This window comes from Nocardia araoensis NBRC 100135 (assembly GCF_000308435.1).
Taxonomy (GTDB): domain Bacteria; phylum Actinomycetota; class Actinomycetes; order Mycobacteriales; family Mycobacteriaceae; genus Nocardia; species Nocardia araoensis.
On record NZ_BAFR01000003.1, the window covers coordinates 1 to 100,729 of the forward strand.

The following is a 100,729-nucleotide window of genomic DNA, read 5'->3' on the forward strand; positions in this document are numbered from 1 at the left end:
GGAAGTCGCTGGGGGCGCAGCAGGTCCCGCCCAGTGCGCCGCCTGGTGCCGCGCTTCGGCCCGAAGCGGGCGGTACGGCTCGGCCCGGCGCCGTCACTCCTGACGGTGCGGCACCAGCCATCGGTTCTCCGCCATCGGCCGGTGCGATGCCACTCGGTCCGCCTGCGCAGACCGTGGACATGCCTCCGGTCGCCGGATCTCGGCCCGCTTGACCGCTGGCCTCTGCCGCGCCCTCTCGTCGACGGGTGCCGGTCCGGGCGTCGTCGTGGTGTCCCGGCGGCGCTTCACTCCGGCGGCGTATCGCCGAGCGACTCGGCCAGTGTGCGCAGCAATCCGGCCAATCGCTCGCGGGAGGCGGCGTCGAGCGCCGCCAGCAGCCGCTGTTCGTTCGCCATGTGCTTGGGCAGCAGGTCGTCGATGAGGGTGCGGCCCTGCTCGGTGAGGTGGATCCGGACGGCCCTGCGATCCTCCGCGCACGGTTTGCGCACGACCAGTCCTTTGGTCTCCAGTCGGTCGATCCGGTTGGTGATGGCGCCGGAGGTCACCATGGCGACTTGGAGCAGCGCGCCCGCGGTGAGTCCGTCTTCGGCGCCGGAGCGGCGCAGCGTGGCCAGCACGTCGAATTCCCAGAACTCCATGCCGAACTCGCCGAAGAACCGCTTCAGGTCCTGGTCGACCAGTCGCGCCAAGCGTTGGATCCGGCCGACGACGTGCATCGGCGAGACGTCGACGTCCGGGCGCTCGCGCTGCCACTGACGCCCGAACAGGTCCACCGCGTCGGACATGAGTCTCCTCTCTACAGGAATAATCTCAACGTTCATCTACTTGACGCCAAGGCAACTCGGCGAGTAAGTATTTCAACGTTGAGATTATCAATGAGGAGTCAAACATGACGACACGCACCGCGGGGCCCGCCGAGGCTTCGGTCGCGGCCACCCTGGCGCTCACCTCGCTCACCCCGATCGTCTGGGGTTCCACCTACGCCGTCACCACCGAGTTCCTCCCGCCGGACCGCCCGCTGTTCACCGCGCTCATGCGCGCCCTGCCCGCGGGACTCGCGCTGCTCGCGATCACGCGAGTTCTCCCCCGCGGCCGGTGGATCGGCCGGGTGGCGGTGCTCGGCGCGCTCAATATCGGTGCGTTCTTCCCGCTGCTGTTCCTGGCCGCCTACCGGCTGCCCGGTGGCGTCGCGGGCGTGCTCGGCGCGGTCGCACCGGTGTTCGCGCTCGCCTTCGCGACCGTGGCTCTGAGCGAGAATCCCGGCGCGCGGAAGTTGTTCGCTGGGGTGGTCGGCGTCTTCGGCGTGGCGCTGGTCGTGCTGCGGGCCGACGCGCAACTCGACGTCGTCGGGGTGGTCGCGGGGTTGGCGGGCGCGGCGTCGATGGCGATGGGCACCGTTCTGACCAAGAAGTGGGGTCGGCCGGACGGCGTCGGCCCGCTGACGCTCACCGGCTGGCAGCTGACCGCCGGTGGGCTCTTCATCGCCCCGCTCGCGCTGCTGGTGGAAGGCGCCCCGCCCGCGCTGGACGCGGAAGCGGTCGGCGGCTATCTGTACCTCGGCGTGATCGGGACCGCGGTGGCGTACTGGCTCTGGTTCCGCGGCATAGCGCGAGTGCCCGCCACCTCGGTGGCCTTCCTCGGATTGCTCAGCCCGGTGTCGGCCGCGGTGATCGGATGGGTCGCGCTCGGGCAAGCGCTCACCACGCTCCAGATGGCCGGCATGGCGATCGCGCTGGGCGGCACACTGCTCGGCCAAGCGGTCGGCGCGCCGAAGGAACCGGTTCAGCCCGCGCCCGTTCCGGCCGGCGGCTCCAGCGTTGCGCTGAGCACCGAAACTTCGCCGAAGAAGGTCTTGACCTTGACGTAACGTCAACTTGCAAGCTGGTTACACCGACGAGAGCACGAGGGAAGACCGATCGTGGGCGGCAAGGAATGGTCCATCCAGGATCTGGCGAAGGCGGCCGGTACCACCAGTCGCACGCTGCGCCACTACGGGCAGCTGGGGCTGTTGCCGCCCAGCCGGATCGGAGCCAACGGCTACCGGTACTACGACCAGGACTCCCTCGTGCGGTTGCAACGCATCCTGTTGCTGCGTGAACTCGGCCTCGGCCTTCCGGTCATCGCCGAAGTTCTCGCCGGAGAGCAGGAAACCGCCGCCGCGCTGCGTACGCACCTGGAACTGCTCCGGCAGGAACAGGATCGGATCCGGCGGCAGATCGAGTCGGTGCGAACCACGCTGCACAAAACGGAAAGAGGTGAACAACTCGTGGCAGCAGAAGTTTTCGACGGCTTCGACCACACGAAGTACAAGGACGAGGTGATCGAACGCTGGGGCAAGGACGCCTACGAGAGCGGTGACCGCTGGTGGAACTCGATGTCCGACACGGACAAGAAGAACTTCCAGCAGACTCATCTCGACATCGCCGCCGACTACGGCCGGGCGCACGCCGACGGGCTGGCGCCCGACGCCGACGAGGTGCAGGCCATCGTCCAGCGTCACTACGAGTGGATCGGCATCGGCTGGCAGGGTCGTCCGGTGGTCGAGGAGGCATTCGTCAACCTCGGCGAGATGTACGTGGCCGACCCGCGTTTCGCGGCCAACTACGACGTGCACGGCGCCGGCACCGCCGAGTTCGTGCGCGATGCGATGAAGGTCTACGCCGAGCGACGACTGTAGAGCGCGACCATCCGGCGGCCGGTACGCGACCTCCTGACCCGGGTTCAGCCCGGTCGCGCTTCGCCGTCGCGTCCGAGTGCGTGCATCAATTGGTCTTCCGTGATGGGAGGCACCGGAAGCGGGTGGGCGGCCTCCGCGCGCAGGCCGTCGAGCATCAGGGCGAGGTGGCGACGCCAGGCTTCCGGGGCGATGTGACTGGTCGCCTCGACGATCCTGGTGTGTGACCAGGTGATGAAGGCGATGTCCTCGAGCACCCAGTCCGGGCGCAGCACACCGGCTTCCTGCGCGCGAGTGATGATCCGGCGCATCAGGCCGTGGCCGTACTCCTGGGCCTGCGCGATGGCGGGACTGGGCGCCGCCCGCACGGCCAGTTCGCTGAGCAGCCGGTCGGAGGCTTGCAGCGCGCAGACCCGCTCCACGAGGTAGACGAACGACTCCCACGGGTCGGCGATGGCCAGCGCGTCCTCGGCGATGCGGCCACCCGCTTCGATCCGGTCCTCGACCGCGGCCGCGATGAGGTCGTCCCGGGTCGGGAAGCGGTTGTAGAGCGTGCCGATCGCGACTCCGGCGCGGGCGGCGACCTCTTTGAGCGGCGCGTCGAGACCGCGTTCGGAGAAGACGGCGCGGGCGGCGGTCACGAGCGCGTCCCGGTTGCGCTGGGCATCGCTGCGTAACGGCTTGTCCACGGGCCGATCCTACAAATCGGGCAGGCGGAATATGTTGAGCCATGGTTCAACTTAGTGCTACTGTCGAGCCGAAACTTGAACCATCTCTCAACTTAATCAGGAGTGGCAATGTCCGAGACCATCGCGATCTTCGGCTACGGACCCGGCCTCGGCGTCGGCACGGGACGCCGATTCGGGCGGGAGGGATTCCGGGTGGCCGTCATCGGACGTGATCCCGAGAAGGCGCGGCGGCACGCCGACGAGCTGACCGCCGAAGGAATCGAGGCCGCGGCCTTCCCCGCGGACGTCACCGTCGCCGCGCAGGTCACGGGCGTGATCGAGAAAATCGAGGCTTCCTTCGGCCCGATCGACGTGGCCATGCACGGCGCCGCGGGCAATATGAGCGACCGGATTGCTTCCACGCTGGAGGTGGACATCCCCTCCCTCGATGCGCCGATCGCGCTGAAGCTGCACTCACCGATCCTGGTGACGCGGGCGCTCGCGCCGAAAATGGTGCGGCGCGGCGACGGCGCACTGCTGTTCTCCTCCGGCTCGTCCGAGCACTTCGTGGCGCCCTACCTGGCCAACTTCGGCATCGCGCTGGCCGCGCAGCGCGGTTACCTGCGCCAGCTCGAGGTGGAATTGCGCGGTACCGGCGTCTACGTCGGATTGCTCAATATCGGCGCGCTGATCGACGGCAGCGCAGCCGCGCAGATCATCGATGAGAATCCGGAAGTGATCCCGGCGGGCTTGGAAATCGTCCGCATGAGCGGCGACGAACTCGGCGACCACTACTGGCGGCTGTACACCGAGCGGGACAAAGTGGAGCTCGACGTGGGTTTCCCAGCCTGAGGTCCGCCCCGACAAGTCCCGAGCGCGCACCGGCCTGGGCCCTGCGCGCTCGTTCGGCCGCGGCAGTACACAACCGGCCGGTTGCCAAAGAAGGCGGTTTGGGCAAACATCCGGCGAAATATCGAGGTCAGGGACATGAAACCGGGGCAGGCGAGCGGTGCCGTTCAGCACAGTTCCGACTCCGCCCGGACACGGCGGGGACTTCCGATACTCTGGGCTCCCGTGACCGTCGCATCGTCCCCGGGTACCTCCGTCCATTCCGCCTCACAGTTCGATCTGATCGTCGTCGGCTCCGGATTCTTCGGGCTGACCGTTGCCGAACGCGCCGCCACCGTGCTGGGTAAACGGGTTCTGGTGATCGAACGGCGCCACCACATCGGTGGCAACGCCTACTCCGAGCCGGACCCGGAGACCGGGATCGAGATCCACAAGTACGGCGCGCACCTGTTCCACACGTCGAACAAGCGGGTGTGGGACTACGTCACCCAGTTCACCGAGTTCACCGGCTACCAGCACCGCGTCTTCGCGATGCACAAGGGCCAGGCCTACCAGTTCCCGATGGGGCTGGGCCTGGTCTCCCAGTTCTTCGGCCGCTACTTCTCGCCGGAAGAGGCGCGCAAACTGATCGCGGAGCAGGCCTCGGAGATCGAGACCAAGGACGCGCAGAACCTCGAGGAGAAGGCCATCTCGCTGATCGGCCGCCCGCTCTACGAGGCGTTCGTGCGCGACTACACCGCCAAGCAGTGGCAGACCGACCCGAAGGAGCTGCCCGCGGGCAACATCACCCGCCTCCCGGTCCGCTACACCTTCGACAACCGCTACTTCAACGACACCTACGAGGGCCTGCCCCGCGAGGGCTACACGAAGTGGCTGGAGAACATGGCCGCCTCCGACCTGATCGAGGTGCGCCTGAACACCGACTGGTTCGAGGTGCGCGAGCAGCTGCGCGCCGAGAACCCGGACGCGCCGATCGTCTACACCGGCCCGCTGGACCGCTACTTCGACTACAGCGAAGGCGAACTGGGCTGGCGCACCATCGATTTCGAGACCGAGGTGCTGCCGGTGGGCGACTTCCAGGGCACGTCGGTGATGAACTACAACGATGCGGACGTGCCCTACACCCGCATCATCGAGCCGCGACACTTCCATCCCGAGCGCGAGTACCCCACCGACAAGACGGTGATCATGCGGGAGTACTCCCGGTTCGCGCAGACCGGCGACGAGCCGTACTACCCGATCAACACACCGGAGGACCGGGCGAAGCTGCTGGCCTACCGTGAGCTGGCCAAGCAGGAGACCGCCGCGGCGAAGGTCGTCTTCGGCGGACGTCTGGGCACCTACCAGTACCTGGATATGCACATGGCGATCGGCAGCGCGCTGAGCATGTTCGACAACGTGCTGCGCCCGCATCTGGCGGACGGCGCGCCGCTGGTCGATCAGGAGGCATAGGAGCGCCGATGACCTCTCAATCCATTCTGGAAGACATGACCACCGAGACCCGCGCGAAATCGCTGTTGCAGCGCATCATCCTGCCCCGGCCGGGTGAGCCGCTGGACGTGCGCACGCTCTACGTCGAGGAATCGGAGACCAACGCCAGGCGCGCGCACGCGACCACCCGCACGTCGCTGTCGATCGGCGCGGAATCCGAGGTCTCCTTCTGCACCTACTTCAACGCGCTGCCCGCGAGCTACTGGCGGCGCTGGAGCATCCTGTCCTCGGTGGTGCTGCGGCTGGAACTGGCCGGTCACGGCCGCGTGGACGTGTACCGCTCCAAGGCCGACGGCTCGCGGATCCACGTGCAGGGCAAGGAATTCGCGGTCGCGACCGGCGCCGACTCGGTGGTCGTGGAATTCGAAACCGACCTGGGCCCGTTCGAGGACGGCGGCTGGATCTGGTTCGACATCACCACCGACACGGCGGTCACGCTGCTGTCCGGCGGCTGGTACGCGCCGGTCGAGGCGCCCGGTGAGGGCAGCATCGCCGTCGGCATGCCCACCTTCAACCGGCCCACCGACGCGGTGAAGACCCTCGCTGCCCTCGGCTCCGACCCGCTGGTGCTGGAGAAGGTCAAGGCCGTCATCATCCCCGACCAGGGTACGAAGAAGGTCGTCGACGAGCCCGGCTTCGCCGAATCGGCGGCCGCCCTCGGGGATCGCCTGTCCATCCACGACCAGCCCAACCTCGGCGGGTCCGGCGGCTACAGCCGGGTCATGTACGAGGCGCTGAAGACCACCGACGCCGAGTACATCGTCTACATGGACGACGACATCGAGATCGAGCCGGATTCGATCCTGCGCGCGCTGGCCTTCGCCCGCTTCGCCAAGTCTCCGGTGCTGGTCGGCGGCCAGATGCTCAACCTGCAGGAGCGCTCGCACCTGCACGTCATGGGCGAAGTGGTCGATCGCGGCATCTTCATGTGGACCGCGGCGCCGAACGTCGAATACGACCACGACTTCTCGAAGTACCCGCTCAAGGACCGGGACAACTCCAAGCTGCTGCACCGGCGCATCGACGTCGACTTCAACGGCTGGTGGACCTGCGTCATCCCGCGGCGCGTCGCCGAGGAGCTGGGTCAGCCGCTTCCGCTGTTCCTGAAGTGGGACGACGCGGAGTACGGCCTGCGCGCCCGCGCGGCCGGGTACCCGACCGTCACCCTGCCCGGCGCGGCGGTGTGGCACATGGCCTGGAGCGACAAGGACGACGCCATCGACTGGCAGGCGTACTTCCACCTGCGCAACCGCCTGGTCGTCGCCTCGCTGCACCTGCCTGGCAACGGGCGCGGCATGGTCGTCAACACGATCAAGGCCACCCTGAAGCATTTGCTGTGCCTGGAGTACTCGACGGTCGCGATCCAGAACCTCGCCATCCGCGACTTCCTCGCAGGCCCGGAGCGGCTGTTCCAGCTACTGCCCAGCGCGCTGGGGGCGGTGCACGAGCTGCGCAAGCAGTACCCGGACGCGGTGATCCTGCCCTCGTCCACCGAACTGCCGCTGGCCAGCCACATCGGTGTCGGGGCGGTCGGTGAGCCCGCCAATCCGATCGCCAAGGTGGCCCGGCTGGCGAAGGGCGTGGTGCACAACTTCCGTCCCGCGCGCACCGAACACCACGAGACCCCGCAGCTGAACGTGCCGACGCTGGACGCGCGCTGGTTCCTGCTCTCGCAGGTCGACGGCGTCACCGTCACCACGGCCGACGGTCGCGGCGTCGTCTACCGCAAGCGCGACCCGCGCCAGGCGCTCGGCCTGTTCAAGGAGGCCATGCGCCTACGCAAGGAGCTGGCCGCCCGCTTCCCGGAGATGCAGCAGCGCTACCGCGCCGCCCACCCGCAGCTGACCAGCACCGCGGCGTGGGAGAAGGTCTTCGGCATCGACACGAAGGATGAGCAGCAGTGAGTATCGGAGCGAGCGCCGCCGACGACGCGGCGGTGCAGCCGCCGCCGCACAGCGCGAACGGCCACGGCGGCCCGGTGTCCGCGCACCCTCCCGCGGCCGGACAGACGCCGCCGGAGGTCGCGATCATCAACGCCGTGCAGGCCACGCTCGGCGGCAAGCCCGCCGTGGTGTCCGCGGCGCGCGGCCTGTCGCACTTCGGTGAGCACGCGCTGGGCTGGGTCGGCATCGCCGCCGCGGGCTGGCTGGTGGACAAGCCGCGGCGCAGACAGTGGGCCGGGGTCGCGGTCGGCGCGGTCGGCGCGCACGCGGCCTCGATCGTCATCAAGCGCGTCGTTCGCCGTCCGCGCCCGAACGATCCGTCGGTGCAGGTCAACGTGGGCACGCCGAGCAAACTCAGTTTCCCGTCCTCGCACGCCACCTCGACGACGGCAGCGGCGGTGTTGCTCGGCAAATTGACCGGGCTACCCTTGCCTGCGGTGCTCGTCCCCCCGATGCTGCTTTCGCGGGTGGTCCTCGGGGTGCACTACCCCACTGACGTGCTCGCCGGTTCCGCGCTCGGCGCCGCGTCCGCCGCCGCCCTGCTCGCCGCCGAAAAGAGACTCGACAGTGACCGCACAAGAAAGAGCCTTCGTTGACATGAGTGAAGAGCCGACCGGCGCCGACCTGGCCGAGGCGGTAGTCAAGGGCCCGCCCAAGACGCTGGCCGGCGGTCTGTTCAAGGCAGTCCGTCCGCGGCAGTGGGTCAAGAACGTCCTGGTGCTCGCCGCACCGCTGGCCGCGGGCACCGCCACCGACGTCGACGTGCTCGCGCACGTCGGCATCGCCTTCGTGGTGTTCTGCATGGCGGCCTCGGGCATCTACCTGGTGAACGACGCGCTCGACGTGGAGGCCGACCGGGCGCACCCGACCAAGCGGTTCCGGCCGATCGCCGCGGGCGTCGTCCCGGTGAACCTGGCCTACCTGCTGTCAGCGCTGCTGCTGGGCGGGTCGATCGCGGGATCGTTCCTCGCGTCGTGGCACCTGGCCGTGGTGATGGCGGTCTACATCGGCATCCAGCTGGCCTACTGCTTCGGGCTGAAGCATCAGGCCGTGCTGGACATCTGCATCGTGTCCTCCGGCTTCCTGCTGCGCGCGGTGGCCGGTGGCGCGGCGGCCGACATCGAACTGTCGCAGTGGTTCCTGCTGATCATGGCCTTCGGCTCGCTGTTCATGGCGGCGGGCAAGCGCTACGCGGAGCTGCAGATCGCGCTGGGCACCGGCGCCAAGATCCGCAAGTCGCTGGAGTACTACACGCCCACCTACCTGCGCTTCATCTGGACGCTGGCCGCGACGGCGGTCGTGGTGTTCTACGGGCTGTGGGCCTTCCAGCAGGACGGCATCAAGGACACCAACTGGTTCGCGATCTCGATGATCCCGTTTACCATCGCAATCCTGCGTTACGCGGTCGACGTCGATGGGGGCGAGGCCGGGGAGCCGGAAGAGATCGCGCTGGGGGACCGCGTCCTTCAGCTGCTCGCAATCGCCTGGATCGGAGCGGTAGGTGTCGCTGTCTATCTCACCTGACGAGATGCTGGTAGCGGAGCGAACGAAATACGCGGCGGAGCGGTCGGCCGATGAGTCGTCCGGCTCCGCGTCGCGGTTCGCGCGTCTGTCCAAAGCCACGTTCGTCGGTGGGATCACGCTCACCGTTGTTCTTTTCGCGGTCGGGGGCTGGCAGCGGCGGTGGATCGCCGATGATGGTCTCATCGTGTTGCGCACGGTGCGCAACCTGCTGGCGGGCAACGGCCCCGTCTTCAACGAGGGCGAGCGCGTCGAAACCAACACCAGCACCGCGTGGACCTATCTGGTCTGGTTCTTCAGCTGGCTGACCCAGGCGCGGCTCGAGTACGTGGTGCTCGGCGTCGCGCTCACGGTGTCGCTGGCCGCGGTCGTGTTCGCCATGCTCGGCTCGGCGCGCCTGTGGGGCGGGACCCGCACCGGGCTGTTGCTGCCAGCAGGCGTGCTGGTCTACATCGCGCTGCCCCCGGCCCGCGACTACGCCACCTCCGGTCTGGAAAGCGGCTTGGTGATCTGCTGGATCGGCTTGCTGTGGTGGCAGCTGCTGCGCTGGAGCCAGGCCAAGTCGGTGCGCCTGCCCGGTCTGCTCGGACTGGTCTTCCTCGCCGGTCTGGCCCCGCTGATCCGCCCCGAGATGACCCTGGTCGGCGCGCTCGCGCTGCTGATGATCTTCTGCGCGCCCATGCCCGAGAGCAGGCTGCGGCCGATCGTGCTGCGCGCGGCGATCGTCGCGGTGGCCGGGCTGGTGCCGCTGGGCTACCAGATCTGGCGGATGGGCTACTACGGCTTGCCCTACCCGAACACCGCCGTCGCGAAGGACGCGGGCGGCGCCAAGTGGGGGCAGGGTTTCACCTACCTGTGGGATCTGGTCGGTCCGTACTTCCTGTGGGCTCCGCTGCTGGTGTTGCTGATCGCCGGTGTGCTCGCCGCGCGTACGGGTGCGACCAGGACGGCGCCTGCCGATACGGAAGCGAAGCGTGGCTGGTCGATCGGCCGGATCCGAGTCTGGCTGCGCTCGCCGGGTGCGGTTGTGGCTTTGGTTCTGGTCAGCGGGTTCCTCCTGACCGTCTACGCGCTTCGGGTCGGCGGCGACTTCATGCACGGCCGAATGCTGTTGCCCCAGCTGTTCCTGTTCCTGCTCCCGGTCGCGGTCCTTCCGATCCGGGCGCCTCAGGGAGGTGTGCGCGCGGCGACCATCGCCGACTGGTCCTACGCGGCGGTCGCCGTGGCATTCGTCTGCGTCGCGGGCTGGGCGATGTTCGCGGCGAACACCACCGCGATCAAGACCGGCACCAAGATCACCTCCACCGGCATCGTCGACGAGCGCGTCTACTACGTGCTCAACACCGGGCACGACCACCCGATCCTGGCCGAGGACTACTTGGACTACCCGCGCATCCGCGCGATGGTCAACGACATCACCAACAGCCCGAACGGCGGTCTGCTGCTGAACTCGCCGTCGTTCATGTTCTGGTACATCGCACCGCCGCCCCAGCCGATTCCGGCCGGTGGCGCCGGGCACACGGTCTACTTCCTGAATCTCGGTATGACCAGCATGAATGTTCCGCTGGACGTGCCCGTGATCGATCCGATGGGCCTGGCCTACCCCTTGGCCGCGCACACCGACCGGCTCACCGACGGGCGGATCGGCCACGACAAGAGCCTTTACCCGGACTGGGTCATCGTGGACACCGGCATGGTGGACAAGAAACCGTGGATGCCCTGGTACCTGGACGAGAAATGGGTCGCGCAGGCGCGCACCGCGATGTCCTGCCCCGACACCCAGGCGCTGATGATCTCCTACCGCGATCCGCTCACCTTCGAGCGTTTCCGGCACAACCTGCGCAACGCGCTGCACTTCGCGAAGTACCGGATCGATCGGGTGCCGAAGTACGAGATCCAGCGGTGCGGACTGGTCGATCCCTTCCCGCAGCCGGTCGCGCAGCGCTGACCCCCATGAGTCACACTGGACCCACCGGGCACGGTAGGCCCAGTGGCCCCATTTTTCGAGGTAGATAAAGTGGCGTACGCCGCTTTATCTCTTTTTGGTAACGCTGCCGTGTCGATACCGATATACGCTACGACCGTATGCCCGGCCTGGCGTCCACCGGTTGTGGGCAATGGCGGGTTACCGTGTGGACGGCTTGCCGCTGTCGCTGTGAAACGAAAGGTTGAAACTGATGCGAGGCGTGATCGGGCGTCGTCTTAATTCTCGAAGAGCAGGTTCCTGGCTCAAGCGGTCCATGCTGGTATCGCTGGCCGTTCTGCTACCGCTCGGGGTGTCGGTGGCAGGCCCTGCCGCCCCGGCGTCCGCCGCGTTCAATCCGGATGGCATGGACTTCTGGGTCGACTCCGAAATGGGGCCGATCAAGTCGCGCATCTTCCGCGCCGCCGACGGCAACACCGGCCGCGTGGTGTACGCGCTGGACGGCATGCGGGCGCGCAACGATCTGAGTGGCTGGGAGATCGACACCGAGGTCGCGCGCGAGCTGACCAAGTGGAACATCAACGTGGTCATGCCGGTCGGCGGCCAGTCCAGCTTCTACGCCGACTGGAACGGTCCGAGCGACTTCTTCGGTCTCGGCAGCGCGGGCTCGTCCTCCACCGGTTCGGCGAACTCCGGCTCCGGTCTGCTGACCGGTTCCGCGGGCGGGCCGGGCAAGACCACCACCTACAAGTGGGAAACCTTCCTCACCAACAACCTTCGCTGGGCGCTGCGCGACCGCCTCGGGTTCAACCCGAACGGCAACGGCGTCTTCGGCCTGTCCATGGGTGGCAGCGCCGCGCTCACCTTGGCGGCCTACCACCCCGATCAGTTCCGGTACGCCGGTTCGTACTCCGGGTACCTGAACATCTCCGCGCCCGGCATGCGTGAGGCGCTTCGCGTGGCGATGCTGGACGCGGGCGGCTACAACATCGACGCGATGGCGCCGCCGTGGGGCCCGCAGTGGCTGCGGATGGACCCGTTCGTGTTCGCGCCGCGCCTGAAGGCGAACAACACCCGCCTGTGGGTCTCCGCCGGCAGCGGTCTGCCGAGCGGTGCGGACGGCATCAGCTTCAACACGCTCAATGCGATGGGTCTGGAAACGCTGGCCCTGGCCAATACCCGCGCGTTCCAGGTCCGCATGCTCACTTTGGGCGCGAACAACGTCACCTATGACTTCCCAGCCGTGGGTGTGCACAACTGGAACTACTGGGCCGACGAGGTCTACCGGATGATCCCGGATCTGTCCGCGAACATCGGGTAGTAGCCCGGCCATAGCGAGAAAGGCCGCTTCGCGCCACCGGCGCGGAGCGGCCTTTCGGCGTTTACCGGGTCGTCCACGGGTACTTCGGCAACGAATATGAAGAGAAAAGGCTTCGGTAGTTGTGGTTTGGATCACGATCCAGCAACATGAAGGCATTCGTTGTCAATTGATACCCGTACAACATGCGCCAAGGTCGACTCGCCTGTTTCTTGGTAGGCGTGGCGTCTTGGCGCCCGATGAGCCACCGGTTGAGATTGCTAAAAGTTTGCCAAGCCGGGCCATCCGAGGGAAAGGTCGATGTGATGCGTAGTGCGCGCGGGAAGCGCTGTCCCCAGGGGTCCCGAACAGCCCGATCGTGGTTGCGGCGGTCCGCCCTCGGCATCGCCGCGGCGATGCTGCTGCCGCTCGGGGCGACCATCACGGGCACGGGCGCCACGGCATCGGCCGCGTTCGACCCCGCGGCGTTCGATTTCTGGGTCGATTCCGGGATGGGTCCGATCAAGACCCGCATCCTGCGCGCCGCGGACGGCAACACCAACCGCGTCGCCTACGTGCTGGACGGCATGCGGGCGCCGGAGACACTGAACGGCTGGGAGATCGAGACCAACATCCCGCAGGTCCTGGCGAGCCAGAACATCAACGTGGTCATGCCGGTCGGCGGCATGTCGAGTTTCTACGCCGACTGGATCGCGCCGAGCGAGTTCTTCGGCGTCCCGGCCGGCGCGGGCTCCAGCACCGGTTCCGGCGGGTTGGACGGATTCGCGGGCGGGCCGGGTAAGAGCTACCGGTATCAGTGGGAGACCTTCCTGACCAACAACCTGCGCTGGGCGCTGCGCGACCGCCTCGGGTTCAACCCCAACCGCAACGGCGCCTTCGGCCTGTCGATGGGCGGCAGCGCTGCGCTGACCCTGGCGGCATACCACCCGGACCAGTTCAGCTTCGCGGGCTCGTTCTCCGGCTACCTGAACAACTCGGCGCCGGGTATGCGCGAGGCGATCCGCGCGGCCATGCTCGACGCGGGCGGCTACAACGTCGACGCGATGGCCCCGCCGTGGAGCCCGCAGTGGCTCCGGATGGACCCGTTCGTCTTCGCACCCAATCTCATCCGCAACGGCACCCGCTTGTGGATCGCGGCGGCCAGCGGTCTGCCCACGGCCGGCGACCCGCCCAGCTTCGGCACCCTCAACGGCATGGGGCTGGAGAGCCTGGCGCTGGCGAACACCCGCGCTTTCCAGGTCCGGATGGCGACCCTGGGCGGCGGCAACGCCGTCTACTCCTTCCCGCCGTTCGGTATCCATGCCTGGAACAACTGGGCCGACGAGGCGATGCGAATGATCCCGGATATGTCGGCGAACATCGGCTGAATTTTTTGGCGGCGCCTGCGGCGCCGCGTGTTCGCGGCCCCTTCATGGCTCGCGTTCCAGCGGTCGAGACTCGCGCCTGCGGCGCATGCGCTTCGACCGCTGGAACGCGAGCCGGGCCGCGAACGATGCTCGTAAGACTCGCACCCGGGCGGGTTCTGTGGGTGGGGATCTTGCGTTTTGTGGTGTGGGGGTGGTCGGCGGGCGAATTTGTTTGCGTTTGCGTAGTTGTGGTGCTGACCGGCAGGGCGTGGCTGGCGGTGCCCCTAACTTGCCTGGCGGTGCCCCTAAGTAGTGGGGGGGAGGGAGCCAGGGAGTTGGGATAGGGGCAGTAGGGGTATGCGGGGTGGGGTTGTGGGGGCGTGGAGCTCGGCTCGTCAATTTGCTGATTGATCGCTGTTGTGCTGTCGTCAGTGCTCAGAGCTGTTTGCTCGAGATATTCGCGCTGCTATCACGGCGGATCTCGGCTTCGATCACGGTGGGGTCACGGGGCTGATGGGGTGCCGTCGTGTCGGGCGGGTGCTCGGCAGGCGTGTGTGGAGGACGTCCCGGCTGTCGGGATTGCGAAGATCTCGGGCCGGTGACAGTTCCCGCCAGAGGTGCAAATATCTTGCGTTCCAACACGACATCACCGCGAGAACGCGATAAGGTCACCGCACCATTACCTTGCGCGAACGGATGGATTTCGGCAGTGGGAAAGACCCGGATCTTGCTAAAGCGAGGGGCGTCGAATATCGTCCAGCGAGCGCAAGTGTGACCAGATCGTTGTAGCGCCGTCATGGGGATCGGATTGTCGGGACCATGTCCGTGACGAGCGTCTCGTTGGCAACACGGGTGCCGCTTCGCCCCTCGGGCGGCGAGTGGCACCACAACAGCAGAAAGAGAGCAGGATTCATGCGTTTCGGCAGGGCCGCCGCGCCGAAGAGAACACAGTCGGGACGGCGAGGCGCACCTCGCGGTTGGCGTAATCGAATTCTGGCCGTCGGAGCCGCCGCGCTGGCGCTACCGATCGCCGCGGGTCTGGCGACCCCGACTCTCGCCGCCGCGGCGCCGTCGGCGCACGCGCCGGTGTTGCGGTCGCCCGCGGGTGGCTACGAGGACCTGATGGTTCCCTCCAGCATGGGCCCGATCAAGGTCCAGGTGCAGTGGGCCTCGCGCGGCGGCAACGCGGCGCTGTACCTGCTCGACGGCCTGCGCGCGCGCGACGACCGCAACGCCTGGTCGTTCGAGACCAACGCGATGCAGCAGTTCGCCAACGACAACATCTCCCTGGTGATGCCGGTCGGCGGCCAGTCCAGCTTCTACACCGACTGGTACGCGCCGTCGAACACCAACGGCCAGAAGACCACCTACAAGTGGGAGACCTTCCTCACCAAGGAACTGCCCGCCTTCCTGGAGGGCTACGGCGTCTCGCGCACCAACAACGCGGTCGTCGGCCTGTCCATGGGCGGTAGCGCGGCGCTGGCTCTCGCGGCCTACCACCGCGACCAGTTCAAGTTCGCCGCCTCCTACTCGGGCTACCTGAACATCTCCGCGCCGGGTATGCGTGAGGCGATCCGCATCGCGATGCTGGACGCGGGCCGCTACAACGTCGACGCGATGGCCGCGCCGTGGAGCTCGCAGTGGCTGCGGATGGACCCGTTCGTCTTCGCGCCGCAGCTGCGCGGCCTGCCGATGTACATCTCGGCCGCCAGCGGTCTGCCGGGTCAGTTCGACCAGCCGAACTCGGCGGTCGGCGTGTTCAACACCGGCAACGGGATGGCGCTGGAAGCCCTCTCGCTGGTGAACACCCGCGCGTTCCAGGCTCGCCTGAACTCGCTCGGCATCCCCGCCCGGTACGACTTCCCGGCCGCGGGCACCCACTCCTGGAAGTACTGGGAGGGCGAGCTGTTCGCCTCGCGCAACATGATCCTGGACGCCACCGGCTCCTGGTGATCTGATCCACCTCGTCGCATTCAGGCCGCACCGTTTCGGTGCGGCCTGAATTGCGTTCGGGGGCAGCCACGATCGCGCGGCAGCGAACATAGTTTGCTGTGCAGCGCGTGTCTCCCGTAAACGTCGCTATAACGGGAGTACAAAGCTTTTGTGGCAGGGATTACGCGCGGTAGCTGTGGCACACGCGGGCGTCTCGTCGCTCGTACGGCACGCGAGCGGCTCATGCTGCTCGCCACCGCGATGGTGGTCCCGCTGGCCGCGAGCGTGTCCGTCGAGGCACCCGCCGTCGCCGAGCCGACGGCGGCCGTGGCCGCGCCCGCGCTGGAGAAGGTTCAGTGGCTCAGTGACCGTCGCGTCGCCCTGTGGGTGACCTCGCCGTCCATGGGAGTGCCGATCCAGGTCCAGCTGCTGCTGGCTCGGGACTGGAACGCCCATCCTGAGGCCAGGTTCCCGGTCTTGTTCCTGCTCGACGGTCTGCGCGCCACCGAGGACGAGAGCGGGTGGACCAAAGAGGCGGGCGCGGTCGATTTCTTCGCCGACAAGAACGTCACCGTGGTGCTGCCGGTGGGCGGGCAGTCGAGCTTCTACGCCGACTGGCTCCAGCCGGACAACGGCCGCACCTACAAATGGGAGACCTTTCTCACGAAAGAGCTCCCGCCGCTGCTGGAGAGTCATTGGCGGGCGACGCCGGTGCGGGGTGTGGAAGGCCTCTCGATGGGCGGTACGGCCGCGATGTTCCTCGCCGCCCGCAATCCGGGTTTCGTGCGGCACGCAGCGTCGTACTCCGGGTTCCTGACCACGACGACGTTGGGCATGCCGCAGGCCATCGAGGTCGCCATGCGCGACGCGGGCGGCTTCGACTCCGCCGCAATGTGGGGCCCGCAGACGGGCCCGGAGTGGGAGGCGCACGACCCATACGTGCTGGCCGACAAGCTGCGGGGAGTCAGCCTCTACGTCTCCAGCGGCAGCGGCGCGATCGGTCCCTATGACCATGCCCTCGGCATCCCGGGTGTGAGCACCAACATCGCGGGCATGGGGTTGGAGATCCTCTCCCGGCTCACCTCGCAGAACTTCGTGACCAAGCTGTCCAAGCTGGCCATCCCGGCGCAGGTGAACTATCGCCCTTCCGGCACCCATTCCTGGCCGTACTGGGACTTCGAGATGCGCCAGTCCTGGAACCAGGCCGCGTCCGCGCTCGGCGTCGATCAGGGCAAGCCCGCCTGTCAGCCGGGCGGCGCGATCGGCCCGGTAGCGACCGCGGCCGGCTGGCTCGGCGACTGCCTCACCGGGGAGTACGCCGTAGCAGGGGGCACCGCGCAGGACTTCAAGGGCGGCCGGGTGTTCTTCACCTCGGACAACGGCGCGTTCCCGGTGGGGGGTGTCTTCGGTTCCGGGTACCAGGCGGCGGGCGGACCTACCGGGCCGCTCGGATTGCCGACCGGCGAGGAACGCGCGCTGGAGGACGGCCGCGGCCGGTTCCAGTCCTTCCAGAACGGCTCGCTGTACTGGACCCCGCAGACCGGCGCTCAGATGGTTCGCGGCGCGATCCTGGACGAGTGGGGCAAGCAGGGGTTCGAGCGCGGCCCCGCGGGCTACCCGATCGCGCCGGAGGCCAAGACGCCGAGCCGTGACGGCGCCGTGCAGGCGTTCGAGAACGGTCCGTTCTACTACAGCCAGGCCACCGGCGTGCATCGCGTCCAGGGCTTGATCCTCGGCAAGTACGCCCAACTGGGCTTCGAGAACAGCCCGCTCGGCTTCCCGGTCGCCGAGGAGCAGGCGGCGAAGGACGCGGGCCGCTTCAGCCGATTCGAAGGCGGGAATATCTATTGGAGCCCGGTATCCGGCGCCTGGGCCGTCCGCAACGGCCCGATCCTGGATGCCTGGCGCGACACCGGCTACGAGAACGGCAAACTCGGCTACCCGACCGGCGACGAGTTCCCAATCTCGGACGGCGTGCAACAGAACTTCCAGGGCGGCTTCATCACGCTGCGCGACGGCAAAACGGAAGTGCACGCGCTCTGAGCATGACCGTCGCCCATCCGGGCCAGGTGAAGTCGTGCATATCGGCCCAGACCCAGCGCCTGGAGGCGTGCATCTGATCGTGAGATGAAGCGGATACGAGCACGTGGGCCCAACTCCCGGTTTCGAGCGAAGCGAGACCGAGCATGCTCTGTTCGCGAGCCATAAGGGGGCCGCGAACACGCAGCGCCGCAGGCGCTGCAAATCGGACCCAGCTAGCCTGGTGGGCGACCCGACCCCGCTCAGTGACAGATCGAGGACAAGAATTCATGCAACGGACCCGTGGAAAGGTATTCGGCGTGGTTGTGGCGATTGCCGCGACCGGCCTGCTCGCCGCTTGCGGCGACAACGATTCGACCGCGACGAGCACGCCATCGTCTACCCGCACCACGACGGCGGCGGCTGCCAGCACCTCGCCGGTTGCCTCGACACCCGCCGACACCGGGCAGCCCGCTCCCGCGCCGGAGCAGCCCACGACGACGGCGGCGCCCGAGCGTCCGCAGCCGGTGCCGACCGAATCCGTCCCGCCCGCGGACACCTCGAAGCTCACCGACAAGGACAAGAAGTTCCTGGATGAGCTGGCCAAGCAGGGTGTCACCCCGTCGAGCCCGGACATCGCGCTGAGCATCGGCGCGTACGTCTGCCAGGGCACGGCCGCTGGCGCGTCCGACCAGGATCTGATGACCTTCGTCAACGCCATGGCAGGTTCCGATCCGTCCTTCGACCCGGCGAAGATGCCGGTGGAGAAGGCCGGACAGATCTACATCTCCACCGCTCGCGCCACGTACTGCCAGTGAGTTCGCGCGTCCGTTCGACCTCCCGCCGGTCCAAGCCGGCGGGATGTCTGCTCGTGATCGGCGGCATCCTGCTGATCGTCCTGGTTGCCCTGCTGCTGTGGTATCTGCTCGCGGGGCGTTTGCGCCCGCCGGGCCCCGGGCCGAAGCCGCCGGAACGGCCGACCTCGCAGCCGGCCAGTTGTCCCGACGTGCAGATGATCTCGGTGCCCGGCACCTGGGAGTCCAACAGCGCCGACGATCCGCACAATCCGACCGCCAACCCGGTGTCGCTGATGCTCAACGTCTCCGGCCCGATCGCCCAGCGATTCCCGAGCGAGCGAGTGGACGTCTACACGGTTCCGTACGTCGCGCAGTTCTCCAATCCGATCGCGATCCCGCCGGACGGCCAGCAGTCGTACAACAACAGCCGGTCCGAGGGCACCCAGCGGATGGTCGAGGCCATGGTCGCGCGGCACCAGGAGTGCCCGCTCACCACCTACGTGATCGCCGGGTTCTCCCAGGGCGCGGTGATCGCGGGTGACGTCGCCGCGCAGATCGGCGCCGGCGACGGGCCGGTGCCCGCCGACCTGGTGCTTGGCGTGACGTTGATCGCCGACGGACGCCGCACCGGCGACAACGGCCCGGGTCAGGCGATCCAGATCGGCCCCCCGCCGCCGGGTGTGGGTGCCGAAGTCGCGCTGAAGGGGTTGAACGTGCCCGGCATCACGATGACGGGTCCGCGTCAAGGGGGCTTCGGCGCGCTGGCCGATCGCACCTACACCATGTGCGCGCCGGGCGATCTGATCTGCGACGCACCACGGGAGGCGCTGAGTCCGTGGAACATCCTGGGCAGCGTGAACACGCTGGTCCGGGCCGTGGGGAACCCGGTGCACGCCCTCTACAACACTTTTGTCGTGGACGGCGACGGCACCACCGCGACGCAGTGGACGGCCAACTGGGCGGCGGGCCTCATCGAGGCAGCGCCGCATCCGGCTCATTCGTGAAAATTCACAGCCCGTGAGATACCCCGCACCCGATTGGCGTGACAAGCGCAACTCGAATTGGGTAGCACGCTGTAAAGTGCGCTGGTGATCGCGACGCCGGGCACCACAGCAGCGCAGACCCGAAGCGGGCGTCGCGCCCGTATCTTCCTTACAGCCAGGAGCATGAGTTCATGACAGAAGCCGCCGCACCGGCCACCACGGCGAGCCGTGACGCGGATGCTGCGTTGTCCGCGCTGGGCACTCCGTTGCGTCCGTTCCGCTTCGCGGCGGCCGGCGAGGGAAACAAGCAGGAGGGCGGTGCGCGCAAGTTCGTGCAGACCGCTCAGCAGGCCGAGGAGTACGGCTTCGACACCTTCGTGGTACCCGACCACCTCGGTGAGCAGATCGGGCCGATCGCCGCACTCGGCGCGCTGACCCAGGCCACCGAGAAGATCCGGCTCGGCACCTCGGTGCTGGCGAACGGTTTCCGCCACCCCGTCGTGCTGGCCAAGGACCTGGCGACCATCGACGTGCTGTCCAAGGGCAGGCTCGAGGTCGGCGTCGGCGCGGGCTGGATCAAGGAGGAATTCGAGAACGCGGGCATCCCCTACGAGTCGCCCGGTGTCCGGCTGGAGAAGCTGGACGAGTCGCTGACCATTCTCGATGTGCTGCTGCGCGGCCAGGAGTGCACCTTCGAGGGCAAGCACTACCAGGTCTGCGGTGTCAAGGGGACTCCACGGCCGCGACAGGGTCCGCGCCCCCCGATCTGCACCGGCGGCGGCGGCCCGAAGATGCTGCGGCTGGCCGCCAAGCACGCCGATATCATCTCCGTCGTTCCGGTGACCACCAAGAACGGCAAGGGCCTGCTCTCCGGCATCACCATCGAGAAGGCCGTGGAAAAGGTGAATCTGATCAAGGAGGCCGCCGGTGACCGGTTCGCCGACATCGAGCTGAACTGGGCCATCACCGCGATCGTGATCACCGACGATCGCGAGAAGACCGCGGAGATGGCGCTGTCGGCGTTGGACCGGGGACTGCACCCGAACCTGGAGGTCGACGTTCAGCTGTCCGTCGAGGACATCCTGAACTCGCCCTACGTGGCGATCGGCACATTCGAGGAGATCGCCGAGCAGATCCGCCGTGTGCGGCAGCTCACCTCGATGTCCTACGTCGGTGTATTCCCCACCCAGATGGACGCGTTCGCCCCCGTTATTCCCCTGCTGCGGGACGAGTGAGCCGGTCTTCTCTGTAACATGACTCTGGTTTGAGTACATCTAGCCGATAAGCGGTCACCGCGCAGACCGCACAAAATCTGCAGGCTGGCTCTGCACTTGGAGCACCCGCGGGCGAAAGCGAGTCGGGGCCTCACAGGTAAAAGCGGCGATCTCGCCGTCTTGCTGCGTGTGCCTCGGAGGAGAAGAAGGAATGGAAGAGACTTTCGACGACTACCTGGACGAAACCGGGAACATCCGCATTCCCGAGGATCACACCCTGGTTGATCACGTCGAGAAGCACACCCGGAACGACGCGAACACCCTGGCGTATCGCTACATCGACTACTCGCGCGAGCGCGACGGCGAGGCGCAGGAGTTGACGTGGCGTGAGTTCGGTATTCGGCTGCGCGCGGTGGCCGCTCGACTGCAGCAGGTGACCAACCCGGGCGACCGGGTCGCGATCCTCGCGCCGCAGGGCTTGGATTACGTGATCTCCTTCTTCGCCGCGATCTACGCGGGCACCATCTCGGTCCCGCTGTTCGACCCGGACGAGCCCGGCCACACCGATCGCCTGCACGCGGTGCTCGGCGACTGTGAGCCCTCGGCCATCCTGACCGCGAGCTCCTCCGCGGCCGGGGTCCGGCAGTTCTTCCGCTCGCTGCCCGCCGCTCAGCGCCCGCGCATCATCGCGGTGGACGCGATTCCCGACAGCGTCGGCGAGAGCTGGGTGCGCCCGGACATCGCGATCGACGACATCGCCTACCTCCAGTACACCTCGGGGTCCACCCGAGTGCCCGCGGGTGTGGAGATCACGCACCGCGCGGTGGGCACCAACCTGCTGCAGATGGTCGACGCGATCAACCTCGACTGGAACTCGCGCGGCGTCACGTGGCTGCCGCTGTTCCACGACATGGGTCTGCTGACGGTGATCCTGCCCGCGGTGGGCGGCAAGTACATCACCATCATGTCGCCGAGCGCGTTCGTGCGCCGTCCCTACCGGTGGATCAAGGAGCTGGCCGCCGTTTCCGACGGGGCCGGAACCTTCGCCGCCGCACCGAACTTCGCGTTCGAGCACGCCGCGGCGCGTGGTCTGCCGAAGAACGGCGAGTCGCTGGATCTGTCGAACGTCATCGGCCTGATCAACGGCAGCGAGCCGGTGACCACCTCGTCGATGAAGAAGTTCAACGAGGCGTTCGCCCCCTACGGCCTGCCCAAGACCGCCATCAAGCCCTGCTACGGCATGGCCGAGGCGACGCTGTTCGTCTCCGCCACCAAGGCCGAGGACGAGGCCAAGGTCACCTACGTCGACCGCAAGGAGCTCAACGCGGGACGCATGGTGAAGGTCGACCCGAGCCACGAGGACGCGATCGCGCAGGTGTCCTGCGGTTATATCGCGCTCTCGCAGTGGGCGACGATCATCGATCCGGAGTCGGTGGAGTCGGGCGGCGGTCGCGAGGTGCCCGACGGGCACGTCGGCGAGATCTGGCTGCACGGCAACAACATGGGCATCGGCTACTGGGGTCGTCCCGACGAGACCGCGGCGACGTTCCATAACAAGGTCACCGAGCGCCTGGCCGAGGGCAGCCACGCCGAAGGCACCGAGCCGGACGCGAACTGGATGCGCACCGGCGACTACGGCGTGTACTTCGAGGGCGAGCTCTACATCACCGGCCGGGTCAAGGACCTGGTGATCGTGGACGGCCGCAACCACTACCCGCAGGACCTCGAGTTCTCCGCGCAGGAAGCCAGCACCGCGCTGCGTCCCGGTTTCGTCGCGGCGTTCTCGGTGCCCGCCAACCAGCTCCCGGCCGAGGTGTTCGAGCAGGGCAGCCACTCCGGCCTGCAGTTCGACGCCGACGACGCGTCCGAGCAGCTGGTCATCGTGGGTGAGCGCGGTCCGGGCGCGGGCAAGGCCGATCCGCTGCCGATCGCCGACGCGGTGCGCGCGGCGATCTCCCAGCGCCACGGTGTGACCGTTCGTGACGTGCTGCTGGTGCCCGCGGGTTCGATTCCGCGCACCTCCAGCGGCAAGATCGCCCGCCGCGCCTGCCGGGCGGCCTATCTGGAGGGAACGCTGCGGGGTGGTTACACCCAGCAGGCTTTCCCCGATGCACCGGAAGAGTAATTGCCAGGGGCGGCCTCGGACCGACCATCGACGCTCGGCGCCGAGCTTCCCACGCGCCGGGCGTCAATTCACGGTACGCCCGGTACGCAGACAGGTAGCTTGAGGAATTGATGGCTGACAACGAGGGCACGCCCACCCAGACGACCGACACCCCGTCCGTGGAGACCGTCGCCGACGCGGCGGCCCCGGCCGAGTCCGCGAAGGGCGGCGCGCAGACCGACATGTCGGTGGCGGAGCTGCGTGAGTGGCTGCGGCGCTGGGTCTCCGAGGCGACCGGGCAACCGATCGAGCAGATCACCGTGGACCGGCCGATGGAGGAGTTCGGGCTCGCCTCGCGGGACGCCATCGCCCTCGGCGGGGACATCGAGGAACTGACCGGCGTGATGCTGAACGCGACGATCGTGTACCAGCATCCGACCATCGCCGCGCTGGCCGAGCGGATCATCAACGGTGAGCCGGACGTGCCGGAGGAATCCGCGGACGACGCGTTCTACTCCGCGGGCTACCGTCCGGGGGAAGCGCACGACATCGCGATCGTCGGCCTGTCGACGCGACTGCCCGGCGCGGGTGACACCCCGGAGTCGACGTGGGAATTCCTCATCGGACGCGGTGACGCGATCCGGGAGCTGCCCGAGGGCAGGTGGGAGGAGTTCGCGGGCGATCCGATGGCGGCCGAGGCGATCGCCAAGGGCAACACCCTCGGTGGTTATCTCGACCAGGACGTCGTGAAGGGTTTCGACGCGGAGTTCTTCGCGATGTCGCCCCTCGAGGTGGAGCGCGTCGATCCGCAGCAGCGTCTGATGATGGAGCTGACCTGGGAGGCGCTGGAGCACGCCAGGATTCCGGCCAGCCAGCTCAAGGGCGAGTCGGTCGGCGTCTTCATCGGCACCTCGACCAGCGACTTCATGCTGATCGCCGCGCTCGGTCTCGGCGCGGACGACCCATCCGCGCCCGCTTCGGCCGCCGCGTACGGTTTGACCGGCAGCTCGTCGTCGATCATCCCGAACCGCATCTCCTACTTCTACGACTTCCGCGGCCCCTCCGTCGCGATCGATACCGCGTGCTCGTCCACGCTGGTCGCCGTGCACCAGGCGGTGCGCGCGCTGCGCAGCGGTGACGCGGATCTGGCGCTGGCAGGCGGCGTGAACATGCTGCTGGCTCCGATGGCCACGCTCGGCTTCGATTCCGTCGGCGCGGTCGCGAAGGACGGACGGATCAAGGCGTTCTCGTCGGATGCCGACGGCATGGTGCGCTCCGAGGGCGCGGGCCTGGTGGTGCTCAAGCGGCTCGCCGACGCCGAGCGCGATGGCGATCGCATCCTCGGTGTGGTCAAGGGCTCGGCGGTCAACTCCGACGGCCGTTCCAACGGCATCGTCGCCCCTAATCCGGACGCTCAGGCCGACGTGTTGCGTCGCGCCTACCGCGACGCGGGCCTGCCGCCGTCCACCGTCGACTACATCGAGGCGCACGGCACCGGCACGGCGCTCGGCGATCCGATCGAGGCGGACGCGCTCGGCCGGGTGGTCGGCCGGGGACGCGAGGCCGGCAAGCCGGTGCTGCTCGGTTCGGCCAAGACCAATTTCGGCCACCTGGAGTCGGGCGCCGGTGCGGCGAGCCTGGCCAAGGTGATCATGTCGTTGCAGCACAACGTCATTCCGCCGAACATCAACTACGCAGGCCCGAGCCCCTACATACCGTTCGACCAGGCGAACCTGAAGGTCGTCGACGAGCCGACCGAGTTCCCCCGCTACAGCGGCAAGGCGACCATCGGCATCTCCGGCTTCGGATTCGGCGGCACCAACGCGCACGTCGTCGTCCAGGAGTACGTGCCGACCGCGACCGAGACCGAGGCTCCGTTCTCCGAACTCGAGGCCAGGCTGGACGAGGACGCGATGGCGGAGAGCGCCGACGCGGAGACGGAGTCCGAGGCAGGCGACGCCGTGGCCGAGGTGGCGGCCGAAGCCCCCGCGGAATGGACCGCGGAGCGCACCGAGCCGCTGCCGCAGATCCTGGCCGTGTCGGGCTACCTGCCTTCGCGCCGCCGTCGTGCCGCCGCCGAGCTGGCCGACTGGCTGGAATCCGAGGCGGGCACGCGGACTCCGCTCGCCGACGTGGCGCGGTCGCTGGCCAAGCGCAGCCACTGGCGTTCGCGCGGCGTGGTGCTGGCCAAGACGCACGAAGAGGCGATCTCCGGACTGCGCGCCATCGCGGCAGGCAAGCCGGGCGCAGGCGTCTTCACCGCCGACGCGCCCGCGGCCATGGGCCCGATGTGGGTGCTCGCCGGTTTCGGCGCGCAGCACCGCAAGATGGGCAAGCAGCTCTACCTGGAGAATTCGATCTTCGCCGCGGCCGTCGACGAGGTCGACGAGCTGGTGCAGGACGAAGCCGGATACTCGGTGCGCGAGCTGTTCCTCGACGACAGCCAGGACTACAACGTCGGCACCTCGCAGGTCGGCATCTTCACCATCCAGGTCGGTCTGGCCGCGCTGCTGCGCGCGCACGGCGCGGAACCCGAAGCGGTGGTGGGCCATTCGATGGGTGAGGTCGCGGGCGCGTACATCGCCGGTGGTCTGTCCCTCGAGGACGCGGTGCGCGTGATCTGCGCCCGTTCCCGCCTCATGGGCGAGGGCGAGCAGATGATCAGCGACGACGACGTGCGCAATATGGCGCTCATCGAGTACAGCGCCGAGGACGTCGCGAACCTGCTGCCGGAATACCCGGACGTCGAGGTCGCGGTGTACGCGGCGCCGACGAACACGGTGATCGGCGGTCCGCAGGACCAGGTCGCGGCGATCGTCGCGCGGGTGGAGGCGGCGGGCAAGTTCGCCCGGGTGCTGCAGACCCGCGGCGCGGGCCACACTTCGCAGATGGACCCGCTGCTCGGCGAGCTGGCCGCGGAACTGGCCGGTATCGAGCCGACGAAGCTGAAGACCGGTCTGTACTCGACGGTGCACAAGGAAGAGTTCTTCCGCTCCGGTCACGACCCGATCCACGACGAGGACTACTGGGTCAAGAACATGCGCCACAGCGTGTACTTCACCAACGCGGTGAAGCTCGCGGTGGACGCGGGACACACCACGTTCTTGGAGCTGGCGCCGAATTCCGTCGCGCTGATGCAGGTGCTCGGCACCACCTTCGCTGCGGGCGTGCACGACGCGCAGCTCATCCCCACGCTCAAGCGCAAGGAGGACGAGTCCGCGGGTGTGATCGCGGCGCTCGCCCAGCTCTACGTGCACGGGCACAAGGTGGACCTGTTCTCGCTGGTCGGTCCCGGCGAGTACGCCGACGTTCCGCGCACCACGTTCGTGCGCAAGGAGTACTGGCCGAAGGCCCAGCTGGCCTCGGGCGGCAACGGCCGGGTTCCCGGCGCGCACGTGGCGCTGCCGGACGGCAGGCACGTCTGGGAGGTGCAGGCGGCCTCGGTGACCGATCTCGCCGGACTCGTGCGTGCCGCGGCGGCGCAGGTGCTCAGCGACGTGTCGCTGGGCGCGTCGATCCCGCACGCGCCGATCCCGGTCGCGGGCACGCTCACCACCACGCTCACCCCGCATCCCGGCGGCGCCTCGGTGCAGGTGCACGCCAAGGAGGGCAGCGCCTTCCGCCTGGTGTTCGACGCCGTGGTGACCTCCGGCGCTGCGCTGCCGGAACCCGTCGCGGCCGAGGCTGTCCCGGCGATCGCCGCGCAGCCGCAGGGCGATGCCGACATCGAGGTCGTGGAGACCTTCGGAGACCGGTGGGACCCGAACGGCACGCAGACCGTCGAGGATCGGCTCGCACTGATCGTCGCGGAGTCCATGGGTTACGCGGTCGAGGATCTCCCGATGGAGATCCCGCTGATGGAACTCGGCCTGGACTCGCTGATGGCGATGCGCATCAAGAACCGGGTCGAGTACGAGTTCGACATCCCGCAGTTGCAGGTGCAGGCCGTGCGGGACGCGAGCCTGCACGAGGTCGGCAAGGTGCTGCGGTACGCGATCGAGCACCGCGACGAGGTGCAGGCGATGGCCGACCAGCAGGCCGCCGACAAGGCCGCGGGCGGCACGGGCGAGCTGGCCGTCGACGCCGATTTCATCGCCACGGCCCGTGCGGCCATGGTCACCGGCGCGGACCCGATCGCGGCGGTGACGGGCAAGACGACCGAGGCCGCTCCGGCCGAGCAGGCTGATACGCCGACAGCTGCCGTGACGACGGAAACCGCTGCGCCCGAAGCCGCTGCGGCTCCCGCCGCGGCCACCCCCGCGGCCGTGTTCGGCGGCGGCGCCCAGCAGTCGGCCGACGAGGACGACGTCCCGCCCCGTGACGCCGCCGAGCGCCTGACCTTCGCCACCTGGGCGGTGGTCACCGGCAAATCGGCCGGAGGCATCTTCAACACGCTGCCGATCCTCGACGAGGACACCGCGGAGAAGCTGGCCGCGCGCCTGACCGAGCGGGTCAAGGCCGAGGTCACCGTGGACGACGTGCTCGACTGCGAGACCATCGAGCAGCTGGCCGACATCGTCCGCACGCTGCAGGACAGCGGCGCGGATGTGGACGGTTTCGTCCGTCCGCTGCGGGCGCGGCCGGAAGGCTCGAATGCCGTGCCGGTCTTCGTGTTCCATCCCTCCGGCGGGAACACGCTGGTGTACGAACCGCTGCTGAAGCGGCTGCCCGCGGAGACGCCGATGTACGGCTTGGAACGGGTCGACGGCTCCATCGAGGAACGAGCCCGCCAGTACCTGCCGGAGCTGCGCAAGCTCCAGGGTGACGGTCCGTTCGTGCTGTACGGCTGGTCGCTTGGTGCGGTGCTGGCCATGCAGACCGCGCAATTGCTGCGCGCCGAAGGCGCGGACGTGCGCGTGGTCGGCCTGATCGATCTGGCCATTCCGACGCAGGGCGAGGACAACAGTCCCGAGGAGCGGGTGCGCCGGATCGAGCGCTATCAGATGTTCGCCAAGAAGACTTACGGCGTCGATGGCGAACTGGACCGCGAACAGCTCGAAACGCTGGCCGCGGCCTCCGACGAAGAGCAGTTCAAGATGATCAGTGACCTGATCAAGATCAGCGGTACCAAGATCCCAGGCGGTGTGCTCGAACACCAGCGCACCTCGTGGATCGAGAGCCGTGAGCTCGCCAAGACCCAACCGTCTCATTACGACGGAGATGTGGTGCTGTACCTCGCCGATCGCTATCACGACGGGATGATCGAACTGGAGCCGCGCTTCGCCGACCGGTTGCCCAACGGCGGCTGGAACGAGTACATCCCGAATTTGGAGGTCGTCCACATCGCCGGCGACCACCTGCAGATCATCGACGAACCGCGGATCGGCAAGATCGGAGCCGACTTGACCGCGAAGCTCGCCGCGATCGAGGCGAAAGGGGCCAAGTGAGCACTACTGCCGAAAAACTCGCCGACCTGCGCAAGCGCCTGGAACTAGCGCAGGAGCCCGCGGGTGAAGCGGGCGTGGCCAAGCGGGCGAAGAAAGGCATCCCCAGCGCCCGCGACCGGATCAACATGCTGCTGGACCCGGGAACCTTCGTGGAAATCGGTGCGCTGGTACGCAAACCGGGCGATTCCGCCGCGCTCTACGGCGACGGCGTCGTCACCGGGCACGGCTTGGTCGAAGGCAGGCCCGTGGCGGTGTTCTCGCACGACCAGACCGTCTACGGCGGTTCGGTCGGCGAGATGTTCGGCCGTAAGGTGGCCGGGATCCTGGAGTACGCCGCCAAGGTGGGGTGCCCGGTGGTCGGCATCAACGACTCCGGCGGCGCGCGCGTGCAGGAGGCGGTGACCTCACTGGCCTGGTACGCCGAGCTGGGGCGGCGGCAGGAGCCGCTGTCGGGCCTGGTCCCGCAGATCTCGATGATCCTCGGCAAGTGCGCAGGTGGCGCCGTCTACGCCCCGATCAATACCGACGTGGTGGTGGCGACCGAAGAGGCGTACATGTTCGTCACCGGGCCGAAGGTGATCCGTGAGGTCACCGGCGAGGACGTGAGCCTCGAGGAACTCGGCGGCGCGCGCAGCCAGGCCGAGTACGGCAACATCCACCACGTGGCCAAGGACGAGGCGTCCGCGTTCGAGTGGGTGCGCGACTACCTGAGCTATCTGCCGACCAGTTGCCAGGAGCTGGCGCCGATCGTGAATCCCGGCTTGGAGCCGGAGATCACCGACGCCGATCTGGAGCTGAACTCGATCGTCCCGGACTCCGACAACGCCGGCTACGACATGCACGAGATCCTGCTGCGCATCTTCGACGACGGCGCCTTCCACGAGGTCGGCGCTTCGGCGGGGCGCAACGTCATCACCGGCTTCGCCCGCGTGGACGGCCGCAGCGTCGGCGTGGTGGCCAACCAGCCGATGGTGTACGCGGGCGCGCTGGACGCTCGCGCCTCGGACAAGGCGGCGCATTTCGTGCGCCTGTGCGACGCCTTCGAGATCCCGTTGGTGTTCGTCGTGGACACGCCGGGGTTCCTGCCCGGTGTGGAACAGGAGAAGATCGGCGTCATCAAGCGTGGTGGACGGTTCCTGTTCTCCTACGTGGAGGCCTCGGTGCCGAAGGTCACCGTGGTGATCCGCAAGTCCTACGGCGGCGGTTACGCCGTGATGGGCTCCAAGCAGCTGGGCGCCGACGTGAACCTGGCCTGGCCGACGGCGCGGATCGCGGTCATGGGCGCCGAGAGCGCGGTCAGCTTGATCGGAGCCAAGCAGATCGAAGCCGCGCCCGAGGACCAGCGTGCGGCGATTCGCAAGCAGATGATCGACTTCTACAACGCCACCGTGGCGACGCCGTGGGTGGCCGCCGAACGCGGATACATCGACGCGGTCATCGAGCCGTCGGCGACTCGACTGGAAATCCGTCGTGCGCTACAGCTGTTGCGGGACAAAGCTATTGCCCGCAACCCGCGCAAGCATCACCTGCTGCCGTTGTAGCAGCCGGAAAACGATCGGGCCGCACCCCTTGGGGCGCGGCCCGATTCGCGTCATGCGTCTCGAATGATCAGCTGACCGTGACGGATTCGATGACGACGTCATCGACCGGCACGTCCTGGTGCATTCCCGCCGAGGACGTGGCGACACCCGCGATCTTGTCGACCACGTCGGTGCCTTCGGTCACCGCGCCGAAGACCGCGTAGCCCCAGCCCGAGGGAGTGGGAGCGGAGTGGTTGAGGAAATCGTTGTCCGAGACGTTGATGAAGAACTGCGCGGTGGCCGAATGCGGGTCGTTGGTGCGGGCCATCGCGACGGTGTACTTGTTGTTCTTCAGGCCGTTGTTCGCTTCGTTCTGGATCGGGCTCTTGGTGCCCTTCTGGCGCAGCCCGGGCTCGAACCCGCCGCCCTGGATCATGAAGCCGGGGATGACGCGGTGGAAGATGGTGCCGTTGTAGTGGCCGGCGTTCACGTAGTCCACGAAATTGCGCACCGTGTTCGGCGCTTTCTGATCGTCCAGTTCGAGCACGATCGATCCGTAGTTCGTCGAGATATTCACCTTGGTCATACACCCACCTTTCCATCCCTCTGTGGCCCGGTGCGTCATACGGGTACTTTTCCGGCGCCCGGGGTCGGATATGGACAACTGGTTTCGTATGCACATGGGTAACTCGCCGGGAACGCTCAGAATGTGAGCGGCGCCCGACGCAGGACCTGAACGCGAAGCTCGCAACACTCGACTAGCACGGCCTAAAGACCCGGAGAGGCGGGGGAGCCAGATAGCATTGCCAACCGTGCCCGACGCCGCAACCGCTGTTCTCACGAAACCTCCCGCCGCCCCGGTGGTGACCCCGAACGATTTCCGGACCGCCCGGCTCATCGCGCTGGTGGCCGGAGTGCTCGGCGCGTTGTTCGCCCTGGCGACCCCGTTCCTGCCGGTCACGCAGACCACCGCGGTGCTGAACTGGCCGCAGGGCGGGACGCTCGGCAACGTGCAGGCGCCGCTGATGTCGCAGGTCCCGATCGACCTGAAGGCGACGATCCCGTGCGAGACGATCGCCCAGCTACCCGAGCGCGGTGGCATGCTGCTGGCCACCGCGCCGCCGCAGGGTGACCGGGCCGCGCTGGAGGCCATGTTCGTACGGGTCTCGGAGACGTCGGTGGACGTGATCGACCGCAACGCGGTGGTGGTGTCGGCCGACCGTAGCCGCATGGGCGAGTGCACGGCGCTGACCATCGATTCGGACAGCGAACGCACCTTCGCCGGGTTCAGCGGGCTCACCCGGCAGGTGGAGCGGCCGGTCGAAGGCGGGGCGCCCGGGGCGAACGAGTCGGTCACCGTGCCGGTGGAGGGGCAGCTCGGCGGCGATCTGCGGCCCCAGGTGGTCGGGGTGTTCTCGGACCTGAAGGGCGCGGCGCCCACCGGTTTGTCGTTCACCATGACGGTGGACACCCGATTCTCCTCCAGCCCGACCGCGATCAAGCTGATCGCGATGATCGCGGCGGTGCTGTGCACACTGATCGCCCTGACGGCGCTGGCCCGGCTCGACAGCAGTGACGGGCGCGGGCACCGCCGGTTCCTGCCCGCGAACTGGCTGAAGCCGACCTGGGCGGACGGCGCGGTGGTGGGCACGCTGCTGCTGTGGCATTTCGCGGGCGCGAACACCTCCGACGACGGCTACATCCTCAGCATGGTGCGGGTGGCGCCGCACGCGGGTTACATGGCCAACTACTTCCGCTGGTACGGCGTGCCGGAGGCGCCGTTCGGCTGGTACTACTACGTGATCCAGATCTTCTCGGAGATCTCCACGGCAAGTCCCTGGGTCCGGTTGCCCGCGCTGGCCTGCGCGATCCTGTGCTGGCTTGTGATCAGCCGCGAGGTGGTGCCCCGCCTCGGCCGCGGGGTGCGCACCAGCAAGGTGGCGCTGTGGACCGGTGGACTGGTGTTCCTGGCGTTCTGGCTGCCGTTCGACAACGGTCTGCGCTCGGAGCCGATCGTCGCGCTCGGCGCGCTGCTGACCTGGGTGTCGATCGAGCGGGCCATCGCGACCGGACGGCTGCTGCCCGCCGCGGTGGCGGTCCTGGTGGCGGCCTTCACCCTTGCGGCCGCGCCGACGGGCCTGATGTGCGTGGCGGCGCTGCTGGCCGGTATCCGCCCGATGCTGCGCATCGTGGTGCGCAAGCACCGGCAGTTCGCCGCGCTCGGCGCCGGGCGGTGGGGCTCGACGCTGCCGCTGCTCGCGCCGATCGCCGCGGCGGGTGTGCTCGTGCTGACGGCCGTCTACACCGACCAGACCTTCGCGGGCATCCAGGAGGCCAACCGGGTGCGCCAGGTGACCGGGCCGAACCTGGCCTGGTACGAGGACTACCTGCGCTACTACTACCTGTTCGTGGAGACCGTCGACGGCTCGCTGTCGCGCCGCTTCGCCTTCCTGGTGATGCTGCTGTGCCTGTTCACCACCATGCTGGTGCTGCTGCGGCGCAGGCGGGTGCCGGGTATCTCCAGCGGTCCTACCTGGCGGCTGATGGGCGTGGTCTTCGGGACGATCTTCTTCATGATGTTCAACCCGACCAAGTGGACCCACCACTTCGGCGCGTACGCGGGCATCGCGGGTTCGCTGGCGGCGGTCACCGCGGTAGCGGTCTCGGCGAGCGCCCTGCGGGCCCGCAAGAACCGCGCCATCTTCCTGGCCGGGTTGCTGTTCGTGCTCGCGGTCGCGTTCTCCGGCATCAACGGCTACTGGTACGTATCCAGCTTCGGCGTGCCGTGGTTCGACAAGCGCGTCTCGCTGCACGGCTACCAGTCCAACACCCTCATGCTCATGCTGTTCGGCGTGGCCTTGGCGCTGGTCGGCTGGTACGCGCTGCGGGAGGACTACACCAAGCCGCAGCCGTCGGCCAAGACGGCGCGCGGCAGGCGGATCCGCCGGTTCGCCGCGATCCCGCTGACCGTGGTCGCCGCGCTGATGGTCGCGCTCGAGGTGGTCTCGCTGGTCAAGGGCGCGGTCTCGCAGTATCCGGCGTACTCGCTGGCCCGGTCGAACATCGACGCGCTCGGCGGCAGCACCTGCGGCCTGGCCAACGACGTGCTGGTCGAGCCGGACCCGAACGCGGGCAAGCTGGAGCCGATCATCGATCCGGCGCATCCGCCGACGAATCCCGCCGATCCGCTGGCCGGCGTCGACCCGGTCGGATTCGACCCGAACGGCGTGCCCAACGATCTGTCCGCGGACACCGTCGAGGTGAAGCCGGGTACCGGCAACACCTCCACCCAGTCGGTCGGCGCGGCGTTCGCGGAGGGGCAGAGCGCGGGCACCGGCGGCGGTCAGGGCGCGCGCGGCGTCAACGGCTCCACCGTCGCCCTCCCGTTCGGCCTGGACCCCGCGACCACGCCGATCCTCGGCAGCTACCAGAACGGCATGCAGCAGCCCGCGAACGTCACTTCCAGCTGGTACCAGCTGCCCGCGCGTTCGGCGGACAAGCCGCTGGTGGTGATCTCCGCCGCCGGTCGCATCCTGTCCTTCGACGACACCGGCGCGATGAAGTACGGCCAGTCGCTGACCGTCGACTACGGCAAGCGGCAGCCCGACGGCAGCGTGCAGAAGCTCGGCACCTACCTGCCGCGCGACATCGGCCCGTTCCCGTCCTGGCGCAACCTGCGGGTGCCGCTGGACGAGATCGCGCCCGACGCCGACGCGGTGCGCATCGTCGCCAACGACCCGATCCTGATCGGTGACCAGTGGCTGGCGTTCACGCCGCCGCGGATGCCCGAGCTGCGGACGCTCAACAGCCTGCTGGGTTCCGAGCAGCCGATCCTGCTGGACTGGGCGGTGGGCCTGCAGTTCCCGTGCCAGCGTCCGTTCGACCACCGCAACGGCGTGGCCGAGGTGCCCGGCTACCGCATCCTGCCGGATCGCCCGCTGGCCGTCAGCTCGACGAACACCTGGCAGGCCGAGGAGTTCGGCGGCGTGCTCGGCTTCACCCAGATGCTGGCCAGGTCCATCTCCGTGCCCACCTACCTCAAGGACGACTGGGCGCGTGACTGGGGCTCCTTGGAGCGCTACGAGCAGTACGACCGCAACGCGGTCCCGGCGAAGCTGGACACCGGCACCGCGACGCGCTCGGGCCTTTGGTCGCCGGGCAGTATGCGGGTGTTCTGACATCGCGCTCGGGCCATGGCCCAGACACAGGGCCGCCGCGCAGGCTGATCCTGCGCGGCGGCCCTGCCGTATGTCGCCGGTGTCTACCGGGCGCTCAGACCTTCAGCCGAAGACCGAGCTCGCGCCGGAGCACCTCTTGCGAAGGGAGGCGGCCGAGCACGCGCAGCACCGCAGGCCGCAGCTCCCGTTGTTCCTCTTCGTTGAGCAGTCCGACAAGATCGCGCAGATCCATTTCATCGAATGCCGTTGTCATGGCATTCAGATTAAGGCCATCGACCCGATTCGTCTTCCGATGTTTAACCACAGGTGGGAGCACATTTTCAGACCGGACAACCGGTTTATTGCGCGGCGGTGTCGTAGCGCTCCCGTGCGGCGACGACGTCTTCCATGCGAGCCTCCGCCCACGCTTTGACCGCGCTCATGACCGGCTGGAGGCTGTGGCCGAGCGGAGTGAGTTCGTAGTCGACCCGGACCGGGACTTCCGCGGTGATCCGTCGCTCCACCAGGCCGTCGCGTTCCAGTCCGCGCAGCGTCTGCGTGAGCATCTTGGGGCTCACGCCGGCGATGATCCGGCTCAGCTCGCCGTAGCGCAACGGCCCGTCGGCGAGGGCGGTCAAGACAAGACTCACCCATTTGTCGCTGATCCGATCCAGGAGTTGCCGGGTCGGGCACTCGGCGATGTACGCGTCGTACCGCTGTTTGGCCAGCTCACGGCGCTGTGCCGCGGTCTTCGTCGCCATTGAGCGCACCTCGCTGTCTCTAACGCACTTTCGGGTAACTACTACCTCATGGATAGTAACCCGCTCTAGGTTGGTCGGCGGCAGAGAGGAAGGAATGTCATGCGAGCAGTAGTAGTCCGCCGACCGGGACCCGAAGCCGTGGTGGAGATCGTGGAGGTGCCGACGCCGCAGGCGGGGCCGGGCACGGTCCGCATCGCGGTCGCGGCGGCGACGGTGAACCCGGTGGATCTGATGGTGCGGGCGGGCGTGGGCGGCACGCCGTTCGCCGCGCCGCGCGATCAGTGGGGCGTCGGCTGGGATGTCGCGGGCACGGTCGACGCGGTCGGCGAGGGCGTCACGGAGTTCACGGTGGGGCAAGCGGTGATCGGCATCAGCGACCGGCTCGACATCTCGCTCGGCGCGCAGGCCGACTACGTGGTGCTGGAGGCCGGGAATGTCGCGCCCGCTCCGGTTTCCGTGTCGCCGGTGCACGCGGCCACCATCCCGCTCAACGGTCTCACCGCGCTCCAATCCCTCGACGCGCTGGATCTCGCGCCCACCGACACGCTGTTGGTGACCGGCGCCGCGGGCGCTGTCGGCGGATTCGCGGTCGAACTCGCGGCGGCGCAGGGGATCCGCGTGATCGCCTCGGCTTCACCCGCCGACGAGGACGCGGTGCGCGCCTTGGGCGCCACCGATTTCGTGCCGCGCCAGGCATCTTTGCCGGATGCCGTCCGCGCCATCGTCCCCGGCGGCGTCGACGCCGCCCTGGACGCGGCCGCCCTCGGCCCGGCGACGCTCGCCGCGGTACGCAGCGGCGGAAAATTCGTGTCGATCAGCGTCCCCAACACGCCGATCCCCCTGCGCGGCACCACCGTCCACACAGTCCTGGTCCGCGCCGACCGAACCCAACTCGACCACCTCGTGAACCGAGTCGACGAGGGCAAACTAACCCTCCGCGTCGCCGAAACCCACCCCCTCACCTCCGCCCCGCAAGCCCAGACCCGCCTGGCACTCGGCGGCCTCCGCGGCCGCCTCGTCCTCACCCCCTGACCCCCTCCACGAGTGGCACACGGCTGCGGCGAATCGCGAGAGAACTCTCCACCATGTGCCACTCGCGGGGTTCAGCGGATGCGGATGGGGTCGTCGGTGGAGAGGCCGGTGCGGGTTCGGGTCGTGGTGGTGATGGAGGCTGGTGTCGCGGTGGGGTCGTAGGGGGTGAAGCGTTCGAGGGAGCCCCAGTCGCGGGACCAGTCGCGGTTCAGGTAGGCGGGGACGGTTTGGGATTTCAGCAGCAGGCCGGTCCAGCCGAGCGGGCCGCCGCCGATGTCGTCCTGCCAGGCGTTGGAGGCGTCGGAGCCCACGCGGTCGGGCAGGATGCGCCACCGCGGGATCTCGCCGACGCCGTCCTTGTGGTCGAACGGCCGCTGGCACGGGAAGGCGAGACCGACGTGCCAGTCCAGCAGCACCGGAGCCTGCGACCCGACCACGGAATTCAACGTGGCCAGCTTGGGCAGCCTGGGCGGGGTGACGGCCAGCCACTGCTTCGGCGTGATGTCGTTGTCGACCGCGACCAGCCGCACCGCGTTCACTTCCGCGGGCAGCCGATCCAGCGGCACCCGCAGATTGCGCCAGGACGGCGCGGGGCCGATGTCGAGCGGATCGATCGAGCCGAGCGTGCGCACCTCGCCGTCGGCGCCGCGGACGCCGTACTCCAAGTGCAGTTCCTGTCCGTAGGTGAGCACACCGTCGGCGTCCACCGAGCGGATCCGGCCCGCCGCGGTGATCGCGAGCACCTGGTAGGCCGGGTCGTTGCGCATGCTGTCGGTCAGGTCGAGGCGGTACCACTGGGTGGTCAGCTTCGCCTGCTGCTGCTCACCTTCCTGGTAGCTGCCCAGCACCGGGGTCTTCGCCGGGTCAAGGCCGAACGGCAGCGCGACGGTGCTGCCGTTGATGCCCGCCTGCTCGGTGGTGCCGCCTCCGGTGCCCGCGCCGGTGGTGTTGGTGGTCTTGTTCTCCGAATCCTTGTCCACGGAGTTCGCACCGCCGGTGACCGTCTCCTCGGCGTCGGCGGTGAGGTCGCGCGCCACCCCGTTCGGCGTGAATCCTTTGTTCTGCGCCGCCAATCCGTCCGCGGGTGATCCGGTGAACGGTTGCAGCAGCGAATCGGCGGTGTCGGTCTCGACGAGCACCTCGTTCGCCAGCGCGCACGAATCCCCGCCGACCGATTCCACGTTCGACTTGGTGATCGAGTACGCGGGGTACTGCGTGGCCGCGGCCTTGGCGAGCGAGGCGACCTCGAAGATCACCAGCAGTGCGGCGGCCACGGTCAACGGCGCCGAGGCCCACCGGTCGAATCGCCTCGGGGCCCCGCCACTCTCGCGCCGGTACGGCTCGCGGTAGTGCTGCCAGATGGCGACCAGCAGTGCGAGGCCGCTGAGCCCGAGGAACAGGGTGGACAGCCCCTTGCCCGCGATCAGCGGCGCCTTGTCCCACCACGGGACGCCGTAGCTGGACACGTACCACCACCCGTTGGAGCCGGTGAAGGTCACGGCGAGCAGGAACAGCACCGCCGCGGCGAACAACGCCCGGTTGCGCGGCGAGCGAATGCCGGTGGTGCCCACCGCGACCGCAGCGAGCGCGGCCAGCGATCCGGCCAGTCCGGCGTACACGCCGAAGTGGTGCGTCCACTTGGTGGGGGTGAACATCATCAGGAACAGCGACGCGAACACGATGCCGAGAATGCGCACCGATGGGCCGCGCGAGGTGCCCGGGATGCGGCCCTTCCGCAGGACTTGCAGCACGCACACGAGCAGGCACAGCAGCATCACCAGCACGCCGAACCGCCGCGCCAGCGAACCGTCCGGCGACAGCATGAGCAGCGAGTCCCAGCGGGTGCGCTCGTCGAACCAGGCGACGTTCGGTCCGACGATCGTGCGCACCCGGGTGGCTTCCAGCACCGTCGCCAGGGTCTGGTCGGCGAAGATCACCACCAGCACCAGCGTGCCCGCGGCGAGGCCGGGGGCGATCAGCGCGGCGGATCGGAACACCGTGCCCGCCAGAGACGGCTTGCGCGCCTTCGCGGGGGCGTTCACCGCGGCCGCGGCTTCGGTGGAACCGGCGGCGGCCGCGTCGGCGTCGGGCCCGGTCCTGGCGGGCACGACGCCGCGCGCACGCTTGATGATGATCAGCAGCACCGGCCGTGAGCCGGCGATCAGCGCCGCGATGCAGATCAGGCCGGTCGGACCCGCCGCGAGCGAGAACGCGGCGATCAGGACGGCCGCCGCGGCGGGCAGCAGCCGCCCGGTCGCGATGGCGCGCTCGATCGAGCACCAGGTGAGCAGCGCGCCCGCCGCGATGAGCGGTTCGGGGCGCAGGCCGTTGTCGTAGGGCAGCCAGAACGCCAGGAACACCAGGCCCGCCGTCCACAGGGCCACCTTGTTGCGGCGCACCCGCGCGCCGAGGCGGGGCAGCACCTCGCGGCTGATCACCAGCCAGCAGATCACGCCCGCCAGCAGCGTGGGCAGTCGCATCCACAGGCTGGCGTCGGAGATCCGGGACATCCAGGCCAGCACCTCGTAGGACCAGCCGAACGGGGCCTCGGGGACGGCGAACCACCGGTAGTAGTTCGCCATGTAGCCCGCGTGGCCGGAGACGCGCGCCATGTTGAGGATGTAGCCGTCGTCGGAGGTGTTCGCCCCGATGACGTGCCACAGCGCCAGCGTGCCGAGCACGACGCCGTCCGCGGGGGTGACCCGCCACCAGTGCGCGGGCAGGAACCGGCGCGCTCGGCGCCCGTCGGCGGTGTCCAGCAGATGCAGTGCGACGAGTGCGATCAGCGTGAACACGGCTGCGGCGATCATGGCGGCCAGCTTCAGCGGCGTCGGCGTGGAGGAGAAACGCGAGTCGATGTCCGCGTGCACCTGCGCTCCGGCGAGCCGATCGGCCTTCAGATCGGTGAACACGCCCACCAACTGCGGCCGGATGTCCCGGTCGACCGTGGACCGGAACGGCGTGCCGTCCTGCCGAGTCACGCCGGTGAGTTCAGCGGTCGTCGCGGCGGCGGTCGATTCGATGTCGATCGCGGTGCAGGACCCGACCTCGGCCAGCGGCGCCGACAACAACGGGATGTCGCGCAGCACCACCGCGAGGCTGCCGTCGGCGACCGACACGACCAAACCCTTGGTCGCCGCCTGCCCGGAGGCCACCGGGGCGGTGGACAGCAGCGTGCCTCCCGATCCGAGTTCTCGGATCAGCGAGCAGGGCAGCGCCGCATGGAACCGCAGCGGCTCGTAGGACACCAGCGGAGCCGCCACGCTCCCGGCGCCGGACTCGGGCCAGTCCAGGCTCGCTCGATCCTGCCGAACCGGCAGCAGCGGGGTCAGCAATGCCAGCAGGAATCCGAGAAGCCCGGAGAGGAGGGCGATCAAGCGGATACGGGTGAACGCTCGAGAAGATCGGTCCGGTCGCACGGTGGTTGATGCTAGCTACCGCCCGGTGTGATGCCGACTGCCCCCGACGTGCGCAGCGTATGAACGTCCCACAGCCAGACGTCCTCCACCCGCGTCGGCGTGAATCCGAGCAGCTGGGTCACGGTCTCCCGCAGCACCTCTCCGTTCTTCGCCGGGGGCAGCACCAGGACGTCGGCTTGCCAGAACCGCAGATCGTCCATGGCGCGGGTGCGCACGCCCGCGTCGATCGGCGGCACCACACCGGTGTCCTGCGCCTGCACCAGCACAGCGGTGGTCGGACGGGCCTCGGGGCCGTAGATCCCTTTCTTGCCGGAACCGGTCGGGCCGACGAAGTAGCCACCCGCCAGCGGGAAGGTGAAACCGGCGTCGGCCTGCCAGCGCAGCGCCCGCGCGTCGGGTGGCCGGGGTGGGGGGACCATGACCACGGAGCCGTCACCGACGTAGTGGAGGACGGCGCCGTCGGCGAAGAAGTCCGGTGTCGGCGGACGCTCGACCACCGGAAGGATGGTCGGGATCAGCGGCAGCAGCGCCGCGGTGACGGCGGCGAACCATGCCACCGGCTTCCAGTCCACCGCCGATTGCGTCCAGGTCCCCACCGCGCGGTCGGTGGCCAGCGCGAGCACCACCGCGATGGCCGGGATCGCGGCCATACTCAGTCTGCTCTCCAGCACCGTGTTCAGCAGCGGAACATGTTCGGCCCAACGCCACGGCAGTCCGACGCCGGTGGGCCGTTTGCCGATCGTGGCGACCGCGCCCAGTGACAGCAGGCCGAACACCGCGATCACCACGCCCGCGGCCCGCACCACGCGGTCGCGCCACAGCAGTCCCACCGTGAACACCACCAGAAGCAGCAGCGGCCAGCCGAAGTACGCGTTCTGCTCGGTCGGGTTGATCGCCACGTTCTCGCCGGGAGCGAATACGCCGCCCAGTGATTCGGACGGGAACTGCACCAGCGCTTCGAGATCGTTGCCCATCGGGCCGTGGTCGATCGAGCGGTAGCTCTGCGGGCCGAAGAACTGCCACCACAACGGAATCTCGGTCAGCGCCAGCGTGATCACCGCGGCCAGCGCGAGGGTGGGGGCGATCGCCCGCGTGACGCGCAGCCCGGTGCGCGGAGCATGCGCATGGTGGACGATCGCGAACAGGCCGAACGCGAGGGCGAAGATCAACAGCGGTTCCTCGCCGAGCGCGATCTGCATCGCGACCAGGAATCCGAGGACGACGGCATCGCGGACCCGCCCGCGCGGGCTTTCCGGTTCCGCCGTGGCCGGGCGGCGCGCCATCCGGATCAGCCTGCCCGCGATGATCGGAAGCAACAGCAGCACGACGAAATTCGGGTGCGCATTCGCGTGCGAGATCATCCCGGGCGCGAAACCGCAGAACAGTCCGCCGAGCGCCGCCGCAGTCCGGGACCGGACCAGCTCGCGGGCGAACAGGCGATACCAGGCGAACGCCGTCCCGGCCAGGCCGAAGGTGAGCACGAGCACGAACGTGACGGTGGGTCCGAACAGCAAGGTGACCGGAGTGAGCGGCACGCCGACGCCGAACATGGCCGTGTTGGCCATCATGTTCACCCCGGCCGGGAAATTCTGCAGATCGGAGCCGAGCGGATTGTGCAGAGCGGCCACCGAGTGCGCGGTGACGGCGAAGAACCACTCCCACATCGTCTGGTCCTGACCGCTCTTGATCAGGTAGCCGCTGTCGGTGTTGCGCCACTGACCCGACAGGACCGTCGCGGCCAGCGCCAGATAACCGGCGCCGACGAGCAGGTCGGCGACTGGTAGGCCGGGAAGCCGGGTACGCGCGGGACTGGTGAGCACTCCGGTCGCCGTCGCCTTTTTCGTCGCGATCGCGACCGTCGCCGATTCCGCCGGTAGGCCGGTCTCGGCGTCCTGTGCCCGTGTCACCTGCGCATCACTCCTCGCCAGCGCCCTCCGTAGCAACCACGCCGTGCGTGGACCGACAAACGAGAGGGGTATCCACTCCGCGCGAGTTCAACCCGGTGAATCAGCGGTGGACGGTGACGAGGGTGAACGGTCCGATGTCCGTGGTGGTGAAACGCGGGTCGGCGAACAGCTCCTTGGGGAAGCTCACCGAGTAGCGCGCCACGTTCGGGTCGTTCGGGTAGACGTCCTTGGCCAGCCGCAACGTGTAGCTGTCGCCGCTGCGCCGGAACAGGAACGCGTCCGGCGCGCGCCATGGGCTCGCCGCCAGCGCGTCGAGCAAGTCCTGCGGCGTCTTCAGCTTGCTCCAGCTCTCGATGGTCGCCGCCCGGCCCGCGAAGTCGGCGAGGGGGTTGGCGTAATGCGAGGTGAGCGCTTGGAAGCCGAGGTAGGGATAGAAGGAGAGGAAGCTGGTGTCGGCGGTGAGCACGACCGTGTCGGAGCGCGGCCGCCCGGTCTGCGCGGTGAGCGCCTGATCCACCTTGCCGTACTGCGACACGGCCGAGGGAGCCCGTTGGTCGGCGCGATCGCCGTCGCCGTCGGTGTCCGTATACGCGGTGGTGATCTCGGGCGTCAGCACGTGCGGGATGTCTTGGACGAACGCCAACGCGCCGACCGTCGCCACGACGATCGCCACGAGCCGGAACCGAGCGGGTTCGTTCAGCGCCTGGTAGATCGCCCGCGCACCCTCCACGAACCCGAACGCGCCCGCGACCGACAGCAGCACCAGCAGCACCGGCTCCAACCGGAACGACAGCAGTGTGGTGCCCGCGGCGGTCGCGGCCATGGACAGCAGCGTCCACAGGTAGATCGCCGCCACCCCGATGCCGAGCGCCTGCGCCCTTCGCGACGACGCGCCGCGCAGCACCAGCCAGATGGTTCCGAGCAGGCACAGTGCCCCGAGCAGGGAGAACTGGAACATCGGCAGCGGCAGTTCCGCTCCCGCCTCCGGCAGGTAGTGCAGGGCGGTTCCGGAGCTCGCGGTCGTGCCGCGCAGTGCCTTCGCCAGGTACGGCGCCCACACGACGAGCGCGACCAGCCCGGCGATCACCGCGATCACCACGAGCCGCACCAGCGGCGGCATCGCCGCGCGCCAAGCGGGACGGGCCGAGCCCGGCGCCGTGCGAGTACGACGCGGACGGTCGGCGGCGCGGCGCGCACGCACCGCGAGGAAGGCCGCCACCAGACCCATCAGGGCCACCGCGAAGGCCGCCACGAGGAAGTAGAGGGTGTAGAACGTGGCCGCCCAGCCGAGGAACAGCCCGGTGCCGACGACCGCGCCCCAACCACCGGCCGTGCGCGGCCGCTCCGCCGATCGAACGTCCTCGAGCGGCCGGTACAGCGCCCCCCAGGCGAGCACGAGCGCCGGCGGCAGCAGCAGCACGATGACGGCGCTGTAGGCCTCGGGCGCGGCGTAGGCCAGGGTGACCGCCGTGCTCGCCGCCGCGACGCCCACCGCCCAATCCGCGCGGATGAGCTTCGACCACAACACCAGCGCGACCACCGCGGCCACGGCGAGGAACGTGATCGCGTACGGCTTGAACACTTCCCAGCCGTCCATCCCGAGCAGATTCGCCACCCGCCCGCCGATCCAGAACCAGCCCGCAGGGTAGAACGACGGCAGATCCGCGTACGTCATGTCGCGCAGCGCGGCGGAATCGGTGAGCCGGGTGAGGAACTCGGTGCGGAACTCCTGATCCACCGAGACGCCGAACAGATACAGCTTCGTCGCCGCCAGCGGCATGCCGAGGGTGAACGTGACGAAGGTCGAAAGACCGACCCAGGAAAGCGCTTTCGCGATCCAGGGCCACTTGCGCAGCCGCAGCAGCGCGATCGCGACCGCGAGCATGACCGCCGCGCCGACCTGTCCGACCGTGGTCAGCGCCCGCGTGACGTTGGAGGAGTTGAACGCGGGCCACTGCACCAGCGAGAACGCGACGAGTCCGACAACGGCCACCGCGGCGGCGACGACCGCGGCGAGCACGGCCTCGCCGGCACCCGAGGCGATCTGTCGCAGCACGAGCGACCCGCGACCAGGCGCCGGAACCGGATCGACAGGACGCGGCGGCGCTTCGTCCGCAGCGGTCACCGTGCTCAACGGACCGCTCCGCGCTCGTCGCACTGGATTACTCGCATGGCGCCTCCGGGTTCACAGGGTCACTCCGTCAGACGATAGGTGCCCGCGCGATCACTGATCACGCGGGCACGATGTCCGAACTCGATCGCCGATCAGATCGGCAGTCTGCGGAAGATCGAGCGCGGGATGTGCCGCAGCACCATCATCACGTAGCGGAAGGTGCCCGGCGCCCAGACCAGTTCCTTCCCGCGCTGCGAGGCCGCGACCGCCAGCGCCGCGACGTCTTCCTTGTCGACGGTGAGCGGAGCCTCTTTCACGTGTGCGGAGAACTGGGTCCGCACCATGCCGGGCCGGATCACCAGCACGCGCGGGCCGTGCGGCCGCAGCGCTTCGCCGAGTCCGAGGTAGAAACCGTCCAGGCCGGCCTTGGTCGACCCGTAGACGAAGTTCGAGCGGCGCACCCGCTCACCGGCCACGGAGGACATGGCGATGATCCGCCCGAAGCCCTGCGCCTTCATCTTCTCGCCCACCAGCACGCCGACGGAGACCGCGGCGGTGTAGTTGATCTGGGCGACCCGCACCGCCTTGGCCTGGTTCTGCCACAGCTCCTCGGGATCGCCGTCGAGAGCGAACGCGACGATCGCGACGTCCACGTCGCCCGCGTCCCACGCGGCGTCGATCACCTTGGCGTGACCGTCGGTGTCGAGCGCGTCGAAGTCGATGACGTCGACCTGGCTCGCGCCCGCGGCCTTCATCTGGGCGACCGCGCCTTCACGCAGCGGATCACCGGGCAGCGCCGCGAGGGTGATGCGCGCGGGCCCCTTCTTCAGGTACTCCGCGCAGATTGCCAAGCCGATCTCCGAGGTGCCACCCAGCAGCAGAATCGACTGCGGGTTGCCAACGGCATTGATCACTGCAGCTCCAGCCTTCTCGCCATATCGGACATGAAAACGCCTGTGGGGTCGACGCTACGGCGGACCTTGATCCACTCGTCGATCCGGGGATACATCTGATGGAAGGTCTCGGCGGTGGTCCGCGAATCCTTCGCCGTGTACAGCCGCCCGCCGAACTCGAGCACGCGCCGGTCCAGTTCGCCGACCAGCTCGTTGAGGCCCGGCTTGATCGGGAAGTCGACGCAGATGTTCCAGCCCGGCATCGGGAAGCTCAGCGGGGCCTGGTTGCCCGGGCCGAACAGTTTGAACACGTTCAGCGCCGAGTAGTGCCCCGACGCCTGGATGTCGATGATGATCCGCTTGAACTCCTCGACCGCCTCGGTCGGCACCACGAACTGGTACTGGAGGAAGCCGTTGGAGCCGTAGCCGCGGTTCCACTCCGCGATCATGTCCAGCGGGTGATAGAACTGCGTCAGGTTCTGCACCTTGCCGGTGTAGTTGCCGCCCATCCGGTAGTAGGCCTCGCCGATGGACATCAGCGTCAACTTGTTCATCGTCCAGTTCGGGAAGATGTCCGGGACGGTCATCAACTGCGGCGCGTCGAACTTCAGCGGCTTGCTGCGCAGCCGCTTGGGCAGCTCGTCGAGCTTCGCCAGCCTGCCCCGGGTGATAGTGGCCCGGCCCAGCTTGGGCAGCGGGCTGATGACGTCGAACCAGGCGCTCGAGTACGTGTAGTTCGACTCGCTGCCGTCGCTGTGCGCGGCGATGGTCTCATCGAGGGTCGTGGTCTTCACGCCGTCGTTGAGGAAGTAGGCCGTCTCCGTCGGCGCCATCTCGATGGTGGCGCGCAGGATGATGCCGGTGAGCCCGTTGCCCCCGACGGTCGCCCAGAACAGCTTGGCGTTGCGCTTCGGCGTGATGTGCTGCACCTGCCCGTCGGCGGTGAGCAGATCGATCGAGCGCACGTGGTTGCCGAAGCTGCCCTCGCTGTGATGGTTCTTGCCGTGGATGTCGGAGGCGATCGCGCCCCCGATGGTCACCTGGCGGGTGCCGGGCAGCACCGGGACCCAGAGGCCGAACGGCAGCGCGGCCTTCATGAGCTGATCCAGGCTGACGCCGCCGTCCACGTCCACGATGCGGGTGTCGCGGTCGATCCGGTGGATGTTGTTCAGCGCGGTCATATCGACGACCAGGCCGCCCGCGTTCTGCGCGTGGTCGCCGTAGGAGCGGCCGAGGCCGCGAGCGATCACGCCGCGCCGCAGGTGGGCGGGCTTGCCGTCGTTGTCCTCGGCGACCATGGCGACTGCCTTGGCGATCAGTTCGGGATCGCTGGTCGAGAGCACTTCGGAAGAGGTGGGTGCGGTGCGACCCCACCCGGTCAACGTGCGGGTGCGCGTCGGAAGAGTGAACGCGGTGCCCGCGGCCGGGCCGTCGTTCGTGACGCCGGCGCCTTTGTCGTTCCCGGTTGTCTTGGTGGCGGTCGGAGCTTTCGTGGACATCGGCATAGAGGCTACAGGTATGACGCCAGATCGGAGCGGGGTCGCTCTACCCATGGGTAGTGACGTACACGTCGGTTCAGCACCCGATCCCGGTCATCGCCCGTTCGACGCTACGCTCATCGGCGTGCAAGCCGAACCCCACCTGCCGCTTCCGGCCGAGTTGCCCCTGGTCGACGAGCCGGGCGGCACCGAGGTCGACCTCAAGACGCAGATCATCCGGTTCACCCTCACCGGCGGGTTCTCGGCCGTCGTGGACTACGGGCTCTACAGTCTGCTGCTCAACTTGGTCGGCCTCCCGGTCGGCGTCGCCAAGTCGATCAGCTTCGTGGCGGGTACCACGACGGCTTACCTGATCAACCGCCGCTGGACCTTCCAGGCCCCGCCCAGCCGCGCCCGCTTCCTCGCGGTCGTCGCGCTCTACGCCCTCACCTTCGCGGTGCAGGTCGGCATCAACAACGTGCTCTACTTCGCCCTCCCCGGCGAGTGGTGGCGCCAGCCGCTGGCCTTCGTCGTCGCCCAGGGCACCGCGACCGTCATCAACTTCATCGTCCAACGCTTGGTGATCTTCAAGCTCCGCTGAGCGGACGTTGGCTAATCGCTGGTTGCACCGCGACCTGCCAGGAAGTTCTCGACCAAGCGGTTGACTTCGTCGGGGATCTCCGCGGCCGCGAGATGCGCGGCCCCGTCGATGACCACGAGTTCCGAGTCCGGGATGGCGTCGGCCATGGCCGCGAGTTCGGGTACGGGGAAGGTGCGGTCCTCGCGGCCTCCGACGATCAGCGTGGGGCAGGTGATCGAGGCGAAGAGGTCTCGTTGGTCCGGGCGATCGATCACCACGGATCGCACGGCGTGGATGATCGATGCCGGATCATTGCGCCGGGCGACGTCGAGGACCTGCCGGACGACCTGCGGCCGAGCGCTTTCGGTTGTCGGACCGAGAAATGCCCGAACCACCGATCTGGTCAGTGGCGGCCGGATCCCGCCGAGCACGCGGATCGCCAGCAGCAGCGTCCGGTACTGCAACCTCTGAGCTATCGGCGCCGACGATGCCGTGCCGTTCATCAGAACGGCGGACTTCACCCGATCGGGGAACGCGGCGGCGAGGGTGCCGCCGATCATGGCGCCCCAGGAGTTCCCCAGGAAATGAGTCCGCGGTAGCCCGAGGTGATCGAGGACGTCGACGACGCAGCCCGCGCACTCCTCGAACGTGAAACGCCGTTCGAGACGACTGGACCTTCCATGACCGGGCGGATCCACCGCGATGGTCAGAAAATCCCCTCCGAAGTGGGCGACCTGGGCGTCCCACAGGCCCGCGTCCATCAGCAGGCTCGGCCACATCACCATCGGATCGCCACTGCCGGTCGTGACGACGTGCAGCAGCCCGAGCCGCGTTTGTACGTGAGCACGCGTGCTTTCCATGACAGTGCCCATTCCTTCGTTCAGGAGCCGCTGGTCACTGTGTCGACCGGCTCGCTCTTCTCCGCTTCGGCCCCGAAGTGGTCGGCGCCCCTCGCGCGCACCGTGTCGGTGCCTCAGTCGCGTTGTCGGCGTTGTGCCGGGCATCGCCGCTCCCGCCGAGCCCGGCCACGACGGCTGAGCGGCGCACGCGCCCTGGCCGTGATCTGTACGATCGGGCTCACGTTAAGACGCAGACCTCTGCGCGCTCGACCTGATGCGCGCACGGGCCTGACGGAAACGCGCACGTCAGTCGGAGGTTGCTCGTGTCGGTCGCCGAGCCGTACCTGGTGGAACGGGTCGATACCGGCGCGGTCGCGCCGCGCGATTCGGCCGACTTCTGGGCTGAGCACGTCAGTCGTAACCAGGGCACGTTGGAGTGCCGTTTCGCCAGCCGCTCGTCGTTCCGGGGAACTACGGCCGTGCAGCGATACGCGGGCTATCAGTTGATCGACTTCTGGTCGGACAGCGTCGTCTATTCCAGGACGCGCGCGGATATCCGGCACGACGGCGACGAGAGCCTGCGGGTGATGATCCCGATGTCCGGCGCGTTGCACGTTCGACAGGACGACACCACCGCCCAGGTGCTTGCGGGCCACGGCGCGATGGTCACGAAGACGCGTCCCGTGGATTTCGGCCAACCGCTGGCCGCGCGAGGGTGGGTGATGAACATTCCCGCGGGCGCGCTGCCGCTCGAGGTCGGTGCCGGACCCGCGATGTTCGACTTGCGCGAGGGTCTGGGATCCGTTGTGACGAGCATGATCACCGAACTCGGCAGGCAAAGGGAGGCCGTCGACGGACCCGAGTTCGCCTCCGCCTGTGACACGATCGTCGATCTGCTCCGCCTTTGTATGCGCCGCCGCGACCCGACGCCCACAGTGCTGGCCACGGTGGACACCGCGGTCCGCGACCACGTCCGCAGGCACGCCGACGATCCGAACCTGACCCCGACCGAGATCGCGCGCAGCCTCGGCTGGTCACTGCGCCAGGTCCAACTGGCCCTGCACCACACCGGCACCACACCGAGCGAGCTGATCCGCGGCGCGCGCCTCGACCGCGCACACCGCCGCCTCCGCGAAGCCCCGCCCGACCGCACCGTGGCAGAAATCGCCTACGCCAGCGGCTTCCGCTCCCTCAGCGCTTTCGGCTCCGCCTTCAAGGCGCGGTTCGGGATGACCCCGCAGGATATGCGGCCACGCTGATCGGGCTGTCCAGTCCCTGCACATCCCACACGACGGATCACGCCGGATGTCCTTCACCGCGTTACGCGGTCATCGTCTTGCCAGGACGGTTCCGTTGCCTCCTTTCTGCGAGCGGACGGCATCGGATACGGTGTTCGTCGCCCCGGGGGAAACGAACAGGCGCCGCCGATCTGAACCCGAAGGGCGACAAGATACTTCAGCGGAGCAGGGGGCGTAGTGGCAGGATACTTACAGGTCGATATCGACGTTCTGGCCAAAACGGTGCAGTCACTTCGCGACGCCGAACAAGTTTTGGACGATGCGATGAAAGCGCTCGCCAAGGGCGGGCACGGCGACATCGGTACAACGGCGCTCAACGATGCGGCCGATAGCTTCCAGCGGCGGTGGCGCTTCGGAATCGAGCGAATCCGTGAGGCCGCGACCACGACTGCCGAGGGCGTGTCGAAATGCCATGATGCTTACCTTTCCCTCGACACTTCGTTCGCGAAGGCACTCGGGCAACCGGAGATTCCGGTCGACGGGCAAGCGCCCGCCGGCGACCAGCAGAGTGACGCCCGATGAACGTCAACCCCTTCCCGAACCTCGGGTTCAATCCGGTTCCCGGTACGCCGGATGAGGTCGCGAGCCTGCGCGGGCAGATCGATTCGGCTCGACAAGGTGTGACGGAAACCAGGAGCCTGCTCAATCGCCTGGTCGACAGTGACGACGTGTGGAAAGGCGATGCGGGCACCGCCTTTCGGACGAACTTCGACGCCACGCTGTCCAGCGATCTGGGATACGCCCAGCAATCGTTGGAGCAAGCCGTCGATCTGCTGAACGAGTGGCACATCAACCTGGTCAGCTACCACGACACCGCGAAGGGACTGGAACAGGAAGCGGCCGACGCGCGCGCTCAACACACCCAGGCGCTGAGCGCACTACAACAAGCTCGGTCCAATCCTGACCTCGGCCTGGCGAACGTGCGATTCACCGATCCCGATGAACTGCGTGCCGCGCAAACCAGGCTGAACAGCGCCACTGCGCAGGTAAACGCGGCCGTGACCGCAGTCGATGACTGGCAAGTCAAGATCGAGGCGATCATTCGCCGAGCACGGGATCTGGAAACTACGCACAGTGCCCTCGCGGGCCGGATCGCTGCGGCACTGGACGCCGCGGCGAAGGACTTCGCTCCCAGCCCGCCGGACAAGAGCATCTGGGATCGGATCACCGACGCGATAGAAGCGGTCGGTGACTGGATCGATGAACACCGGGAGGGACTGCACGAATTCCTGTCGTGCACGGCGGCGATCGCCGGTTTGCTCGCGGTGGTCACTCCGCCGCCGGTTGATGCGATTGCCCTGGGGGTCGCCCTTGCCGCGGGTGCGGGTGCGTTGGCGCTCGACGTCACCGACGCGGAGATGCGCGACGATCTGTTGCACGGAAGTCTCAGCGAGCGTCTCAGCGCGGGTTTGACGATCTCCGGCGATGCGATGGGCCTGATTCCTGGCGTAGGAGCGCTCGGGAAGGTCGGTAAGGTCGCGGTGCTCGGAGACGCGGTCGGCGATATCGGCCGATTCGAGAGCATGGCCCGCACCTGGTCCGAAGCCGCCCACAACCCGGGGCTCGTCAACAAGTTCATGACCGACCACAACGTCGGTAACGTGACGAACATCCTGTCCGGCACCGGAGCCACCAACGGTGTGAACCGACTGTTGCAACTCACTGGAGTCGAAGGGGCGCACAGTGTGGCGGATCCGGCGGTGGCGCTGACTGTGCTCAAACGCGGAGAAGGCGCTGTCAGCACGCTTGCCGGTACGGCGCTGGATCACATTTTCGGGGGTTGACGACAGCATGGAGAAGCGACAGCGCATACCGGGGCCTGCCATTTCGGTCGAGATACCGCCGGGTTATCACGAACTTCCGCTGACCGGTATCGCGACGGCTGTTCGCGCCGCGGAGCCGGTCCTGCTGCGTTCCACGACCGGGTCGCTGCGCGAGAGCGTACCGGCGACTCTCGGCACCCTCGAGTTCCTGCTCGGCGCACTCGCGGTACGAAGAGCGGTCTACTGCGGAATCGGTATGCATCGCGGTGACGCCGGCCAACCGGTCACCTCGTGGCTGACGATTTCCTGCAAGGACGCTGGGGAACCGCGGAATCCGCGATTGGTGATCCTCGATTTGGCTCAGGCCAAACTGCGCGATGAGGTGCCCTGGCGTGTCGAGCCGGTAGAGATCGAAAGCCGCCCCGTGCTCTTCACCGAAGGTGTCCGCCGCTATCCAGCACCCGATCTGCCCGCTGCTCCCGATGTAGGCGACGATGCCCTGGCGTTCCAGATGGAAGCACTGATTCCCTCATCCGATGGCACGACCGTGGCAGTGATCGAAGTCGCGACAACATCCTTGGAGTCGGGCCCCGAATTCGCCCCGATGCTCTTCATGATGGCTGCTTCCCTCGAATTCGAAGCGTCGGCATCCGGGGCGGGGAGCCTCGACCTGTGAGTACCGACCGAAGTGCTGAATCGAGCTCAATGGCGTCCCCGCCGCCGGTACCGGCGGCGAAGTGGGCGCCGACCCGAACTGCGCTGCGCCGTAACTGGCTGCTGCGCTGGCCGCTTCTGCTGACCGCTTTGGCCTGCGGGCCATTGGCCGTCGTGATGATGAACGAGTTCGATCATCCGGGCGTGCACGGATTGGCGAAGCTCGGTAGAGTCGCGATTCAGCCGGTGGCTCTCTTTTTCGTCTTCGGCACGATGTTCGGTGGCGTGTTCGTCTGGATCAACCGCCGCAGGCGCAAGGCCCTCTCGAGGAACCCGTGGACGGTCTGGCCCATCCGTTACATCGCTGCGGGGAAGTACGAGTGGATCGACCTGCTCGGCCCGAACGGAGAGATCGTCTCGAGCCTGATCCTGAGCACCTGGGCGTGGGATCGCGGAAAGCTGGTCAACCACAACACCCGAGAGGTGTGGTTCGCCGGGACGCCATCGAAATACGGCGTTGTATCCCGTCCCGGCGGCCGGGATATGCGCTACGCCTACGTGTCTCGCGTGTACAAACCCCCACGGTTCACCTTCCAGGAACGGCAAGGCGATTCCGCCACCGGCGGGCGCCACGCAGCCAACTGACCCTGGTCATCGCCGTCGACAGCCACCACGAGTGGCACATGGCTGCGGCATTTTCGAGAGAAGCTCTCGGTGGTGTGCCACTCGCGGTTCGGCCGTGGCGGCGTCGCTTCCGGCTTGTCAGAAGGAGCAGTCGGTGGGACGGCCTGCCCAGCCACCCTTCAGGAATTTGATGACGGCGCAGAACAGATCCTCTGACCAGGAACCGACCGGAGTCACGACCGACGTCGTGGCGACGGGTGTGGAGACAGGTGCGGCGAGAGGTTCCGCGGCGGCCGAGCCAACCGGAGCGACGAGTCCTGCGATCACGGCGGTGACGACGACAAGCTTCTTCATCAGGTGTCCTCTTCTGTGGCTGTGGATGGCGGCTCGTAGCGCCGCACAACCGACTGATCGGTGGCAATTGCTCCGACGTTACGAATTATGTTGCGCACCAGATACTTCGGCACGGGTGCGGTTCGGCACCGCGCGGATCAATCCTTGCGGGTCCATGCGAGCGTGATCCGTATTTCACGAAGCCGCCAGCCGGCCGGTGTGCGTACGGTCGTGCAGGCCAGTCGCAGGCCGCTTGTCAGGTGGGGTGGTTGACCGTCGCGGTAGTAGTGGACGAGTGAGTTCGCCGAGGCCGTGGCCTGGTCGCCGTCGAGGGTCACCAGCAGGTCGGTGGTCGTGTGCTGGGTGTGTTCCCCCTCGACCTCGGCCTGCCGCATGTAGTCGACGACCTTGTCGATGCCGCGGACTTGGATTCGCGGCGAGTTGACCTCCACATCGTCGGTGTAGATGGTGTCGGCATCGTCGTATCGCCCCTCGTCGAGCAGGCGGGCGAAGCGGGTGAACAGGTCGGCGATCTCGATACGGTCGGTGACCGGCGTAACCGTGGGCATGGCAACTCTTTCGTTGGCTGGGCCAATATTGGTAACGCCAACCATATACCAAATGGTTGGCTCTGCCAACGATGTATGGTGGCTGTCGTGGATAAGGCACCCGCACGACTGACCGCGAAGCCGAGTTGGCTGCTCACCCAGTTGGCCGTGCACGCCCACCGGTTGGCGTCCGACGGCTTCGGCGAGGTGGGTGCGCGTGGCTACCACTACCGCATCCTCGCCGCGCTGGACGAGTTCGGGGCGGGCAGCCAGGCCGACCTCGGGCGCCGGTGCAGTATGGACCGCAGCGACGTGGTGGCGGCGATCAACGAACTGGCCGGGCAGGGTTTCGTCGAGCGGAAGCCGGACCCGGAGGACCGAAGGCGCAATATCGTGACCCTCACCGAGGCGGGCGATCGGCAGCTGCGCCGCATGGACCGAGCGCTCGACAAGGTGCAGGACGACCTGCTCCGACCGCTTTCGGCCGGGGACAGAGAGGATCTGACCCGGCTGCTCACTCGCCTGCTGGCGCACCATCAGCGGGGATGAAAGCTACCGGTCCGTGTGGGTCGGTAGGCGGACCGTCCGGCGACGTGCTCCCTCAGGAACCGCTGATGACGGTGTCGGCCAGCTGGTCCTTCTCCGCTTTGGCTCCGAAGTAGTCGCCGCCTTTGGCGCGAACATTGTCGGTACCCCAGTCGCGTTGTTCCCGCACGGCGGGGATCAGATGCGGGATGTGCTTGCGGCAGTGGATGTATGCCTCCTCCACGTCCACCACTACCCAGCGTTCGGCGGCGCGGCCCTTGTGGTTGACGGGCAGGTCGGGCACGGTGGTGCGGAGTGCCGGGTCGGAGACGATGCGGGCCGTGCCGTTGATGTGCAGTCCGATGAGGTCACGCACGAAATCGATGAGCAAGATCCCGACGTGCGGGTTTTCCAGGATATTGCCGAGGCTGGCCATGACGCCGTTGCCACGGTATTCCGGATAGGCGATGGTGCGGTCGTCTATCACATGGAGGAAACCGGGCGGTCCGGCTCGGAAACTGGAGTCGCATTCGCCGTGTTTGTCGGATGTGGCGATGAACGCCATATCCATCCGGCCGATGAAATCGATCATCGCCGGATTGAGCCGGTCGAGCACCTGGTCGTCGTAGAAGCGCTGCGCTCGATCTTGTGTTCCGTACCGTTCTTGCAGCTCATATTCCCCGTCGCTGCCACTGTGTCCACCGGGCATCGCAGCCCCCTCCGGTCGCCGGAATGCGGGTTCTACCAGGCTCGACGTTGAACCACGGTCGTATCGAGATCGCGGTCGATTTTAGATGATAACCGCTCGGCAAAACGTCGAAATCCGCGTCGAGAATGCCTCGGATTTCGACGCGGCGCAAGTATTTCCGATGATTAGCTAAAAGCCGACCGGCCGGAATTATCTCCGGCCGGTCGAGATTTGCGGGATCGGTCGGCGTGGATCAGGCCGGAGCAAGCGTCACCGGAACACCGTTGAACACGGCGTTGCCGGAGGGTGCGTCGACCACCGAATCATCGGTCAGCACATTGGCGTTGACGCCCGCGTGCGTACGGGCCACGGTCTGCGCGCTGTCGCCGTGACCCCACCCGTGCGGCAGGCTCACCACGCCGGGCATGATGGCTTCGGTCGGCTCCAGTGGCACCGTCAGTGTTCCGGCGGCCGATTTCACCACCGCGTGATCGCCGAGCCCGAGCCGGGCCACATCGGCCGGATTGATATGCAGCGTGCAGCGATTCGATCCGCTCACCAGCGTCGCGATGTTGTGCATCCAGCTGTTGTTGGATCGCAGCTGTCGCCGCCCGATCAGCACGATCTCCGGCGCGGCGTCGGACAGGCGCGCTCGCATCCGCGCCACGTCGTCCAGCAGCGGCTGCGGGGCCAGGTCCACCCGTCCGCTCGCCGTGCGCAGCGCGCCAGGCAGCCGCGGCCGCAACGGACCGAGGTCGATGCCGTGCGGGTTGTCCAAGAGCACTTGCAGATTGAGTGTGCCGCCGTTCCACTCGCCGTACGGCCCGAGGCGCAGCATCAGATCGATGCGCTGCTCGGTGCTGTTCTCGCCGATCAGGTCACCGCGCCGCTCGGGGATCCCGGCCTTGTGCAGCATGCCCGCGATGACGAGTTCGTCCACGGCGGTGAGCGGGTCGACCCCGTCGGAGCCGTCGTGCGGCCTGCCGGTCAGCGCGGCGGCGAGACGAGCCAGGACGGCGGGCTCGGAAGGCCGGTCACCCAGCGGCACCAGCGGGCGCGAGTAGCGCGTGTAGTTGCGCACGGCGAATTGCAGCAGCGCGAAGTCGTAGTGCGGGGACTGGGTGGGACGCGGCGGAGGCAGGATCACATCGGCGTGCCTGGTGGTCTCGTTCACATACCGGTCCACGCTCACCATGAAGTCGAGCTGGGCGAACGCCTCGTCCAGCCGTGCGCCGCTCGGCGCGGACAGCACCGGATTGCCCGCGACCGTCACCAGGGCGCGGATCTGGCCTTCGCCCGGCGTGGTGATCTCGTCGGCGAGCGTCGCGACGGGCAGCTCGCCCATCGCCTCGGGCAGCCCGCGGACCCGGCTGGTCCAGCGTCCGGGGCGAAACGGCTTGGTGCGGGAGATGCCGCCGGCCGCGGCGGTGGCGAACATCGCTCCGCCGGGGGAGTCGAGGTTGCCGGTCAGCGCGTTGATCGCGTCGACGAGCCACTGCGTGATCGTGCCGAACTCGGCGGTGCACGTGCCGATCCGGGCGTACACCGCCGCGGTCGGCGCCGCCGCGAGTTCGCGGGCGAGCCGCACGATGGTAGACGCGGGCACGCCGGTGCGCGTCGCGACGGTATCCGGATCGAACGCGCCGGCGGCGGTGCGCAATTCGTCCAGACCGGTGACCTCGACGCGCAGATCGGTCAGCTGTTCGGCGAAAAGCGTGTGCACGATGCCGAACAGCAGGTACGCATCGCTGCCCGGACGGATGAACAGGTGCTCGTCGGCGAGTTTCGCGGTGCGGGTCACCCGCGGATCGACCACCACGAAGCGGCCGCCCCGGCCGCGCAGCGCCTTCAACCTGCCCGGGAAATCCGGTGCGGTGCACAGCGAGCCGTTCGATTCCAGCGGATTGGCCCCCAGCATCAGCAGGTAATCGGTGCGGTCGAGGTCCGGCACCGGCACGGTGAGCGGATCGCCGAACATCAGCCCGCTGGCCACCTGCTTGGGCATCTGGTCGGCGGTGCTGGCGGAGTAGATGTTCCTGGTGCCCAGCGCGCGGAGCAGCGCGGGCACGTACAGCGCGCCTGCCACGGTGTGCGCGTTGGGATTGCCCAAGTAGGCCGCGGCCGACTGGCTTCCGTGCTCGGCCACGACGGCGGGAAACCGCTCGGCGATGTAATCGAAGGCTTCGTCCCAGGTCGCGGTGTGCCAAGTGCCGGTCGCGCGATCACGGATCAGCGGTTCGGTCACCCGGTCCTGATCCTCGTCGAGGTGGCCGAAGCTGGCTCCCTTGGGGCAGATGAAGCCCTTGCTGAAGGGGTCGCTGCGGTCGCCGCGGACCGAGGTCACGTGGTCGTCCGGGTCCAGGGTGATTTCCAGGCCGCAGACCGCCTCACAGAGCGGGCAGGTCCGCAGCAGATTGCGCGATTGCGTGATCGGGGCCATACCCCATCTTGGCGTCCCGCGGTGGAACTGAAAAGAGACCGCTTGATATCGGCAACGCCAAACGACCGGTACCCGGCAGCGCTCCGGGGTGGGGATCCGGAGCGCCGGGACGGATACCGGTCGCAAACAGGCCGGGTAGCGCGGCCCCGGCCCGCGATCAGCAGGTGAACTCGATCAGGGGTGCGTCGTTCAGCAAGCGATGGTCAGGTTGGCGCGGCGCGACGAGGTGGCGGCGCGTACGGCCGCGGCGATCGCGACGACCGGCGGCACCCAGCGGGCCTCGGCGGGCGCGACGCCCCAGCAGGCGGAACCGGCCGAGAGGTGGGTGGGCGGCAGCGGGATGCCCGCGCCGTCGGTGTACACGATGGCGCCGGCCTCGCGCAGCGCCTCGAGCGCCATCGCGGCCTTGCGGACGCCGGTGACCAGGTGAATCTCGCGACGCTCCGCGCCGGGAACCTCGATCACCGGACCGGACAGGTTGTTCGCCCGCAGGAAGCGGCGGACCTCGCCGGCGAGTTCGCCGGTGACCTCGATGCCGGACAGGTCGTCGTCGGTGATCAGGCTCAGACCGTTGGCCGTTTCGGCGACCGTCCATCCGCGCTGGTTGTAGTCCTGCGCAGCGGCGGTCAGCTCGGCCGCCGTGACGGAAGTCGGAAACGTGGTGCGCACTGTCTTCTCCATTCCCCGGTAGATCTCTGGGTCCTGCATTCATGGGTCGTATCGGCGGGGGGCGCCGTGGGCGTTACGGGTTCTCCGAAAGAATTTCCGGAGTGTCGCCTAGGTCTCATTTCCGAGAGGTTCGTCCGTGGGCCGCCGGGCACCCCGAGGTGGCTCGCCACGCTTGCCACGCAGCTACTTTCGGCCGTGGACCTGGCCACTCGCTGCGCCGGAGCTGTGCGGTCGCTGTGGATGGGCGTAAGGGGTGTTGCGGGTGCGAAAACATACCGGCAGCGGGTGATTTCCGGCTGGATCCCCGTGCCCCCGGCGGGGGAGGATTCTCGGCATGAGCGTCAGGCCTGGAGGTGGCAGCTTGCGTAACCGCTCAGGGCGCAGGGCTGCCGCAGCGGGATTCGGCATGCGCATCGGGCCCGGCTTGTGTGACACAGGGACACGCAACACGACCCTCGGCTCGGAGGAGGAGACGACATGAGTGACGAATCCAACGGAGCAGGCGCGCCCGTGGACGCCGACGACTACGAGGCCGAGTCGCGCTGGATCGCGTGGAAAGAGTCGGCGGCCAAGCGGTTCTCCGCGACCGTCTCCGACGAAGAACAACCCGTCGAGCCGTTCCGCAGCCCGCGGGCGTTCGCACAGTGGAGTGCCGCGGCCGCGCGCGCTCTGCTCGACGTGCAGTTCCACCGCCCGGCCACCCGAACTCTCTTGCCGCTGGCCTACATCTTGGGTCTGGTGTTCGCCTTCGCCGTGCCCATCACGCTGACGGTCTCGGCATGGCGGGTGTCGGCGGTGCTCGGCTTGCTCGCCGCGGTGCTGGGCGTGCCGCTCGGCCTGACCATCGCCGCCGCCGTCCGCCTGATGCTCGAGTTCCTGGTCAACGCCTCCCGTCTGGCGACCAGGGTGGAGCACATCAGCGAACTGGCCGACGACCTGTTCCAGGCGTTGTCGGACGTGGCCGAGCCGGTCAACCAGCTGTCCGAAGACGTTCGGGCGGTGCAGTTCTGGCGCTTCCGCAAGCGAAACCCACGCAGGTAGAGACCCGATCGCGGCAGGCGGAAGTGGTTGACGCACGGGAGTCATCGGCGTAGCTGAGACACGCGCAGTGACCGCTGTGAGTTTCACTGTGAACAATGCTGTTCGGATACCCGGAATCCACCTCGGGTGTCCGAGGGCGGGCCGCGCCGCCGACCGTGCATGGGTTCACGGGTGCGGGCGGCGTACGGCGAACAGGGGGGAAGCATGGCTTTACCACAGGGAACGACCGGATCGACCATGCCGCGACGGCAGCTCGGCAGGCAGTTGCGCGATCTGCGCAACCGGGCCGGGATGACCACGCGGGTGGCCGCGCAGCAGCTGGAGTGGTCGGAGGCGAAGATCTGGCGGATTGAGACCGGCCAGACCTCGTTGCGCGGCCTGGATGTCGAGGCGATGTGCAAGGTCTACGGTGCGCCGCCCGACCTGCTCGAACCGCTGCGTGCGTTGGCGCGCGATACGAAAGCCAAGGGCTGGTGGACCGCCTACGGCGATGTGATTCCGGAGGGGTTCGAGGTATACATCGGGCTGGAAGAGGCGTGCACCCGGCTGCTCACTTACGAGAACGAACTCGTCCCTGGCTTGCTGCAAACCGAGGGCTACACCCGCGCGGTGTGCGCGGCGGCGCATCCCGAATTGTCCGCGGACGAGCTCGACCGCAGGGTGCGTTTACGCCAGGCCAGGCAGGCGCTGGTCACCCGCACCGACGCGCCGCTGTGGCTGGACGCGCTGATCGATGAGTCGGTACTGCGGCGGCGCATCGGTGACCCGACGGTGACCGCCGAGCAACTCGACCATCTGCTCGATATGGCGCGGTTGCCGAACGTCCGGCTCCGGGTGGTGCCCGGGGATTGCGCCTATCACGACGGCATGGCGTCGGGCCGTTTCGTGCTGTTGGAGTTCGCCGAGGTGGGTTCCGGCGAGCGGCCGGAACCGCCGGTGGTCTACCTGGAGACGTTCACCGGGCCCGTCTACGTGGACAAGGAATACGAGATAGCGCGGTTCCGAGCGGCATTCGCGAGCATCGAGGCGGCGGCGATCGACGCGCGCGCACGCATCGAAGACGCGCGGAAAGCGCTCTGAGCAAGGGCCTCAGCCCGCGCTGATCAGCACTTCGGCGGCCCCGGCAGTGCCCAGGTGTCGCTCAATACCGCCCGGTGGGTGGGCAGGGCCTGCTCGTAGACCTCGCGGCCCTTGTCGGTGAGGCAGACGAACACGGCGCGACGGTCTTGCTCACACATGGTGCGCTGGACGAGGCCGTCGCGTTCCAGCCGCGCCACGGCCCGCGACAGCGCGCTCTGGCTGAGATAGATGTCGTTGGCGAGGTCGCTCATCCGGTAGTCGCCGCAGTTGGCATCGACCAGCCGGTCCAGCGTCTCGAACTCGCTGAGCCCGATCTGATGGCCGTTCTGGAGCGCTTTCTCGAGCGCGCAACTCACCGCCGCATGCCGGTCGAGCAGCTCGCGCCACTCTCCAACGAGCCCGGCCTGCGCGGGAGCGCGCCGGGCTGTGCCCAGGATGGTCGGCTTCGACATGGCCCCATCTTAGTGGGCTCGGACAGTCTATGCAATTGCATTTAATGTGTTGGCATTTAATGCACACGCATGTAATGTTCCCCGCATGACTTCACCAGCAACGCTCTCGGCCGCTCAGGCGAGCGATCCGGCCAGATGGTCAGCCCGGCTCTGGGGCATGCTGATCACGCTGTGCATCGTGTTGTTCCTCGACGGGCTCGACGTCTCGATGATCGGTGTCGCACTGCCGTCCATCGGCACGGAACTCGATCTGTCCACCTCGACCCTGCAATGGCTGGTCAGCGGTTACGTCCTCGGCTACGGCGGTCTGCTGCTGCTCGGCGGCCGCACCGCCGACCTGCTCGGGCGGCGCAAGGTCTTCCTGATCGCGCTCGCGGTCTTCGCGGTCGCCTCGCTGGCCGGCGGTCTGGTCAGCTCCGGTCCGCTGCTGATCCTCACCCGCTTCGTCAAGGGCCTCGCCGCCGCGTTCACCGCGCCGACCGGCCTGTCCATCATCACCACGAACTTCGCCGAGGGCCCCGCCCGCAACAAGGCGCTGTCCATCTACACGGTGTTCGGCGCGGGCGGCTACTCCATGGGCCTGCTGTTCGGCGGCCTGATGACCGGTGTCGGCTGGCGCTGGACGTTCTTGCTGCCGGTGCCGATCGCGCTCGCCGCGCTGGTCGCTGCCTATGTGCTGGTGCCCAAGGACAAGGCCGCCGAGGAAGGCGGACACGACCTACTGGGGGCGCTGCTGTCCACCGCCGCCATGCTGCTGCTGGTCTATACCGTGGTCGCTGCGCCGGAAGCGGGCTGGGCTTCGGTGCGCACCATCGGTTCGTTCGTCGCGGTCGCCGCTCTGTTCGCCGGGTTCGTCGCGGTGGAGAAGCGGGTGCGCTACCCGCTGGTTCGCCTGGGAATCCTGCGCAAGTCCTCGCTGGTCCGTGCCAGTCTCGCGATCGTCGCGGTGGCGGGGTCCTACTTCAGCTGGCAGTTCATCGTGACCCTGTACATGCAGGACACTCTCGAGTGGTCTCCGTTGAAGCTGGCCATGGCGCTGCTGCCGGTCGGTCTGCTGGTGGTGCTGTCGGCCTTCTTCTCCGACAAGCTCGTCGATCGCTTCGGCACCGGCCCGGTGATCGGGGTGACCATGACCGTGATGGCCGTCGGCTACCTGCTGTTCCTGCGGCTGGACACCGCGCCCTCCTACCTGACGATGCTGCTGCCCGCGGTGCTGCTCATCGGCATCGGATGGGTCGGCTTCCCGGCCATCAACATCCAGGCCACCAACGGCATCGATGACGAGGAGCAGGGCCTCGCCGCCGGAGTGCTGCAAACGTCCATGCAGGTCGGCGCGGCCATCGTGCTCGCGGGGACCACGGCGATCATCTCCTCCGGCGCGCACGCCGACATCTCGGCCGCCGGGATGCTCGACACCTACCGTCCCGGTCTGGAGTTCGCCGCGGGCGTGTCCATCGTCGGCGCGCTCGTCGCCCTGCTGGCCTTCGTGCCGCGATTCCGCGGCCGGGAGCGGGCGGCGGACGAGCAGAAGGAATTGCAACTCGTGGGCTGACGAGGTATCGGCCGAGCGCCGTCATCCCGCACCGGGGTGGCGGCGCTCGACGCCGTTCGGATCACGAGAAAGGCGGAGCCACGCTGTCTTTCGCGGAGCGGATGAACGTCAGTTCCCGGCCGTTGCGCCCCACCCGCGGCCACTCGATGCCGAGGGTCGGGTCGAACGCGTCGATGTCATGGTCGAACTCCGGCTGGTACTCCAGGGAGCACAGGTAGGTGACCGTCGAACCGTCCTCGAGCGAGAGGATCGCGTGGCCGAGCCCTTCGGACAGGAACACCGAGCGCCGGTCGACGTCGTCGAGCAGCACGCTGTCCCAGCGGCCGTAGGTCGGCGAGCCGGGGCGCAGGTCGACGACCACGTCGAGGAACGCGCCGCGCACGCAGGTCACGTACTTGGCCTGTCCGGGCGGGTCGTCGGTGTAGTGGATGCCGCGCAATACCCCGGCCGCCGACACCGAGCAGTTGACCTGCCGCAGGTCGAACGCCCGCCCGGTCGCCTTCTCGAACTCCGAGGCCTTGAACCCCTCGAGGAACATGCCGCGATCGTCACCGTGCTGGCGCGGCGTGATCACCCATGCGCCCGGCACCGCGAGTTCCCGGAACTCCATGCTCACCAGTCCCGTCCGCGTTCGAGCAGATCCAGCAGGTAGCGGCCGTAACCGGAGCGGACCAGCGGTTCGGCGAGCGCGCACAGCTGCTCGTCGTCGATGAAGCCCATCCGCCAGGCCACCTCCTCCGGCACGCCGATCTTGAGGCCCTGCCGCTCCTCGATGGTGCGGACGTAATTGGCGGCGTCGAGCAGGGAATCGAAGGTACCGGTGTCCAGCCAGGCGGTACCGCGGGCGAGCACGTCCACGCTCAGACGATCCTGTTCCAGATAGGCGCGATTGATGTCGGTGATCTCGTACTCCCCGCGGGCGGACGGACGCAGCGACCTGGCGATTTCCACCACGTCGTTGTCATAGAAGTACAGCCCCGGAATGGCGTAGTTCGATCGCGGCGTCTTCGGCTTCTCCTCGATGGACACCGCGCGTCCTTCGGTGAACTCCACCACGCCGTAGGCGGTCGGGTCGGAGACCCAGTAGGCGAACACCGCGCCGCCGTCGATGCCGTGGAAGCGATTGAGACTGGTGCCGAGGCCGGGACCGTGAAAGATGTTGTCGCCGAGCACCAGTGCGGCGCAATCGCCGCCGATGTGATCGGCGCCGAGGACGAAGGCCCTGGCCAGGCCGTCGGGCTCGGGCTGGACCACGTAACTCAGCGACAGCCCGAACTGCGTGCCGTCACCGAGCAGCCGCCGGAACGCCGTTGCGTCCTCGGGCGTCGTGATCACCAGGATGTCCCTGATCCCCGCGAGCATCAGCGTGGAAAGGGGGTAGTAGACCATGGGTTTGTCGTAGACCGGGACCAGCTGCTTGCTCACCCCGCGCGTGATCGGGTGCAACCGGGAGCCGGTGCCGCCCGCCAGAATGATTCCGCGCATGCCTTGGAGTCTGCCAGTTTCGCGGCTGCGGGATTCGGTGAGGTTCCGAGTAGTCCTCGATTCGGTTACGGACGTTTCGCCGCGGCGGTGTTGGAGCGATTCTGTTGCGTAGGTCACGATGCGCATGGTGTTCTGAAAAGACACTGTGTGAGATGTCAGCGCCGACAGCTCGCCTGGGCACGGTCCGGTCGTGATTCGGCGCGCCAGTTGTGAGGTAGGTGCGCGATGTCGACCAGAGACGGCGAGCCCGGTGTGGTGATGAATCCGAGGGGTCCCAGCGCGCAATCGCGCTTACTGCTGGCCACCTGCATGGGTGTGGTCCGGCCGATGCTGCGAACCTTTCCCGTGACCAAGGCGACTATTCCGGTCGGCGCCGTCACTGTCGACGGGCTGGCGCGGTTGCGTCCGCGGCCGCAGGGGATCGATCGGGAGCAGGTGTCACTGCACGGCATCCGCCTGGAGATCATCCGCCCGGCCGGTGCGTCGCGTGCGTTGCGCCACGGCGCGGTGCTGTACATGCACGGCGGCGGCTTCGCGATCTGCAGTACCCGCAGCCACCGTCCGATCGCGGCGAGCCTGGCCCGCCGCACCGGTCTGCCCGTGATCAACGTCGAGTACCGCCAGCTGCCCCGCACCCGGATCAGCGACTCGGTGCTGGACTGCCTGGCGGCCTACCGCTGGCTGCTGCGCCACGGCGCGGATCCGGGGCGCATCATCTTCGCGGGTGATTCGGCGGGCGGATACCTCACCTTCGCGACCGCCCTGCTGGCCTTGGAGTCGGGGCTGCCTTCGCCGGCCGGGTTGGTCGGCTTGAGTCCGCTGCTTGACCTGGACTATGGCGCGAAGCGGGATTACGTGAACGTCGCGCGGGATCCGTACATCCCGCTGTCGGCGCTGGAAGCGGTGGTCCGCATCGGCGCGGAGATCGACGGGGTCCTGGATCCGAGCCTGTCGCCGGTCAACGCGGTGCTGTCCGCGCTTCCGCCCGTGCTGCTGGTCGCCGCCGAGGACGAGGTGCTGCGCTTCGACGCCGAATTGATGGCGCAGCGGCTCACCGCGGCGGGCGTGCCGAACGCTCTCGAACTGTGGCGCGGCCAAGTCCACGCCTTCATGAGCATCGCGCCGAACCTGCCGGAGAGCAGGGCGGCGCTGGCCCGGGTCGCGCGGTTCGTGCGGGCCAGGATCGAAGGGGACCAGCGGGCTCGGACGGCGTAACCCGGTCGGGCCCTGCCCAGGCGAGCCCCGCCCCGCATCGGACGGGACGGGGCTCGCGTCTGTGCGGAGTGGGCGCGCCGATCAAACTATTTCCGAGTCGAAGTTATTCATCCTTGATAGTCCAGGTCACGACGCCGTAATCATCGTTCTTCATATTTTGTTCAGCGCTGGTTCACTTTGTCGCCGGTAGTTCGAACGAATGAAGCCCCGCCCGCGCGGAGAGCGCGGAGCAGGGCTTCGATTCGTTTTTCAGTTGTCCGTTCGGCCGCGGATTACTTCGGGGCGTTGAACGGCTGGTTGATGGTGGTGAAGTACTGGATCGCAGCACCGATGGCGACCGGGGCGGTGATCAGCAGCTGGCCCGCCAGGGTGCCCAGCGCGCCGACGGCGATGATGCCGCCGAGGCAGCCGATGGCCGCGGCCGGGATGAAGGCGCCGAACAGGCCGACGATGGCCGCCGAGGCGACGGTCGCGCCGGCGATGCCGCCGAGGACGCAGCCGACGGCGCCGCCGCCGATGCCGCCGACCAGGGTGCCGATGGTGGCGCCGGTCGAGATGGTGTCCTTCATGCGGTTGAAGGCGGCCTGCTCACGGTCGTACTCGGTCTTCCAGGGCGCCTTGTCCTCGAACGGCAGGGCGACCGGCTTGTAGGTCGCGTGCGCCATGTCGAACTGCGGGGTCAGGGTGGCGGTGCGGTCCGCGATCTCGGCAGCGATCGGGAACTCGAAGTCGTCCACCCGGAAGGTCAGCGGCATGCCGGTGAGCACGTCACCGTTGGCGGCCTTGACCTTGAACGTGCCGTCCTCGACGACCATGGAACCGGCATCGGTCGTGATGATGGACTGGGTGTCGGTCGCGTGGGCGGTGAAGTTCACCGCGCCGTCGGCCTCGGAGGCCGGAGCCGCGTTGACGGTGCCGGCGGTGACGCCGAGAGCGGCGATCAGCAGTGCCGACGTCGCGGCGAATTTCCTCATCAGCATTTTGTTTGGAACCTCGATTGAAGCGTTCGGAGGGGACTAGACGAGCAAAATCTAGACCAGCTAACGCGTGGTGAACCCTTTGTGACTGTTTATTCAAATTTTGTTCACCATCGTGACTCACGGCTTGGTGGGGTCGCGGAAATAGGGGCGCTGACCGGCCTTTTCCGTACCGAATCAATCTGAGAGTTCCAAACGCTGGGAAGTCAATGAGACGAATGTCACAGATCGAAACCATGGAGTTCGGTTAGGCCGCACCGCGTTTCGAGTCCGTCGCCGAGGCGGCGCGCCCCCACGTACAGTCATGGGGTGCGATTGCTCGTCACCGGTGGCGCCGGTTTCATCGGCGCGAACTTCGTCCAGCAGACCGTGTCCGACCACCCGGATACGACCGTCACCGTCCTCGACGCCCTGACCTATGCCGGGAACCGGGCCTCGCTCGACCCGGTGGCCGACCGCATCGAGTTCGTGCACGGCGACATCGCCGATCTCGACCTGGTCGACGAACTGGTCAGCAGCGTGGACGCGGTGGTGCACTTCGCCGCGGAGTCGCACAACGACAACTCCCTCGCCGAGCCGTGGCCGTTCGTGCAGACCAATATCGTCGGCACCTATTCCCTCCTGCAGGCCGTGCGCAGGCACGACGTGCGCTACCACCACGTGTCGACCGACGAGGTCTACGGCGACCTGGCCTCGGACGACCCGGCCTTCACCGAGACCACCCCGTACAACCCGTCCAGCCCGTACTCGGCCACCAAGGCCTCGAGCGATCTGCTGGTGCGCGCGTGGACCCGCTCCTTCGGCGTACGCGCCACCATCTCCAACTGCAGTAACAACTACGGCCCCTACCAGCATGTGGAGAAATTCATCCCGCGCCAGATCACGAATCTGATCGATGGGGTCCGTCCCCGGCTCTACGGGGCGGGACATCAGGTACGCGACTGGATTCACGTCGACGACCACAATCGCGCCGTCTGGGAGATCCTGCGACGGGGCCGGATCGGGCAGACCTACCTCATCGGAGCCGACGGCCAACTCGACAACAAGTCCGTGGTGCGGCTGATCCTCGCGGAGTTCGGCCGCGACCCGGACGATTTCGACCACGTGACCGACCGGCCCGGCCACGACCAGCGCTACGCGATCGATGCGACGTTGCTGCGTTCCGAACTCGGTTGGCGCCCCCGTTACGCGGACTTCCGCGCCGGACTGGCGGCGACGATCCAGTGGTACCGGGACAACGAAACCTGGTGGCGTCCGGGCAAAGCCGCGACCGAGCGCGCCTATCTCGCCGCGGGCGAGCGCACGCTCAGTGCGGCGGGAGACTGAGAAAGGCGCCCCGGGGGACACCCAGAGGCGCCACGCCGCTCAGCCCCAGACGATGGTGTAGTACTTCGCCGCCGCCGCGATCAGCGCCACACTCGTCGCCACCACCACGGTGACGGCCGGGCCGACCGACGGGGTCTTACCCGCGGAGTCGGTGAGCCGCAGCGGCATCCAGCGCAGCAGCACCGCGAGCGTCACGATCGCCAGCGGCACGAAGTAGCGGCCCTGCACGCCGTCGATGATGTAGTAGCCGACCGGCGTGAACGACATGTACAGCGTCACGTAGATCATCGCAACGCTCGCCGCCATGGTGAGCGCGACGATCAGGGTGCGGCGGAAGGCCGGGGCGGTCATTCGTTCCGCGACGCCGAGGCTCACCGCGAACGCCAGCAGGCAGGCCAGCATGGAAAGGGCGGGCACATCGACGTAGGCGAAGCCGAGTTCGCCGAAGAACTGGCTGAACCAGCGCTGGTCGCGCAGCGCGATGCTCTCGCCGAACACGTGCACGAACTCCGGCGGATCGCGCAGGATGCCGCTGAGCTGGTCGCCGGGACGCACCGAGTGCCACTGGTGCGGCGGCCGCATCAGGCCCATACCGTCGCCGGTCGGCGCCGCGATCTTCATCCACACCGCGAACGCGAGCGCGCCGGCCGCGGCGAAGGCCCACGGAATCCCGCGCCGCCAGCCGCTGAACCCGAATCGCTCGGCGGGCACCAGGGCGACCAGCAAGGCGAGCAGCACGTAGGTGGGCTTGCTCACCGGCAGCAGAATCGTCGCGGCCAGCAGCGCGCCGATCTCCACCCGGCCGAGGCGCTCGCCGAGGAACATCGCCTTCACCAGCAGCGCGGAGACGAGGATGGCCAGCGCGTTGGTCATGGTGTCGGCGGTGACCGTGCCGGCCTGGAACACCGCGATCGGCAGCGCGGCGACGGTGAACGCCAGCCACTGCACCCGATGCGCACGCAAGGCGTACAGGCCGAATCCGACCACCGCGAGGTAGGCGAGCAGTCCGGCGAGCCTGGTGAGCAGGAGCAGGCCGCCCACGTCGAGCCCGAAGAGCTCGCCGAGCCGGATGCCGATCGCGGCCGGGATGTAGGGCACCGGCGAGTAGGCCGCGGTATTGGTGAACCACACCGGTTCGGTGGCGTCGGAGACCGCGGCGTTCGTCAACCGGTCGTAGCGGGCCGGGTCGGCCACCATGGGGTCGGGCTCGTCCGGGTTGGTGGTGTAGTCCTGCAGCGCGTAGCCCATCAACTCGGTGATGCTGGCGGGAACGTCGCCGCCGTAGGCGATGCCGCGATCGTCGTGGATCCGCTGGGGCAGGAACCCGCCGTGCGCGACCTGGTAGGCGCGACCGAACTGGGTGATCTCGTCATGACCCCACATGGGCGGGGTGAGAACGGTGAACAGCGCACCGAATATGGTCGCGAGCAGGGTGAAGGCGATCGTCGCCCCGCCCAGGCGCGTCACCGCTCGCTCGGCGAAGCCTTTCGCGGACCGGTCCGTTCCGGTCGTCGCCGTCTCGGCGTCGACGGCGGGCAGCGGTGCGGTGTCGGTCGCGGGTAGCGGTGCGGTGTCCGAGGGCTCGACCGAATTCTCCTCCGGCGTCGCGGTCCGATCCGCGGAGGTCGTCACCGCCCGGCTCCGCCGTTGCTCCGCGGGTCCTCCGCACCCACCGCCGTGTAACGCAGGTAGACCAGGCGCGCGGCCTCGTGGCGGGAGCGCCGGATGCCGTCGAGGATCAGGCCCGCGGTCCAGGCGAGGCTGCCGAGCAGCAGCAGGGTGAAGCCGAGGAACAGCGTCGGGAATCGCGGCACCGTGTGGGTGTTGTAGAACTCCACGATGATCGGGATGGTCAGGATGATCGAGACCAACCAGCTCAGCGTGCCGAACAGGCCGTAGAACGCGACCGGCCGCTCGTGCCGGGCCAGGCCGACGATCAGGGCGAGGATCTTGAAACCGTCGTGATAGGTGCGCAGCTTGCTCTCGCTGCCCGCCGGACGATCGCGGAAGCCGACCGGCACCGCGGTCTGCGGCACCCGCAGGTGCAGGGAGTGCACCGTGAGTTCGGTCTCGATCTCGAATTCGCGGGACACCGCGGGAAAGCTCTTCACGAAGCGGCGGGAGAACACCCGGAAGCCGGAGAGCATGTCCTCGACGTTCTCGCCGAACACCTTCCCGACCACGCCGTTGAGCACCTTGTTGCCGGTCTCGTGGCCCGCGCGGTAGGCCGAGGCGCCCTCGTCCTGCTTGCGCACGCCGAGCACGTGGTCGTAGGGGCCGTCGAGTAGCGTCTTGATCATCAGCGGCGCGGCGGACGCCTCGTAGGTGTCGTCGCCGTCGATCATCAAGTACACGTCCGCCTCGATGTCGGCGAAGGCGCGGCGCACCACGTTGCCCTTGCCCTTGGTGTGCTCGTGCCGCACGATCGCTCCGGCCTCGCGGGCACGCTCGGCGGTTTCGTCCGTGCTCAGATTGTCGTAGACGTAGACGACGATTCCCGGCACGGCGGCCTGTAGATCGGCCACGACCTTGGCGACCGAGGCCTCTTCGTTGTGACACGGAACCACGGCGGCAATACGGAGCTCGGTGGAGTCCACCCGGGTCAATCCTCGCGATCGGTGGTGAATGTGGGAACACGGGGAGGGTACAGGGAACTCACAGCTTGCGCGTGGCCGACCTCACCGTGTGCGACAGCGGAATTTCCCCGCGCGGGCGCCGCGGTGTCGCTGCGGTACCGTCGGGCCGTGCCATCCAGTGAGTCCACCGCGCCCGCGGGCGAGCCAGTGACCCAGGAGACCGGTGCGGTCGTTCGCAAGGTGCTCGCCGCGCTGCGCAGAGGCGGGGCGTTCCTGGTGGTCGGCGCGATCGGCTTCCTGGTGGACGCGGGCACGTACAACCTCCTGGTCTTCTGGGGTGGCGAGGGCGTGCTCTATCACTACCCACTGCCCGCCAAGATCATCGCGATCGCGGTGGCCACGGTGGTGACCTATTTCGGCAACAAATGGTGGACCTTCGCGCACAAGAAGACCGACAATCCCGGGCGCGAGTATCTGTTGTACGCCGTGTTCAACGTGGTAGCGATCGGGCTGCAACTGGGTTGTCTCGGCTTCTCCCGTTACGTGCTCGACCTGTCGAGCCCGCTTTCGGACAACGTCTCCGGTACGTTGATCGGGCAGATCGTGGCCGTGGTGTTCCGGTACTTGGCCTACGACAAATGGGTCTTCACCGGGGCGCGAGCGGGCGAGGACAGCGCCACCGACAACGAATCGGCGAACGTTTAGCAATGCTTCGGGCACACGTCGGCGCGGCCGTACGGCGGGCAACCGCACAGGGTGGTTGATATCCTCACCCCCGCCGTGAAGGCATCGAGGGGCGTGTCTGTCCCGTCCGGCACAATGAGAATTTCGAGGATTTCATGGATCAGTCGGCTATCGAGGCCGTTACCGAAACAAACGATCGCTCGACAGCCGCTGAGGCGCCTGCCGCGCTGCGCGCCGACCATCGGGCGCCGGACCGGCTCGTGCTCCAGCGCGGTATCTTCACCGGTCCGTCGGCGAAGGTGAGCGATGAGCTGTACGCCGTCGTAAAAGGTGGCGCGCACCGAGAACGCCAGACCCTGCGCTTGGACAAGGGCGCGACCGCGCACACCAACACCTACTTCGGACGGTTCGCCGCCAGCTACTGGCAGCGCTGGACCACGGTCACCGAGGTGCAAGCCACCATGGTGCTCGACGTGGCCGCCAAGGCGAACATCCGCCTGGTGGCCTCCGACATCGCCGGCCACCGCAGGATCATCGACACCCAGCGGGTCGACGCGAGCGGTTCGGTCACCCTGACCGCTCCGCTCGATCAGTACGTCGACGGCGGCGCGCTGTGGCTGGAGTTCGACGCCATCGGCGGCGCGCTCGGCATCGCGGAACTGAGCTGGACGGCCGTCGCGCCGGAACGCGTCCGCCCGGTCGCCATCGCGATCTGCACCTTCAACCGTGCCGAGGACTGCGCGGAGACGGTCGCGGCGCTGTCCTCCGATCCCACCGTGCTCGCCGCGATCGACGCGGTGTACGTCGTCGACCAGGGCACCGATCTGGTCGAGAACCGGCCGCGCTACCAGGAGGTCGCGCCGATCCTCGGCGAGAAACTGCGCTACCTGCGCCAGCCGAACCTCGGCGGCGCCGGTGGCTTCACCCGGGGCCTCTACGAGGTGTCCGCGGTCAACGAGCACGCCGACGTCATCCTGATGGACGACGACATCCTCTGCGAACCGGAGACGGTGCTGCGCCTGAACGCGTTCGCCAACCTGACGGTCGAGCCGACCCTGGTCGGCGCGCAGATGCTGTTCCTGCTCAACCCCGACTACCTCAACGTCGGCGCCGAGGAAGTGCATCTGAACCGGCTGCGGCACGGCCAGAAGGTGCCGAAGGCGCTGCGCAACACCAGCATGTTGAAGAAGAACCAGGAGCGCCGCGTGGACGCGGGCTACAACGCCTGGTGGACCTGCCTCATCCCGGCCGAGGTGGTCGCGAAGATCGGCCTGCCGATCCCGATCTTCTTCCAGTGGGACGACGTGGAATACGGCATCCGGGCGCGCGAGCACGGTTTCGTCACCGTCACGCTGCCCAACGCCGCGGTCTGGCACGCCGACTTCTACTGGAAGGACTACGACGACTGGGCGCGCTACTTCAGCACCCGCAACTCGCTGATCGTCGGCTCGCTGCACACCGAGCTGGACGGTAAGGACATCGCGGGCAGGTTGTTCCGGGAGATGGCGGAGCAGTTGGTCGCGATGCAGTACGGCTTGGTGCACACCACGCTGCAGGGCATCGAGGACTTCTTGAAGGGCCCGAAGGTGTTGCGGGACGGCGGTATCGAAGCGCTGGCGGCCGCGCGGACCAGCCGGGCCGATTATCCCGAGACGATCAAGCACCCCGCCTCGACACCGCCGGTGCGCTCCGCGGACATCCAACTGCGCCGCGCGGGTGGGGAACCCAGCCGCGCGAAGCTGGTGCTGATCAAGCGCGCGATCAACCAGTGGCTGGGGCGTACCCAGCACGGCATCATCGGCGTCACCAGGGAAGACGCCTACTGGTGGCATGTCTCGCTGTTCGACCACGTGGTGGTCACCGACGCCTCACAGTCCGGTGTCCGGGTGCGTCAGCGCGACAAGGCCCGCGCGCTGCGGCTGTTGCGTCGTATGGTGCGTGTGCTGCGTCGCCTGCGCCGGGAGCTGCCCGCCGTGCAGGCGCAGTACCGCGCTGCCATGCCGGAACTGACCAGCCGCGAGAACTGGGAGCGGTTGTACGGGATCGAAGGTCAGCGCGACAGCTGATTTCGTTGGTACATGGGTAACTCATGGGGGACGGGCTGACCAGCCCGTCCCCCGATTGCAGCCGCCAACGCTGCTGGCGCGGCACCTGAGTCCGGCCTAAAGACGCGGAGAGGCGGACAGAAAAAGATCGGTGGTGAGTTCGCCGTCGCCCGGGGTGACGCGGTACTTGTCCAGGTCGGTGATGCCGTGGGCGGCCAGCACCTCGTCGTCGATGAAGAAGTTGCCGCTGGTCTCCTTGCCGGGCGAGGTGAGCACCAGGTAGGCGGCGTCGGCATAGATATCGGGTGTGCGCGAGGTGGAGATCATCTCCTCACCGCCGAGCAGGTTCTTCACCGCCGCGGTGGCGATGGTGGTGCGCGGCCACAGTGAATTCACGCCGATGCCGTCGCCTTTGAGTTCCTCGGCCAGCCCCAGGGTGGTCAAAGACATGCCGTACTTGGCGATCGTGTAGCCCAGCGCCATGCCCGCCCACTTGGGGTCCAGGTTCAGCGGCGGGGACAGGGTGAGGATGTGCGGGTTGCGCCCGGCCTTCGCCGATTCGCGCAGATGCGGGATGCTCAGCTTGGACAGCAGGAAGCTGCCGCGGCAATTGATGTCCTGCATCAGGTCGTATTTCTTCATCGGCAGTGCGTCCGTCGGGGACAGGTCGATCGCGGAAGCGTTGTTCACCACGATGTCGATGCCGCCGAACCGTTCCACCGTCTGGCGTACCGCCTCGGCCACCGACTCGTCGACGCGGACGTCGCCGACGAACGGGAGTACCTGCCCGCCCTCCGCCTCGAGTTCCGCGGCGGCGGTGTGGATGGTGCCCGGCAGCTTGGGATGCGGCTGATCGGTCTTCGCGATGAGGGTGATGTTCGCGCCGTCGGCCGCGGCCCGCTTGGCGATCTCCAGCCCGATGCCGCGACTGCCGCCGGACATGATCATCGTCCGGCCCGCTAGCGGCTTGGATCCCGGTTCCGTCATCTGACCTGCTCCTTCGTTTCCGTCGCAGGCACCAGCCTGCGGCTGTACGCGCTTGCAGACCAATCGTAAACCCGCTCACTATGCAACCAGGTGCATATGCGGTGCGAAGAGAGGGCACCGGCGTACCGGCGCCCTCTTCCGGTTCAGGCCGTGGTGGCGATCAGGATGATGTTCAGCAAGAACATCAGGCCGACCAGGGCCCAGACGATGTACAGGAACAGCATGCCCGGCGCCTTCTGCGGAACCGGTCCGATCGCGCCGTTGAGGAAGATCACGACCGGTGGCTTGTAGTAGAACCGCGCGGCCTGTCCCTCGGCGATCGGCACGGTCACGTTCGCCGCACCCATGTCGAACAACCACGGTGTGGCGACCCGGACGTGGTACTGGCCGGGACCGACCGGGATGTGGTTCGCGCCCCAACGGGTGTTGGGCACCCGCTGTCCGTTGACCAGGATCTTCGGCTTGGTCAGCGCGAGCATGAAGGTCCACAGCGAGTACGAGGCATCGATGGTGATGCCCGGCGGATCGGCGGGCCGGCCGTAGCCCTGCGGGCCGAACTGCTGCGGCTGGCCGTACGGTTGCGGCTGGCCGAATTGCTGCGGCTGGCCGTAGGGCTGCGGCTGCCCGTACTGCGGTGCGGGCTGGCCGAATTGGGGCTGCCCGTACGGCGGCTGGCCCACCTGAGGTTGGGCGAGATGCGGGTGGCTCGGCTGCTGCCCCGCAGGCGGCGCGTACTGCGCGGGCGCCTGCTGAGGCGGGTACTGGCCGACTGGCGGCTGCTGACCGAACGTCGGCTGCCCGGGCCATTGGCCGGGCTGCTGACCGGGTGGCGGGTACCCGCCGGGCTGACTCATCTATCCCTCCCAGATAGCGAACGATGCGAGGGGCACCCTACCGTGCCCCCGCTCGATCAGCGTCGCGAGTTCCGCTCCCGGAACATCTTCCGGTGCTGCTTGGTGATGTCCCGCCAGGCTCGTTCGCGTTCGGCTTGCAGCCGCTTGTCGGTGCGCGCCCGCATCCACTCGTTCTCCCGCGCCAGCTTGTCGTAACTGTCGAGCCTGCGTTGGGTGAGTTCGCCGTTGTCGATCGCCTCCCGTACCGCGCACCCCGGTTCGCCGTGGTGTGCGCAATCGCCGAAACGGCATCGGGCGGCGAGGGTTTCGATGTCGCTGAAGGTCTTCTCGATGCCTTCGGCAGCGTCCCACAGTCCGACGCCGCGCAGCCCGGGCGTATCGATCAGAGTGCCGCCGCCGGGCAGCGGGCGCAGTTCCCGGTGCACCGTGGTGTGCCTGCCCTTCTTGTCGGTGTCGCGGACCGCGTTGGTGGCGAAGACCTCCGCGCCGAGCAGCGCGTTGGCGAGGGTCGACTTCCCAGCACCGGAGGGTCCGAGCAGTGCGACGGTGCCGTCCAGCATCGCGGTGAGCACGTCCAGCCCGAGCCCGGTGCTCGCGCTCACCTCGAGCACGGCAGCGGCCGGTGCGACGGCGCGCACCTGGGCGAGCGGGATGTTCTCGGCCGCGTCGGCCTTGGTGAGCAGCACGATCGGCTGGGCGTTGCTCTCCCAGACCAGCGCGAGCATGCGTTCGATGCGGCCGAGATCCACATCGCCGTCGGCGGCGGTGCAGATCAGCACGGTGTCGACGTTGGCGGCGAGCACCTGGCCGTGGGACCGCCCGGATACCGACGATCGCACGATCGCCGATCGGCGCGGCAGCAACCGGCGCACCGCCGACGTGGCGTCAACGGTCACCCAGTCGCCGGTGCACAGCCCGCTGACCTCGGAATCCGGGCGCGGGCAGCGAGCGCGGGCGAGCCCGCCCGGCGTGGCCACATCGCATTCACTGCGATCCATGCGGATCACGCGCGCGGGGACACAGTCTTCCTCGATCATCGAGGCGTACTGCGAGGCAACGGCTTCGGTCCAGCCGTAAGGGACGAGAAGGTCGTGGTCGACCATGATGGAAGGAGTCCTTCGTCGGGCGCCGAACCCGACGGAGGGTTCAGCGAGCGGAGAATGAGGGGGAGTTTCGTGTGGCGGCATGACCGACGTCAGCTCGCCTGAACACGACAACCCGAACGTTCCTCGTCACGGTCCACACCTCCTTACCTCTCTCGCGGTCTCACCACCCTTGCATCCGAATCCGCCCCGCACAACCGAATTTACGATTTCCGGATCGGCGTGCGCCCGGCCCGACGCGAGGACTACCCGGCGTCAGTCGGGCTTGCCGAACTGCTCGTGGCGGCCGAGCGAGCGTAGGTGGAACCATTCGCGCAGGCCGGCGGGGTCGCGGCGGGTGACCAGGAAGAACCAGGAGAAGCGAACCCATTCCTGGGGCAGCAGCTTCCGCATGCCCGGCTGGGACATCAGGTAGCCGCGGTTGCGGTAGGTGAAATAGCGCTTCACCGGATCGTCGGGATACTGCGTGTGCATCCGGCCGCCGAGAATCGGCTTGAACTCGGCCGCGCCGTTGGGATGCAGATACGCCGTCTGCAGGCAGGTGCCGAACGGCAGCCCGGAGCGCACCAGCCTGCGATGCACCTCCACCTCGTCGCCGCGCACGAACAGGCGCAGATCCGGCACGCCGATCACGTCGACCGCCCGCGCGGAGATCAGCGCGCCGTTGAACAGCGAGGCGATGCCGGGCAGGAAATCGTCGTCGCCGAGTTCCGAGCGCAGCCTGCGCCAGACCACGCCGCGGCGCAGCGGGAAGGCGAGCCGGTCGGGCTCATCGATGTCGCAGACGACAGGCGAGACCTCGACCAAGCCGTGCCGGTCCGCGCAGTCCAGCAGGGTGGACAGCACGTCGGGGCCTTCGGGCCTGCCGTCGTCGTCGGCGAGCCATACCCAGTCCGCGCCGATGCTCAGCGCATGCAGCATGCCGAGCGCGAACCCGCCCGCTCCGCCGAGGTTGTGCGCCGAGCCCAGGTAGGTGGATTCCACCGGCTGGTCGCGCACCAGGTCGGCGACTTCGGTCTCGTTGCCGTTGTCGACCACGATGAGGTGGTCCACCGGCCGGGACTGCGAGGTGACGACTTTCAACGACTCGGCGAGCAGTTCGCGGCGCTTGTGCGTGACCACCACGGCCACGATGCGCGGTTGCGAATCAGGCACCGGCGCTGCTGATTTCGCGGCGGGCTCGACGGCCTCCTCCGGCACGGAGCCGATCCGGGCCTGCGCCCCTTCGTCGATCGGGGTGTCCTGCCCGGTCGGCTCACTCATGCCTGATTCCGCTCCAATTCTCGTTCGTTTGTCCCGCCCCGTTCCGCTTCCAGCTCGCGCAGCACGGTCGCGACGTGATTCCCCGCCTCCGGCCCCTCATAGGCTCGCACCACTTCTTCGATGCCGCCACGCAGCCGGATCTGGCCGTGGTCGATCCACAGCGCCGTATCGCACAGCTGCGCGAGGAATTCGTTCGAATGGCTCGCGAAGACCAGGATGCCCGAACGCGCCACCAACGACTGCAACCGCTTGCGGGCCTTCTTCATGAATTCCGCGTCGACGGCGCCGATGCCCTCGTCGAGCAGCAGGATCTCCGGATCGATCGAGGTGACCACGCCCATCGCGAGGCGAACCCGCATACCGGTGGAATAGGTGCGCAGCGGCATGGACAGGTATTCGCCGAGCTCGGTGAAATCGGCGATCTCATCGATCTTCGACAGCATCTGCTTGCGGGTCTGCCCGAGGAACAGGCCCCGAATGATGATGTTCTCGTAGCCGGAGATCTCCGGGTCCATGCCGACGCCGAGGTCGAACACCGGCGCCACCCGCCCGCGGATGCGCGCACTGCCGCGCGAGGGTTCGTAGATGCCCGAAAGCAGGCGCAGCAGGGTCGATTTGCCCGCGCCGTTGTGCCCGACCAAGCCGACCCGATCGCCTTCCTTCAGCGACAGATTGATCTCCCGCAGGGCCTCGACCACGACGACGTCGGATTTGTTGCGCCCGATCGCGCCGCCGGCCTTGCCGAGGAACGCCTTCTTCAACGACCGCGATTTGGCGTCGAAGATCGGGAATTCGACCCAGGCCTCCTGGGTCTCGATACTCACACGACTCATCGGGGCGCTCCTATACCCAGTACGGTACGCGCGAACGGAACTGCTTCATGGCGAGGATCGCCACGATCCAGCCCAGCAGGGTGATCGTGCCGACGACCAGCCAGTGCCGCAGTTCCTGCGGTTCGCCGAGCAGGGGCGCCCGGACGATCTCGAGATAGTGGAACGTCGGCACGAGTTCGGCCAGCTTCGCGCGGTCGCCGTTGCCCATCTGCGATTGCAGCGTCTTCGTCGTCCACATGACCGGCGTCAGCACGAACAGCATCAGCGTGGTGCTGCCGAGAATCGGCGCGATGTCGCGATAGCGCGTGCTGAAGATGCCGAACACGATCGACACCCACATCGAATTCAGGAAGATCAGCGCGATCGCCGGAATCGCCATGAGGCTGGCCACCCCGAGATGGCGCCACACGCCGAACGCGGCGAGCATCACCAGGTAGATGACCATGTTGTGGGCGAAGAAGAGCAGTTGCCGCCACACCAGCCGGTAGACGTGCACGCTCAGCGCCGAGGGCAGCTGCTTGATCAGGCCCTCGTTGGCGATGAAGACCTCCGAGCCCTCCAGGATGCTCGCGCTGATCACGTTCCAGATGATCAACCCGACCGTCACATAGGGCAGGTACTCGCGCAGCGGCTGGCCGAGCAGCGCCGCGTACAGCACGCCCATCGCCACGGCCTGCAAGCCGGTGGCGATGGTGATCCAGAACGGCCCGAGCACCGAGCGGCGGTAGCGCTGCTTGATGTCCTGCCAGCCGAGCGACAGCCACAGCTCCCGCTGGGCGAAGCCGCCCGCGAAGTCCTGGAACGCGCGCCGGAACGTCTGCGAGTCCGGCACGATCTTCGCCTCGGTGGCTCCGGCGTGCAGGGTCTCCGTCTGCGGTGTGGCAGCGCTCACCGGGGCCTCCGGTGCATCGTCTTCGGAACGCACCGTGTGCTCGGCCGAGGGGGTCGAGCTGTCATCTGAACGCGCTTGGTCATCGGAACCAACTGAGCTCTCTTCAGGACGCACCGCACTCGGATCGGAAACCGAGTCGGAGCGAGCGGCAGCGGCGGGCACGGTGCACGAGACTACCCCGGTGGCTTCCCGCCACCGCGTGGCACACGCGCGTCGCCGGTCTCACAGGTACTGGCCGGAACCGCCGGTGACGTGACCGGCCTGGCTACCGCGCGGGTCGGCGACGTTGAGTCCGGGCGGCAGCGCCCCTTGACGCATCTGTTCGAGCTGGGCGCGCGCGGCCATCTGCTGGGCGAACAGCGCCGTCTGGATGCCGTGGAACAGGCCCTCCAGCCAGCCGACCAGCTGGGCCTGCGCGATTCGCAGTTCGGCATCGGACGGGACGGCGTCGTCGGTGAACGGCAGGGTGAGCCGCTCGAGCTCCTCCCGCAGTTCGGGGGCGAGGCCCTGCTCCAGCTCCCGCACCGAGGAGGTGTGGATCTCCTTGAGGCGATTGCGGCTGGCCTCGTCCAGCGGAGCGGCGCGCACCTCCTCGAGCAGCTGCTTGATCATGGTGCCGATCCGCATCACCTTCGCGGGCTGCTCGACCATGTCGGCGAGCGATTCGCCGGAGTCGTCCCGGTCGTCCGACTTGTCCTTGTTATCGTCGGTCACGACCTGCGCGGTGAAGGGCGCCTCCGATCCGGCCGCCGCCGGGATGGCCAACGGCCTGCCGTCGGGTCCGACAACGACGATGTGGTCCGGTGCCTCATACGAGTGCGTCATGGTCCCTATCATGTCGTGTTCGCTCGGAACGCGCTAAGCCGGTGTTCCGCAGTGGGCACACTGGGCAGGGTGCGGCGCGTATCGCGGGTACGCACCACCGTGGGGGCCGGCGTTCTATTCTGTTCGGGTCGTGCGGTTCGGATTTGTCGAAAGTCGGTCGCCATGCTGAGTCCCAGGTCGCTGTGCTCTCGCCACGATGTGGAGGGGAACGCGGTTACACAGGCTCGCCCGCTGCCCTTAGAGTGGCCAGCATGACTTACGACGTCGCGCGGGTTCGGGGCCTGATACCGTCCCTGGGCGACGGCTGGATCCATCTGGACCCGCAAGCGGGAATGCTGGTCCCGGACGCGGTATCCCGGGCTGTTTCAACGGGTTTCCGAACCTCTTCCTTTTCTCATATCGGCCGGACCGCCGCGGCCGTGCGCAGCGCGGCGATTCTGGACGCGGCCCGCGAGGCCGTGGCCGACCTGGTCGGCGGTGACCCGGCGGGTGTCGTGCTCGGCCCCGACCGTGCGGTCCTGCTGGCCTGGCTCGCCGAATCGCTGAGCTCCCGCCTCGGCCTCGGCACCGGCATCGTGCTGTCCCGGCTGGACGACGAGGCCAATGTCGCGCCGTGGTTGCGCATCGCCAACCGCTACGGCGCGCACGTGCGCTGGGCCGAGGTGGAGATCGAGACCTGTGAGATGCCGTCCTGGCAGTTCGAGGAACTGATCGGCCCCACGGCGCGACTGGTCGCGCTCACCGCCGCCTCGCCCATCGTCGGCTCGGCGCCCGCGGTGCGGGTGGCCGCGGACCGGGTGCACGAGGTGGGCGGCCTGCTCGTGGCGGACGCGTTCGGCGCCGCGCCCTACGCGCTGATCGACATCGAGGAACTGAACGCCGACGTCGTCGCGTTGAGCGCACCGGCATGGGGCGGTCCGCAGATCGGCGCGCTGGTCTTCCGCGACCCCGCGTTCCTGGACCGGATCCCGTCCATGTCGCTCAACCCCTATGCGAAGGGCGCCGAGCGACTCGAGGTCGGCGGGCACCAGTACGCGCTGCTGGCGGGCCTGACCACCTCGATCGACTTCCTGGCCGGGCTGGACGAACGCGCGCACGGCACCCGGCGCGAGCGCCTGGAGATGTCGATCACCTCGTTGCAGGACTATCACGACCAGCTGTTCGAGCACTTGATGAGCATGCTCGACTCGATCCCGAGTCTCACCGTGATCGGCCGCGCGTCCACCCGCATTCCCACGGTCAGCTTCACGCTCGCGGGCATGCAGGCGGAGAAGGTCGCGGCGAAGCTCGCCGACAACCGGATCGGCACGGTGAGCGGCGTGCACGGCGGCAGCAGGCTGCTGGACGCGCTCGGCGTCAACGACGAGGGCGGCGCGGTGACCATCGGCCTGGCGCCCTACACCACCAAGTTCGAGATCGATCAGCTCGGCAGGGCGCTGCTGGCGCTGGAGTGAGCGGCGCTCAGAGTTCCGCCACCCGCAACACGACCTTGCCGAACACCTCGCCGGAGTCCAGCAGCCGGTGCGCTTCGGCGGCCTCTTCGATCGGCAGTTCGGCCGCGATCACGGGCGCCACCGTGCCGTCGGCGATCAACGGCCACAGCTGCCCGCGCACCTCGGCCACGATCTCGGCTTTGCTGCCCGAGCCGGTCGCGGGCCGCGCGCGCACGTTGGTGGCGTGGACGGTGCCCCACTTGCGCAGCAGGGCGCCCAGGTTCAGTTCGGCGTTCACGCCGCCCTGCATGCCGATCACCACGAGACGGCCGTGCTCGGCCAGCGCGTCGACGTTGCGTCCCAGGTAGGCCGCGCCCATGTTGTCGAGGATGACGTCCGCGCCGGAGCCGCCCGCGCCCGAGCGCTCGGCGCGCACGGCGGCGACGAAGTCGTCCTCCTTGTAGTTGATCAGCACGTCGGCCCCGAGCTCCGCGCAGCGCGCCAGCTTCTCGGCCGATCCAGCGGTCACCGCGACGCGCGCGCCGAGGGCCTTGGCGACCTGGATGGCGTGCGTGCCGATCCCGCTGCCGCCGCCGTGGATCAGGAGCAGCTGGTTGGCCCGCAGGCCCGCGGTCATCACCAGGTTCGACCAGACGGTGGCCGCCACTTCGGGCAGCCCGGCCGCCGCGCCCAGGTCGAGGCTTTCCGGAACCGCAAGCACCTGGGTGGCGGGCACCACGACCCGCTCGGCGTAGCCGCCGCCGGACAGCAGCGCGCACACCCGATCGCCGACCGCCCAGTCGCGGACTCCGTCGCCGACTCCGGCGATCACACCGGAGCATTCCAGGCCGAGCAGCGGACTGGCTCCCGGCGGGGGCGGGTAATAGCCCTGACGCTGCAACAGATCGGCCCGATTGACCCCCGCGGCGGCCACGTCGATCAGCACTTCGCCGTGTCCCGGTGTCGGCTCCGGCACCTCGGACAAGATCATGACCTCGGGACCGCCGGAACCGTTCAGATCTATCGCGCGCACCATGCCATAGTGCTCCGCGCGGACGGACGGCCGCGCGCTGGCCCCCGGAGCCGACCTTTCCGGATCGATCCGGCAAGCGGCCTGCGGTGACCGGCGTCACGGACTACCGTTCCGGTGATGAGCGGCGGCTTCATCGATTTCCAGAACGAGATCTACCTCGGCGGTCTGGGCGGCACGACACCTGAATTGCCCATGACCGCAGCAGGTCTGGAATCGCTGGCGCGGGAGCGGCTGGATCCGGCCGCGTTCGCCTACGTGGCGGGCAGCGCGTCCGCCGAGCGCACCGCCGCGGCCAACCGATCCGCCTTCGACCGCTACCGCATCCTGCCGCGGATGCTGCGCGGCTCCACCGGCCCCGGCGCGCGGGATCTGTCCGTCGAGGTGCTCGGCACGAAACTGGCCGCGCCCGTGCTCACCGCGCCGGTCGGCGTCCTGGAACTGCTGCACGAGGGCGGCGAGGTGATCGTGGCCGAGGTGACCAAGGAACTCGGCATCGGGACCGTGCTGTCCACCGCCGCCTCTTCGACCATCGAGGACGTCGGCGCGGCGGCCGGTGCCTGGTGGTACCAGCTGTACTGGCCCGCCGACGACGAACTGGCCTGCTCCTTCGTCCGGCGCGCCGAACGGGCCGGGGCCTCGGCGATCGTGGTCACCGTGGACACCCCGGTCCTCGGCTGGCGGCCGCGCGACCTGGAACAGGCGCACCTGCCGTTCCTGCACGGCAAGGGCATCGCCAACTATCTGTCCGATCCGGTGTTCCTGGCCAAACTGCCGACCCCGCCGGAGGAGAGCGAGGAGGCGATGCGGACGGCCATCCTCACCTGGGTGGGGCTGTTCGGCAACCACACGCTGCGGCTCGCCGACGTCGCGCGGCTGCGCGAATGGACGGACCTCCCGATCGCGGTGAAAGGTATCCTGCACCCCGACGACGCACGTCAGGCGGTGGACGCCGGCGCCGACGCGGTGGTGGTGAGTAATCACGGCGGCCGCCAGGTGGACGGCTCGATCGCGGCGCTGGACGCGCTGCCCGCGGTCGTCGCCACCATCGGCGATCGCGCCGACGTGCTGTTCGACTCCGGCCTGCGCACCGGTTCCGACGTGCTCGTCGCGCTGGCCCTGGGTGCGAAGGCGGTGCTGTACGGGCGGCCGTGGGCCTACGGCCTCGGGGTGGCGGGCGCCACGGGGGTCCGGCACGCGCTGCGCACATTGCTCGCCGATTTCGACTCCGCGCTCGGCCTCGCCGGATGCACGAGCCCGGCCGCGGTGAACCGCGCACTGCTGTCCACGGTGCGCTGACCTGCGATAGTTGCCCATTTCCGCACTTCGCCGCGCATAGAATGACCACTGTGCATCCCGAATCGACCGGTCGCGTCGTGGCCGAGCCGCGCTGGCTCACCCCGGCGCAGCAGCGCGCCTGGCGCGCCTACATGGACGGCCACCAGCGCCTGATGACGGCGCTGAATCGTCAGCTGCAACGTGACAGCGACCTGACCGTCGCCGAATACCGAATCCTGGTCCTGCTCTCCGAGGCACCGGACCGCTCGTTGCGGATGAGCGAGCTGGCCGACGGCGTGCTGTCCTCACGCAGCAAGCTGACCCATCAGATCCGGCGGCTGGAGGCGCAGAAGATGGTCCGCCGCAACACCTGCCTGGAAGACGGCCGCGGCGTGCTCGCCGAACTCACCGACGAGGGCATGCGCCGCCTGCAAGCCGCCGCCCCCGGCCACGTCGAAGCCGTCCGCAGCCACTTCATCGATCTGCTCGCCCCGGCCCAGCTCGAGGTGATCGCCGACGTCTTCGGCCGCGTCGACGAGGAAATCGGCAAGCACTCCGGCTGAACCGTCCGCTACGATCAGGTGCCTGGAGACGTGGCAGAGCGGCCGAATGCACTCGCCTTGAAAGCGAGCGTCGCGAGAGCGACCGGGGGTTCAAATCCCTCCGTCTCCGCTCCACTCGTCGGTGGCCCATGCTCATGGAGAGCATGGCCCGGGCTCGTTTCACAGTCCCGTGTCGGCGCGGAAGTCCCTGCGGACGAAGTTGGGCCGGATGTCCAGGTCGGGCGGGTCGTAGTAGCGGTGGAAGGTCGGGGTCAGGCCGGAGGAGATCGGCGGGTTGATCCAGGACCAGTCGGTGGGGCAGGCGCGGCCCGCGGCCTCCTCGCGCTCGACGTGATCGCAGAACTGTTTGGCGACGGTGTGGTGGTCGACGATGTACACGCCCGCTTTGCGGAAGCTGTGCAGCACCGCGCGGTTGAGTTCGACCAGGGCCTGATCGCGCCAGAGATTGCGCTCCGCCCGGGTGTCCAGGCACATCATCTCCGCGATGAGCGGGAGCATGTTGTAGCGGTTGGCGTCGCTGAGGTTGCGCGCACCGATCTCCGCGCCCATATACCAGCCGTTGAACGGGGCGAAGGGATAGGTCATGCCGCCGATCTCGAGATTCATGTCGGAGACCGCGGGCAGCGCGTGCCAGCGCAGGCCGAGACCGGCGAACCACTCGAACTCCGGGTGCTCGAGTTCCACCTCCCGTGCGAGTTCGGGCGGGATGTCGAACCAGCGTATCGGCTCGTCCGGTGTACTGATCAGCAGCGGAAGGATGTCGAAAGGCGTTCGGGCGCCGCGCCAGCCGAGCTTCATGGCGAGTTCGGTGAGCTCGACGTTGGCGGCGTCGCCGGTGACCGTGCCGTCCCCGTTGCGATAGCCCGCGTAGCGGATGATCTGCGGGCTGACGATGCGGAACTCGCGCCCGTCCGCTTGCCGCGGCGGCCCGACGGTGATCATCGATTGAATGGCGCCATTGTTGGTGGCCATGTGCAGGTGCTGCCAGCAGACCTCGGCCAGGTCGCGCGCCGAGCGGACCCGCCGGGCGTCGAGCAATTTCAACGAGCGCCAATGCTTGCGACCCACGCAGCGAGCGTGATTGCGCCAGGCCAGTTTGGCGCCGATCAGGATCTCCTCGGCGGTCTGGAGATAGGAGCCGGTCTGCTCGAGTTGCTCCAGCGCGCAGCGGCGGCGCTGGGCGCTCAGGTGCGCCAATTCGGGTAGCCGGAAGAACTCGTCGCACTCCCGCATCCGGCGTTCCAGATCGGGCAGGAAAGGCTTCGTGTCCGATTTCTCGATCGAGCACACGGGTGACACTGGATTCACGGTTTCTCCGGTCGGGCATAGGTGCTGCGATGAAACAGACGAATCGAGCAGAGAATTCGAGCGGGGAGCGCAGTGGGCACCGCTTCGTTCCGGGTGGCCCGCGAAGGCGGGCAGGGCAGATGCCGCGAAATAGCTTCACGCCGAATCCGACCTGGAGGGCGGCGGGGCATTCGCGACTGCGAACCGGGCGGCCGGTCCGCACGGCGCGGCGAAGCGCAGTACGGTGACCTCGGCGCCAGTGGCGTTGATGCGCGATCATGCCCGTCCTAGTTCGATACCTGGAAAAGGCCAGGCGCTCAGCGTACGGCGGGTGTGCTGACGGTGTGCCATGATTTGCTGGATTTGCTGGATCGATCGGAGACGCGGATCTGCGTCGGTGCGGTCGAGTATCGTTGACAGGTCGGCATTTCGGGGTCGAGGGGTTCGCTCGTGCGCAGTGTCATCGGAATGGCCGTCACCGTCGTCGCTCTGCACGTCCTCGGCTGGGGGACGCTTCTGCTGGTGGTCGCTCCGGGCCACTATGTGATCGACGGTTCGGTGTTCGGCGTCGGTCTCGGCGTGACGGCGTACACCCTCGGTATGCGGCACGCGTTCGACGCCGACCACATCGCCGCCATCGACAACGCCACGCGAAAACTGGTGGCGGAGAGCGGGCGGAGAGTTCAAACCGTCGGGTTCTGGTTCGCGCTCGGCCACTCCACCGTGGTGTTCGCGCTCGTGGCATTGCTGGCGTTCGGTGTGCGGGCGCTCGCGTCCAGCTTGGCGGACGAGGATTCGGCCCTGCAACGATGGACGGGTCTATGGGGCACCGGCGTCTCCGGTACGTTCCTGATCCTGATCGGTTTGCTCAATCTGGCGTCGCTGGTGGGGATCTGGCGGGTGTTCCGGCAGATGCGCCGCGGTGAATTCGACGAGGTGCAGCTGGAGAAGCAACTGGACAGCCGGGGGCTGCTCAACCGGGTGCTACGGCCGGTGCTCGGCCTCGTCCGCAGGCCGCGGCACATGTATCCGGTGGGCGTCCTGTTCGGCCTCGGATTCGACACCGTCACCGAGGTCGGGCTGCTCGTGATCGCGGGCGGCGCGGCGGCGACCGGACTGCCCTGGTACTCGATTCTGGTACTGCCGGTGCTGTTCTCGGCGGGCATGGCGCTGTTCGACTCGCTGGACGGTTCGTTCATGAGCTTCGCCTACGACTGGGCCTTCGCCGAGCCGGTGCGCAAGATCTACTACAACCTGGTGATCACGGGACTCTCGGTGGCGGTGGCCCTGTTGATCGGCGGGCAGGAGATCGTCTCGATCTTCGCCGAGCGGCTGGAGGTCGAATCGGGCGTCGTCGCCTGGATCGGGAATCTCGACCTGGGTGACCTCGGGTACATCATCGTCGGGCTGTTCGTGCTCACCTGGGCGGTCGCCGTCGCGGTGTGGCGTTTCGCCGGAGAGCAGCGGCGCTGGCAGGAGGGTCTGCCCGCACGGTGAAGGCGCTGTTCGGTCTTCGCCGCGGCGACGATTTTTCTTCGGCTCTCGACGTCTCTGGCAGGATGGTGCGCATGCTGTGTCGTGGGGTGCGGCGTTGGCTCTCCAGCGCCCTGATCAGTGCCGCACTCGTGTCCGGTGCGGTGTCATTCGGTGCTCCCCAGGTCACGGCCGCGCCCGGCAATCCGCCGCCGGTCAACACCGGGTCCTCGGACGGTCCCGGCCCGGCCGAGCCGACCAGTAAACAGCCCTCGACACCGCGGATCGAGCGCATCGAACCGATCAACGATCGGTGGCTGCGGGTCTATGTCGCCTCGCCCGCGATGAGCCGAGTGGTCGAGGTGCAGGTGTTGCTGCCGCGCGACCAGTCGCGCCCGCGTCCCACCGTCTACATGCTCGATGGTCGCAGCGCGAGTCCCGACAGCAACAACTGGACCGAACTCGGGCACGCCGACCGTTTCTACGCCGACAAGGACGTCAACGTCGTCCTCACCGTCGGCGGGCCTGCCAGCTTCTACACCGACTGGCAGCAGCCCGACCCGGTGCTCGGCACCAACAAGTGGGAGACGTTCCTGGCCAAGGAGCTGCCCCCGCTGATCGACGCGAAGTTCGACGGCAACGGCGTCAACGCGGTGATGGGCGTCTCGATGGGTGCGGAGGCCGCGATGATGCTCGCGTTCCGGCAGCCGACGCTCTACAAGGCGATCGCGGCGCACAGCGGTTGCTTCTCGATGGGCACCGACATCGGCCAGGCGCAGGCGCGGGCTGTGGTGGCCACCTACATGGGCGAGCCGGACAACATGTTCGGCAAGCAGGACGACCCCGACTGGCTGGCGCACGACGTCACCCTGCACGCGGACGCCTTGCGGGGCAAGACGATCTATCTGTCGGTCGGCAGCGGTCTGCCCGGGGTGCACGACGTGCCGGGGACGCCGAACGTCGACCTGCCCAGCGCCATCACGTTCGGTGGCCCGCTGGAGGCCGCGACCAACGCCTGCACCCGGCGGCTCACCGACCGGCTGCGGTCGCTCGGCATCCCGATCACCGCGCACTTCCGGGCCACCGGCACGCACTCCTGGCCGTACTGGGAGGACGAACTCGCCCTCTCCTGGCCCGTCATCGCACCCGCGATCGACGTTCACTAACCCAGGAACCGGGCGAGCACCTCCGGCTCCCTGGCGAAACTCAGGAAAAGGTCGTTCTCGTGCGGGTCGCCGACAGTGACGCGCACCCCGTCGGCTCCGTACGGTCGCACCAGCACCCCGGCCGCCGCGCTGGCCTCGCCGAACTCGGCGCTGCGCGCGCCCAGCGGCAGCCAGACGAAGTTCGCCTCGCTCGGCGGCACCGGGTACCCCGCCGCCACCAGCGCGTCGCGCACCCGTTCGCGTTCGACGACCAGAAGGTCGGTGCGATCCAGCAATTCATGGCGTGACTCCAGCGACGCGATCGCCGCCGCCTGCGCGAGCCGGCTCACGCTGAACGGAATGTGCACCTTCAGCAGCGCCGTGATCACGGCCGGATCGCCCACCGCGTAGCCCACCCGCAGCCCGGCCAGGCCGTATGCCTTGGAGAAGGTGCGCAGCACAACCACATTGGGCCTGGTCCGGCCGATCTCTACGCCGTCGGGGTGGTCGGCGAGCCGTACGTATTCGTAGTACGCCTCGTCCAGCACCACCAGCACGTGCGACGGCACCGCGTCCAGGAACCGGACCAGCTCCGTTCTGCCGACCGCGGTGCCGGTCGGGTTGTTCGGGTTGCAGACGAAGACCAACTTGGTCCGCTCGGTGACCGCGGCGGCCAGCGCGTCCAGATCGTGCACCTGACCGGCCGTGAGCGGCACCTGTACCGCGGTGGCGTTGCCCACCTTGGTCACGATCGGGTAGGCCTCGAACGAGCGCCACGCGAACAGCACCTCGTCCGACGGGGACGAGCAGGTGATCTGCACCAGCTCCTGGCACAGCGCCACGCTGCCGCAGCCGACCGCGACGTTCTCGAAGCCGACCCCGAGGAACTCGGCCAGCGCCGTCCGCAGCTCGGTGGACTGGTTGTCCGGATACCGATTGGCCAGCTCGGCCGCCTCGGCGATGGCTTTGGCGGCGGCGGGCAGCGGACCGATGGTCGTCTCGTTGCTGGCCAGCTTGACCGCGCCGGGATTGCTGCGGCCGGGGGTGTACGCCGGGATCGCTTCGAGGTCCGGCCGGATTCGCGCTGTCACACTCCAACCCTAATCGGCGCCGGGAAAAGCCCGATCGGCGTACCGGAAATTCTCTGGGATATAGGCCCCCACGTGCAATTTCTACCGCAGATCAGCAACTCGCCCTACGCTGGTTTCATGTCGGGCACCTACGACGATATGGCCCCGCTGCGGGCAAGCGACCAGGAAGACGAGCGGCCGACCAGCGGTGGGCAGGTGCCCATCACGGTGGTGGAGCCGGAAGGAAACGCCCGCGGCGGCATCGTGCTGCTGCACGAGTCGCGCGAGTTCACCGGCCCGTTGCGCGACCTGATGAACGCGCTGGCCGGCGAGGGCTGGACCGTGGTCGCGCCCAAACTCTTCCATCGGGCGGACGAAGGCCTCGGCGCCGGAGTCTTCGGCGACGAGCTGTTCGAGGACTTCGACGCCTGCTTCGACTGGCTCACCCGGCGCGGGGTGTTCCCCGACACCATCGGCGTGCTCGGCTTCGACTCCGCGGGCACCGCCGCCTTCCTGGTCGCGACCAATCGCCCGATCGGGGCCGCGGTGAGCGTCGCGGCGCACGGTATCACCCAGCCGCTCACCGACCAGGCCGACGCCCTCGTGCGCGCCGCCCCGAACCTGCAGGCACCGTGGCTCGGCCTGTTCGGCGTCGACGATCCGGCCACCCCGCCCGCCCAGGTCGACGAGCTACGCGACGCGACCGCCCGCGCCGCGGTCGCCAGCCTGGTGGTCACCTACCCCGGCCTGCACCACCGGGCCGACACCTCCGAGGGTGACGACGACGGCGATGCGGTCGATTCGCAAACCAGAATCTTCGATTGGTTCGACAGTAACCTACGCTGACCAGCCGTTTTGTGATCTGGTCGGTAGCTGCTGTAACCTTTCTGCTCGGCGGTTCGAAAGGACCGGTGCCCTCGAAGAGAAGGCTCCAGGAGGCGTGCCAGAGCGGCCGAATGGGACTCACTGCTAATGAGTTGTCCCTTCACGGGGACCGGAGGTTCAAATCCTCTCGCCTCCGCCACGCCCGGGAAACCGGGTACAACTGAATAACACATGCGCCCGTAGCTCAACGGATAGAGCATCTGACTACGGATCAGAAGGTTAGGGGTTCGAATCCCTTCGGGCGCACTTTCGGGAGGCCCTCCGCTTCGTTGCGGGGGGCCTCCCTCATTTCGGGGGCCTTCACATGGACCGCGACAGTGGCCATGAGTCTCGAAGCGGGCGAGCAGATGCGGCGATTCGCCGGCACCGTCCATCGATTCCTCCGCCCCTCGGCCTGACGGTCGCGAGTGGCACACCATCGAGGGTCTTCTCGGTCGATGCCGCAGTGGTGTGCCACTCGTGGCTATTTCCAGGCCGGGAGGGGTGGGAGGTCGCCGGTGAGGTCGGTGCCGGGGCTGCGGCCGAGGAGCCAGGCGGCGAGGGAGGTGGCTGGGCCGGAGATGGTTTGGGTGGGTGTGGGGCCGAGGGGGGTGGTGAAGTCCGTGTCGGTGGCCTGGATGGTGAAGGGGAGTGGGGTTTCGGCGGTGAGGCGGGTGAGGTCGGCGGTGGCCTGGGGGAGGATGCGGGCTACGAATGAGGTGGGCCAGTCGCCGGGGTGGTAGTTCGCGTTGAGGTCTACGTGGTGGATCTCGACCTCCTGCAAGCGCATCCACAGGACTTCGGTCGCGGGGATGGGGCGGCCCTGGCGGGTGCGGACCTGTGCTCGCCATGCGTCGTCGGTGAGTGAGCGTGCGAGACCGAGAAAACGGGTGGCGGCGGCCTCGTTGTCGGCGAGTTGCTCGGTGAGTGGGCGGGGTGCGCCCGCCTCGATATCGGCGTCGCGCAGGAAAGCGCTGGCGTACTGCGGGATCTCGACACCGGTGTGCGCCCACAGCAGGAGGTTCACCAGGCTGTCGGCGTTGCGGGCAAGGTGGGCCAGCACGTGGCCGCGGGTCCAGCCCGGCAGGAGGGAGGGGCCGGAGACGGCGTGCTCGTCGAGGCCGCGAATGGTGTCGAGCAGGCGGTCGGTCGCCTCGGCGACGGTGTCGAGTTGCACAGGGGTCTGCGAGGCGGTGGTCACGGTTTCGACCCTAGCGAGAGAGAACCTCGTCTGCCGCGAACGACGGGCCGGACCTCCCCCGGCCCAGCCGTTGCCGGACAAAACCCATGCGGCCCGGAGGGCCCCGCTCGGCGGTCTACCCGCCGACGATCGCGTCGGCCTCGATCTCGACCAGCAAGGCCGGGGCGATCAGCGCCTTGATCTCATACATCGCCGTCGCGGGGCGGATCTCGCCGAAGACCTCGGCGTGCGCCTTGGCGACTTCGGGCCAGCGGGCGATGTCGGTGACGAAGATGCGGGTGCGCACCACGTCGGCCAGGCTCGCGCCCGCCTCCTCCAGCGCGGAGGCGATGCGTCGCAGGGTTTCCCTGGTCTGCTCGCCGATATCGTCGCCGCCGACCGCCGTGCCGCCGGGGGCCGACGCGGTCGTGCCGCTGACCGCGATGACATCCCCGAGCCGGACCGCCCGCGAGTAGCCGACGATGTCCTCGAACTCCGAACCCGAGGCGATGTTCACGCGATCACTCATGCGCGACAGCATCGCACGGCCCTCGGCGCGGCCATGCGCAGGTTCCCGCCCTTCCACGATCACCGCGGCGGCCAGCGCGATCAACCACAGCGACATCGCGCCGACCTGGATCCGCTGGGCGATGCCGAGGGCATAGTTTCCCGGCAGGTTGTCGGCAACCAGCATCCACACCGTCGCCAGCGAGCCGATCACCAGCACGACCAGCCCGGATTCGCGCAGCACCCGCCAGCGCCGATACCGGAACGCGGCGAGGCTGAAGGCGAAGGCGGCGACGGCGATCGAGGTGACCGCCAGCGTGCTCGTCAGCGCGTGCGGCTGATGCAGTTGCGGGAACAGTTCGCTGGGGCCACCGCACCCGCTCTCGCCCGGCGTGCAGTCGTGCAGCGGCAGCAGGACGTCGGCGACGGTCGCCGCGCCGAAGCAGAACAACGCGACCCAGCCGACGTTGGTCAGTCTGCGGCGCGGGAACAACACCAGGCCCGCGATCGCCGCGGGCGCGAGGACCGCCCCGACGATCAGGTCGGCGGTCGCGAACACCTCGCGGTACGGCTTGCCCTCCGCGTCCAGTTCGCTGAGGAATGTGTCGACCGGGTCGAGGTCGATGCCGAGCACGAACTGCAGCACCCAGGACGAGTAGCAGACCCCAGCGATCGCGATCGCCGCGGCGACCAGCACGGTCGCCGGTCGCAGGCGCCGAACGGCGATCTCCGAGCCACCCGTCACGTCCCCATTGTGCTGGTTGCCCTGAGCGCGCCGGACAGCGGCGGGCCGCACACGTCATTACCATCCGGGACACAGGGTCTTGTCAGCTTCGCCCGGCACGCTGGTCGAAGCTGCAACTCGAGGAGGTTCCCATGCTCGGTTTCGCGACTGCCGCCGCCGGAATCGCGGTCATGACGGTGATGGTGGCGTCCGGCTATCTGGCCGCGCACGCTCCGCGTTCACTGGTGCGGGTGCGACACCGCTGACAGCTCGGCTTGGACGCGGTCGGCCGCGTTGACGGGATCCTCGTGCTCCCAGACGCGGACCACGCGCCATCCCGCGGCGACGAGCGCCGCGTCGGTGGCCCGGTCCCTGGCGACGTTGCCCGCCAGCTTGGCCGCCCACCATTCGGCGTTGTTCTTCGGAGCGGTGGCGTGCTGCGGGCAGCGGTGCCAGAAACACCCGTCCACGTAGACCGCGACGCGCCTGCGTGGGAACACCAGGTCGGCGCGCCTGCGCTGTCCTCGGATCGGCGCCCGGTCGACGAAGTAGCGCAACCCGCGCCGGTGCAGTTCTCGGCGCAAGGCCAGCTCCGGATCCGTTCCGGTGCGCCGCTGGCGCGCCATCCGCGCGCTGGTGGCCGCGTCGGTCGTGGGCCTGCGGGTCATGCCGCCCATCCGCCCATCCGATCGAGGTGGCTTTCCACGTCGGCGAGAAAGCCCGGCGGAAAACGCAGACTGCCCATGGTGGTGCGGCGCAGGAATCCGGCCGTCGCGCGGGCGGAGAGCAACTGCGCGTCGGTGAGGAAGTGGGCCAAGTCCTCGTACGGCTCGTGCACCGGCCACGTGGAGACCGGCACCCGATAGGCGGCGCCGTCGTGTCCCCACGCGGCGACCGGCCACGGGGTGCCAGGCGCCAACGGCTGATCGCCGGAGATCGGTTCGAGGGGAGCGGCCAGCCGCGAGCCGACCCAAGCCGCCATCCGCACGCTCACCGCGTTGCCGACCAGTTTCCAGCGGTGGCCCTTCCTGATGCCGGGCACCTCGGTCGCGGGCGCCGTCCAGCCCGCGTCGAAACCTTGCAGGCGTTCGGCGTCGGCGATGCCCGGCGTGACGATCTCCCCGGACGGCAATCGCACCGCGGGCGGGCTGGCGATGCCGAGCGCGGAGCCGCCCTTCAGCGTCGGAACCGCGTTCACCGCCCAGCCCAGTCCGCGCACTCCCTCGGTCCAGTAGAAGCCGCAGGGGTCGAGCTCGGGGTCGCCGATCGTGCGGGGACCGGCGTCCTCGCCGAACAGCACCCCGCGCGGGTCCTCGGTGCGGGAGGCCAGCATCAGCACCCGCTGCCTGCGCTGGGGCAGGCCGAACGCGCGGGCGTCCACCACGCGGTAGGCCCAGGTGTAGCCGAGCTCGTCGAGCGCGCCCGTGATGTGCCGCATGGCCGCGCCGCGACCCAGTTGCAGCATGAACGGCACATTCTCGATCAGCAGCCAGCGCGGGCCCCGCTTGCGGCGGACCAACCGGAACACCTCGTCGACCAATCCCGAGCGCGTACCGGTGATGCCGGCGGTGCGCCCCGCCTGGGAGAGGTCCTGGCACGGGAATCCCGCCGCGACCAGTTCCGTTCCCGCCGGGATGGCGCGCAGCCGGGTGATGTCGGAATGCAGCGGCACGTCCGGGAAACGGGCGGCGAGCACGCCTTGGGCCCCGGGCTCGATCTCGCACAGCAGCTCGGTGTGCCAGCCGTGTCTGCCGAGGCCGAGCTCGAGTCCGCCGATCCCGGCGAACAGCCCGACCATCCGCGCGCCCGTCAACGACCTTCCCTTTCTCGCGTCCACACCGGACGCCGCCCGCGCGTCCCGTGCCCGGGGAGCAGGTTACTCGAGTCGTCGGAGGCGATCCCCGAACAACGCGACCATCGTCCCCGGCACCTGGTACGGTCCGCGTGTCACGCCGTGCGATCGGTGCGCTTTTCCAATAATGCACAAGGGGGGTCGCACCCGGACGTGATGACCGGCCGATCCGCCTGCGCTCCAGTGCCATCCGCGCGGGCCGCCCACGATCCTGGTGGCGCGCTCGCGCATTGCTTTTGCTCGACGACGTTCCAGAGCGACGCTAGGGAAAGTGAGCGAGACATGCAGATGCCTTCCACCAAAAACGGACAGTTTCCCGCTGTCGTGGTCACGAGCCTCGCGGCGACCACGTCCATCGCGGGTGACGTGGATTCCACGTGGAAAGGCTTGCTCAACGGCGACAGCGGTATCGACATCCTGGATGACGAGTTCATCGATGAATTCGAGCTGCCGGTCCGTATCGGCGGGCATCTGAAGGTCCCTCCCACCGCGTGTCTGGACGCCGCGGAGGCCCACCGGCTCTCCTATGTGGAGCAACTGGCCGTCGTGCTCGGGCGTGAGGTCTGGCGCAATGCGGGCAGCCCCCAGGTGGACAAGCGGCGTCTGGGGGTGTCCATAGGTACCGGCCTCGGCGGCGCGGAGGCGATCGTCCACGCTCGGGACAAACTGCACAACGGCGGTTACCGCAAGGTGTCGCCGTACACCGTCCAGGCCGTGATGCCCAACGGCGCCGCGGCCTGCGTCGCGATGGAACTCGGAGCGCGCGCCGGGGTGACGACGCCGGTCTCGGCCTGTTCCTCCGGTGCCGAGGCGCTCGCCAACGCGTGGCGGATGATCGTCATGGGCGATGCCGACGTGATGGTCGCCGGCGGCGTGGAGGGTTCCATCCAGGCTCTCGCGATCGCGGCATTCACCATGATGCGTGCCATGAGCACCCGAAACGACGCGCCCAAGAGCGCCTCGCGTCCGTTCGACGCCGACCGCGACGGATTCGTCTTCGGTGAGGCGGGCGCGCTGATGGTGCTGGAGACCGAGGAGCACGCCAAAGCGCGCGGCGCGACCATTCACGCCAGGCTGATGGGCGCTGGCGTCACCTCGGACGGTTTCCACCTGGTCGCGCCGGATCCCGACGGCGCGGGCGCCGCGCGCGCGATGACGCGGGCGATGCGGACGGCCGGTCTGGCCAAGGCCGATATCGCGCACGTGAACGCGCACGCGACCGCCACCCCGATCGGTGACACGGCGGAGGCGCGCGCGATCTGCGCGGCCGTGGGCGACCACGCGTCGGTCTACGCGCCGAAATCGGCTCTCGGTCATTCCATCGGCGCGGTCGGCGCACTCGAAGCGGTGCTCACGGTGCTCACCGTGCGGGACGAAATCGTGCCGCCGACGCTGAATTTGGACAATCAGGATCCCGATATCGATCTGGATGTGGTGCACGGCCGAAGCCGCAGCGGCCGTATCGATTACGCCTTGAACAACTCGTTCGGATTCGGCGGGCACAATGTGGCGCTCGCCTTCGGCCGGTACTGACCGCAGGGTGGCCGGGACCCCTGCTAGCCTTCCCGGCGCTTCGTTATCGACCTGTGTTCGATGTCATTGCACGACCTGAGGGTCCGTGCGCTGGAAAAGGATAAGGCGATGATCGACGAAACCTTCGACGACTATCTGGACGATCAGGGCAATATCAGAATCCCCGGGGACAAGACCCTGATCGACTTCGTCGACAAGCACAGCGTGGAGAACGGCGACGATCTCGCCTACCGCTTCATCGACTATTCCCGGGAACGGGACGGCGAATACCACGAACTCACCTGGCGGCAGTTCGGTGTGCGCCTGCGCGCGGTGGCGGCCCGGCTGCAACAGGTCACGCGCCCGGGCGACCGGGTGGCGATTCTCGCTCCGCAAGGACTCGACTACGTCGTCTCGCTCTTCGCGGCGGTGTACGCGGGCAATATCGCGGTTCCGCTGTTCGACCCGGAGGAACAGGGCCACACCGACCGGTTGCACGCGGTGCTCGGCGACTGCAAGCCCGCCGCGATTCTCACCGTGGGCTCGGCGGCGAGCGGCGTGCGGAAATTCTTCCGGCACCTGCCACCACCGGAGCGTCCGCGCATCATCGCGGTGGAGGCCATCCCGGACGGTGTGGGCGCTTCGTGGGTGCGTCCGGACGTCGACATCGACAGTGTCGCGTACCTTCAGTACACCTCGGGTTCCACCCGGACGCCCGCGGGCGTGGAGATCACCCACCGCGCGGTGGGCACCAACCTGCTGCAGATGATCGACGCCATCGGCGTCACGGAGAATTCGCGCGGGGTCACCTGGCTGCCGCTGTTCCACGATATGGGTCTGCTGGCCGTGATCCTGCCGACCGTAGGGGGCGGGTTCATCACCATCATGTCGCCGAGCGCGTTCGTGCGCCGTCCCTACCGCTGGATCAAGGAATTGGCCGCCGCCTCCGACGGCGCCGGGACTTTCGCCGCCGCGCCCAATTTCGCGTTCGAGCACGCCGCGGCGCGGGGCAAGCCGAAGCCAGGCGAGGAACTGGACCTTTCCAATGTGATCGGATTGATCAACGGCAGCGAGCCGGTGTCGGTGTCGTCGATGAAGAAATTCAACGAGGCGTTCGCGCCGTACGGGTTGCCGGAGACGGCGATCAAGCCGTGCTACGGCATGGCGGAGGCGACGGTGTTCGTCTCCGCCACCAGGGCCCAAGATAAAGCCAAAGTCGTCCATGTCGACCGGGCCGAGTTGAACGCCGGGCGGATGGTCCAGGTCGCCGCGGACGCGGACAACGCGATCGCACAGGTGTCCTGCGGATACGTCGCGCTGTCGCAGTGGGCGGTGATCGTGGACCCGGAACACGGCACGGAGCGACGTGACGGCGAGGTCGGCGAAATCTGGCTGCACGGCGACAACATGGGCATCGGATATTGGGGCCGCCCCGAGGAGACCGAGGCCACCTTCCGCGCCGAGCTGACCGCGCGGTTGCCCGAGGGCAGTCACGCGGAGGGCACGCCGCAGGACGCCAACTGGATGCGCACCGGAGATTACGGCGCGTACCTCGACGGCGAGCTGTACATCACCGGGCGGGTCAAGGACCTGGTCATCGTCGACGGGCGCAACCACTATCCGCAGGATCTGGAGTTCTCGGCCCAGGAATCGAGCACGGCGCTGCGCCCCGGCTTCGTCGCGGCGTTCTCGGTGCCCGCCAACGAGTTGCCCGCGCTGGTCTTCGAGCAGGGCAGTCACTCCGGCCTGACGTTCGACGCCGAGGACACTTCCGAACAGTTGGTGATCGTCGCGGAGCGCAACGCCCGCGCGGGCAAGCTGGAGCCGGAGCCGGTCGCCGACACCGTGCGCGCGGCGATCGCGCGCCGCCACGGCGTCATGGTCCGTGACGTGTTGCTGGTGCCCGCGGGTTCGATTCCGCGCACCTCCAGCGGCAAGATCGCCCGCCGCGCCTGCCGAGCGGCCTATCTGGAGGGCACGCTGCGCGGCGGCCACCAGCAACAGGCTTTCCCGGACGTGCCGCAGGGGTGGGAGCCGGAGACCGCGGGCGTGAGCTAGAGCCTGATCTCGGTCTCGTACTCGAATTCCCGGACGTCGGCGCCCACGATCCGGTCATCGAGGTCGCCCGAGGTACCCGTGCCGCGGAAGCGTTCCACCGCGGCACGGGTCGTCCAGCGCTCGTAGACGTTCACCCGATCGGGCTCGAGCAGATCCGCGCCCAGGCTGAAGTCCAGGCAGCCATCGGTGGCGCGGGCGAGCGCCACGACCTCCCGGCAGCTGTCGAGGTAGCGGTCGCGATCGGTGACGCGCAGGTATCCGGCGACGATCAGCATGCCGGGGAGTCTAGATCCGCGCGATCGACCTCGGGTTCGCCAGAGGTCGTCGACTGGGTGGACGAGTGCCGAATCCGTCGCCGCGACGAGCCGTGCGTGCCGGGCGGCGGACGGAAAATCGGTTGGTCGGCGCGCGTTCCGGTGCGACCCTGAAATGTCGGACCCTGCTGCCAACATCACCGTGGGTCTCGTTCTCCGCCGCCAGTCACACACCTAGAGGGGGAGTCTTGTCTGTCGCACTGGACGTTTCGTCGGCCGAACCGGAGGCCGACAGAACGGAGCGGCCCGCCGCCACGGGCCGCTTGCATTCCTTGCGCAGGTTCTGGCCGTACCTGCGTCCGCATATCCGTATTCTGCTCGCCGCGAGCGGACTGGCGCTGCTGTCCGGTCTGACGGCCGTCGTCATCCCGCTGCTGATCGCGCGCATCATCGATGGCCCGGTCGCCCGCCGCGATCTCGCGGGCGCGCTCGGGCCGGTCGCCGCGGTGCTGGCGCTCGGCCTGCTCGAGGCCGTCGGCGTGTGGGGACGCCGCTGGCTGATCGCGGCGCCCGCGACGCACATCGAGATCACGCTGCGCGCCAAGGTATTCCGGAAGCTGCAAGCGTTGTCGATCGGCAGGCACGACGCGTGGGAGTCGGGTCAGTTGCTGTCACGTGCGATCGACGACCTGGCCACCATGCGCCGGTTCGTCTCCTTCGCGGGGCCGTTCCTGCTCATCCACTGCATGATCATCCCGGTGGGCCTGCTCGTGCTGATCGGGCTGAGTCCGCAGATCGGCCTGATCTTCGCGGTGATCGCCATCCCGCTGGTGTTCATCTGCATTCGCTTCGAGCGCCGGTACTCGATGGCGTCGAGGCGTTCCCAGGACCAATCGGGGGATCTGGCGACCACGGCCGAGGAATCCGCACAGGGGGTGCGGGTGCTCAAGGCGTTCGGGCGAGGCGTGTTCTTCGGTCGCCGTTTCACCGCACAGGCACAGGAGCTGCGGCAGACCGAACTGCTGAAAGCGCGCCTGGACGCGACGTTGTGGTCGAGCATGCTGAGCATTCCGCAACTGGCCATCGCGTTCGCGCTCGGCTATGGCGGGTACGCGGTGGCGCACGGCACGATGACGCTCGGCACCTTGATCGCGGCCATCACGCTCGCGACTTTCCTGCAGTGGCCGATCATCTGGACCGGCTTCCTGCTCGCCGAGCTGAACGACGCGCGCACCGCGGCCGACCGGTACTGGGAGATCATCGACACCCCGGTCGACATCACCGATCCGGCCGATCCGGTGTGCTTACCGGACCGCATCCGTGGCGAATTACGCCTGGAGGCAGTGCGTTTCGCCTTTCCCGACGCGGAAAACGAGGTGCTGCGCGAGGTGTCGCTGCGGGTGCGCCCCGGTGAGACCGTGGCGCTGGTCGGCGCGACGGGAAGCGGCAAGACGGCACTGCTCAACTTGATCCCACGCCTGTACGACGTGACGGGCGGCGCGATCACCATCGACGGCATCGACATCGCCGCCATGCGGGTCGCCGACCTGCGATCACTGGTGTCGGTCGCGTTCGAGGAGCCGGTGCTGTTCTCCGCGAGTGTGCGGGAGAACGTCGCGCTCGGCGACCCGTCCGCCACCGACGCCGACGTGCGCCGCGCGCTCGAGGTCGCGCAGGCCACCGAGTTCGTCGACGACCTGCCCTGGGGCTTGGACACCAGGATCGGCGAACAGGGCCTGAGCTTGTCCGGCGGCCAGCGGCAGCGGCTGGCGCTGGCTCGCGCGGTGCTCAGCGGCGCGGGCGAAGGCAAGCGCGGCCGGATCATGGTGCTCGACGACCCGCTGTCCGCGCTCGACGTGGAGACCGAGGAGCGGGTCCAGGAACGCCTGCGCACCGTGCTGGCCGACGCGACGACGCTGCTCGTCGCGCATCGCCCGTCCACGGCCGCGCTGGCCGATCGGGTGGCGGTGCTCGCCGAGGGCCGGATCGTCGCGGAGGGCACCCACGATCAGTTGCTGCGCACCAGCAGGAGCTACCGCGAACTGATGGGAGGTGAGTAACCGTGAGTACTACGACCACTGTCTCCAAAGACGAAGCGCCGAGGAGTGATTCGACCCGGGAGGAAGGCACGGCCGACTGGCGCGGCATCGCGGGCGAGGACAAAGAGGTCACCGAGACCGGCAATCTGGTGCTGGCCGGACGCTCCCGGCGGCTGCTGCTCGACCTGGTCAAGCCCTACCGCAAACTCGCGGGGCTCGCGCTGGCGCTCATCGTGCTGGACAACGTCGCGAAGGTGTCCGCGCCGCTGTTCGTCGCGCATGCGCTGGACACCGGCATCGCGCGCGGTGTCACGGGCGACTGGGCGCCGCTGGCCCGCACCGTGGCCGGTTACCTCGGCTCGATCCTGCTCGGCTCGATCTGCACGTACGCATTCCTGCGGGTGACCGGCAGGCTCAGCCAGAGCGTGCTGTTCGATCTGCGCGTGCGCGCGTTCACGCACGTGCAGCGGCTCAGCGTCGCCTTCCACGAGAAGTACACCTCGGGCAAGGTGGTCGCGCGGCTCACCGGCGATATCGAGACGCTGCAGGAACTGCTGGAGAGCGCGCTCAACCAGGCGCTGAGCGCGATCCTGTCGGTGCTGACCATCGCGGCGCTGCTGATCTACCTGGATCAGGCGCTCGCCGCGATCGTGCTGGTCGGATTCGTCCCGCTGGTGGTGGTCACCCGTTGGGCGCAGCGCAGGCAGCGAGCGGGCTACCGGCGCACGCGCGCCGCGATCGCCAAGGTGGTCGTGCAGTTCGTCGAGTCGATGGGCGGCATGCGGGCGGTGCAGGCGTTCCGCCGGGAGCAGCGCAACGAGTCGGTGCTCGCGATCGAGGACGCCGAATACCGCCGGGCGACCACCGCGGCCATGCGCGGCATGGGCGACTACGCGGGCCTGACCAAACTGCTCGGCAACCTGACCACGGTCACCATCATCGTGGTGGGCGCCTGGCGGGTGATCGAGGGCGATCTCGCGGTCGGCGTGCTCGCGGCCTACCTGCTGTACCTCAACGAGTTCTACGGACCGCTGGACGAGCTGGCGCAGGTGTTCAACGCCTACCAGTCCGCGGCGGCCGCGCTGGAGAAGATCTCCGGCGTACTCGAGGAGGAGCCGTCGGTGCCCGAGCCCGCGCGGCCGGTCAGCCTGGACAAGGCCTCCGGGGCGGTGCGGATGGAGAAGGTGTGGTTCGGCTACTCGTCTGGTTCGACCGCCGACAGCGGCGCATCCGCGAAGTCGGATGACGCCCTGGCGGTACCGTCCGCGGATTCGCCCGTGCGGTCGGATCGCCGGACGCGACCGGTGTTGCCGGAGTTCACCCTGGACATCCCGGCCGGGCAGGTGATCGCGCTGGTCGGTGCGACCGGTGCGGGCAAGTCGACGCTGGCGAAGCTGCTGACGCGGTTCTACGACCCGTCCGGCGGCGTGGTCACCCTGGACGGCATCGACCTGCGCGAGCTGTCCGACGCCGACCTGCGCCGCAACGTGGTGATGGTCACCCAGGAGTCCTACCTGTTCTCCGGTTCGGTGGCCGACAACATCCGGCTGGGCAGGCCGGAGGCCACCGACGCGGAGGTGTTCGCGGCGGCCCGCGCGGTCGGCCTGTACGACTTCGTGCAGGCGTTGCCCGAGGGCTTCGCCACCGACGTGCGCAAACGGGGCGGCAGGCTCTCGGCGGGGCAGCGGCAGCTGGTCGCGTTCGCGCGTGTGTTCCTGGCCGATCCCGCCGTGATCGTGCTGGACGAGGCCACGTCGAGCCTGGATATCCCCAGCGAACGGCTGGTGCAGCAGGCGCTGGAGACCGTGCTGCGCGGGCGCAAGGCGGTGATCATCGCGCACCGGCTGTCCACGGTGGCGATCGCCGACCGGGTGCTCGTGCTCGAGTCCGGCCGGATCGTCGAGGACGGCGCGCCGGATGCCCTGATCGCGGGCACCGGCCGGTTCGCAGGCCTGCACGCGGCGTGGCGGGAGTCGCTCGTGTGATGAGCGGCGCTGCTACGGGCATGGGCCGGGTGTCGCTTACGGTAGATACGTGACGACCCCAGCCTCCGACCCCGAGAGCCCCGCCGCGAGCACCCAGGAATCCCGGTGGCCGGCGATCCTCACCTGGCGCGCACACGACGCGACCCGGATGGAGTCGGTGCGGGTGCAGCTCAACGGCAACCGCATCCGCGCCGCCGGGCGCATGATCGGCGGCGCGAGCGCGGACCATCCCGCGTTCAGCGCGTCGTACGACCTGGTCACCGACGAGAACGGCGTCACAAAGCGGCTGTCGGTACGCACCACGACGGCCGCGGGGGAGCGGCACGCCTCCATCGCCCGCGACGAGGAGAACTACTGGCTCGTCGACGCGGGCGGCAATCACGTGCGCTCCACCTTCGCCGGCGCCCTCGACGTGGACGTGGTGCTCAGCCCGTTCTTCAACACCCTGCCGATCCGCCGCTACGACCTGCAGCACGCGGTGGAGGACGTCCAGGTCCCGGTGGTCTACGTCCGCCTGCCCGACCTGCTCGTCCAGGAGGCCACGCTGATCTACAGCAGCGCCGCCGACGGCATCAGCGTGTTGTCGCCGGTCTCCAGCGCGACGGTCACGGTGGATGCCGACGGGTTCCTGCTGGACTACCCGGGACTGGCCGAACGGATCTGACGCGGCGCGGCCCGCTGGTATGCGCGAGTCGGGGCTTTCGTGCCGAGGACCGGATCATCGAGCCCCGAAGATTCGGTGATCTCCACCGGCGTTCTCTGGGAACCCGTCCGCCACCGAAGGCCGCGCCGGGCGACACCTGCGGCTGGTCTCGGCGTGACTGCTGGACGGGAGACAGTGTCTTCGGAGCTGCCCGGCTCGTCCTCGCGCAGC

General features: G+C 68.3%; 83 protein-coding genes, 3 tRNA genes and 1 pseudogene. 49 read left to right on the forward strand and 38 right to left on the reverse strand.

Annotated elements, in window-relative coordinates; translation table 11 throughout:
* Positions 1-284 precede the first annotated feature (284 nt).
* Entirely contained in the window at positions 285-785 is a 501-nt protein-coding gene (locus tag ON21_RS00560; RefSeq protein WP_039794286.1) for a MarR family winged helix-turn-helix transcriptional regulator, read from the reverse strand.
* A 104-nt stretch (positions 786-889) separates the two neighbouring features.
* On the opposite strand from ON21_RS00560, the gene ON21_RS00565 reads away from it, so the two are divergent.
* Positions 890-1,867, forward strand: a complete 978-nt coding sequence (locus ON21_RS00565; RefSeq protein ID WP_051020116.1) for an EamA family transporter — start codon at positions 890-892, stop codon at positions 1,865-1,867.
* A gap of 51 nt (positions 1,868-1,918) precedes the next feature.
* The gene (locus ON21_RS00570; RefSeq protein WP_039794287.1) at positions 1,919-2,677 is read left to right on the forward strand and encodes a MerR family transcriptional regulator; all 759 of its coding nucleotides are present in this window, start codon (positions 1,919-1,921) and stop codon (positions 2,675-2,677) included.
* A gap of 44 nt (positions 2,678-2,721) precedes the next feature.
* Here the strand turns inward: ON21_RS00570 and ON21_RS00575 are convergent, their stop codons facing one another.
* Positions 2,722-3,363 carry a TetR/AcrR family transcriptional regulator gene (locus tag ON21_RS00575; protein WP_039794289.1) on the reverse strand — a complete coding sequence of 214 codons (642 nt, stop codon included), beginning with the start codon at positions 3,361-3,363 and terminating at the stop codon, positions 2,722-2,724.
* A gap of 108 nt (positions 3,364-3,471) precedes the next feature.
* Here ON21_RS00575 and ON21_RS00580 point away from each other — a divergent pair, with 108 nt between their 5' ends.
* The 16 genes from ON21_RS00580 (at position 3,472) to ON21_RS00655 (ending at position 29,711) form a co-directional block, all read left to right on the forward strand.
* The gene (locus ON21_RS00580) at positions 3,472-4,194 is read left to right on the forward strand and encodes an SDR family NAD(P)-dependent oxidoreductase (RefSeq protein WP_039794290.1); all 723 of its coding nucleotides are present in this window, start codon (positions 3,472-3,474) and stop codon (positions 4,192-4,194) included.
* A 222-nt stretch (positions 4,195-4,416) separates the two neighbouring features.
* Positions 4,417-5,643, forward strand: coding sequence for a UDP-galactopyranose mutase (gene glf, locus ON21_RS00585; RefSeq protein WP_039794292.1), 1,227 nt, complete (start codon positions 4,417-4,419; stop codon positions 5,641-5,643).
* An 8-nt stretch (positions 5,644-5,651) separates the two neighbouring features.
* Positions 5,652-7,586 carry a glycosyltransferase gene (locus tag ON21_RS00590; RefSeq protein WP_039794293.1) on the forward strand — a complete coding sequence of 645 codons (1,935 nt, stop codon included), beginning with the start codon at positions 5,652-5,654 and terminating at the stop codon, positions 7,584-7,586.
* Positions 7,587-7,660: 74 nt separating this feature from the next.
* Positions 7,661-8,221: a phosphatase PAP2 family protein gene (locus ON21_RS00595; RefSeq protein ID WP_051020128.1), complete on the forward strand. Its 561-nt coding sequence runs from the start codon at positions 7,661-7,663 to the stop codon at positions 8,219-8,221.
* A 1-nt stretch (position 8,222) separates the two neighbouring features.
* The gene (locus ON21_RS00600; protein ID WP_039794295.1) at positions 8,223-9,149 is read left to right on the forward strand and encodes a decaprenyl-phosphate phosphoribosyltransferase; all 927 of its coding nucleotides are present in this window, start codon (positions 8,223-8,225) and stop codon (positions 9,147-9,149) included.
* A gap of 4 nt (positions 9,150-9,153) precedes the next feature.
* Positions 9,154-11,094 carry an arabinofuranosyltransferase AftB family protein gene (locus ON21_RS00605; protein WP_083880325.1) on the forward strand — a complete coding sequence of 647 codons (1,941 nt, stop codon included), beginning with the start codon at positions 9,154-9,156 and terminating at the stop codon, positions 11,092-11,094.
* Between the two features lie 229 nt (positions 11,095-11,323).
* Positions 11,324-12,391: an alpha/beta hydrolase gene (locus tag ON21_RS00610; RefSeq protein ID WP_245562382.1), complete on the forward strand. Its 1,068-nt coding sequence runs from the start codon at positions 11,324-11,326 to the stop codon at positions 12,389-12,391.
* Between the two features lie 302 nt (positions 12,392-12,693).
* Positions 12,694-13,755: an alpha/beta hydrolase gene (locus ON21_RS00615; RefSeq protein WP_039794298.1), complete on the forward strand. Its 1,062-nt coding sequence runs from the start codon at positions 12,694-12,696 to the stop codon at positions 13,753-13,755.
* A gap of 891 nt (positions 13,756-14,646) precedes the next feature.
* Complete coding sequence (locus ON21_RS00620) at positions 14,647-15,687, forward strand: alpha/beta hydrolase (RefSeq protein ID WP_245562383.1); 1,041 nt, start codon at positions 14,647-14,649, stop codon at positions 15,685-15,687.
* 222 nt (positions 15,688-15,909) lie between these two features.
* Complete coding sequence (locus ON21_RS00625) at positions 15,910-17,709, forward strand: alpha/beta hydrolase-fold protein (RefSeq protein ID WP_051020117.1); 1,800 nt, start codon at positions 15,910-15,912, stop codon at positions 17,707-17,709.
* A gap of 296 nt (positions 17,710-18,005) precedes the next feature.
* Positions 18,006-18,503 (forward strand): DUF732 domain-containing protein, encoded by a 498-nt coding sequence (locus tag ON21_RS00630; RefSeq protein WP_245562385.1) that lies wholly within the window; start codon positions 18,006-18,008, stop codon positions 18,501-18,503.
* Complete coding sequence (locus tag ON21_RS00635) at positions 18,500-19,486, forward strand: cutinase family protein (protein ID WP_083880326.1); 987 nt, start codon at positions 18,500-18,502, stop codon at positions 19,484-19,486. Before ON21_RS00630 ends, ON21_RS00635 begins: the two co-directional genes overlap by 4 nt.
* Positions 19,487-19,656: 170 nt before the next feature.
* The gene (locus tag ON21_RS00640; protein WP_083880327.1) at positions 19,657-20,700 is read left to right on the forward strand and encodes an LLM class F420-dependent oxidoreductase; all 1,044 of its coding nucleotides are present in this window, start codon (positions 19,657-19,659) and stop codon (positions 20,698-20,700) included.
* 190 nt (positions 20,701-20,890) lie between these two features.
* Positions 20,891-22,804, forward strand: coding sequence for a long-chain-fatty-acid--AMP ligase FadD32 (fadD32, locus tag ON21_RS00645; protein WP_039794305.1), 1,914 nt, complete (start codon positions 20,891-20,893; stop codon positions 22,802-22,804).
* A 110-nt stretch (positions 22,805-22,914) separates the two neighbouring features.
* A complete protein-coding gene (pks13, locus tag ON21_RS00650) occupies positions 22,915-28,170 on the forward strand; it encodes a polyketide synthase Pks13 (RefSeq protein WP_083880328.1) in 5,256 nt (1,751 codons plus the stop codon).
* A complete protein-coding gene (locus tag ON21_RS00655) occupies positions 28,167-29,711 on the forward strand; it encodes an acyl-CoA carboxylase subunit beta (RefSeq protein ID WP_039794307.1) in 1,545 nt (514 codons plus the stop codon). Before pks13 ends, ON21_RS00655 begins: the two co-directional genes overlap by 4 nt.
* Before the next feature lie 67 nt (positions 29,712-29,778).
* Here ON21_RS00655 and ON21_RS00660 read toward each other — a convergent pair whose 3' ends face one another.
* Entirely contained in the window at positions 29,779-30,276 is a 498-nt protein-coding gene (locus ON21_RS00660; protein ID WP_039794308.1) for a peptidylprolyl isomerase, read from the reverse strand.
* Between the two features lie 226 nt (positions 30,277-30,502).
* Between ON21_RS00660 and ON21_RS00665 the strand changes: the two genes are divergently transcribed.
* The gene (locus ON21_RS00665; RefSeq protein ID WP_051020118.1) at positions 30,503-33,868 is read left to right on the forward strand and encodes an arabinosyltransferase domain-containing protein; all 3,366 of its coding nucleotides are present in this window, start codon (positions 30,503-30,505) and stop codon (positions 33,866-33,868) included.
* Between the two features lie 94 nt (positions 33,869-33,962).
* Here ON21_RS00665 and ON21_RS39180 read toward each other — a convergent pair whose 3' ends face one another.
* Both ON21_RS39180 and ON21_RS00670 read right to left on the reverse strand, forming a co-directional pair.
* The gene (locus ON21_RS39180; protein WP_169332658.1) at positions 33,963-34,121 is read right to left on the reverse strand and encodes a hypothetical protein; all 159 of its coding nucleotides are present in this window, start codon (positions 34,119-34,121) and stop codon (positions 33,963-33,965) included.
* 85 nt (positions 34,122-34,206) lie between these two features.
* On the reverse strand, positions 34,207-34,608 hold the full coding sequence (locus tag ON21_RS00670) for a winged helix-turn-helix transcriptional regulator (protein ID WP_039794310.1): 402 nt from the start codon (positions 34,606-34,608) through the stop codon (positions 34,207-34,209).
* 99 nt (positions 34,609-34,707) lie between these two features.
* Between ON21_RS00670 and ON21_RS00675 the strand changes: the two genes are divergently transcribed.
* Positions 34,708-35,640: an NADP-dependent oxidoreductase gene (locus tag ON21_RS00675; protein WP_039794311.1), complete on the forward strand. Its 933-nt coding sequence runs from the start codon at positions 34,708-34,710 to the stop codon at positions 35,638-35,640.
* A gap of 71 nt (positions 35,641-35,711) precedes the next feature.
* Here the strand turns inward: ON21_RS00675 and ON21_RS00680 are convergent, their stop codons facing one another.
* From ON21_RS00680 to dprE1, 5 genes are all read right to left on the reverse strand, one after another.
* The gene (locus ON21_RS00680) at positions 35,712-39,059 is read right to left on the reverse strand and encodes an arabinosyltransferase domain-containing protein (RefSeq protein WP_039794312.1); all 3,348 of its coding nucleotides are present in this window, start codon (positions 39,057-39,059) and stop codon (positions 35,712-35,714) included.
* Positions 39,060-39,070: 11 nt separating this feature from the next.
* A complete protein-coding gene (locus ON21_RS00685) occupies positions 39,071-40,966 on the reverse strand; it encodes a glycosyltransferase family protein (protein WP_245562387.1) in 1,896 nt (631 codons plus the stop codon).
* A gap of 100 nt (positions 40,967-41,066) precedes the next feature.
* Positions 41,067-43,019 carry a galactan 5-O-arabinofuranosyltransferase gene (locus ON21_RS00690; RefSeq protein WP_039794361.1) on the reverse strand — a complete coding sequence of 651 codons (1,953 nt, stop codon included), beginning with the start codon at positions 43,017-43,019 and terminating at the stop codon, positions 41,067-41,069.
* A 212-nt stretch (positions 43,020-43,231) separates the two neighbouring features.
* Positions 43,232-43,993: a decaprenylphospho-beta-D-erythro-pentofuranosid-2-ulose 2-reductase gene (dprE2, locus tag ON21_RS00695; protein ID WP_039794313.1), complete on the reverse strand. Its 762-nt coding sequence runs from the start codon at positions 43,991-43,993 to the stop codon at positions 43,232-43,234.
* Entirely contained in the window at positions 43,990-45,477 is a 1,488-nt protein-coding gene (gene dprE1 / locus ON21_RS00700; protein WP_039794314.1) for a decaprenylphosphoryl-beta-D-ribose oxidase, read from the reverse strand. Before dprE1 ends, dprE2 begins: the two co-directional genes overlap by 4 nt.
* 118 nt (positions 45,478-45,595) lie before the next feature.
* On the opposite strand from dprE1, the gene ON21_RS00705 reads away from it, so the two are divergent.
* Positions 45,596-46,051 carry a GtrA family protein gene (locus ON21_RS00705; protein WP_245562388.1) on the forward strand — a complete coding sequence of 152 codons (456 nt, stop codon included), beginning with the start codon at positions 45,596-45,598 and terminating at the stop codon, positions 46,049-46,051.
* Between the two features lie 11 nt (positions 46,052-46,062).
* Here the strand turns inward: ON21_RS00705 and ON21_RS00710 are convergent, their stop codons facing one another.
* Positions 46,063-46,890: an alpha/beta fold hydrolase gene (locus ON21_RS00710; RefSeq protein ID WP_039794363.1), complete on the reverse strand. Its 828-nt coding sequence runs from the start codon at positions 46,888-46,890 to the stop codon at positions 46,063-46,065.
* 302 nt (positions 46,891-47,192) lie between these two features.
* On the opposite strand from ON21_RS00710, the gene ON21_RS00715 reads away from it, so the two are divergent.
* The 5 genes from ON21_RS00715 (at position 47,193) to ON21_RS00735 (ending at position 51,229) form a co-directional block, all read left to right on the forward strand.
* Positions 47,193-48,128, forward strand: a complete 936-nt coding sequence (locus tag ON21_RS00715; RefSeq protein ID WP_051020119.1) for a helix-turn-helix domain-containing protein — start codon at positions 47,193-47,195, stop codon at positions 48,126-48,128.
* A 216-nt stretch (positions 48,129-48,344) separates the two neighbouring features.
* A complete protein-coding gene (locus ON21_RS35560) occupies positions 48,345-48,689 on the forward strand; it encodes a hypothetical protein (protein ID WP_157170676.1) in 345 nt (114 codons plus the stop codon).
* Entirely contained in the window at positions 48,686-49,951 is a 1,266-nt protein-coding gene (locus ON21_RS00725; RefSeq protein WP_051020121.1) for a hypothetical protein, read from the forward strand. The genes ON21_RS35560 and ON21_RS00725 overlap by 4 nt, the downstream gene beginning before the upstream one ends.
* A complete protein-coding gene (locus ON21_RS00730) occupies positions 49,914-50,606 on the forward strand; it encodes a hypothetical protein (protein ID WP_157170677.1) in 693 nt (230 codons plus the stop codon). Before ON21_RS00725 ends, ON21_RS00730 begins: the two co-directional genes overlap by 38 nt.
* Before the next feature lie 29 nt (positions 50,607-50,635).
* Positions 50,636-51,229 carry a hypothetical protein gene (locus ON21_RS00735; RefSeq protein ID WP_039794315.1) on the forward strand — a complete coding sequence of 198 codons (594 nt, stop codon included), beginning with the start codon at positions 50,636-50,638 and terminating at the stop codon, positions 51,227-51,229.
* Positions 51,230-51,346: 117 nt separating this feature from the next.
* Here ON21_RS00735 and ON21_RS00740 read toward each other — a convergent pair whose 3' ends face one another.
* A complete protein-coding gene (locus tag ON21_RS00740; protein ID WP_039794316.1) occupies positions 51,347-51,562 on the reverse strand; it encodes a hypothetical protein in 216 nt (71 codons plus the stop codon).
* 137 nt (positions 51,563-51,699) lie between these two features.
* Positions 51,700-52,110 carry a nuclear transport factor 2 family protein gene (locus ON21_RS00745; protein WP_039794317.1) on the reverse strand — a complete coding sequence of 137 codons (411 nt, stop codon included), beginning with the start codon at positions 52,108-52,110 and terminating at the stop codon, positions 51,700-51,702.
* An 87-nt stretch (positions 52,111-52,197) separates the two neighbouring features.
* Here ON21_RS00745 and ON21_RS00750 point away from each other — a divergent pair, with 87 nt between their 5' ends.
* Positions 52,198-52,638, forward strand: coding sequence for a MarR family winged helix-turn-helix transcriptional regulator (locus ON21_RS00750; protein ID WP_039794369.1), 441 nt, complete (start codon positions 52,198-52,200; stop codon positions 52,636-52,638).
* Positions 52,639-52,690: 52 nt separating this feature from the next.
* Here the strand turns inward: ON21_RS00750 and ON21_RS00755 are convergent, their stop codons facing one another.
* From ON21_RS00755 to ON21_RS00765, 3 genes are all read right to left on the reverse strand, one after another.
* Positions 52,691-53,323, reverse strand: a complete 633-nt coding sequence (locus ON21_RS00755) for a pyridoxamine 5'-phosphate oxidase family protein (protein ID WP_039794318.1) — start codon at positions 53,321-53,323, stop codon at positions 52,691-52,693.
* 232 nt (positions 53,324-53,555) lie between these two features.
* Positions 53,556-55,742 (reverse strand): molybdopterin-dependent oxidoreductase, encoded by a 2,187-nt coding sequence (locus ON21_RS00760; protein ID WP_039794319.1) that lies wholly within the window; start codon positions 55,740-55,742, stop codon positions 53,556-53,558.
* A gap of 189 nt (positions 55,743-55,931) precedes the next feature.
* Positions 55,932-56,450 carry a hypothetical protein gene (locus ON21_RS00765; RefSeq protein ID WP_245562389.1) on the reverse strand — a complete coding sequence of 173 codons (519 nt, stop codon included), beginning with the start codon at positions 56,448-56,450 and terminating at the stop codon, positions 55,932-55,934.
* 438 nt (positions 56,451-56,888) lie between these two features.
* On the opposite strand from ON21_RS00765, the gene ON21_RS00770 reads away from it, so the two are divergent.
* Positions 56,889-57,452, forward strand: coding sequence for a DUF4282 domain-containing protein (locus ON21_RS00770; RefSeq protein ID WP_039794320.1), 564 nt, complete (start codon positions 56,889-56,891; stop codon positions 57,450-57,452).
* 237 nt (positions 57,453-57,689) lie between these two features.
* A complete protein-coding gene (locus ON21_RS00775) occupies positions 57,690-58,532 on the forward strand; it encodes a helix-turn-helix domain-containing protein (RefSeq protein WP_245562391.1) in 843 nt (280 codons plus the stop codon).
* 23 nt (positions 58,533-58,555) lie between these two features.
* On the opposite strand, the gene ON21_RS00780 is transcribed toward ON21_RS00775, so the two are convergent.
* Positions 58,556-58,984: a MarR family winged helix-turn-helix transcriptional regulator gene (locus tag ON21_RS00780; RefSeq protein WP_039794321.1), complete on the reverse strand. Its 429-nt coding sequence runs from the start codon at positions 58,982-58,984 to the stop codon at positions 58,556-58,558.
* Between the two features lie 85 nt (positions 58,985-59,069).
* Between ON21_RS00780 and ON21_RS00785 the strand changes: the two genes are divergently transcribed.
* Positions 59,070-60,536, forward strand: coding sequence for an MFS transporter (locus ON21_RS00785; RefSeq protein ID WP_039794322.1), 1,467 nt, complete (start codon positions 59,070-59,072; stop codon positions 60,534-60,536).
* 61 nt (positions 60,537-60,597) lie between these two features.
* On the opposite strand, the gene ON21_RS00790 is transcribed toward ON21_RS00785, so the two are convergent.
* Together ON21_RS00790 and rfbA are read right to left on the reverse strand one after the other, a co-directional pair.
* Complete coding sequence (locus tag ON21_RS00790; RefSeq protein ID WP_039794323.1) at positions 60,598-61,146, reverse strand: dTDP-4-dehydrorhamnose 3,5-epimerase family protein; 549 nt, start codon at positions 61,144-61,146, stop codon at positions 60,598-60,600.
* Between the two features lie 2 nt (positions 61,147-61,148).
* Positions 61,149-62,021 carry a glucose-1-phosphate thymidylyltransferase RfbA gene (gene rfbA / locus ON21_RS00795; RefSeq protein ID WP_039794324.1) on the reverse strand — a complete coding sequence of 291 codons (873 nt, stop codon included), beginning with the start codon at positions 62,019-62,021 and terminating at the stop codon, positions 61,149-61,151.
* A gap of 225 nt (positions 62,022-62,246) precedes the next feature.
* Here rfbA and ON21_RS00800 point away from each other — a divergent pair, with 225 nt between their 5' ends.
* Positions 62,247-63,236: an alpha/beta hydrolase gene (locus ON21_RS00800; protein WP_051020123.1), complete on the forward strand. Its 990-nt coding sequence runs from the start codon at positions 62,247-62,249 to the stop codon at positions 63,234-63,236.
* Positions 63,237-63,508: 272 nt separating this feature from the next.
* Here ON21_RS00800 and ON21_RS00805 read toward each other — a convergent pair whose 3' ends face one another.
* Complete coding sequence (locus tag ON21_RS00805) at positions 63,509-64,216, reverse strand: DUF8020 domain-containing protein (RefSeq protein ID WP_039794325.1); 708 nt, start codon at positions 64,214-64,216, stop codon at positions 63,509-63,511.
* A gap of 306 nt (positions 64,217-64,522) precedes the next feature.
* On the opposite strand from ON21_RS00805, the gene rfbB reads away from it, so the two are divergent.
* Positions 64,523-65,539, forward strand: a complete 1,017-nt coding sequence (gene rfbB, locus ON21_RS00810) for a dTDP-glucose 4,6-dehydratase (protein WP_039794326.1) — start codon at positions 64,523-64,525, stop codon at positions 65,537-65,539.
* Positions 65,540-65,578: 39 nt separating this feature from the next.
* Here the strand turns inward: rfbB and ON21_RS00815 are convergent, their stop codons facing one another.
* Both ON21_RS00815 and ON21_RS00820 read right to left on the reverse strand, forming a co-directional pair.
* Complete coding sequence (locus ON21_RS00815; RefSeq protein WP_039794327.1) at positions 65,579-67,171, reverse strand: DUF2142 domain-containing protein; 1,593 nt, start codon at positions 67,169-67,171, stop codon at positions 65,579-65,581.
* Positions 67,168-68,136 (reverse strand): glycosyltransferase, encoded by a 969-nt coding sequence (locus ON21_RS00820; RefSeq protein WP_039794328.1) that lies wholly within the window; start codon positions 68,134-68,136, stop codon positions 67,168-67,170. Before ON21_RS00820 ends, ON21_RS00815 begins: the two co-directional genes overlap by 4 nt.
* A gap of 147 nt (positions 68,137-68,283) precedes the next feature.
* Between ON21_RS00820 and ON21_RS00825 the strand changes: the two genes are divergently transcribed.
* A complete protein-coding gene (locus tag ON21_RS00825; protein ID WP_245562393.1) occupies positions 68,284-68,820 on the forward strand; it encodes a GtrA family protein in 537 nt (178 codons plus the stop codon).
* Positions 68,821-68,954: 134 nt separating this feature from the next.
* The gene (locus ON21_RS00830) at positions 68,955-70,865 is read left to right on the forward strand and encodes a glycosyltransferase (RefSeq protein ID WP_039794329.1); all 1,911 of its coding nucleotides are present in this window, start codon (positions 68,955-68,957) and stop codon (positions 70,863-70,865) included.
* 96 nt (positions 70,866-70,961) lie between these two features.
* Here ON21_RS00830 and ON21_RS00835 read toward each other — a convergent pair whose 3' ends face one another.
* The 7 genes from ON21_RS00835 to ON21_RS00865 form a co-directional block, all read right to left on the reverse strand.
* Positions 70,962-71,831: an SDR family oxidoreductase gene (locus ON21_RS00835; protein WP_039794330.1), complete on the reverse strand. Its 870-nt coding sequence runs from the start codon at positions 71,829-71,831 to the stop codon at positions 70,962-70,964.
* A gap of 143 nt (positions 71,832-71,974) precedes the next feature.
* Complete coding sequence (locus ON21_RS39810; protein WP_245562395.1) at positions 71,975-72,685, reverse strand: hypothetical protein; 711 nt, start codon at positions 72,683-72,685, stop codon at positions 71,975-71,977.
* Positions 72,686-72,741: 56 nt separating this feature from the next.
* Positions 72,742-73,788 carry a ribosome small subunit-dependent GTPase A gene (rsgA, locus tag ON21_RS00845; RefSeq protein ID WP_039794331.1) on the reverse strand — a complete coding sequence of 349 codons (1,047 nt, stop codon included), beginning with the start codon at positions 73,786-73,788 and terminating at the stop codon, positions 72,742-72,744.
* Between the two features lie 255 nt (positions 73,789-74,043).
* Positions 74,044-75,051 (reverse strand): galactofuranosyltransferase GlfT1, encoded by a 1,008-nt coding sequence (gene glfT1 / locus ON21_RS00850; RefSeq protein WP_245562396.1) that lies wholly within the window; start codon positions 75,049-75,051, stop codon positions 74,044-74,046.
* Positions 75,048-75,884, reverse strand: coding sequence for a galactan export ABC transporter ATP-binding subunit Wzt/RfbE (wzt, locus tag ON21_RS00855; protein ID WP_039794332.1), 837 nt, complete (start codon positions 75,882-75,884; stop codon positions 75,048-75,050). Before wzt ends, glfT1 begins: the two co-directional genes overlap by 4 nt.
* A 10-nt stretch (positions 75,885-75,894) precedes the next feature.
* Positions 75,895-76,776 (reverse strand): galactan export ABC transporter permease subunit Wzm/RfbD, encoded by an 882-nt coding sequence (wzm, locus tag ON21_RS00860; protein WP_051020137.1) that lies wholly within the window; start codon positions 76,774-76,776, stop codon positions 75,895-75,897.
* Positions 76,777-76,998: 222 nt separating this feature from the next.
* On the reverse strand, positions 76,999-77,601 hold the full coding sequence (locus ON21_RS00865; protein ID WP_039794333.1) for a bacterial proteasome activator family protein: 603 nt from the start codon (positions 77,599-77,601) through the stop codon (positions 76,999-77,001).
* A gap of 251 nt (positions 77,602-77,852) precedes the next feature.
* Here ON21_RS00865 and ON21_RS00870 point away from each other — a divergent pair, with 251 nt between their 5' ends.
* Entirely contained in the window at positions 77,853-79,055 is a 1,203-nt protein-coding gene (locus ON21_RS00870; RefSeq protein ID WP_039794334.1) for a cysteine desulfurase-like protein, read from the forward strand.
* A gap of 7 nt (positions 79,056-79,062) precedes the next feature.
* On the opposite strand, the gene ON21_RS00875 is transcribed toward ON21_RS00870, so the two are convergent.
* A complete protein-coding gene (locus ON21_RS00875; RefSeq protein WP_039794379.1) occupies positions 79,063-80,067 on the reverse strand; it encodes an NAD(P)H-quinone oxidoreductase in 1,005 nt (334 codons plus the stop codon).
* Between the two features lie 117 nt (positions 80,068-80,184).
* Here ON21_RS00875 and ON21_RS00880 point away from each other — a divergent pair, with 117 nt between their 5' ends.
* From ON21_RS00880 to ON21_RS00890, 3 genes are all read left to right on the forward strand, one after another.
* Positions 80,185-81,363, forward strand: coding sequence for a lactate 2-monooxygenase (locus ON21_RS00880; protein WP_039794335.1), 1,179 nt, complete (start codon positions 80,185-80,187; stop codon positions 81,361-81,363).
* 41 nt (positions 81,364-81,404) lie between these two features.
* Positions 81,405-81,905 (forward strand): MarR family winged helix-turn-helix transcriptional regulator, encoded by a 501-nt coding sequence (locus ON21_RS00885; RefSeq protein WP_051020124.1) that lies wholly within the window; start codon positions 81,405-81,407, stop codon positions 81,903-81,905.
* Positions 81,906-81,929: 24 nt separating this feature from the next.
* Positions 81,930-82,014 (forward strand) — tRNA-Ser (locus tag ON21_RS00890).
* 50 nt (positions 82,015-82,064) lie between these two features.
* Here ON21_RS00890 and ON21_RS00895 read toward each other — a convergent pair.
* The gene (locus tag ON21_RS00895) at positions 82,065-83,138 is read right to left on the reverse strand and encodes a nitric oxide synthase oxygenase (RefSeq protein ID WP_051020139.1); all 1,074 of its coding nucleotides are present in this window, start codon (positions 83,136-83,138) and stop codon (positions 82,065-82,067) included.
* Between the two features lie 504 nt (positions 83,139-83,642).
* Between ON21_RS00895 and nicT the strand changes: the two genes are divergently transcribed.
* Both nicT and ON21_RS00905 read left to right on the forward strand, forming a co-directional pair.
* On the forward strand, positions 83,643-84,689 hold the full coding sequence (gene nicT, locus ON21_RS00900) for a Nickel transporter NicT (protein ID WP_505762778.1): 1,047 nt from the start codon (positions 83,643-83,645) through the stop codon (positions 84,687-84,689).
* A gap of 71 nt (positions 84,690-84,760) precedes the next feature.
* Positions 84,761-85,831 carry an alpha/beta hydrolase gene (locus ON21_RS00905; protein WP_039794382.1) on the forward strand — a complete coding sequence of 357 codons (1,071 nt, stop codon included), beginning with the start codon at positions 84,761-84,763 and terminating at the stop codon, positions 85,829-85,831.
* Here ON21_RS00905 and hisC read toward each other — a convergent pair.
* Complete coding sequence (gene hisC, locus ON21_RS00910; protein WP_039794341.1) at positions 85,828-86,901, reverse strand: histidinol-phosphate transaminase; 1,074 nt, start codon at positions 86,899-86,901, stop codon at positions 85,828-85,830. The genes ON21_RS00905 and hisC overlap by 4 nt on opposite strands.
* A gap of 117 nt (positions 86,902-87,018) precedes the next feature.
* On the opposite strand from hisC, the gene ON21_RS00915 reads away from it, so the two are divergent.
* The 4 genes from ON21_RS00915 to ON21_RS40905 all read left to right on the forward strand — a co-directional run bounded on the left by ON21_RS00915 (position 87,019) and on the right by ON21_RS40905 (position 88,163).
* Entirely contained in the window at positions 87,019-87,726 is a 708-nt protein-coding gene (locus ON21_RS00915; protein WP_039794384.1) for a dienelactone hydrolase family protein, read from the forward strand.
* A gap of 88 nt (positions 87,727-87,814) precedes the next feature.
* Positions 87,815-87,904 (forward strand) — tRNA-Ser (locus tag ON21_RS00920).
* Between the two features lie 34 nt (positions 87,905-87,938).
* Positions 87,939-88,011 (forward strand) — tRNA-Arg (locus ON21_RS00925).
* A gap of 23 nt (positions 88,012-88,034) precedes the next feature.
* Complete coding sequence (locus tag ON21_RS40905; protein ID WP_373281092.1) at positions 88,035-88,163, forward strand: DUF6228 family protein; 129 nt, start codon at positions 88,035-88,037, stop codon at positions 88,161-88,163.
* A 65-nt stretch (positions 88,164-88,228) separates the two neighbouring features.
* Here ON21_RS40905 and ON21_RS00930 read toward each other — a convergent pair whose 3' ends face one another.
* The 5 genes and pseudogenes from ON21_RS00930 to ON21_RS00950 all read right to left on the reverse strand — a co-directional run bounded on the left by ON21_RS00930 (position 88,229) and on the right by ON21_RS00950 (position 91,953).
* Positions 88,229-88,945, reverse strand: coding sequence for a maleylpyruvate isomerase family mycothiol-dependent enzyme (locus tag ON21_RS00930; RefSeq protein ID WP_039794342.1), 717 nt, complete (start codon positions 88,943-88,945; stop codon positions 88,229-88,231).
* 115 nt (positions 88,946-89,060) lie between these two features.
* Positions 89,061-89,453 carry a RidA family protein gene (locus tag ON21_RS00935; RefSeq protein ID WP_039794385.1) on the reverse strand — a complete coding sequence of 131 codons (393 nt, stop codon included), beginning with the start codon at positions 89,451-89,453 and terminating at the stop codon, positions 89,061-89,063.
* A gap of 78 nt (positions 89,454-89,531) precedes the next feature.
* Positions 89,532-90,227, reverse strand: a pseudogene (locus ON21_RS00940) (DUF998 domain-containing protein); the annotation flags it as partial.
* Positions 90,228-90,394: 167 nt separating this feature from the next.
* Positions 90,395-90,823: a very short patch repair endonuclease gene (locus ON21_RS00945; RefSeq protein WP_039794388.1), complete on the reverse strand. Its 429-nt coding sequence runs from the start codon at positions 90,821-90,823 to the stop codon at positions 90,395-90,397.
* Complete coding sequence (locus ON21_RS00950; protein ID WP_051020126.1) at positions 90,820-91,953, reverse strand: DNA cytosine methyltransferase; 1,134 nt, start codon at positions 91,951-91,953, stop codon at positions 90,820-90,822. Before ON21_RS00950 ends, ON21_RS00945 begins: the two co-directional genes overlap by 4 nt.
* 336 nt (positions 91,954-92,289) lie before the next feature.
* On the opposite strand from ON21_RS00950, the gene ON21_RS00955 reads away from it, so the two are divergent.
* Both ON21_RS00955 and fadD32 (ON21_RS00960) read left to right on the forward strand, forming a co-directional pair.
* Positions 92,290-93,540, forward strand: coding sequence for a KasA/KasB family beta-ketoacyl-ACP synthase (locus ON21_RS00955; RefSeq protein WP_039794344.1), 1,251 nt, complete (start codon positions 92,290-92,292; stop codon positions 93,538-93,540).
* A 108-nt stretch (positions 93,541-93,648) separates the two neighbouring features.
* Positions 93,649-95,577, forward strand: a complete 1,929-nt coding sequence (gene fadD32 / locus ON21_RS00960; RefSeq protein ID WP_063820998.1) for a long-chain-fatty-acid--AMP ligase FadD32 — start codon at positions 93,649-93,651, stop codon at positions 95,575-95,577.
* On the opposite strand, the gene ON21_RS00965 is transcribed toward fadD32 (ON21_RS00960), so the two are convergent.
* Positions 95,574-95,852, reverse strand: coding sequence for a putative quinol monooxygenase (locus ON21_RS00965; RefSeq protein ID WP_039794346.1), 279 nt, complete (start codon positions 95,850-95,852; stop codon positions 95,574-95,576). The genes fadD32 (ON21_RS00960) and ON21_RS00965 overlap by 4 nt on opposite strands.
* A gap of 227 nt (positions 95,853-96,079) precedes the next feature.
* On the opposite strand from ON21_RS00965, the gene ON21_RS00970 reads away from it, so the two are divergent.
* Genes ON21_RS00970 through ON21_RS00980 form a run of 3 tightly spaced genes read left to right on the forward strand, consistent with a single transcriptional unit; the run spans position 96,080 to position 100,519 of the window.
* Positions 96,080-97,891, forward strand: coding sequence for an ABC transporter ATP-binding protein (locus tag ON21_RS00970; RefSeq protein WP_039794347.1), 1,812 nt, complete (start codon positions 96,080-96,082; stop codon positions 97,889-97,891).
* A 2-nt stretch (positions 97,892-97,893) separates the two neighbouring features.
* Positions 97,894-99,855: an ABC transporter ATP-binding protein gene (locus tag ON21_RS00975; RefSeq protein ID WP_039794348.1), complete on the forward strand. Its 1,962-nt coding sequence runs from the start codon at positions 97,894-97,896 to the stop codon at positions 99,853-99,855.
* A 49-nt stretch (positions 99,856-99,904) separates the two neighbouring features.
* Complete coding sequence (locus tag ON21_RS00980; protein ID WP_083880331.1) at positions 99,905-100,519, forward strand: putative glycolipid-binding domain-containing protein; 615 nt, start codon at positions 99,905-99,907, stop codon at positions 100,517-100,519.
* Positions 100,520-100,729: the final 210 nt, after the last annotated feature.

What these genes read in the sequence shown, in the direction of transcription:
- ON21_RS00560 (WP_039794286.1), bottom strand. Translation starts at nt 785, where the DNA reads ATGTCCGACGCGGTGGACCTGTTCGGGCGTCAGTGGCAGCGCGAGCGC.
- ON21_RS00565 (WP_051020116.1), top strand. Translation starts at nt 890, where the DNA reads ATGACGACACGCACCGCGGGGCCCGCCGAGGCTTCGGTCGCGGCCACC.
- ON21_RS00580 (WP_039794290.1), top strand. Translation starts at nt 3,472, where the DNA reads ATGTCCGAGACCATCGCGATCTTCGGCTACGGACCCGGCCTCGGCGTC.
- ON21_RS00590 (WP_039794293.1), top strand. Translation starts at nt 5,652, where the DNA reads ATGACCTCTCAATCCATTCTGGAAGACATGACCACCGAGACCCGCGCG.
- ON21_RS00600 (WP_039794295.1), top strand. Translation starts at nt 8,223, where the DNA reads ATGAGTGAAGAGCCGACCGGCGCCGACCTGGCCGAGGCGGTAGTCAAG.
- ON21_RS00605 (WP_083880325.1), top strand. Translation starts at nt 9,154, where the DNA reads ATGCTGGTAGCGGAGCGAACGAAATACGCGGCGGAGCGGTCGGCCGAT.
- ON21_RS00610 (WP_245562382.1), top strand. Translation starts at nt 11,324, where the DNA reads ATGCGAGGCGTGATCGGGCGTCGTCTTAATTCTCGAAGAGCAGGTTCC.
- ON21_RS00615 (WP_039794298.1), top strand. Translation starts at nt 12,694, where the DNA reads ATGCGTAGTGCGCGCGGGAAGCGCTGTCCCCAGGGGTCCCGAACAGCC.
- ON21_RS00620 (WP_245562383.1), top strand. Translation starts at nt 14,647, where the DNA reads ATGCGTTTCGGCAGGGCCGCCGCGCCGAAGAGAACACAGTCGGGACGG.
- ON21_RS00625 (WP_051020117.1), top strand. Translation starts at nt 15,910, where the DNA reads ATGCTGCTCGCCACCGCGATGGTGGTCCCGCTGGCCGCGAGCGTGTCC.
- ON21_RS00640 (WP_083880327.1), top strand. Translation starts at nt 19,657, where the DNA reads ATGACAGAAGCCGCCGCACCGGCCACCACGGCGAGCCGTGACGCGGAT.
- fadD32 (WP_039794305.1), top strand. Translation starts at nt 20,891, where the DNA reads ATGGAAGAGACTTTCGACGACTACCTGGACGAAACCGGGAACATCCGC.
- pks13 (WP_083880328.1), top strand. Translation starts at nt 22,915, where the DNA reads ATGGCTGACAACGAGGGCACGCCCACCCAGACGACCGACACCCCGTCC.
- ON21_RS00660 (WP_039794308.1), bottom strand. Translation starts at nt 30,276, where the DNA reads ATGACCAAGGTGAATATCTCGACGAACTACGGATCGATCGTGCTCGAA.
- ON21_RS39180 (WP_169332658.1), bottom strand. Translation starts at nt 34,121, where the DNA reads ATGACAACGGCATTCGATGAAATGGATCTGCGCGATCTTGTCGGACTG.
- ON21_RS00670 (WP_039794310.1), bottom strand. Translation starts at nt 34,608, where the DNA reads ATGGCGACGAAGACCGCGGCACAGCGCCGTGAGCTGGCCAAACAGCGG.
- ON21_RS00675 (WP_039794311.1), top strand. Translation starts at nt 34,708, where the DNA reads ATGCGAGCAGTAGTAGTCCGCCGACCGGGACCCGAAGCCGTGGTGGAG.
- dprE1 (WP_039794314.1), bottom strand. Translation starts at nt 45,477, where the DNA reads ATGCCGATGTCCACGAAAGCTCCGACCGCCACCAAGACAACCGGGAAC.
- ON21_RS00710 (WP_039794363.1), bottom strand. Translation starts at nt 46,890, where the DNA reads ATGGAAAGCACGCGTGCTCACGTACAAACGCGGCTCGGGCTGCTGCAC.
- ON21_RS00725 (WP_051020121.1), top strand. Translation starts at nt 48,686, where the DNA reads ATGAACGTCAACCCCTTCCCGAACCTCGGGTTCAATCCGGTTCCCGGT.
- ON21_RS00735 (WP_039794315.1), top strand. Translation starts at nt 50,636, where the DNA reads ATGGCGTCCCCGCCGCCGGTACCGGCGGCGAAGTGGGCGCCGACCCGA.
- ON21_RS00740 (WP_039794316.1), bottom strand. Translation starts at nt 51,562, where the DNA reads ATGAAGAAGCTTGTCGTCGTCACCGCCGTGATCGCAGGACTCGTCGCT.
- ON21_RS00745 (WP_039794317.1), bottom strand. Translation starts at nt 52,110, where the DNA reads ATGCCCACGGTTACGCCGGTCACCGACCGTATCGAGATCGCCGACCTG.
- ON21_RS00755 (WP_039794318.1), bottom strand. Translation starts at nt 53,323, where the DNA reads ATGCCCGGTGGACACAGTGGCAGCGACGGGGAATATGAGCTGCAAGAA.
- ON21_RS00760 (WP_039794319.1), bottom strand. Translation starts at nt 55,742, where the DNA reads ATGGCCCCGATCACGCAATCGCGCAATCTGCTGCGGACCTGCCCGCTC.
- ON21_RS00765 (WP_245562389.1), bottom strand. Translation starts at nt 56,450, where the DNA reads ATGCAGGACCCAGAGATCTACCGGGGAATGGAGAAGACAGTGCGCACC.
- ON21_RS00770 (WP_039794320.1), top strand. Translation starts at nt 56,889, where the DNA reads ATGAGTGACGAATCCAACGGAGCAGGCGCGCCCGTGGACGCCGACGAC.
- ON21_RS00775 (WP_245562391.1), top strand. Translation starts at nt 57,690, where the DNA reads ATGCCGCGACGGCAGCTCGGCAGGCAGTTGCGCGATCTGCGCAACCGG.
- ON21_RS00780 (WP_039794321.1), bottom strand. Translation starts at nt 58,984, where the DNA reads ATGTCGAAGCCGACCATCCTGGGCACAGCCCGGCGCGCTCCCGCGCAG.
- ON21_RS00785 (WP_039794322.1), top strand. Translation starts at nt 59,070, where the DNA reads ATGACTTCACCAGCAACGCTCTCGGCCGCTCAGGCGAGCGATCCGGCC.
- ON21_RS00790 (WP_039794323.1), bottom strand. Translation starts at nt 61,146, where the DNA reads ATGGAGTTCCGGGAACTCGCGGTGCCGGGCGCATGGGTGATCACGCCG.
- rfbA (WP_039794324.1), bottom strand. Translation starts at nt 62,021, where the DNA reads ATGCGCGGAATCATTCTGGCGGGCGGCACCGGCTCCCGGTTGCACCCG.
- ON21_RS00800 (WP_051020123.1), top strand. Translation starts at nt 62,247, where the DNA reads ATGTCGACCAGAGACGGCGAGCCCGGTGTGGTGATGAATCCGAGGGGT.
- ON21_RS00805 (WP_039794325.1), bottom strand. Translation starts at nt 64,216, where the DNA reads ATGCTGATGAGGAAATTCGCCGCGACGTCGGCACTGCTGATCGCCGCT.
- ON21_RS00830 (WP_039794329.1), top strand. Translation starts at nt 68,955, where the DNA reads ATGGATCAGTCGGCTATCGAGGCCGTTACCGAAACAAACGATCGCTCG.
- ON21_RS00835 (WP_039794330.1), bottom strand. Translation starts at nt 71,831, where the DNA reads ATGACGGAACCGGGATCCAAGCCGCTAGCGGGCCGGACGATGATCATG.
- ON21_RS39810 (WP_245562395.1), bottom strand. Translation starts at nt 72,685, where the DNA reads ATGAGTCAGCCCGGCGGGTACCCGCCACCCGGTCAGCAGCCCGGCCAA.
- rsgA (WP_039794331.1), bottom strand. Translation starts at nt 73,788, where the DNA reads ATGGTCGACCACGACCTTCTCGTCCCTTACGGCTGGACCGAAGCCGTT.
- glfT1 (WP_245562396.1), bottom strand. Translation starts at nt 75,051, where the DNA reads ATGAGTGAGCCGACCGGGCAGGACACCCCGATCGACGAAGGGGCGCAG.
- wzt (WP_039794332.1), bottom strand. Translation starts at nt 75,884, where the DNA reads ATGAGTCGTGTGAGTATCGAGACCCAGGAGGCCTGGGTCGAATTCCCG.
- ON21_RS00865 (WP_039794333.1), bottom strand. Translation starts at nt 77,601, where the DNA reads ATGACGCACTCGTATGAGGCACCGGACCACATCGTCGTTGTCGGACCC.
- ON21_RS00870 (WP_039794334.1), top strand. Translation starts at nt 77,853, where the DNA reads ATGACTTACGACGTCGCGCGGGTTCGGGGCCTGATACCGTCCCTGGGC.
- ON21_RS00880 (WP_039794335.1), top strand. Translation starts at nt 80,185, where the DNA reads ATGAGCGGCGGCTTCATCGATTTCCAGAACGAGATCTACCTCGGCGGT.
- ON21_RS00885 (WP_051020124.1), top strand. Translation starts at nt 81,405, where the DNA reads ATGACCACTGTGCATCCCGAATCGACCGGTCGCGTCGTGGCCGAGCCG.
- ON21_RS00895 (WP_051020139.1), bottom strand. Translation starts at nt 83,138, where the DNA reads ATGCGGGAGTGCGACGAGTTCTTCCGGCTACCCGAATTGGCGCACCTG.
- ON21_RS00905 (WP_039794382.1), top strand. Translation starts at nt 84,761, where the DNA reads ATGCTGTGTCGTGGGGTGCGGCGTTGGCTCTCCAGCGCCCTGATCAGT.
- ON21_RS00915 (WP_039794384.1), top strand. Translation starts at nt 87,019, where the DNA reads ATGTCGGGCACCTACGACGATATGGCCCCGCTGCGGGCAAGCGACCAG.
- ON21_RS00935 (WP_039794385.1), bottom strand. Translation starts at nt 89,453, where the DNA reads ATGAGTGATCGCGTGAACATCGCCTCGGGTTCGGAGTTCGAGGACATC.
- ON21_RS00945 (WP_039794388.1), bottom strand. Translation starts at nt 90,823, where the DNA reads ATGACCCGCAGGCCCACGACCGACGCGGCCACCAGCGCGCGGATGGCG.
- ON21_RS00950 (WP_051020126.1), bottom strand. Translation starts at nt 91,953, where the DNA reads ATGGTCGGGCTGTTCGCCGGGATCGGCGGACTCGAGCTCGGCCTCGGC.
- ON21_RS00955 (WP_039794344.1), top strand. Translation starts at nt 92,290, where the DNA reads ATGCAGATGCCTTCCACCAAAAACGGACAGTTTCCCGCTGTCGTGGTC.
- fadD32 (WP_063820998.1), top strand. Translation starts at nt 93,649, where the DNA reads ATGATCGACGAAACCTTCGACGACTATCTGGACGATCAGGGCAATATC.
- ON21_RS00965 (WP_039794346.1), bottom strand. Translation starts at nt 95,852, where the DNA reads ATGCTGATCGTCGCCGGATACCTGCGCGTCACCGATCGCGACCGCTAC.